Source organism: Paenibacillus sp. FSL E2-0151, assembly GCF_037993015.1.
Lineage (GTDB): Bacteria > Bacillota > Bacilli > Paenibacillales > Paenibacillaceae > Paenibacillus > Paenibacillus amylolyticus.
Map to the genome: position 1 here is coordinate 1,840,505 of NZ_CP150308.1, position 115,343 is coordinate 1,955,847.

Annotated in this window: 137 protein-coding genes and 1 pseudogene (2 of these 138 running past the window's edge); 128 read left to right on the plus strand and 10 right to left on the minus strand. The window is 42.6% G+C overall.

Annotated features, from left to right (window positions below):
- From MHI55_RS08470 to MHI55_RS08535, 14 genes are all read left to right on the plus strand, one after another.
- Positions 1-114, plus strand: partial view of an iron-siderophore ABC transporter substrate-binding protein gene (locus MHI55_RS08470; RefSeq protein WP_340389675.1) — the 3' portion only. It extends 927 nt beyond the left edge of the window; only the last 114 of its 1,041 coding nucleotides appear in the window; the start codon falls outside the window, past its left edge; the stop codon is at positions 112-114.
- Between the two features lies 1 nt (position 115).
- On the plus strand, positions 116-892 hold the full coding sequence (locus MHI55_RS08475; RefSeq protein ID WP_340389677.1) for an IucA/IucC family C-terminal-domain containing protein: 777 nt from the start codon (positions 116-118) through the stop codon (positions 890-892).
- A 45-nt stretch (positions 893-937) separates the two neighbouring features.
- Entirely contained in the window at positions 938-2,659 is a 1,722-nt protein-coding gene (locus tag MHI55_RS08480) for a helix-turn-helix domain-containing protein (protein WP_340389679.1), read from the plus strand.
- Between the two features lie 329 nt (positions 2,660-2,988).
- Positions 2,989-3,594, plus strand: coding sequence for an oxidoreductase (locus MHI55_RS08485; RefSeq protein ID WP_340389681.1), 606 nt, complete (start codon positions 2,989-2,991; stop codon positions 3,592-3,594).
- Positions 3,595-3,738: 144 nt separating this feature from the next.
- Positions 3,739-4,230, plus strand: coding sequence for a GNAT family N-acetyltransferase (locus tag MHI55_RS08490; RefSeq protein ID WP_127544059.1), 492 nt, complete (start codon positions 3,739-3,741; stop codon positions 4,228-4,230).
- 111 nt (positions 4,231-4,341) lie between these two features.
- On the plus strand, positions 4,342-4,563 hold the full coding sequence (locus MHI55_RS08495; protein WP_144029838.1) for a hypothetical protein: 222 nt from the start codon (positions 4,342-4,344) through the stop codon (positions 4,561-4,563).
- Entirely contained in the window at positions 4,547-5,026 is a 480-nt protein-coding gene (locus MHI55_RS08500) for a hypothetical protein (protein WP_340389683.1), read from the plus strand. The genes MHI55_RS08495 and MHI55_RS08500 overlap by 17 nt, the downstream gene beginning before the upstream one ends.
- Positions 5,027-5,120: 94 nt before the next feature.
- The gene (locus MHI55_RS08505; protein WP_340389685.1) at positions 5,121-5,351 is read left to right on the plus strand and encodes a hypothetical protein; all 231 of its coding nucleotides are present in this window, start codon (positions 5,121-5,123) and stop codon (positions 5,349-5,351) included.
- Positions 5,352-5,434: 83 nt separating this feature from the next.
- Positions 5,435-6,091 carry a chloramphenicol acetyltransferase gene (locus tag MHI55_RS08510; RefSeq protein WP_340389687.1) on the plus strand — a complete coding sequence of 219 codons (657 nt, stop codon included), beginning with the start codon at positions 5,435-5,437 and terminating at the stop codon, positions 6,089-6,091.
- An 81-nt stretch (positions 6,092-6,172) separates the two neighbouring features.
- Entirely contained in the window at positions 6,173-6,547 is a 375-nt protein-coding gene (locus MHI55_RS08515) for a hypothetical protein (RefSeq protein WP_340389689.1), read from the plus strand.
- A gap of 111 nt (positions 6,548-6,658) precedes the next feature.
- Complete coding sequence (locus tag MHI55_RS08520; RefSeq protein ID WP_340389691.1) at positions 6,659-8,464, plus strand: serine hydrolase domain-containing protein; 1,806 nt, start codon at positions 6,659-6,661, stop codon at positions 8,462-8,464.
- Between the two features lie 558 nt (positions 8,465-9,022).
- Positions 9,023-9,982: a hypothetical protein gene (locus MHI55_RS08525; protein ID WP_339300001.1), complete on the plus strand. Its 960-nt coding sequence runs from the start codon at positions 9,023-9,025 to the stop codon at positions 9,980-9,982.
- A 72-nt stretch (positions 9,983-10,054) separates the two neighbouring features.
- Positions 10,055-10,534: a hypothetical protein gene (locus tag MHI55_RS08530; RefSeq protein WP_340389693.1), complete on the plus strand. Its 480-nt coding sequence runs from the start codon at positions 10,055-10,057 to the stop codon at positions 10,532-10,534.
- Positions 10,535-10,921: 387 nt separating this feature from the next.
- Positions 10,922-11,362 carry a hypothetical protein gene (locus MHI55_RS08535; RefSeq protein ID WP_340389695.1) on the plus strand — a complete coding sequence of 147 codons (441 nt, stop codon included), beginning with the start codon at positions 10,922-10,924 and terminating at the stop codon, positions 11,360-11,362.
- Between the two features lie 187 nt (positions 11,363-11,549).
- Here the strand turns inward: MHI55_RS08535 and MHI55_RS08540 are convergent, their stop codons facing one another.
- Complete coding sequence (locus MHI55_RS08540; protein ID WP_340389697.1) at positions 11,550-11,930, minus strand: hypothetical protein; 381 nt, start codon at positions 11,928-11,930, stop codon at positions 11,550-11,552.
- A 741-nt stretch (positions 11,931-12,671) separates the two neighbouring features.
- Between MHI55_RS08540 and MHI55_RS08545 the strand changes: the two genes are divergently transcribed.
- The 11 genes from MHI55_RS08545 (at position 12,672) to MHI55_RS08595 (ending at position 21,559) form a co-directional block, all read left to right on the plus strand.
- Complete coding sequence (locus MHI55_RS08545; protein WP_340389699.1) at positions 12,672-13,055, plus strand: hypothetical protein; 384 nt, start codon at positions 12,672-12,674, stop codon at positions 13,053-13,055.
- A gap of 956 nt (positions 13,056-14,011) precedes the next feature.
- Positions 14,012-14,602: a hypothetical protein gene (locus MHI55_RS08550; RefSeq protein WP_340389701.1), complete on the plus strand. Its 591-nt coding sequence runs from the start codon at positions 14,012-14,014 to the stop codon at positions 14,600-14,602.
- A 186-nt stretch (positions 14,603-14,788) separates the two neighbouring features.
- The gene (locus tag MHI55_RS08555) at positions 14,789-15,055 is read left to right on the plus strand and encodes a hypothetical protein (RefSeq protein ID WP_340389703.1); all 267 of its coding nucleotides are present in this window, start codon (positions 14,789-14,791) and stop codon (positions 15,053-15,055) included.
- The gene (locus MHI55_RS08560) at positions 15,030-15,206 is read left to right on the plus strand and encodes a hypothetical protein (RefSeq protein ID WP_340389705.1); all 177 of its coding nucleotides are present in this window, start codon (positions 15,030-15,032) and stop codon (positions 15,204-15,206) included. Before MHI55_RS08555 ends, MHI55_RS08560 begins: the two co-directional genes overlap by 26 nt.
- A gap of 198 nt (positions 15,207-15,404) precedes the next feature.
- Positions 15,405-15,776 (plus strand): hypothetical protein, encoded by a 372-nt coding sequence (locus MHI55_RS08565; protein WP_340389707.1) that lies wholly within the window; start codon positions 15,405-15,407, stop codon positions 15,774-15,776.
- Between the two features lie 149 nt (positions 15,777-15,925).
- Positions 15,926-17,059 (plus strand): hypothetical protein, encoded by a 1,134-nt coding sequence (locus MHI55_RS08570; RefSeq protein ID WP_340389709.1) that lies wholly within the window; start codon positions 15,926-15,928, stop codon positions 17,057-17,059.
- A 185-nt stretch (positions 17,060-17,244) separates the two neighbouring features.
- On the plus strand, positions 17,245-17,856 hold the full coding sequence (locus MHI55_RS08575) for a hypothetical protein (RefSeq protein ID WP_340389711.1): 612 nt from the start codon (positions 17,245-17,247) through the stop codon (positions 17,854-17,856).
- Positions 17,857-18,051: 195 nt separating this feature from the next.
- Entirely contained in the window at positions 18,052-18,816 is a 765-nt protein-coding gene (locus MHI55_RS08580) for a GIY-YIG nuclease family protein (protein ID WP_340389713.1), read from the plus strand.
- A 391-nt stretch (positions 18,817-19,207) separates the two neighbouring features.
- Positions 19,208-20,011, plus strand: a complete 804-nt coding sequence (locus tag MHI55_RS08585; protein WP_340389715.1) for a hypothetical protein — start codon at positions 19,208-19,210, stop codon at positions 20,009-20,011.
- A 453-nt stretch (positions 20,012-20,464) separates the two neighbouring features.
- Positions 20,465-20,767, plus strand: coding sequence for a hypothetical protein (locus tag MHI55_RS08590; RefSeq protein ID WP_340389717.1), 303 nt, complete (start codon positions 20,465-20,467; stop codon positions 20,765-20,767).
- Between the two features lie 192 nt (positions 20,768-20,959).
- Entirely contained in the window at positions 20,960-21,559 is a 600-nt protein-coding gene (locus MHI55_RS08595; RefSeq protein ID WP_340389719.1) for a hypothetical protein, read from the plus strand.
- A 105-nt stretch (positions 21,560-21,664) separates the two neighbouring features.
- Here MHI55_RS08595 and MHI55_RS08600 read toward each other — a convergent pair whose 3' ends face one another.
- From MHI55_RS08600 to MHI55_RS08610, 3 genes are all read right to left on the minus strand, one after another.
- The gene (locus MHI55_RS08600) at positions 21,665-23,344 is read right to left on the minus strand and encodes an ABC transporter substrate-binding protein (RefSeq protein ID WP_340389721.1); all 1,680 of its coding nucleotides are present in this window, start codon (positions 23,342-23,344) and stop codon (positions 21,665-21,667) included.
- A 297-nt stretch (positions 23,345-23,641) separates the two neighbouring features.
- Positions 23,642-25,252 (minus strand): response regulator, encoded by a 1,611-nt coding sequence (locus MHI55_RS08605; protein WP_340389723.1) that lies wholly within the window; start codon positions 25,250-25,252, stop codon positions 23,642-23,644.
- Between the two features lie 422 nt (positions 25,253-25,674).
- Positions 25,675-27,486, minus strand: coding sequence for a histidine kinase (locus MHI55_RS08610; protein ID WP_340389725.1), 1,812 nt, complete (start codon positions 27,484-27,486; stop codon positions 25,675-25,677).
- Positions 27,487-27,760: 274 nt separating this feature from the next.
- Between MHI55_RS08610 and MHI55_RS08615 the strand changes: the two genes are divergently transcribed.
- The 6 genes from MHI55_RS08615 (at position 27,761) to MHI55_RS08640 (ending at position 33,541) form a co-directional block, all read left to right on the plus strand.
- Positions 27,761-28,618: an ABC transporter permease subunit gene (locus tag MHI55_RS08615; RefSeq protein ID WP_179087181.1), complete on the plus strand. Its 858-nt coding sequence runs from the start codon at positions 27,761-27,763 to the stop codon at positions 28,616-28,618.
- A 16-nt stretch (positions 28,619-28,634) separates the two neighbouring features.
- The gene (locus tag MHI55_RS08620; protein WP_017689839.1) at positions 28,635-29,507 is read left to right on the plus strand and encodes a carbohydrate ABC transporter permease; all 873 of its coding nucleotides are present in this window, start codon (positions 28,635-28,637) and stop codon (positions 29,505-29,507) included.
- Between the two features lie 193 nt (positions 29,508-29,700).
- Positions 29,701-30,357, plus strand: coding sequence for a hypothetical protein (locus MHI55_RS08625; RefSeq protein ID WP_076318199.1), 657 nt, complete (start codon positions 29,701-29,703; stop codon positions 30,355-30,357).
- Positions 30,358-30,399: 42 nt separating this feature from the next.
- On the plus strand, positions 30,400-30,867 hold the full coding sequence (locus tag MHI55_RS08630; protein ID WP_076252701.1) for a GNAT family N-acetyltransferase: 468 nt from the start codon (positions 30,400-30,402) through the stop codon (positions 30,865-30,867).
- Positions 30,868-30,987: 120 nt separating this feature from the next.
- Complete coding sequence (locus MHI55_RS08635) at positions 30,988-32,604, plus strand: FGGY-family carbohydrate kinase (protein ID WP_340390583.1); 1,617 nt, start codon at positions 30,988-30,990, stop codon at positions 32,602-32,604.
- 295 nt (positions 32,605-32,899) lie between these two features.
- Positions 32,900-33,541: a FusB/FusC family EF-G-binding protein gene (locus MHI55_RS08640; protein ID WP_340389727.1), complete on the plus strand. Its 642-nt coding sequence runs from the start codon at positions 32,900-32,902 to the stop codon at positions 33,539-33,541.
- 129 nt (positions 33,542-33,670) lie between these two features.
- Here MHI55_RS08640 and MHI55_RS08645 read toward each other — a convergent pair whose 3' ends face one another.
- A complete protein-coding gene (locus tag MHI55_RS08645) occupies positions 33,671-34,258 on the minus strand; it encodes an NAD(P)H oxidoreductase (RefSeq protein ID WP_340390584.1) in 588 nt (195 codons plus the stop codon).
- A 247-nt stretch (positions 34,259-34,505) separates the two neighbouring features.
- On the opposite strand from MHI55_RS08645, the gene MHI55_RS08650 reads away from it, so the two are divergent.
- The 15 genes from MHI55_RS08650 (at position 34,506) to MHI55_RS08720 (ending at position 47,475) form a co-directional block, all read left to right on the plus strand.
- On the plus strand, positions 34,506-34,892 hold the full coding sequence (locus MHI55_RS08650) for a helix-turn-helix domain-containing protein (RefSeq protein WP_340389729.1): 387 nt from the start codon (positions 34,506-34,508) through the stop codon (positions 34,890-34,892).
- Positions 34,893-34,910: 18 nt separating this feature from the next.
- Positions 34,911-35,405, plus strand: a complete 495-nt coding sequence (locus MHI55_RS08655; RefSeq protein WP_340389731.1) for an NUDIX domain-containing protein — start codon at positions 34,911-34,913, stop codon at positions 35,403-35,405.
- 3 nt (positions 35,406-35,408) lie between these two features.
- Positions 35,409-35,855 (plus strand): hypothetical protein, encoded by a 447-nt coding sequence (locus MHI55_RS08660; RefSeq protein WP_340389733.1) that lies wholly within the window; start codon positions 35,409-35,411, stop codon positions 35,853-35,855.
- Positions 35,856-36,000: 145 nt separating this feature from the next.
- Positions 36,001-36,489 (plus strand): hypothetical protein, encoded by a 489-nt coding sequence (locus MHI55_RS08665; RefSeq protein ID WP_256720092.1) that lies wholly within the window; start codon positions 36,001-36,003, stop codon positions 36,487-36,489.
- Positions 36,378-36,863 (plus strand): DUF4085 family protein, encoded by a 486-nt coding sequence (locus MHI55_RS08670; RefSeq protein WP_256720088.1) that lies wholly within the window; start codon positions 36,378-36,380, stop codon positions 36,861-36,863. Before MHI55_RS08665 ends, MHI55_RS08670 begins: the two co-directional genes overlap by 112 nt.
- Before the next feature lie 318 nt (positions 36,864-37,181).
- The gene (locus tag MHI55_RS08675; protein ID WP_180361891.1) at positions 37,182-37,409 is read left to right on the plus strand and encodes a hypothetical protein; all 228 of its coding nucleotides are present in this window, start codon (positions 37,182-37,184) and stop codon (positions 37,407-37,409) included.
- Between the two features lie 38 nt (positions 37,410-37,447).
- Complete coding sequence (locus tag MHI55_RS08680; protein ID WP_076252687.1) at positions 37,448-37,996, plus strand: HAD-IIIA family hydrolase; 549 nt, start codon at positions 37,448-37,450, stop codon at positions 37,994-37,996.
- 130 nt (positions 37,997-38,126) lie between these two features.
- A complete protein-coding gene (locus tag MHI55_RS08685) occupies positions 38,127-38,990 on the plus strand; it encodes a phosphotransferase (protein ID WP_076252685.1) in 864 nt (287 codons plus the stop codon).
- Between the two features lie 70 nt (positions 38,991-39,060).
- The gene (locus tag MHI55_RS08690; RefSeq protein WP_076252682.1) at positions 39,061-39,606 is read left to right on the plus strand and encodes a MepB family protein; all 546 of its coding nucleotides are present in this window, start codon (positions 39,061-39,063) and stop codon (positions 39,604-39,606) included.
- 257 nt (positions 39,607-39,863) lie between these two features.
- The gene (locus MHI55_RS08695) at positions 39,864-40,262 is read left to right on the plus strand and encodes a MerR family transcriptional regulator (RefSeq protein WP_083684648.1); all 399 of its coding nucleotides are present in this window, start codon (positions 39,864-39,866) and stop codon (positions 40,260-40,262) included.
- 40 nt (positions 40,263-40,302) lie between these two features.
- Positions 40,303-42,804, plus strand: coding sequence for a X2-like carbohydrate binding domain-containing protein (locus tag MHI55_RS08700; RefSeq protein WP_257468239.1), 2,502 nt, complete (start codon positions 40,303-40,305; stop codon positions 42,802-42,804).
- 1 nt (position 42,805) lies between these two features.
- On the plus strand, positions 42,806-45,532 hold the full coding sequence (locus tag MHI55_RS08705; RefSeq protein WP_076252677.1) for an InlB B-repeat-containing protein: 2,727 nt from the start codon (positions 42,806-42,808) through the stop codon (positions 45,530-45,532).
- 186 nt (positions 45,533-45,718) lie between these two features.
- Positions 45,719-46,759: a hypothetical protein gene (locus MHI55_RS08710; RefSeq protein ID WP_076252675.1), complete on the plus strand. Its 1,041-nt coding sequence runs from the start codon at positions 45,719-45,721 to the stop codon at positions 46,757-46,759.
- Between the two features lie 13 nt (positions 46,760-46,772).
- The gene (locus tag MHI55_RS08715; protein ID WP_340389735.1) at positions 46,773-47,024 is read left to right on the plus strand and encodes a hypothetical protein; all 252 of its coding nucleotides are present in this window, start codon (positions 46,773-46,775) and stop codon (positions 47,022-47,024) included.
- Between the two features lie 154 nt (positions 47,025-47,178).
- Positions 47,179-47,475: an SHOCT domain-containing protein gene (locus MHI55_RS08720; protein ID WP_253506703.1), complete on the plus strand. Its 297-nt coding sequence runs from the start codon at positions 47,179-47,181 to the stop codon at positions 47,473-47,475.
- Positions 47,476-47,622: 147 nt separating this feature from the next.
- Here the strand turns inward: MHI55_RS08720 and MHI55_RS08725 are convergent, their stop codons facing one another.
- Positions 47,623-48,606: a cation diffusion facilitator family transporter gene (locus MHI55_RS08725; RefSeq protein WP_076252671.1), complete on the minus strand. Its 984-nt coding sequence runs from the start codon at positions 48,604-48,606 to the stop codon at positions 47,623-47,625.
- 289 nt (positions 48,607-48,895) lie between these two features.
- Between MHI55_RS08725 and MHI55_RS08730 the strand changes: the two genes are divergently transcribed.
- The 7 genes from MHI55_RS08730 (at position 48,896) to MHI55_RS08760 (ending at position 54,732) form a co-directional block, all read left to right on the plus strand.
- Complete coding sequence (locus tag MHI55_RS08730; protein ID WP_076252748.1) at positions 48,896-49,573, plus strand: response regulator transcription factor; 678 nt, start codon at positions 48,896-48,898, stop codon at positions 49,571-49,573.
- Positions 49,570-50,946 carry a HAMP domain-containing sensor histidine kinase gene (locus MHI55_RS08735; RefSeq protein WP_340389737.1) on the plus strand — a complete coding sequence of 459 codons (1,377 nt, stop codon included), beginning with the start codon at positions 49,570-49,572 and terminating at the stop codon, positions 50,944-50,946. The genes MHI55_RS08730 and MHI55_RS08735 overlap by 4 nt, the downstream gene beginning before the upstream one ends.
- A gap of 67 nt (positions 50,947-51,013) precedes the next feature.
- Positions 51,014-52,144 (plus strand): ABC transporter permease, encoded by a 1,131-nt coding sequence (locus MHI55_RS08740; RefSeq protein WP_340389739.1) that lies wholly within the window; start codon positions 51,014-51,016, stop codon positions 52,142-52,144.
- Positions 52,141-52,818 carry an ABC transporter ATP-binding protein gene (locus MHI55_RS08745; protein ID WP_340389741.1) on the plus strand — a complete coding sequence of 226 codons (678 nt, stop codon included), beginning with the start codon at positions 52,141-52,143 and terminating at the stop codon, positions 52,816-52,818. The genes MHI55_RS08740 and MHI55_RS08745 overlap by 4 nt, the downstream gene beginning before the upstream one ends.
- A gap of 164 nt (positions 52,819-52,982) precedes the next feature.
- Entirely contained in the window at positions 52,983-53,522 is a 540-nt protein-coding gene (locus tag MHI55_RS08750) for an NUDIX domain-containing protein (RefSeq protein ID WP_340389743.1), read from the plus strand.
- 45 nt (positions 53,523-53,567) lie between these two features.
- A complete protein-coding gene (locus MHI55_RS08755) occupies positions 53,568-54,080 on the plus strand; it encodes a DUF4275 family protein (protein ID WP_340389745.1) in 513 nt (170 codons plus the stop codon).
- A gap of 58 nt (positions 54,081-54,138) precedes the next feature.
- Positions 54,139-54,732 (plus strand): DUF4304 domain-containing protein, encoded by a 594-nt coding sequence (locus MHI55_RS08760; RefSeq protein WP_076252657.1) that lies wholly within the window; start codon positions 54,139-54,141, stop codon positions 54,730-54,732.
- 136 nt (positions 54,733-54,868) lie between these two features.
- Here the strand turns inward: MHI55_RS08760 and MHI55_RS08765 are convergent, their stop codons facing one another.
- The gene (locus tag MHI55_RS08765) at positions 54,869-55,690 is read right to left on the minus strand and encodes a DUF2785 domain-containing protein (protein ID WP_076252655.1); all 822 of its coding nucleotides are present in this window, start codon (positions 55,688-55,690) and stop codon (positions 54,869-54,871) included.
- Positions 55,691-55,767: 77 nt separating this feature from the next.
- On the opposite strand from MHI55_RS08765, the gene MHI55_RS08770 reads away from it, so the two are divergent.
- The gene (locus MHI55_RS08770; RefSeq protein ID WP_036610457.1) at positions 55,768-56,061 is read left to right on the plus strand and encodes an RNA polymerase alpha subunit C-terminal domain-containing protein; all 294 of its coding nucleotides are present in this window, start codon (positions 55,768-55,770) and stop codon (positions 56,059-56,061) included.
- Positions 56,062-56,080: 19 nt separating this feature from the next.
- Here the strand turns inward: MHI55_RS08770 and MHI55_RS08775 are convergent, their stop codons facing one another.
- The gene (locus MHI55_RS08775; RefSeq protein WP_340389747.1) at positions 56,081-57,025 is read right to left on the minus strand and encodes a hypothetical protein; all 945 of its coding nucleotides are present in this window, start codon (positions 57,023-57,025) and stop codon (positions 56,081-56,083) included.
- Between the two features lie 352 nt (positions 57,026-57,377).
- Between MHI55_RS08775 and MHI55_RS08780 the strand changes: the two genes are divergently transcribed.
- The 50 genes from MHI55_RS08780 to MHI55_RS09025 all read left to right on the plus strand — a co-directional run bounded on the left by MHI55_RS08780 (position 57,378) and on the right by MHI55_RS09025 (position 92,772).
- Entirely contained in the window at positions 57,378-57,884 is a 507-nt protein-coding gene (locus MHI55_RS08780) for a DUF2569 domain-containing protein (RefSeq protein WP_047842146.1), read from the plus strand.
- A 119-nt stretch (positions 57,885-58,003) separates the two neighbouring features.
- Complete coding sequence (locus MHI55_RS08785; RefSeq protein ID WP_339188862.1) at positions 58,004-58,618, plus strand: histidine phosphatase family protein; 615 nt, start codon at positions 58,004-58,006, stop codon at positions 58,616-58,618.
- 38 nt (positions 58,619-58,656) lie between these two features.
- On the plus strand, positions 58,657-59,313 hold the full coding sequence (locus MHI55_RS08790; RefSeq protein WP_339188861.1) for a pyridoxal 5'-phosphate synthase: 657 nt from the start codon (positions 58,657-58,659) through the stop codon (positions 59,311-59,313).
- 81 nt (positions 59,314-59,394) lie between these two features.
- Positions 59,395-59,964 carry a GNAT family protein gene (locus tag MHI55_RS08795; RefSeq protein ID WP_339188860.1) on the plus strand — a complete coding sequence of 190 codons (570 nt, stop codon included), beginning with the start codon at positions 59,395-59,397 and terminating at the stop codon, positions 59,962-59,964.
- Between the two features lie 339 nt (positions 59,965-60,303).
- Complete coding sequence (locus MHI55_RS08800; protein WP_076252640.1) at positions 60,304-61,260, plus strand: radical SAM protein; 957 nt, start codon at positions 60,304-60,306, stop codon at positions 61,258-61,260.
- A gap of 294 nt (positions 61,261-61,554) precedes the next feature.
- The gene (locus MHI55_RS08805; RefSeq protein WP_340389749.1) at positions 61,555-62,568 is read left to right on the plus strand and encodes a phosphodiester glycosidase family protein; all 1,014 of its coding nucleotides are present in this window, start codon (positions 61,555-61,557) and stop codon (positions 62,566-62,568) included.
- Positions 62,565-63,578, plus strand: coding sequence for a bifunctional glycosyltransferase family 2/GtrA family protein (locus MHI55_RS08810; protein ID WP_340389751.1), 1,014 nt, complete (start codon positions 62,565-62,567; stop codon positions 63,576-63,578). The genes MHI55_RS08805 and MHI55_RS08810 overlap by 4 nt, the downstream gene beginning before the upstream one ends.
- 222 nt (positions 63,579-63,800) lie before the next feature.
- Positions 63,801-64,511, plus strand: coding sequence for an AAA family ATPase (locus MHI55_RS08815; RefSeq protein WP_340389753.1), 711 nt, complete (start codon positions 63,801-63,803; stop codon positions 64,509-64,511).
- Positions 64,512-64,577: 66 nt separating this feature from the next.
- A complete protein-coding gene (locus tag MHI55_RS08820) occupies positions 64,578-65,072 on the plus strand; it encodes an isochorismatase family cysteine hydrolase (RefSeq protein ID WP_340389755.1) in 495 nt (164 codons plus the stop codon).
- 480 nt (positions 65,073-65,552) lie between these two features.
- Entirely contained in the window at positions 65,553-66,074 is a 522-nt protein-coding gene (locus MHI55_RS08825; protein WP_340389757.1) for a GNAT family N-acetyltransferase, read from the plus strand.
- A 24-nt stretch (positions 66,075-66,098) separates the two neighbouring features.
- Entirely contained in the window at positions 66,099-66,509 is a 411-nt protein-coding gene (locus tag MHI55_RS08830) for a hypothetical protein (RefSeq protein ID WP_340389759.1), read from the plus strand.
- 305 nt (positions 66,510-66,814) lie between these two features.
- A complete protein-coding gene (locus MHI55_RS08835; RefSeq protein ID WP_340389761.1) occupies positions 66,815-69,526 on the plus strand; it encodes a YDG domain-containing protein in 2,712 nt (903 codons plus the stop codon).
- A 238-nt stretch (positions 69,527-69,764) separates the two neighbouring features.
- Positions 69,765-70,247, plus strand: a complete 483-nt coding sequence (locus MHI55_RS08840) for a hypothetical protein (protein ID WP_083684639.1) — start codon at positions 69,765-69,767, stop codon at positions 70,245-70,247.
- 69 nt (positions 70,248-70,316) lie between these two features.
- Positions 70,317-70,781, plus strand: a complete 465-nt coding sequence (locus MHI55_RS08845; RefSeq protein ID WP_076252621.1) for an NUDIX domain-containing protein — start codon at positions 70,317-70,319, stop codon at positions 70,779-70,781.
- Between the two features lie 41 nt (positions 70,782-70,822).
- Positions 70,823-71,203 carry a hypothetical protein gene (locus MHI55_RS08850; RefSeq protein ID WP_340389763.1) on the plus strand — a complete coding sequence of 127 codons (381 nt, stop codon included), beginning with the start codon at positions 70,823-70,825 and terminating at the stop codon, positions 71,201-71,203.
- A gap of 50 nt (positions 71,204-71,253) precedes the next feature.
- Positions 71,254-71,931, plus strand: coding sequence for a hypothetical protein (locus MHI55_RS08855; protein WP_076252618.1), 678 nt, complete (start codon positions 71,254-71,256; stop codon positions 71,929-71,931).
- Between the two features lie 106 nt (positions 71,932-72,037).
- Complete coding sequence (locus MHI55_RS08860) at positions 72,038-72,490, plus strand: hypothetical protein (RefSeq protein WP_076252615.1); 453 nt, start codon at positions 72,038-72,040, stop codon at positions 72,488-72,490.
- Positions 72,491-72,523: 33 nt separating this feature from the next.
- Positions 72,524-73,027 (plus strand): DUF4188 domain-containing protein, encoded by a 504-nt coding sequence (locus tag MHI55_RS08865; protein ID WP_076252614.1) that lies wholly within the window; start codon positions 72,524-72,526, stop codon positions 73,025-73,027.
- A gap of 25 nt (positions 73,028-73,052) precedes the next feature.
- Complete coding sequence (locus MHI55_RS08870; protein ID WP_076252611.1) at positions 73,053-73,553, plus strand: hypothetical protein; 501 nt, start codon at positions 73,053-73,055, stop codon at positions 73,551-73,553.
- Between the two features lie 171 nt (positions 73,554-73,724).
- Positions 73,725-74,171 (plus strand): LytTR family DNA-binding domain-containing protein, encoded by a 447-nt coding sequence (locus tag MHI55_RS08875; protein WP_047842163.1) that lies wholly within the window; start codon positions 73,725-73,727, stop codon positions 74,169-74,171.
- Positions 74,168-74,578, plus strand: a complete 411-nt coding sequence (locus tag MHI55_RS08880) for a hypothetical protein (protein ID WP_076252609.1) — start codon at positions 74,168-74,170, stop codon at positions 74,576-74,578. Before MHI55_RS08875 ends, MHI55_RS08880 begins: the two co-directional genes overlap by 4 nt.
- A gap of 163 nt (positions 74,579-74,741) precedes the next feature.
- Positions 74,742-75,134 (plus strand): hypothetical protein, encoded by a 393-nt coding sequence (locus MHI55_RS08885; RefSeq protein ID WP_076252607.1) that lies wholly within the window; start codon positions 74,742-74,744, stop codon positions 75,132-75,134.
- A gap of 5 nt (positions 75,135-75,139) precedes the next feature.
- On the plus strand, positions 75,140-75,487 hold the full coding sequence (locus MHI55_RS08890; protein WP_076252605.1) for a hypothetical protein: 348 nt from the start codon (positions 75,140-75,142) through the stop codon (positions 75,485-75,487).
- A gap of 276 nt (positions 75,488-75,763) precedes the next feature.
- Positions 75,764-76,273, plus strand: coding sequence for a hypothetical protein (locus tag MHI55_RS08895; protein ID WP_076252603.1), 510 nt, complete (start codon positions 75,764-75,766; stop codon positions 76,271-76,273).
- Positions 76,274-76,336: 63 nt separating this feature from the next.
- The gene (locus tag MHI55_RS08900) at positions 76,337-77,179 is read left to right on the plus strand and encodes a hypothetical protein (RefSeq protein WP_340389765.1); all 843 of its coding nucleotides are present in this window, start codon (positions 76,337-76,339) and stop codon (positions 77,177-77,179) included.
- A gap of 38 nt (positions 77,180-77,217) precedes the next feature.
- Positions 77,218-77,403, plus strand: coding sequence for a hypothetical protein (locus MHI55_RS08905; protein ID WP_017689777.1), 186 nt, complete (start codon positions 77,218-77,220; stop codon positions 77,401-77,403).
- Positions 77,400-77,891 carry an NUDIX hydrolase gene (locus MHI55_RS08910; protein WP_340389767.1) on the plus strand — a complete coding sequence of 164 codons (492 nt, stop codon included), beginning with the start codon at positions 77,400-77,402 and terminating at the stop codon, positions 77,889-77,891. The genes MHI55_RS08905 and MHI55_RS08910 overlap by 4 nt, the downstream gene beginning before the upstream one ends.
- 14 nt (positions 77,892-77,905) lie before the next feature.
- Complete coding sequence (locus tag MHI55_RS08915) at positions 77,906-78,268, plus strand: phosphoglycerate mutase family protein (protein ID WP_340389769.1); 363 nt, start codon at positions 77,906-77,908, stop codon at positions 78,266-78,268.
- 18 nt (positions 78,269-78,286) lie between these two features.
- Positions 78,287-78,475, plus strand: coding sequence for a hypothetical protein (locus tag MHI55_RS08920; protein WP_340389771.1), 189 nt, complete (start codon positions 78,287-78,289; stop codon positions 78,473-78,475).
- 95 nt (positions 78,476-78,570) lie between these two features.
- Positions 78,571-79,086: a nucleoside deaminase gene (locus MHI55_RS08925; RefSeq protein WP_036610381.1), complete on the plus strand. Its 516-nt coding sequence runs from the start codon at positions 78,571-78,573 to the stop codon at positions 79,084-79,086.
- 27 nt (positions 79,087-79,113) lie between these two features.
- Complete coding sequence (locus tag MHI55_RS08930; RefSeq protein WP_076252595.1) at positions 79,114-79,656, plus strand: GNAT family protein; 543 nt, start codon at positions 79,114-79,116, stop codon at positions 79,654-79,656.
- Between the two features lie 77 nt (positions 79,657-79,733).
- A complete protein-coding gene (locus MHI55_RS08935; RefSeq protein WP_076252593.1) occupies positions 79,734-80,627 on the plus strand; it encodes a PhzF family phenazine biosynthesis isomerase in 894 nt (297 codons plus the stop codon).
- Between the two features lie 40 nt (positions 80,628-80,667).
- Complete coding sequence (locus tag MHI55_RS08940; protein WP_340389773.1) at positions 80,668-81,120, plus strand: GNAT family N-acetyltransferase; 453 nt, start codon at positions 80,668-80,670, stop codon at positions 81,118-81,120.
- A 53-nt stretch (positions 81,121-81,173) separates the two neighbouring features.
- Positions 81,174-82,013, plus strand: coding sequence for a GNAT family N-acetyltransferase (locus MHI55_RS08945; RefSeq protein WP_076252591.1), 840 nt, complete (start codon positions 81,174-81,176; stop codon positions 82,011-82,013).
- Between the two features lie 23 nt (positions 82,014-82,036).
- The gene (locus MHI55_RS08950) at positions 82,037-82,627 is read left to right on the plus strand and encodes an HD domain-containing protein (protein WP_076252589.1); all 591 of its coding nucleotides are present in this window, start codon (positions 82,037-82,039) and stop codon (positions 82,625-82,627) included.
- A gap of 45 nt (positions 82,628-82,672) precedes the next feature.
- Positions 82,673-83,128: an NUDIX hydrolase gene (locus MHI55_RS08955; RefSeq protein ID WP_076252587.1), complete on the plus strand. Its 456-nt coding sequence runs from the start codon at positions 82,673-82,675 to the stop codon at positions 83,126-83,128.
- 36 nt (positions 83,129-83,164) lie between these two features.
- Complete coding sequence (locus MHI55_RS08960; protein ID WP_306068593.1) at positions 83,165-83,464, plus strand: HIT domain-containing protein; 300 nt, start codon at positions 83,165-83,167, stop codon at positions 83,462-83,464.
- Between the two features lie 176 nt (positions 83,465-83,640).
- Positions 83,641-83,799: a hypothetical protein gene (locus MHI55_RS08965; protein WP_162158967.1), complete on the plus strand. Its 159-nt coding sequence runs from the start codon at positions 83,641-83,643 to the stop codon at positions 83,797-83,799.
- A gap of 108 nt (positions 83,800-83,907) precedes the next feature.
- The gene (locus MHI55_RS08970; RefSeq protein WP_340389775.1) at positions 83,908-84,687 is read left to right on the plus strand and encodes a hypothetical protein; all 780 of its coding nucleotides are present in this window, start codon (positions 83,908-83,910) and stop codon (positions 84,685-84,687) included.
- A 136-nt stretch (positions 84,688-84,823) separates the two neighbouring features.
- Positions 84,824-85,504, plus strand: a complete 681-nt coding sequence (locus MHI55_RS08975; protein WP_340389777.1) for a zinc dependent phospholipase C family protein — start codon at positions 84,824-84,826, stop codon at positions 85,502-85,504.
- 103 nt (positions 85,505-85,607) lie between these two features.
- Positions 85,608-86,030 carry a hypothetical protein gene (locus MHI55_RS08980; RefSeq protein ID WP_076252582.1) on the plus strand — a complete coding sequence of 141 codons (423 nt, stop codon included), beginning with the start codon at positions 85,608-85,610 and terminating at the stop codon, positions 86,028-86,030.
- A gap of 27 nt (positions 86,031-86,057) precedes the next feature.
- Positions 86,058-86,636: a GNAT family N-acetyltransferase gene (locus MHI55_RS08985; protein WP_076252580.1), complete on the plus strand. Its 579-nt coding sequence runs from the start codon at positions 86,058-86,060 to the stop codon at positions 86,634-86,636.
- Between the two features lie 296 nt (positions 86,637-86,932).
- A complete protein-coding gene (locus MHI55_RS08990) occupies positions 86,933-87,430 on the plus strand; it encodes a PH domain-containing protein (protein WP_076252578.1) in 498 nt (165 codons plus the stop codon).
- Complete coding sequence (locus tag MHI55_RS08995; RefSeq protein WP_076252576.1) at positions 87,427-88,989, plus strand: PH domain-containing protein; 1,563 nt, start codon at positions 87,427-87,429, stop codon at positions 88,987-88,989. Before MHI55_RS08990 ends, MHI55_RS08995 begins: the two co-directional genes overlap by 4 nt.
- A gap of 82 nt (positions 88,990-89,071) precedes the next feature.
- Positions 89,072-89,848, plus strand: coding sequence for a Cof-type HAD-IIB family hydrolase (locus MHI55_RS09000; protein ID WP_076252574.1), 777 nt, complete (start codon positions 89,072-89,074; stop codon positions 89,846-89,848).
- 109 nt (positions 89,849-89,957) lie between these two features.
- A complete protein-coding gene (locus MHI55_RS09005; RefSeq protein WP_101314950.1) occupies positions 89,958-90,128 on the plus strand; it encodes a YHYH domain-containing protein in 171 nt (56 codons plus the stop codon).
- A 94-nt stretch (positions 90,129-90,222) separates the two neighbouring features.
- Entirely contained in the window at positions 90,223-90,684 is a 462-nt protein-coding gene (locus tag MHI55_RS09010) for a GNAT family N-acetyltransferase (protein WP_076252572.1), read from the plus strand.
- The gene (locus tag MHI55_RS09015; RefSeq protein ID WP_076252570.1) at positions 90,671-91,333 is read left to right on the plus strand and encodes an HAD family hydrolase; all 663 of its coding nucleotides are present in this window, start codon (positions 90,671-90,673) and stop codon (positions 91,331-91,333) included. The genes MHI55_RS09010 and MHI55_RS09015 overlap by 14 nt, the downstream gene beginning before the upstream one ends.
- 240 nt (positions 91,334-91,573) lie before the next feature.
- The gene (locus tag MHI55_RS09020) at positions 91,574-92,101 is read left to right on the plus strand and encodes an NUDIX domain-containing protein (protein ID WP_256720083.1); all 528 of its coding nucleotides are present in this window, start codon (positions 91,574-91,576) and stop codon (positions 92,099-92,101) included.
- 14 nt (positions 92,102-92,115) lie between these two features.
- Positions 92,116-92,772, plus strand: a complete 657-nt coding sequence (locus tag MHI55_RS09025; protein WP_179087900.1) for a DUF3298 and DUF4163 domain-containing protein — start codon at positions 92,116-92,118, stop codon at positions 92,770-92,772.
- A 300-nt stretch (positions 92,773-93,072) separates the two neighbouring features.
- Here MHI55_RS09025 and MHI55_RS09030 read toward each other — a convergent pair whose 3' ends face one another.
- Entirely contained in the window at positions 93,073-94,260 is a 1,188-nt protein-coding gene (locus tag MHI55_RS09030; RefSeq protein ID WP_340389779.1) for a glycosyltransferase family 1 protein, read from the minus strand.
- Between the two features lie 360 nt (positions 94,261-94,620).
- Here MHI55_RS09030 and MHI55_RS09035 point away from each other — a divergent pair, with 360 nt between their 5' ends.
- The 7 genes from MHI55_RS09035 (at position 94,621) to MHI55_RS09065 (ending at position 102,432) form a co-directional block, all read left to right on the plus strand.
- Positions 94,621-95,190, plus strand: a complete 570-nt coding sequence (locus tag MHI55_RS09035; RefSeq protein ID WP_101314952.1) for a DUF4375 domain-containing protein — start codon at positions 94,621-94,623, stop codon at positions 95,188-95,190.
- Positions 95,191-95,218: 28 nt separating this feature from the next.
- Positions 95,219-95,503 (plus strand): hypothetical protein, encoded by a 285-nt coding sequence (locus MHI55_RS09040; protein WP_144029841.1) that lies wholly within the window; start codon positions 95,219-95,221, stop codon positions 95,501-95,503.
- Between the two features lie 235 nt (positions 95,504-95,738).
- The gene (locus MHI55_RS09045) at positions 95,739-96,194 is read left to right on the plus strand and encodes a PTS sugar transporter subunit IIA (protein WP_101314954.1); all 456 of its coding nucleotides are present in this window, start codon (positions 95,739-95,741) and stop codon (positions 96,192-96,194) included.
- Positions 96,194-96,511, plus strand: a complete 318-nt coding sequence (locus tag MHI55_RS09050) for a fructose PTS transporter subunit IIB (protein ID WP_101314955.1) — start codon at positions 96,194-96,196, stop codon at positions 96,509-96,511. Before MHI55_RS09045 ends, MHI55_RS09050 begins: the two co-directional genes overlap by 1 nt.
- A 29-nt stretch (positions 96,512-96,540) precedes the next feature.
- Positions 96,541-97,659 (plus strand): PTS fructose transporter subunit IIC, encoded by a 1,119-nt coding sequence (locus MHI55_RS09055; protein WP_036669590.1) that lies wholly within the window; start codon positions 96,541-96,543, stop codon positions 97,657-97,659.
- A gap of 74 nt (positions 97,660-97,733) precedes the next feature.
- Positions 97,734-100,412, plus strand: a complete 2,679-nt coding sequence (gene mngB / locus MHI55_RS09060; RefSeq protein WP_340032280.1) for a mannosylglycerate hydrolase — start codon at positions 97,734-97,736, stop codon at positions 100,410-100,412.
- Between the two features lie 52 nt (positions 100,413-100,464).
- On the plus strand, positions 100,465-102,432 hold the full coding sequence (locus tag MHI55_RS09065; RefSeq protein ID WP_340389781.1) for a BglG family transcription antiterminator: 1,968 nt from the start codon (positions 100,465-100,467) through the stop codon (positions 102,430-102,432).
- A gap of 171 nt (positions 102,433-102,603) precedes the next feature.
- On the opposite strand, the gene MHI55_RS09070 is transcribed toward MHI55_RS09065, so the two are convergent.
- Entirely contained in the window at positions 102,604-103,377 is a 774-nt protein-coding gene (locus MHI55_RS09070; protein ID WP_340389783.1) for a sporulation protein, read from the minus strand.
- A 181-nt stretch (positions 103,378-103,558) separates the two neighbouring features.
- On the opposite strand from MHI55_RS09070, the gene MHI55_RS09075 reads away from it, so the two are divergent.
- The 17 genes and pseudogenes from MHI55_RS09075 to MHI55_RS09155 form a co-directional block, all read left to right on the plus strand.
- Entirely contained in the window at positions 103,559-104,236 is a 678-nt protein-coding gene (locus MHI55_RS09075) for a class I SAM-dependent methyltransferase (protein WP_340389785.1), read from the plus strand.
- A 6-nt stretch (positions 104,237-104,242) separates the two neighbouring features.
- Positions 104,243-104,683: a hypothetical protein gene (locus MHI55_RS09080; protein ID WP_340389787.1), complete on the plus strand. Its 441-nt coding sequence runs from the start codon at positions 104,243-104,245 to the stop codon at positions 104,681-104,683.
- A gap of 21 nt (positions 104,684-104,704) precedes the next feature.
- Positions 104,705-105,244 (plus strand): hypothetical protein, encoded by a 540-nt coding sequence (locus MHI55_RS09085; protein WP_076318259.1) that lies wholly within the window; start codon positions 104,705-104,707, stop codon positions 105,242-105,244.
- 8 nt (positions 105,245-105,252) lie between these two features.
- Positions 105,253-105,792 carry a GNAT family N-acetyltransferase gene (locus MHI55_RS09090; protein WP_100529661.1) on the plus strand — a complete coding sequence of 180 codons (540 nt, stop codon included), beginning with the start codon at positions 105,253-105,255 and terminating at the stop codon, positions 105,790-105,792.
- Positions 105,793-105,839: 47 nt separating this feature from the next.
- Positions 105,840-106,364 carry a YfiT family bacillithiol transferase gene (locus tag MHI55_RS09095; RefSeq protein WP_036610311.1) on the plus strand — a complete coding sequence of 175 codons (525 nt, stop codon included), beginning with the start codon at positions 105,840-105,842 and terminating at the stop codon, positions 106,362-106,364.
- A gap of 33 nt (positions 106,365-106,397) precedes the next feature.
- The gene (locus tag MHI55_RS09100; RefSeq protein ID WP_017689739.1) at positions 106,398-106,913 is read left to right on the plus strand and encodes a GNAT family N-acetyltransferase; all 516 of its coding nucleotides are present in this window, start codon (positions 106,398-106,400) and stop codon (positions 106,911-106,913) included.
- Between the two features lie 131 nt (positions 106,914-107,044).
- The gene (locus tag MHI55_RS09105; protein WP_036610305.1) at positions 107,045-107,428 is read left to right on the plus strand and encodes a VOC family protein; all 384 of its coding nucleotides are present in this window, start codon (positions 107,045-107,047) and stop codon (positions 107,426-107,428) included.
- A gap of 220 nt (positions 107,429-107,648) precedes the next feature.
- Complete coding sequence (locus MHI55_RS09110; RefSeq protein ID WP_340389789.1) at positions 107,649-108,368, plus strand: class I SAM-dependent methyltransferase; 720 nt, start codon at positions 107,649-107,651, stop codon at positions 108,366-108,368.
- Positions 108,369-108,417: 49 nt separating this feature from the next.
- Complete coding sequence (locus MHI55_RS09115) at positions 108,418-109,182, plus strand: SDR family NAD(P)-dependent oxidoreductase (protein WP_340389791.1); 765 nt, start codon at positions 108,418-108,420, stop codon at positions 109,180-109,182.
- A gap of 189 nt (positions 109,183-109,371) precedes the next feature.
- Positions 109,372-110,061 (plus strand): response regulator transcription factor, encoded by a 690-nt coding sequence (locus tag MHI55_RS09120; protein ID WP_036610298.1) that lies wholly within the window; start codon positions 109,372-109,374, stop codon positions 110,059-110,061.
- Positions 110,058-111,062 (plus strand): sensor histidine kinase, encoded by a 1,005-nt coding sequence (locus tag MHI55_RS09125; RefSeq protein WP_340019801.1) that lies wholly within the window; start codon positions 110,058-110,060, stop codon positions 111,060-111,062. The genes MHI55_RS09120 and MHI55_RS09125 overlap by 4 nt, the downstream gene beginning before the upstream one ends.
- 116 nt (positions 111,063-111,178) lie before the next feature.
- On the plus strand, positions 111,179-111,934 hold the full coding sequence (locus MHI55_RS09130) for an ABC transporter ATP-binding protein (protein WP_076327097.1): 756 nt from the start codon (positions 111,179-111,181) through the stop codon (positions 111,932-111,934).
- Positions 111,931-113,856 carry an ABC transporter permease gene (locus MHI55_RS09135; RefSeq protein ID WP_340389793.1) on the plus strand — a complete coding sequence of 642 codons (1,926 nt, stop codon included), beginning with the start codon at positions 111,931-111,933 and terminating at the stop codon, positions 113,854-113,856. Before MHI55_RS09130 ends, MHI55_RS09135 begins: the two co-directional genes overlap by 4 nt.
- 176 nt (positions 113,857-114,032) lie before the next feature.
- Positions 114,033-114,602, plus strand: coding sequence for a ClbS/DfsB family four-helix bundle protein (locus MHI55_RS09140; RefSeq protein WP_340389795.1), 570 nt, complete (start codon positions 114,033-114,035; stop codon positions 114,600-114,602).
- Positions 114,602-114,811 (plus strand): annotated as a pseudogene (locus tag MHI55_RS09145) (CDP-alcohol phosphatidyltransferase family protein); the annotation flags it as partial. The gene MHI55_RS09140 and the pseudogene MHI55_RS09145, both read left to right, overlap by 1 nt.
- Positions 114,812-114,834: 23 nt before the next feature.
- The gene (locus MHI55_RS09150; protein ID WP_340389797.1) at positions 114,835-115,260 is read left to right on the plus strand and encodes a GNAT family N-acetyltransferase; all 426 of its coding nucleotides are present in this window, start codon (positions 114,835-114,837) and stop codon (positions 115,258-115,260) included.
- 40 nt (positions 115,261-115,300) lie between these two features.
- Positions 115,301-115,343, plus strand: the 5' end (the start) of a protein-coding gene (locus MHI55_RS09155) for a GNAT family N-acetyltransferase (RefSeq protein WP_076318268.1). It continues 392 nt past the right edge of the window; only the first 43 of its 435 coding nucleotides appear in the window; the start codon lies at positions 115,301-115,303; its stop codon lies off the right edge, out of view.

Sequence of the window (115,343 nt, forward strand, 5' to 3'; positions counted from 1 at the left end):
AAAAATAACCGCACGTATGACGTAAACTCAACATTGTGGATTGCATACTACGGACCTCTTGCGATTAATCTTATTGTAGATCAGGCATCGGAAGCCCTGCTCGGATCGAATTAATATGAACCCATATCTCTCGACAGACTTATGGAAAGAGACAGTGGAGGATCATTCGATTTTGCTTGGTGAGCCGCCTGAACATAGTGTCCGTACCATTGCTCTAAGTGAGCTGCATGCCGAAGCGGCATGCCGAGAGTATATCAGTTGGTTGCAGGAGTACATCGATGCGCCTGACATGAAGGTTGCTGCTTCGATGTTAGCCAAGCGTATCGGTTATCTGTGGACGGTTCCGCTGGTGACCGCGATGACTTTTCATCATCAGCATGTTTCATTTCAGCTGGAGAACAGCTTTCTCTATCATCCGGCGCTCTCAGATCATGAGGGCGGTACACGATTTCCTTTTCTAGCGGTGAATGGGCTTCAGGCTGAAGGATTAACGGGAGACAGGGCAGTGTGGCGGGAAAAGGTAGTCGAGGAGATGTTTGCGGTACAGCTTACACCCCTGTTAAAGACGCTTGCTGCAATTGCACCACTTTCGATGAGTATTCTCTGGGAGAATATCATGGTACGTATCGGCCGACTATTCGCTCCTGATGAAGCTGAGACAGAGCAGGAAAGTAAGATCATTCGAGAGGACTTTTCATATCTAACGCAGGTGGCATCTGGGGAGGTGTTTGGTGAGCGAAAAAATCCGTTAACCCGCTTTACCGATTGTAAGGACAATGTTCATGTTGCCAAAAGCGAGCGCATCACCTGCTGTTTCTATTACCAGATGTCAGGCGAATATTGTCTCAAATGTCCGAAAATTGACAATGAGAAAGAATCTCAACTAAAATGACAACAGCAACAACTTTACCTTTGCTATTGTCAGGAGATGAGAAAAATGCCGCTGCAAGAACAGACAAGTCTATGGAGTGATACAACGATCAAGATGCTTGACGGGGATAGCGGTACTTTGCAGACAGGCAGCGTTTTACACGAAACGGATTTAACTTCAAATGTGCTGCTGCTGGCATATGGAGGGGAAGGGGAGCTTGCAATGGATGGCGAGGGTTGCCACATTGGAGCTTCTTTTGCTTGTCATGTGGTGAAGGGCTCATCCTTTACGCTGACGGCCAGATCAGAGGACATTCATTATATTGTCATTATGTACAAGGCTTCTTCCATAGAGGGTGCCTCTCTTGTTGTGCCTTCATATCGCAAGCACCCGCTGCGCAGGTCATTTGTTCAAAACTCGGCAACCCATGCGGAATGGATCGAAAACGCCGAAAAAATCGTTGCCAAATGGCGCCGCGGTGAAGGACTGGAACGCTTCTATGCCAACGCTTTGCTTCAAGGAATGATCTACGAGCTGATCATGGAGTATGAACGGGGTCAAGGGGGAGCGGAGTCCGCCATGGTGGATGTAGTCGCTTCTTATATCACATCGCACTATCGTCAAAACTTGGAGCTAAAAGAGCTGGCAGCCCTGGCGGGCTGTAGTGTAAGACAGCTGCAGCGCCGCTTCAAACAGGAGAAGCAGCTCGGACCGATGGAATACGTTATTCAGCTGCGTATGGAAAGTGCCTCACGCATGCTGCGTCATACGGATGCTTCCATCGGTGAAATTGCGGACAAAATGGGCTATCGCGATATGTATTACTTCAGCAGAGCATTTAAAAAATATAATGGCGTCCCACCGCTACATTACCGGCATGCCGCCGCTTCGAGAAGAGATGCGGACTATGCGAATGCCTTGCTGCAAAATCGTACAGCTTCTTCCTATGAATCAGCCGAAGGCCCGGTCATCTGCCATATGCGCGGGGAGTACACCGTCACCGAGATACCACAGCGTATCGCTGTCCTCGATGTGCAATATGCTGATCATTTGCTTGGACTGGGCTTGTCTCCGGTAGGAAGTGTCGGACTAGGAAGTACCGTGTTAACGTTCCCTCAATCACTCCGGGCAGGACTCCAGCCTACAGCATTACTTGGTACGTATGAATACCCCGATCTTCCGGCGGTAGAGCGACTTGCACCGGATCTGATTATCTGCACCGAGGTTCATGAGCAGTATCTTGAACGGTTAGGTAGGATCGCTCCAGTGCTGATGTTCAAGCGTAATGAAAACTGGCAGACCATCCTGAGTCTATTCGGTGAACTGACAGACAAGCGAGCCGAGGCTAAGCAGATTATCGCGGATTATCATCGCCGAACAGCTTTGCTATCCGAGGAATTGTCCTCTGTACTGGCAGGAAAAAGTGTGGCATTGATACGTCCACTGGATTCCCTCGTGCGCGTCCATTCTGCTGCTCATCGCACAGGCGCTGTGCTGTACCGTGATCTGGGTCTGCCCGTTCCGTTGTTTGTAGCAGATACCGCCGATACGGCCTATCATATCTCGGTTGAGAGATTACCGGCAGTACAAGCTAGCTACTACTTTTTGCTGAGTAATGAGTTTATGCAGGATGGGATATCTGCGACAGAGACGAGGGTTTTGGAAATGCTGGATGGGGGTGAGCAACAGTGTGTACATTCTGTTGATGCTGCAACATGGATCGGCTGTTATGGGCCAACAGGTATTAATGGGATAGTGGATCAGATTGAACAGGCTTTGTTGGCTTGATAGGTAGTTGTTGGCGCTAGCCCGCTTGCAGCGAAAGTTGGTACGCTCTACCTTTTTTAAAGTTGATATGTTCCAAATGCATCGGAAGGTCGTCGGATTCCCCATGGGATAAAGAAGGGCCTTTTTGTTTTATTACTATACGGAAGGTTCCAATGCATACTGGTATCCTGTACAACCTTCATATATTCAGTGTATTCAAAGCCCATTGGATCGATTGGATAAGGGTTTGAGAAAACTAATAAATCGCCCTTATTCGCCAATTTCCTTTCGCAATTGTAACAATATGGGTTATCATATACGTAGTTCAGGCACTAGTAGGAGGTGATTCAATGAAAAAAAATATAGCAATAATCATACTAATGGTTGGATTGGTAATCAGCATGTACTTCAACTATCAATTCAAAGCGTACAAAGACAATCAAGAAGTTGAATACACGGTTAAACTAAATCATGGAACTCAAATGGGTATAAAAGAATCAATCTTTAATTTAGATAATGTGATAAAAAGCTTAGAGGACAATTCTTCCAAGGAAACAGTCATTCACGCCTTAGGAAATGTGGCGGTATCTTTGAAAGTTGGCGAAGAATCATTCGTGTTCCTGAAATCCGACTTCAGGGAAGATCAATTATCATCAACTTATTTAATCTATAATGTGTTTAGAGATATGTATACGCATATAAGAGTAGAAATCATAGGCGAAATTTTATCGAATAAGGTATCGCTAGAAAAAGAATCGAGAAATCAACTGATTAAGGATATTGGAGTGCTTAAACAAGATTTGGAGTATATCGATAGTCAATTTAACGAGGATATTCTGAAAGAACAAAGTCCTAAGTGGATTGAAAATAGATGGAAAGAGTTAATTGGAGAGATTGTAAATCGAAATACGGATTATAAATTATATGAAAGAATGAAAACGAAATATAATCTATAATGAGTTCGTGAGAGACTATGGATATAGGCGGATAACCCCGCACCAACTAACTATGCTCATGCAGCCGCACCCTTTCGGGTGCTTTTAAGCCGGTGGTAGGTTAGCATCTACGAAACGACATCAAACCATAAGGAGGCCAATTACGTGATTAGATTGTGTAAAAGCATGGATACGGATGTAATGTATCAGATTATTAATGATGCAGCAAAGGCATACAAAGGAGTAATTCCTGACGATAGGTATCATGAGCCTTATATGACATTGGAAGAGCTAAAGTGCGAAATGAACGATGGTGTAGTATTTTGGGGGTTTGAAGAAAAAAATCTATTATTAGGAGTTATGGGAATTCAAGATAAGGGTGATGTATGTTTAATTAGACACGCATATGTCCGAACAAACCAACGGAATAGCGGAATAGGTACGAAGCTTTTATCTCATATGGTGGCTTTAACAAATAAACCGATCTTAATAGGGACATGGGACTCAGCTGAATGGGCTAAGAAATTTTACTTAAAGAATGGTTTTAAACTGGTATCACCTGATGAGAAGAAAAAGCTATTAAATACCTATTGGAATGTTCCAGAAAGACAAATTGAGACCTCTGTAGTCTTATGCGATAGCAAGAGGGCCACTTGACAAAATTACTAGAATATACAATTTTAAATTAAATTAGAAGTGGTTTCTTATAATATCATATTCCCGCGCAGGGGCTTGTGCCCCTTGATCTGCCCGTAATATTTCTGTGAAATGGATAAGCAGGTACATCCATTCCCTAAGATAAGGCTATCTAAAGGGGGGCGTCGTGATGCTGGTACATTCCAGAAATTAATAAATCAAAACGAACCTATAATTGAAAGCAAACAGCTAGACAATGTCTATTTAAAAGGACTTAGGAAATATTCACAGATTAGATTAGCGATTGCACTTGAACTTGCAAATATGGATCTGCAAGATGAAGAAAAAAATTAAAGGAGTTTCCGAATTGAAGAATCAAAAGCGTTCAATGATTTTGCTATTTCTTTTAATGATACTAGCCGTAAGTGGTTGTAGTTCAAACAGTGTGAAGACGGATAAAATTATTGAGAATGGATTGAACATAAACTCGATATCAATTGGACTGGGAGGGAGCGAAGGAGATGAAGGTATTACAGTCGTAACATATCATTTCAATCTATGGAATAGGACCAATAAATCAATAACGCTAAAAACAGTTGAACCAATTATAAGTAATGAGATTCAGGAGCGATTAATCGATAGAGACATTAGATTGGACATAAATAAGAAAGTTGATGGTAATACTTCGGAAGCACTGACAGGTACTTTTAAATTAGATACAAAAGGGCTTGATAAAGAAGGAATAATCAAGTTAAACATTAATGTTAAAGAATTTAATATAGCATTTGAACAAGTCATAGGAATAAACGAACCTTAAGGCTAATCAATATCGGATAACAAAGTGTAAATGATGTGGGAGGCTTCCGTTTTGCTGTAAATAGTGGTGTTTCCTTAAAGGAGGATTTTAAATAATGAGAAAACGACATTCTATTGATAAAGCGGAGTGGTCAGAAACAAGAGAAAACCAGTATCACAAAGACTGCAATGATATGGTATTTGCATTTGGCGATAGACTCATTGAAGTGGATGACACGGTTTATTTGAAACGAAAAGAAGTCGAGATTAAGGTAATAAAACCTCTTAAACGAAAAACATTTTGGTATGAAACATGGCTAAAGATTAAAGAAATCTACAATACATAGTCTAATATGAAATTCAACATGATCGCTTAAGAGCCAGTGAAGGTTGATTAATCATTTGGTGAGTAATATTTGGAGGTAATTGAATGACGATAATTTGTCTCGAAGGTGCCAGTTCTGTAGGTAAAAGTACCACTTGTCAGCAGTTCGCTACACAATATGATGCATTTATTGTTCCAGAAACAGGGTTCCTTTGTGAAGCTCCTCAACTTGAAGGTAAGGAACTTATGATGTGGTTGCTGGAGAGACAAATCGATAGATGGCATATAGCATATGAGAAGAATCAACAACATGAGTATGTGATTTTGGATGGCGATGTATTTAAGATTTGGTACAGCTGGATATATGGTTCTGAGCACCTATCTTTAGATGAAAAAGCGAACTTTTTTAGAGAGAAGTTATTGAAGAATGAAATATCATTACCGGATGCTTATGTACTATTCTGGGCTGAAGAAGATGAGCTGCGCAAGCGAAAGGAGATGGATCAGACAAGATCCAGAAGAAATTTTGATAAACATCTGTGCATGATTGAACCTCAAATGAGGTACTTCCATTACCTTAATGAACTGGTACCAGGATATGTAGGGATTCATAAAGCAGAGACTGTAGAAGAGAATATACATCATATTGTAAAGCATTGCGAAACATTACCGGACATAAAAAACGAGAAATCGAGATCTTTGATAGAGTCATTGATTTTTACAAGAGTACTACTCCTTAAACTCAATGTGCTTTTAATATGAGATACCAAGCTATTCTAGCTGTGTCTTAGATAACTGACCAAATACGGAGAACAAAGAAAAAAGGAATATGTGAGGTGAGTTATGGGCGTAAGAAAAAAATATAAACGTAAAATCATTCGCTCTAATCGATTATTTTATTGGTATGTTGAACCGGATATTGACGATGAAGGAATAATCAAATTACATATCGTTTCTGAGGATAAGAAGTTAATCGTCACTTATGAAGTGGGACAACACAGTATTAAGAACAAGCCCCCATTTATAGTCATCATCGGAGAAGAATTTGAAGGCTGGACAACAGAATATATAGGATACAGAAGAGTATTAACACCGCAATGGAGCGATGAGATCATCACGCCAAAATTGATAGGTGAAATGATTGATTGGTGTCTCTTGAAAGATAAAGAAATAAACATCGTTAGTTGGAAAGGTGAAATTCTTCGGCCTCTCTCCTGAATGGAGTGTAATTGAATTTGAAAATAATTTAGAGTCATGTGAACTATATTGAAAACGCATACTTGAAAACAAGAGATGCAATTAACAGTTATCATAAAAGGAGAGAAGCAAATGCAGATGAATCGTGGACATCACACGGTAAACAAAGTAATCGCTTGTGTTCTGTCATTCATATTTATCATTATGGCAATAGCGGTACCTGCCCACGCTGAAGAGAAACGGGTTGAGACTACACCATCAAGGATTCCTTTGTCCAAGTTAGAGGAAACGATTGATGCTTATGTTGCCTCGTATGAGAAGTATACCGCTGCCGTTTCGGTTGTGGCTATCAAAGACGGTGAAACCATTGTGAATAAGGCATATGGTTACGCAGATATTGAGAAGCAGCGAAAGGCGGATACCTCTACTGTTTTTGAATGGGCTTCAATCTCGAAACTGTTGGTCTATACGAGTGTGATGCAGCTTGTCGAACAAGGAAAGCTTGATTTGGATACGGATATCCAAGAATATCTGCCAGAGGGATTTTTCAAAAAGCTGAGATACAATGATCCGATTACACTAATGAACCTGATGCATCACAATGCAGGTTGGGAAGATCAAACGGCGGCCGAGGTGTTTTATTACTCCGAGAATGAAACGTTAGAATTGGGAGACAAGCTACGTAAAAATGAGCCGAAACAGATATATAAACCAAATAGCGTCGTCGGTTATTCGAACTACGGCGTTGGTCTAGCCGGTTACATCGTGGAAGAGATAAGTGGCCAACCCTTTTATGAGTATGTCAATCAACATATTTTCGAACCGCTTCATATGAACGACACTTCAATTCATCCAACGGGGCAAGATCATCCAGACCTAGCACAAAGAAGGAATGAGATTGAAGGGTATACAAAAGATTTGAAACTGATCCCTGAGAACAGAGTATACGTAACATTTTATCCTACAGGGGCAGCTATTGGGACAGCAGAAGATTTAGGCAAATTTCTTGCAGCGCTGATGCCTGTGGATGATAGCAATGTCTTATTTAAGAATAGGGATACGTTAAACGAAATGTTATCAACAAGTCTCTATTATGACGGGACCTCTACTCCGCGATTTGCGCATGGGTTCGTTGAGATGGAATACTGGGTGCCTACACTGATGCACGAGGGGAATCTGAAAGGGTTTTCCAGCAAAGTTGTCTTTGATCCCGCATCTAAATTTGGGATGGTGGTCATGACTAACCAGTCTTTTGAAGAAATTTATTATTATGGGCTTATCAAAGAAATTTTTGGTGATAACGTCAATTCTAATAGAATTACTTCGGAGGGGGGAGGATATTTTCAATCTGCACGACGGCCTGCCGCTAGATTTACCGATTTATTCAGGCAGCTTGATATAACCAAATTTTCAAAAGCTGAGTTAAGTAGTCTTTATAATGTGGTCGAGCATAATGGCGAGGTTGAGAAAATTTCCTTCACTCCTTACATGGATTACTTGCCTGTATCGAAATGGAAGGTGAACTTGATTGTAATATCTTTTATTCCTGTCATACTAGCCATCCTTTTCAGTGTGACTGCTTTGCTCGTCTATTTTATCCGGATGCTACTTTACAAACTAAATATACGAGGAAATCCTCGGATAGATTTTAATAAATATCATCTTGCAATTAACTTTGCAGGTGTGGCACTCCTTCTTAATCTTTTCATCATACAAACGAAATTGAGGTTTCCAAATTATCCTGCTTATTCTTCGTTACGGATCAATTTAATGTTTAACCTACTTTATGTGGTTCTAGCAGTGGCATATCTTGGCTTTCTTATCTACAAACTGCGGAAGAGCAGTTACGGCAAAAAGCAAAAGGTGATGTACATCATGTCTGGCATCTCGGCGCTCATCTTGGCTGCTTTTATTGTGGGATGGAATTTGTATGTTTAGAGTGTTGTAGGTACGTCTTTAAGCTCAAACCTATTTATGAGCTGGTGAGGTGCTTTGATCGTCACCGGCACTTGTTTGAGTGACTGAATGGTAGTTGTGAAATTCGATAAGAGAGAGTATTTTCATACCGATATGTATATAAATATCCATATATCTGAATCCTCATCAGTCAACTTTTCATCTATGGCCATCATCGGTCGTCCATTGTTTCAATGACTTTAATCGGTTGCTCTTTCAGTTTTCTAACATATTTTATTTTTTCAGAAGCATTTAAACAAGGATTGTAATCGTTATAGACTTTTTTGATCGCATTTTGTGGTGAAATCGATCTTACCGAAAGAGATTCCTTTTTGATTTTAGATACCATATTTCGGTAAGTAAACAGGCGTGGTATATAATGGTAGTATTCTTGAGGAAAAGGTAGTATTAATTAAGAATTTCCTGTTATTTCACTATACAAGAAAGATTTAGGCGTTTTATTAACTTTGCATACTTTTCTATATTATAATATACTTGGAAATCTCATGAAAATATTATACATCTTACGGAGGTTATTCCATGAAAAAAAAATTAAGTAAATTGTTGGCACTATCTTTAAGTAGCTTATTACTATTTTCTGCTAGCGGTGTTGTTTCAGCGTCAGACATTAATGCTTCAGTTGATGTTGGTAATTCTGTTCTTCTTCAATCTGGGTGGACACAAAGCGAAATTGATGACCTGTTAACGCCAGAAGAAGTAGCAAAATATGCAAATGGTACTTTAGTTGATACTACAACTCATTATGTGAAGCAAATTGTATCAAGTAATACTGAAAATAATTACTCAATGTCGATTACAGACTCTACAAATCTGCCTACTCTAATTGCAGAAACTGGAGAACTTGTCTCTATGAGCAAAGAGGATTTTTACAGAGAGATTGCAGAATCCAATGAGGCTGAAGAAGATTCAGAAAATTCAGTTACACCACAAGCAACCTCTAAAAACCAATCCTATACTACAAGTGATGGATACATGAAATATACTATGGAGACTTATAAAGTAGGTACAAATAAATATCAGTTAAATTTAAGATTTGAATGGGTAAAAAATCCTTCACAAAGAGGTATTGATATCATGGCACTTGCTCATGGTCCACAACTAGTTCAGTCTGGGACGCAGAGTAATGTTACTTTCACTGCAAAGCATGATGCAATAATAAACGGAAAATCATACCCTGAAGTCCCAATTGCTAGAGACTCAATAGTTGTAGATTCGGGTGGGACAGCAGTTACATTTAAACTCCCAACTACATCTCTTAATTACTTAGTAAATAATATTAGAGGCTACATGAGTTATGGAGCACAAAAAGGGAACACCAATGATATAGCAGTTGGGATTCATGGATATTATAAGCATAAAGTCAGTTCACTTAATGTAGCTCCTTCAATAACAATTCCTGGTGGTCCTTCTTTAAGGATATCTTCTGAAAGTACTTATGAAACAGAAAAACCAACACCGTATTTCTCATTCGATCTTTAATATGTTATTATGAGGCCATAAATTATTTTATGGTCTCATCTTTAATTATATAAGATGTAAGGAGTAAGAATTGTGAATAAAAAAGAAAAGAAGTATGTTATTGCTATTATTATACTTGTTGCAGTTGTATTGGGTGCTATTTGGTATTTTAAAGTGGGTTATTTATTGAAAAAACCAGAGATTCCCGAAGCCAATATTGAAATTCAAACAAAAATGGTTGATGGGGGTACGATTAATTTACGAAACGCTGAGTACACCGAAGGACAAATAAAGGTCGGATATGAAGTGAGAGGATTCAGTTTAGAAGAGTATAATATTTCTTGTAAGCTTTATAATGACGGAAATTTAATTACAACTTCTGGCCCAACAGGTGGAGGTTTGATAGAATTAGATGAGAAACATTATTACTTAATTGCGAGTGAGAATATAAATCAGATTAATCTACCTGAATCTATAAATCTAACTGTGGAGATTGCAGTTATACCAAATGATTATAGACAAAAACCTATAACAGCATCATTTAATGTGAGCCTTGATAAACAAGTGCAATAGATTGGTAAGAGGAGATGAGACGTTGAGTTTTATCAATCGTTGAGTAGTACGCTCGTTTCGCCAATTGAATCAGCAATGACCTTCAAGGGGACTGTTGTTCGTACTGCTCCATCTCCATTATTTCCATAAATATTCCTGAATATCATCATTCTTGAGTAAATCATTTTTAGAAATGAAGTGATACTCATCTTCTCCTTTTATATCAAATTTCCTCAGCTAGTAGAACTATTGGGCTACGTTCTGCGGCTCGTTTCAATTAGCGCCTAAAGATCAGAATACCTGCAACGATCCTGCTTATTTCTTACCATACACACATACACAAAAAATGAGTTAAATAGTTTTTATAATGTTGCCGAGAAAATTTCTGTTACCACTTATATTGATTTCTTGCCTGTATTAAATTTAAAAGTGAATTTAATTAAGATTTCTGTTATTCCTGTTGTGCTAGCTATCGTTTTCAGTTTATGTGCTTTGATCGGCTGCTTAATTCAGATGCTCCTGTACAAATTACGTTACCGTGATAATCCTCCAACCAATTTTTATAAATATCATCTTGCAGTTCATTTTGCAGGTGCAGTACTCCTTCTTAATCTTTTCATCATGAAGTTGAGGTTTCAAAATTATCCAGCTTATTCTTCGCTACGGATCAATTTAATGTTTAACTCTTTATGTGGTTCTAGCAGTGGCGTATCTTGGCTTGCTTATTTACAAACTGCGGAAGAACACTTACAGCAAAAAGCAAAAGGTGATGTACATTATGTCTGGCATCTCGGCTTTCATCTTGGCTGCTTTTGTTGTGGGATGGAATTTGTATGTTTAGAAGACTAAACGCTGAATATAGATATTCAAAGCATTGCAATGGCTCGCGGATAACTTCTATACATCATTGATATTATAAGTGGGGAAAATTATAAAGAGTAAAGGCAGCAGTTCCTTATGTGGGACGGCTGCCTTTGTGTTAGTATGCCCTTTGGCAACGTGTGCCTCGGCATATTGAAGGGGGATCAAGATCATCCTATTTTTTGTCTCTCAAAATAAATAATTTAATAGAACTGTAAATGACCACTAGAATATTCAATAATAATAGACCTATATATCCATCCGTTAACTTTGTTCGTTCAATCCACTTATTCACTAACTCTCCAGAGAGAGCTTGTTTTCCTAAATATTTATCTATATCATTTTGATTTATTTCATCCCTATATATAAGTGGAAACTCCATGCTGTTGGATGAAGCAGCTAGCGGCGGATAGAAATCTACCCATTTCTGACCTGCCCATCGATCATACTTATAATGAAAGTCTGCGCTGGACTCAAGATTGTCCCACCTGAGAAAACCCAATAATATTAGAATACAAAGTGTGACAACGCTAATTATTAGCTTCTTGTTAATCAAATAATCCCCATCCTTATGTTGTACTAATAACAGTACCGTTGCATTAAAGCAACTTCATTACCCGTTTTATTCTAACAGTATTTTCCGTTATTTGTAAGTGGAATGTTTCATTCGGAATGAAATGCTAATAAGTAAACAACAACTCATGGAGCAAAGAAGCATTGCAGAAGACGCTAAAGTTACGAAGATATAGCCGCAAAACGTTTAAAGCGTATTGTAATCAGGCCGAACGTTTTCTGAGTAGCGTTCCACTTCAAAATATGGATTTTACTACGTCCAATGTTCAGACGTAACCAACCCTTAATCATAAGGCCATATTGTCTCTGACCTATTCTTCCGGGCTTTCGTGCAGAAAGTTTTTGAAAAAGCAATGAGACGTGCAGGAATTGTGAAAAAGGTAAGTATCCATGACCTTCGACACTCCTTTGCTAGAAAACGGTAAAGATCAACGATACATGCAGGAATTACTTGGTCATACGAGTGGACGAACAACTCAGCGATCTAAGCATGTTAGTACGAAAAATATTCGGCGTATTCAAAGCCCAGTGGATCGTACGGACATAGGAGATTGAGTATACCAATAATTCTTCCTTTTTCGCTAAATTTTTCTTCGCAAATATCACCGCATAGGTTATCATATACATAGTTCAGATATCAGGCAGGATGTGTGATATTTACGAAGTACATAGATTAGATGTTATCTGCAATTCGTAACAATCAAATTTAACAAAAGGAGAAAACATGAAGCCAGAAATTTTAATAAGTATTATAAGCCTTGGTATAGCCTTAGTTACAGTAGTATCAAATAGTGTGATTTCAATTATTTCTAAAAGGTATGACTACAAGTCATCTATACTTCAAATTACGCTTGACTCTGCTTATAAAGAATATGAGTTTAGAGCAAATAGTGAGTTACAAAAAGCTAAAGAAGAAAATAGAGAACCTCATGTGCTATCCTCTACAGAATATTTGATTTTTTATTCAAACATCGCAAAATTATTAAGTAAAAAGAAAATCACTGAAACAGATATCATAGAAACTTTAAAAACCAATAAAGAAACAATTGACGCTTATTATAAGAATAAAGATAGTTTTAGACCGGAATATCATAAAAAAGAATCATAATAGACTAAACCATGAGGCGATAAAGCACGAACAACAGATAACAATATATTCACGCTGTGAACATTCGTCCTTGGTCCGGCATTCGCCGGACACCCAGCATGCGCTGGGTCGTGAATACAGGAACGTTATCGGAAATTTCATTCTAAAGGGGGAATATAAAATGATAACAATTGGTTTTTTCGGAAAATCAGATTCAAATCCTTTTTGATTTTAATATTGATTTGTATTTAAAGAATTATAACTTGGATATATCCAGAGAAAGTCACACAGGTAGAGGCTATGTTGACTTCAAAATCAGCTGTGGAAAAAGATACAGAGCTCTTATTGAGTTTAAAGTAGATTCTCATAGCAGTCTAAAAAAGGTTTAGAATATCAACTTCCACTTTACCAACACGTAACCGGAATTGATTACGGCATATTTTCAATCATTTATTACGATGAAAAGTCTTACGAGAATAAAGAGACATTTGAAAAAGAAGCAACTAAAATTTCAAAGGATTATGAGATTACTATAGATTTCTTTCCGATTGATGCCTGGCATAATAAAAAGTCAGCTTCAACCGTGAAAAATAAAGCAGATATGCTTATCGAGGAAGACGAATGAAACATCCGATAACAATATATTCACGCTGCGGTCATTCGTCCTTGGCCCTGCATTCGCCGGACACAATCGACATGCGTCGGGTCGTGAATACAGAAACGTTAGCTGAAATATTTTAATTGATAAGGGTGATAAAAATTATCGAATTTATCAAAAGTAACATATCACATGGCTCAAAGATTTCGTAACTATTCTTTTTACGGCAACAGGTACTATTGTTGCGATACTTACTTATCGTCGGGCAAGAGCAACCGTTCTACAACCTATAAGAACTGAGGTCATTAAAAAGCAATCTGAAATTCTAGTTGAACTGCTTGGGGTTTTACCATCAGAAAGTAAATTGCTACACAAAGATTTGGACTACTCCTCAATTGCCGTCATCAATACGAATAAACATTTAATAGATTTAGGTTTTCTTCTTGCCAATCAGGATGAATTAATTAGGAAAATAGATGATCAAATTGTGGGATGGATATATGTAGGTGAGAGTAAGCAACTATTAGATGTTGAAATAATTGATGCTTTTAAAGATAAGAAGCAACTTGATGATTCAAGATATGAAACAATAGGAAGATCGAAGTATGAGAATGCTAAAAAAGGTATCATTGAGGTCGATAAAATTCATCTAACAAAAATTCATGCTGAATTTAAAAATAAGTTGGTCGACTTCTCTCATAATCCATATTTGCCTTTGAGTATTCAAGAAGTGCTAGATAAGATCATTTCAGACATTGAAATTAATATACAGGTCAATATGAAATCTGCAATAACTGAGTTCCTTAAAGAACTTTGCGATAAATACTTTACTAAAAATGAGAAACCTAACATTAATCCGATTGGAGTATACAACAACTTTAATCGTAGAAGAATTAGTCATAAGCAAGACATCAGGCGATTAAGAGAAGCAATTCGTAAGTATTTAATGATTGATCAAAAGTGGCTATGATACAAAAATCTACAATACTTCAGCTAACATAATATTTACGTTGCGGGTGTGCGCCCTTGGTCCGGTATACGCCGGGTCGTGAATAAAGGAACGTTATGCGAAACCCTTGTAAGAGGAAAACCTAATTAAATCTTAGTAATGGATGTGACGAATTGGATAGTAAATGTGTAACGTGTACACGTATAGATGTGTACGGACACGCCCTTACTAAAGGGAAAAGTTTATCAAGCGGTGGCTGAAGAAGTAGATCGATTTAGAATCATTGGAAACCATAATAAGAGAGTATGGATAGATAAACATTATTTTGTTGACGGAGAAGTGGAGATTCCTATTCTAAGTAGCTGGAAGTTTGATGATCAATTAGAAGATTTTGATTTGATTGAAGTGACGGTAACCTTTAATAACGGAACGAGGAGATGGTGTTTTAATGACAACACCAGAGAGATTGATTAAACACTTTGAAAAACCCAATTTAGATCCCCCAGGAATTAATATTCAGCATTTAATCATTGTAAGAACCATGAATGATGAGGATATTGAACAAACTTTAAAATACTTAGATGAACAAGGCGAGGTCGAGAAAGCAACCCTATTATTAAAGTAGATTCGAAGAAGACAAGGGCATCGCTTAACATAATATTCACGCTGCGGCTCCGGTGGAGCCTTGGTCTGCGGGAGGAATTTCGAGGAGCATTTCAGCAGACAGCCGCTGTGGGGTTCATTAATACAGAAACGGTATCTGAAATATCGGAAAATCATTTTATAATATATACATCAAATTCAATTGAATTGAGGAAAGTAATTGAACTGGTTATTTAATAATAAAGAGTGGTTATTCAGTGGAGTCGGGATAGTAGTTTTAAGTGCAGTATCTAAGGTAGCCTACTCAAAGATTAAAAAAGAAAAAAAAAATAAAAGTGAAAATATAGATAAATTATTCAATTTTGAAGATCAGGTATATTGGAAGAAAAGCGATTTGAAGAAAGAAAATCCATATTGCCCTCGTTGTATTGATGTAGAAAATAAAGAAGTGCATTTATCGAGGGTATCACCAAAATATAAAAACTATCAATGTCCAAATTGTAAAACCTATATTAGGAACGAATTAATGACACCAATTAAGCCGGTTGCGATTAAGACGAATACAAAACAATTTAAAAGAAAAGATTTTTGAATACAAATCAAAGATACCGATCCATCAGATAACATAATATTCGCGCTGCGGACATTCGTCCTGGGTCCGGCATACGCCGGACACCCGACATGCGTCGGGTCGTGAATACAGGAAAGTTAACTGAAATTGCTGCAGTTTGGAGGTGAGTCATGAAGATTTTTAAGTTCAATAGAATAAAAGCACTATCAATCATATTATTTATTGAAACCATTCTGTTATTCTTGGTTTTAACAATCTGTTATAATTTATACTTTCATTATACCAATACAAAAAAAATGATCAATAAAACAATTGACTTTTGTCAATACTTTTACAACGGTCTTATCGATCTTATGAAAATAGTATTTGTTAATGTTCAAAGTGGAATTATTGAGATAACAGAAATTTTTAATAATAGAGAGTTAGCATTAGGATTTTGGATTATAGCCATTATTATTTGTGCATTCTCTGTTAAGGGCGTAAGAAAGACAATACCGGGATTACTAAATAGTATGTTTAACATTAAGCTGATTTATTGGTATTCGAGTATGATTATTTATTTCATATGTATGTTACTCATATTAAAATATATTGGTTTTTGGGAGTTAAGACAATTAAAAGATTCTATATTATGGTTTCTTATTGTAGGAATCATTTCGTCTGTTAGAGCTATAGAGAAAGGGAGAGATATTCGATATTTTATTACGTTTGTCAAAGATAACATTAAAATAATTGCTTTAATACAATTTATATCGAATATGTACAGTTTTTCATTCTTAAGTGAAGTTGTTTTAACCTTTATTGCATCATGTGTATCGATATTTGTCGTGATAATAGATCATTCCCCTGACCTTCAAAGCAAAGGTGGAAATACCATTAAGAAGTTCTTTAACTTCGTCTTGATTAGTATCGGTATACTAGTTATTTACCACTCAACAAAGTTTATAATTATAAATTTTGAATATTTGGTATTAGTGGACAAGGTAAAAGATATTGTTCTGCCTTTATTATTATCATTTATGTTTGTATTTTACATTTATTTATTTACGGTTATTTCTGCTTATGAGGTGCTTTTTATAAGATTGATTTTCATGAAAACTATTGATGAAAGTTTACGATTTAGACTTAAAATTAGGATTTTTCTATTTTGTAATCTTAGTATTTCCAGAGTAAATAACTTCATACAGAGAAGTGAAATCATGCAAGTTTATATTAGGAGTACTGATGACATTAGTGATTTGTTTAGAAAATATAAATACCATAGTAATCGTAAAAATATTCAAGAAGGCAGCAACATCAGTTAACAACATGTTCCAGCATTTCGGCTGACGACGCTCAGTCTGCCTGAGGGATTCCGAGGAAGCGGAAGCAGGCAGACACATCGATTTCCCTAAGATAAGAGCTATCTAAGGGGAATCGACGTCAGGAACACAGGAACATTATGCGAAATTACTGTAAACCCAGATTATACGATTTAGGAGGAGACATTATGTGGCCATTGGGACAATATGACAGGTTAGTCCACGAAATAAAACGTCGAGAAAATATGGAGATTCCGGCTACCTTTGGTTTATTGATAGCTGACTATCGTCAACAACCATGTAAAGATTATATCTTAAATTATATTGACAGATTTGATTATAATTCAGGAAGGTTTATAAACTTTTATTTGCCTGGGTATTTGGAAGAAAATTTCAAACGAAATGATGAGAAAATAACGATAAAAGGCAAGCATTATTATTTCAATGATGAAATATATCTTGAGTTTCTGAAGAAATTAGAAGCTGATTTTGCAATTTCCTATCCCTATAATCCAGTTCTTATTTTATTGGAATATGATAGAAAGCATTTTGATAAGGCTAAACGAATAGTAATTGAATTAGATGCAAATGGTTCTGATATAAAGAAGTCAGGAGAATTGTTTGATAAGATTTTTACAATAGCAAAAGAAAATGTTGATATTAATGATTTTTCAAGAGCGTTACAAAGGAATTCATTAAAAGAAGGAATGTTAGATAAGATTATTGAAGGAGTTGATAATAGCTACCTTACAGTAATTTATAATCAAGCTAAAGATGTAATGAAGTACAATTTAAAATGAGTAAAAGGACAGCATCTAATTACAAATAAAATTATGACAGAAAAACAGCCACTCCGCATAACATTATATTCACACATCGGTACGCCCTCGGCCCGGCAGATAAGCATTTCGAGGAATTAGAAGCACCGGACACCCATCATGCGGCGGGTCGTGGATACAGGAACGTTATCGGAGATTTACTGAGAGGATGAAAATATGTTTGCTACTGCGATTCTTGATGCTTATAAAAAAGAAGAAGCTATCTACATAACTGCGGCACTTAGAGAATTATGTAGTGCAAATGACAATTATGGTTGGTCTTCTGCAGGTATTTATACATTTTGGAATTACTACACAAAGGAAGTATACTATATTGGTTTGGCGATTGATCTTGAAGAACGTTTTAAACAACATAATGGCATCATTCCGATCAATCCGAATGCATGTAAGAAAGAGAAGATCAATGAATACTTTAATACATACGATAGACTTGGGTATTCAATTTTTGTACAATCTCCTTTGTCACAACCAATTACTAGAAAGAATAAAAAACGCTGGGGTAGTATCAAAGTAGAAGATTTTCCAGTATTTGATCTAAGAAATGAAGCAGACATAGAAAATTTAAGAATAGTTGAGGGTATATTAATTGAGACCTATAAACAACGGCACGGAGATTTACCACTTTGGAATAGAGTTGGCGGCTTAGTTGATGGTCAAAGACGTGCTACATCGGGAAATTATCAAATAATAAAAAGTTTCATAGAACCATCAGTCTTAACTGCAAAATCAACATTAAGAGAAATAGCTTCTTCACCAACGATAGAAAGATACGAGAATTATTTATTTGCTGTTAGGTTCTATATGCTATATCTTGGTTATTCATACGATCAAGCATTAGATACTACAGAACGTAATGATATTTTAGGAACTTATAAAGAGATGGCGAGAAAAGGATATATAAACAAAGAACTTCAAATTTAGTGAAAATTAATACTAACTTCGAAAAGGGTTTTTCAGAAATTTTATGGAGGCAGTCCATTTGAAATTGGTTTTCTTCTTTGGGAGTTCGATAAGTGTGTATTACCTAAAACGAACCATTTTTAGTTTATAGTATTCCAGATATTGTGAGGAAGTCATATTAGAAGGCTGTTAAATGCGAAAAGTTAAAGCTACCTTTGCTACTGTTTTTATGTTAGGCAGAGCTAAGAAGCGGTTGCAAAGACTTCGTAACAGAATCAAAAATACACATTGGTTTACCGAAAATGCATGAGAAAGCAAACATCAGTAAGAAGTCGTTGACTCACTTGATTTTCTACAAGTAACTCTTGAAGTACGCAAAGGTGAAATTTGATTTTAAAAAGGAGTATAAAAAGTGGAAGAACTATTAGAAAATTTATCTAAAATTGTAGGTATACCAAGTATTGTATTTGCAATCATACTTATGATTATTAGAATAAGACCGATTACTCTGTTCACATCAAACCCAGTTGAAGTTAAAATGTTGTCAAAAGAAAAAAGATTTTCAGTTAGAATTGTTAAATACTTGTTTGAAGTTTTCATCATACTTATTATCATGTTATCAATTACTGTTAGTGTATTTAAAGAAAAGTCTATGTTTAATCCTATAATAGCAATTATATGGGGTATCTCTTTAATAGCTTTTCTTATGTTTGTTGTATCTGTATTAGAGGTAAAAAATAAAAAAATGACAGATTTAGTAAGACCTATGCCAAAAGTTTGGTCGGTTGTAGTGTTTTTAATTGTACTAATTTTTTCAGTTGGTTTTTACCTTCTTCCCTCTTACTATATTGGAGCTCAATTTTCACTTGTTCTAAATGATACAGAAAAGCTAACTATTTCAGAGATCTTCTTTATCATGAGTTTAATTTCTGCTATCTATTTAATTATTATAGTATGTTTCCTTATGCCCATTGGAAGACTATTATACCGTTTTTTTGACTTTGATAATGCACTTCCCAATTCCAATAATAAGTATGTATACTTTGAAATTGAAGAAGATGGAGAAATTGAAAGATGGTATTTAAATTATCCGATAGATAGTAAGCAGTATTACTTAACTGATTCATGTAGGTTTTCTCCTGAAACACATAGTAGATTCATAGAAATTGAAGAACTTTATAAAAAAACTTTAAAAATTCATGTTGAAACTACTTAGTATTGTGTAATATTCCACTTTCATTTGTATGCTTGTATATGTGGAGTTTTGATACTATTTTTAGCCACCGGAGATTTAAACCAATGGTAATTTTATTTAATTCGTTATCCGCATTAAAATCGTAGGATTTTCAAATACAATTGATTAAGAAAGATACAAGTGGTGTATACCATCGTGCGGCGTCTATTATTAACAAGACATGACGCAGTTTAGACCCATCTGAGAGGTGGATGTATGAGCCGGTTGCTTAACTTATTGGAAGAGGAACGGAGCAAGCTTAATCAGCTTGGAGAGCATCCTTGAAGCAAGCGATTCCGTTGTGGGAGAACCCTGAGGTTCAGGAACAGAGCCGAAGGGTGGATGAACTGGTGGTACGAGTTAGTGAGATGAAGGCAAGATATAGCCGAGTTGCACGATGATGTGAGGTACATAATGCGTAGGGGAGGAGAAGCTATGGATTTTCCACGGTGGATGCAACGAGCGATTCAAGCAAGGCTGGATGAGGTGACTGCCCGGATTGAACATGATCCTGAACTGAGTCGAGTACGTGGGGGAACAGATGAAGCATTTGAAGTTTTGTTTGCAGGTAAAGATGTCGAGCAAACACCTGAATATACCGAGTGGGAGAATCGTTATATTGTCAGCAAAGGCATAGAAAATGAGCGGTTGTATATGCAGGGGCTACGAGATGGCATTGAGCTCACAGTATCCTTGCTGGGTCAGTCGATGCCAGAGGAGACCGAGACAGAGGCTTGATCCACTAAGGCGAACCCATAAGTCAGGCGAAGCTGCCTAGATCTTAACTTAAAAACCGGAGCCGAAGCGTGAATCTATCGCTTCGGCTCCGGTTTTAATGCTCTACTTTCCCAAATTCTAAATTAAGGAAAGGAGGGCTTTGAGTATGTGTTAAGCTTAAAGAAACAAGGGTAGAAGCGAGGTATGGTTATTATGAAAAAAAGATCTAAATACTTAATCTTGCTTTTTATGTTTATTTCGATTGTGTTTATTCTGTTTTTTTTGAATTTCAACAAAAAGGAAGCCAATGAGCCAGTTGTTAATGGCAATATTATTCAAGTTAAGAACTTTGATCTGGATGCTAAATCAACGAATTTAAAGACTATGACAGAAGGGTCGATATTCGTTGAGGGTGAGAAGGAGCATATTGATCATATCAAGATAGTAGCACATTTAGAGATTGACCCCACTGACTGGGGTGGTGTTGCATTTTATATCCCTGATCAATGGAGTGTCTCCAGCATCAACAGCAGTTATCCTGAACATCAATCGAACTTAAAGCCTGCTGAGTATGTATCCACTTGGATGAATTCTTCTGATGACTCTTCATGGTGCACAATGATTGAAGTTGGGAGAGAACGAAATTACATAGCAAATGGCGGAGGTACTGGAACGATTGTGATCGAATTAAGTCCCGATAAAAAGGGGATGTCCACCTCTGAGTCATTGAAAATTGGTATTGAGGTTGGATCAGAAGAGAAAGATGGAAAGAGAGTTATGGGCACAGATTCTGTTGAAGTTCCTGTATTTTAAAGTGCTAGGTTACCTAGATATAGAAAAACAAGCCGAAGCGATGGCAATGCACGCTTCGGCTTGTTTTTTATACTTTTATTTTGACCCGTGTTACTTTTTCAATCCTTACTTCGCACTTACCGATTTAAACCATTCATTCACTTCTTGCGTGATCTGATCTCCGCCATTGGATTTCCAGTTGGCGACGAATTGGTCAAAGGCATCAACTGGCAGTTTGCCGTAGATGATTTTGTTGAAGGTTTCCATCTCGGACTGGCGGAGCAGGTTCCATTTGGATACCATGGTTGGTGTTGCAGCGCCAGTAAAGTAGTTTTGCTTACGGATGTCGATTTGCGACATGACCACTTTACCTGCATACCAGTTTTCCGGTTTGCGGAACTCGGCCATTTGTTTCTCGTAAGGTGTTTCGGGCTTCTCGCCGTCAGCCAGCTTCACGAGGGTTTTCATGAACAGATCCGGGATACGGGCTGGCCCTGTCAGGAACGGGAACTCGTTGGAGAAGTCTTTGATCTTCTCTTTGTCACTGGTTGGTTTGCCGTCTACAATATCCCAGTCGTAACCTTTGGCAAAGCCATATTCATACTCACTGCCCGCAGCCGGATTAGCCAGGTTATCGAGCAAGTAGTTGTAGTACAAGAAGATTGCTTCTGGATGCTTGGCATCTTTGTTGATCATGATGCTGGCGTTGACGCCAGAGTTCTGCCACTTCGTACCGATCTTGCCGTCTGGGCCAGCTGGAACAGGGTAAGCTTTATACTTTGAGCCAGGTACGTTCTTGAGCAGGTCAGGTGCAGGCCAGTCTGGAACCCAGTTTGCGCCAGGCAGAATGCCCGCTTTGCCAGCCGTCCAACTTTCAGCTGATTTACCTTCATCCCACAGGGCGGAGTCGGTATGGATATATCCTTTTTCCATCCATTCAGCCAGCTTGGCAAGGGCTTGTTTCGCACCCGGGTTAACGGAGCCGTACTCCAGATTGCCGTTTGCGTCTTTGTTCCATTGCTCCTCGATTGTGCCATATGCACCGAACAACCAGTCGAGTTGGCCCATCCAGGTGTTGGTGTTATTTTTCAGCGAGATCGCCAGTGGGAATACTTTGTCTGGAGACAGACCGTCCGGGTTCTCGTTTTTGAATTTGTCCATGATGTTCTCAAGGTCTGCGATGGTTTTTGGAGCTTCCAGGTTCAGCTTCTCCATCCAGTCCTCGCGGAGCCAGAGCAGTGTATCGTCGTTATCGGTGTACTCCATGATCGGCATGTTGTACTTCTTGCCGTCCTTCGTGAACGGATACCACAGTTCAGGATGTGCTGTTGCATGATCTTTCAGGGTCTGACTCGCGTACTTGTCGAACAACTCATCAATGGCGATGAATTGACCGGAGTCAATCAGCTGATTGGTCAGTACCGCATTGGTAGGTACTGTCACGAAATCAGGCAGCGTCTCGCCAGAGGCGATAGCCAGTTGCAGCTTTTGTCTGTATTGATCGTCGTTGGCCGGATACCAGGTATCTTTATGCTTCATACCCAGCGTTTCGAGCATCCAGCGATCGTGCACGTTATTTTCTTTGGTATCTCCTTGCACGTATTTCTTCGGCATCAATACCGAACTGAACTCGATGGGTGGGTCATATTTTCCTTTAGCAAAAGCAGCTTCTGCTTCAGCTGAGCCGACAGTTCCCGGCGTATTATTACCATTGTCACTGCTTGTCTCGCCACTGCCGCACGCAGTGATCGTGATGAGCGCGATAACCATGAGCAGTGACCACCATGTTTTTTTGAATTTGATCATTGTTCAATCCCCCTACGGTGTATGATCTTTACAGTGTAACTGTACCAATTTGTGCGGGAGTGCATCTATATGAGTTTGTTAGTTTCGATAGGACTCTATTAGTGAATGTTCAAATGAAGTTCAAAAAATTCGGTTTTCAGTACCGAGAAGATGGGATAAAGCTAGAAATGGAGTAGCGGAGCGTAGGCAAACTACGTGAGCAACGGACATTTCGGCTGAATTCCATATTCGATGCTGATGATGCCGTGAGGCATCCTTCGTAATCAAAAGCGGATTTTTTGAACAACCTCTAAGATGTTATTTGTGCTGGTCTCGGTACTCTTGCGGTGTAACGCCAAACTGGCGTTTGAACACTTTGATAAAATAAGCTGGGTCCATATAGCCAATCTCCATGCTGATTTCGTACACTTTTTTGGTGGTCGTGACCAGCTTGTGACAGGCCCGATCCATGCGCAGGCGTGAGATATAATCACTGATGCCTTCGCCCGTTTCGATCTTATAGATTTTGGATAAATGGGTCGGGTGCAGATTGACATGGTCAGCGAGCACACGCAAAGACACATCCAGATGCAGGTTCTTATCTGTAAAATCCTGAATCTTCTTCACATACTCGGAACGAATGTCCTTGATCTCGTTGGACGTGCCTTCCTTGAGTTTGCCCAGTACACTGAGCGACCATTTCCGCAATTTGCTGATGGTAGCGAAAACTTCCCCACTTTGCAAATCCTCGACATCATTTCCCATTAAAGTGGTCAGAGTCAACTTGTTCCGATGGGCAATATTGGTGAATGAAGCCGTAATAAGAAAACCTGCCTCCATACAGTGCTCCCATGATTCCGACCATTTCTCATCCAACTCGGCGCAGACCGCGCGTATTTTCTCCTCCGCTGCATCCCATTGTCCGCTCTCTAGCAAACTAATAAAGGTGGGCGGGGTGTACAGAACATCCAAGGGACCTTGTGCCGCAGGTGTCTCGACATCGCTGACACGCATGACAAATTCGCGTTCGTCTCCAACGATCTGCCGGAAATAAGCGGAAGCCTGACGGAAACGATCGTAGAGCTGATCCGGAAAGGTGAACCACTCGGTGATAACGATGGAGAGGGAGCCTTTCAGAAACTGTTTTACTTTGGATTGGAGCTGAATCGATAGCTTCTCCAGAATGGTTTCTTTCCCAATATCGCCTTTCCGATCTTTAAACTGAAGTAAAAACACGAGATATCCGTGCTCCTCCTTGACGCCCCAAACTTCCATAAACTCACCCATAATCTCTTCCGCCATATTGATGATCGCATATTCGATCAGGGTCTGATCATTGCTGTCATAGTGTCCGAATTCTTCTTCCAAACGAACCAACATTAATGCGGCATCGCCGGTATGGAAAGGGAGAGCGTAATTAGCGAGCTTCCGATCCCATTCCGCAGCGGCGATTCGTTGTCCTTGCAAAGCGCCTAGGAGCAGTCGTCCCCGCAAATGGGGGAGATTCTCTCGCAACGTAAACTGCGTTCGTGTCAGTGAACTGACCATTTCCCATTCGTTGTTCAATTGATCGATGGCCTTCTGGACAGCGCCCATTAATTCCTCGTCTGTCGGTGGCTTCAGCAGATAGTCCACGGCTTCGAACTGGATGGCTTTTTTGGCGTAATCAAATTCGGAATATCCGGATAACAGGATACATTTTATTTTTTTGTCCCGGATGCGGATACGTTCGATCAGTTCAATGCCCGTCATTTCAGGCATCTGGATGTCCGAGATCACGATATCGATGGGGTGGGTGTCAATCATTTGTAGTGCTTCGTGTGCCGAGTATGCTTTATGCACATGTTCGATCCCCAGTGTGTGCCATGGCTTGGTCATGGACAGGTTATCGACCCAGTGTGCTTCATCGTCTACGATCATCATTTGCATGGTGTAGTGTCTCCTTGGTGGTATATAAGTCTTAAGAGTTAAAATCAATGGATGCTTCTTGTGAACGAGGTCGCTACGGATTTGAAGGGTTCTTTCGATCGCTGTTCAAGCCCCATTTTCTGAATTTGAAGATTGGATGGTTAAAATGGTGCTTGAAAGGCGAACGCTGCGCTTCTCCAGAATCCCTTCAATCCTTCGCTTTGGTTCACGTAAAGTATAACCCTTTATTTTAAAACAAGCCCTATATAAAGGTTGAATTTGTAATAAAAGCGAAGCGTATGCTCCGATGAGGCATTCTTTCCAGAATGGTTTTCATGAGAACACTTCCGAACACTTCGTTTCTTCAGGTTTTTCTGTCCTCTGCGTTATCGTGTACATGATCTTGTTCAAAATTAAATCGTCAATTTATTGTTTGTATCGTATCAATTCGTATCGGTATTATCTTTATCGGAATTTGTGTCCTCATTTGGTATCTCCCAGATGATTTCGGTTCGGAATCCGCCAAGTGGGGATGGGCCGAATAGGAGGTAGGAATGACTGCCGAACAGGTGCGTGATTCGTTGGTGCGTATTCCAAAGGCCGCAGCCCATTTCTTCTTGTAGTGGTTCCTGCATCTTCAAGTTCAGCGCTTCGTACTGTTCCGGGCTTAAGCCAGGACCATCGTCGTCGATGTATATTCTGCCAAAACCGTTCAAGCGCTCCCCGGTAATTCGGATTTCCCCGGATGAATAGGACTTCGCCACGCCGTGAATGACGGAATTCTCAACCATCGGTTGAAGCATTAATCGTGGCACCGACTGGGCAAGCATATCCTCAGGGATATCGATGTGATACTCAATACGACCATTGCGCAGCTTCTGGATATCCAGATAGTTGATGAGCAGTTTGATCTCTTCTTGTAGTGACGACGTCTCCCGTTCCATACGGGTGGTGTAGCGATAATACGCACTTAGGTTATGCGCCATGGACACCACGGCTTGTTCGTCTTTCATCTGGGCCATGTTAATGATATAACCAAGACAATTATATAGGAAATGCGGATTGATCTGCGCTTGTAATTGCTTCAGCGTAGCTTCCCTGGCTCTAATTTTCTCATGGAACACATTCTCGATCAGATCCTGAATCTGATGGGACATATCGTTGAATCGGCGGAACAGGAATGAGAACTCATTCTGGTTTTTGCTATGCAGTCGCACAGAATAATCCCCTTGCTCGACGCGGCGTAAGCCTTTGATCAGCTTTTTGATCGGATATTGAACATTTCGGTACAGCAGGATTGACGCAGAGATACCCACCACCAGCAGCAAAATCATACAGGTGTAGAACAGATTCTGACTCAGCGAGATAGGTTTCAAAATCTGATACAGTGGAATCACGTCCACCAGATGCCAATCCAGATAAGTGGACTTCACGGAACTAACCAGATAGTTCTTACCGTTCAGCTCTACGACATCCTGTGTAGTATCTTCCGGAGAATGCGTGTCCAGATACTGAATGAGTTCTGCGGACAACTGCTTGTCCGCGCTGCGATTCAGAATGGGTGAATTTCCTTTGTGATACAAGAAAGGATCGCCTTGTCCGCCCGCTTTATACGTATCCAGCATATTTTGAATGTTCTCGTAGCTGAAGCTGGCTTCAATCACCAGATTACTTCCCGTGAGCATCCCCGGCTGTGCCAAGGAATCCGTATAGAACCAATAGAAGGAATTTAGTTCATCCTCTGATACGGCTCCTTGATCCCCATAGGTCCATCGTCCGCTCATATTTTTTTTCAGATACTCTTCATCATATCCTGTGGTTCGATTGTAGTTGGCGATGACATCCTCATTCTGCTGTGAATGCACCGCATATCGGGTGGGCCATATATCCGTAACGCCGGTTTGCAGCGTCATCTTCTCTTGTATCACATAACGGGTCTGCATCCGGTCATACCGATCATCCCACATGTTAAGGCCGTTGAATGCTCTGACATTGGGGTCTCGGGAGAGAATCAGGCTGAAATCCATCATCTGATTGATACGGGAGTCGATCTGACTGGACAGAAACGTGAGCTGTTTGGTGTTGGAGATCTGCAGTTCTTTGCTGACGACATCATAGGTGACGTTATTCGAGTAGGTGTACATGATTAGAATGGGGATGAACAAGACCACAATTAACAAGTTTATTTTGGCAAAAAGACTGAATGGGGATCTGGTTTTACCTTGAAAAGGCATTAAGCGCTTCCATATATACATGAAAAGTCTCCTTCTAATTCGTGTGTAAACTACCTCTTCTGATGATACCCTAACAAAACACTATCAAGCCTAACAATGTTATATAGCAGACCTCAGAATGGCTTGATACTATTTATATCAGAGAACCCGATCACACACAAAAACTTTTTTTGGGAACAGGAGAAGCGCTATGGAGGCTAAATTGGAGGGTAAGCGGATCCCGCAGGCAAACGTTGGGAACAAGCTGGATAAAAAGAGAAAAAAACGCTACAAACAGCCATGGATTCTGCACTTCATGGTGTTGCCGGCGGCCATTATGGTCTTTATATTTTCATACATTCCGATGTCCGGGATTTTGATGGCATTTCAAGATTATAAACCTGCACTGGGATTTTTCAATTCCGAATGGGTAGGACTGAAACACTTCAGGTACATGTGGGAAAATGATTATTTCCTGCAAATTACGTGGAACACGTTGTTCTTTGCCTGTTCCAAGATTGTCATGAACCTGATTATTCCGTTTGTATTCGCCTTATTACTTAATGAGGTACGGAAGATGGCGCTGAAAAGAACGATTCAAACGCTCGTGTATCTTCCTCACTTTCTGTCCTGGGTTACACTATCAGGCATTCTGATCGACATACTGGCCCAGACGGGTATTGTCAATCAGTTCCTGGTTTCGGTATTTGGCATCAAACCGATCTTCTTCCTGGGGGATGGCAGCTGGTTCCGCTTCACGATTATTGCGAGTGATGTCTGGAAAGAGTTTGGATTCAACACAATCATCTTCCTCGCGGCACTGTCTGGCATTAACCCTGCACTTTATGAAGCAGCTGAAGTAGATGGGGCAGGACGCTGGAAACAAACGATGTATATTACCATCCCAGCACTGATTCCCATTGGGATCGTAATCGCAACCTTGGCACTGGGTAATGTGCTTAACGCGAACTTTGACCAGATCTTTAACTTATATAGTCCGTTGATTTATCAACAAGGAGATATTATCGATACGTTTGTGTACAGAGAAGGTCTGCTTAGTGGGCAGTTCAGTTTCGCTACCGCTGTGAATCTGTTCAAATCGGTCATCAGCCTGATCCTGATTGTGATCTCGTACCGACTGGCTTACCGATTCGCCGGATATCGAATTTTCTAGAAAGGATGACAAACGAATGTACCATAAAACGATGCCTTACCGCATATTCAGCATATTCAACAATGTGTTACTGACCATCCTTTCACTGCTCTGCTTGCTGCCTTTGTATCACTTGCTCATGGTATCACTTAGCGCATCTGCACCTGCAAATGCTGGTCTCGTAACGTTCTGGCCGATTGGGTTTACACTGGAGGCGTATGCCAAGACATTTGCCAATACCAACTTCCTCTCCTCCTTATGGGTATCTGTGGAGCGGACGGTACTTGGTACTGGACTTGCGTTAATCGTCAACACGATTGCAGCCTATGCGCTTTCCAAAGAGACGCGGGTGTTCCGCGCACGTAACATCTATCTGTGGTATTTTGTCATCACGATGTTGTTCAGCGGTGGCCTCATTCCAGGGTACATCCTGATTCTGAAGCTGGGACTGATGAACACATTGCTGGCCTTGATCCTGCCAGGATTGGTTGCGGTGTTTAACATTATCTTGCTGCTGAATTTCTTCCGTACCGTTCCGAAGGATCTGGAAGAAGCGGCATTTATCGATGGCGCAGGGCACTTTAAGACGTTTATCAAAATCTATCTGCCTGTCTCCGTACCTGTTATTGCAACGGTTTCGCTCTTCATGATGGTTGGGCATTGGAACGCATACTTTGACGGGATTATCTACATCCGTGATGCGGAGAAGCTGCCACTCGCGACATTCATGCAGACGATCATCGTGCAGGCCGATATGTCGAAGCTTGATCCAGAAGCGGTGAAGAACCTGTCGCAACGGACCATTCGGGCTTCGCAGATCTTTATCAGCGCGCTGCCGATCCTGCTTGTGTATCCGTTCCTGCAACGTTATTTTGTAACGGGGATTGTGGTTGGAGCTGTTAAGGAGTAGTTGAATGTAGGGAATGAATAGGATTGTAAAATGGAGTCACTGAACTGGGGAAGGCCAGGGAGGTGGCTTCTTTTTGGTGTATGGATAAAGAACGTTGCACATATGTAGTGTATTACCTTTATTTGAATAAAATGGTACGAGGATAGCTGATTGAAAGTTATTTTTATTATTCATATAAGAGGGTGTGTACGAAGTGAAAAAAATGATAATCGTTACTCTTGCTTTGTCGTTAGTAAGCGCTTCTCTTGCTTTTGCAGCGACAAGCGCACCACAGAAGATAAGTATATTTTTGAATGGAAAAGAACTAAAGACCAGGGCAGGGACAGAAGTCAAAATAATTGACAATCATGCTTATATCCCGGCCAGTGTTCTTCGTGATGCAAGATTTGCGGTAGAGTATAAGAATTCCAAGCTTAATCTAGTGAATAGTTATTCTCATTACACTAAAAATTTAATAGAGATGCATCTTTCCAATCATGAATTTACAAGCAAATTCAACAAGATCGAGCAAGAAGTGGTTGATGTTCTTAGTAAAGTGATATTAGAAGAGCAAGTTGACATCTCCAGATTACAACAGTTAATAAAGGAAGCCGAATTTAAGGGCTGGATCCGTCCAGAGGTGTTTACTCCAGTACAAGACTATAATTCCTTTGATTTTTCTGATGCGGGTTATAGTGTGGAATCATATAAAAAAGCGAGTACTGAGTTAATAGCCTATGTTAATACCGGGGACAAGGAAAGATTAAAGTCTTTCCACGAAGAGAGAAAAAAGGCGCTTGAGTATTACGATTCTTACACATATATGTATGATCGTATTTTTAAATTGAGCTATATTAGTGCAACAAAATAGGAAGAAAATAGTAATGATGATAAGTGCGGGAGGGAATTCAAAATGGAATTTAGAAGAATAACTTGGGATAATTTTATCGAATGTATTGAACTTAAAGTCACTCCAGACCAACAAAGATTCATATCCTCGAACCAACATGCACTTGCTGAAGCGTACGTTGCCTCAGATGAGGGGCAGATTATTATTACTTTTGCAGTCTATAAGGAAGACAATATGGTAGGTTTTATTTCGATGTACTATGATGACGGGGATGGCAATTTTGATTATAGCAGTTATGGCATCTTCAAGATGATGATTGACCAGCGATACCAAGGTAAGGGATATGGTAAAGAAATGGTAGTAAAAGCAATCGAGTATGCGAGAACTTTCCCACGTGGAAAAGCCAAAGTTGTAGAACTCACCTACAAACCTGAAAATGTCGTTGCGAAGAAGATCTATGACTCTCTTGGTTTTATTCAAACTGGTGAAATATTGGCATGTGGCGAAGTACAGGCGGTATTAACTTTGTAATTGTCCGTTACAGCTCCAATCCTGCTCTTTCTTCATGAAATTTACACCTTGATTTGGGCTATTCAAATCACCTATTTCCGAATCGGGCGAAGTCCAAATTGAGAGAGGATGAATACGATGATGGATCAAAACTTGAAACAAGCAACAGTCAGGGGAGAAACTTCGCTAGGTATTGAATTTGGATCCACACGAATCAAAGCTGTACTCATGGATCACCATTTTAATACCATCTGTTCAAGCAGTTATGAGTGGGAAAATCAATTGATTGGCGGTTACTGGACTTACCATATGGATGAAATGATTCATGGGTTGCAACAAACTTATCATCAATTAAAGCAAGAGATTGAAAAAAATTATGGTGTAACGATACAAAAAATTGGCTCAATCGGATGTTCTGCTATGATGCAGGGTTATATTGCACTTGATCAAAATGGGGAGTTATTGGTTCCGTTTCGTACATGGCGTAATGCCACAACGGGGAAGGCTGCATCAGAGCTAACCGAGAAATTCCAGTTTAAAATTCCAGAGCGATGGAGCATCGCACATTTGTATCAAGCGATTTTGAACGGAGAAGAGCATGTTACGAACATCAATTATATTACGACGTTATCGGGTTACATACATCGGCTGTTAACTGGCAGTAAAGCTATTGGTATAGGGGATGCCTCAGGTATGTTCCCAATTGATGAATCCACACTGGGATATCATGAAGATATGTTGAAGAAGTTTGACGATATAATTGCCGACAAAGGCTACCCGTGGAATCTTAAAGATATTTTACCTAAAGTGTACACTGCCGGTGAACATGCCGGATATCTTAGTGAAGCTGGTGCACGATTGTTAGATCCATCAGGTAACTTGGAATCCAATATTCCACTGTGCCCTCCGGAAGGCGATGCTGGAACAGGCATGGTCGCTACGAATAGTGTCCAAAAACGTACGGGTAACATTTCCGTAGGTACATCGATTTTTGCCATGATTGTATTAGATAAAAACCTATCTACGGTATACCCTGAGATCGACATCGTGACTACACCTGATGGCAATCCTGTGGCTATGGTTCTTGCGAATAACTGCTCCAGCGATATTAATGCCTGGGTCGACTTGTTCCGTGAGTTTTATGAGGCGATGGGACAGAAGCCCGATATGAACCAGTTATTCAGTGTGTTGTTCAATGAAGCGCTGAAAGCTGACGCTGATGGCGGTGGCTTACTGAGCTATGGCTACTATTCAGGCGAGAACATTACAGGAATTGCAAAAGGTCGTCCGTTGTTCGTACGTTCTCCAGAGAGCCGCTTCAATCTGGCAAACTTTATGAGAGTCCATCTATTTGCTGCGTTTGCTGCACTAAGACTCGGGCTGGATATTCTCACACAGAAGGAGCACGTAACGATTGAGCACATTTGGGCGCATGGCGGATTGTTCAAAACCCCACGAGTCGCTCAAAAAATGTGCGCATCCGCACTGAATATTCCCGTTTCGGTCATGTCTACCGCTGGTGAAGGTGGCGCATGGGGAATGGCTATTTTGGCTTCCTACATGGTTAATAAGCAGCAGAACGAGGGTTTGGCGGAGTACCTTACTACCAAGGTGTTTATTGATGCAGAAGGACAAGAGGTTTCACCGAATAGCGCGGATGTGAATGGATTTGCCTTGTTCATAGAGCGTTACACGGAAGGACTGGCCATTGAGCAGTCAGCAGTAGATCATTTCGTGGAAAATGGGAAGAAAGCCTGAGATGTAATCATATTTCTTGAACAGAGGAAATTGGAATGAAGCCCGTTGCCTACACTATGATGCCCTGTTATAATTTCGATATATCTATCGTATTGGGGGTTATGACGTGGCAATATGGATAATGCCGGATTGCTCGTTCGCTAGAAAGCCTTACGCAAAGCCTGAATAGGGGCGGACTTTGTGTAGGGCGCGACAAAATGAGATTGTTGCCCTGAAATCAATATCAACATAATGTTACATCCCGCAGGCTTTGCACCTTATTTGTTCTTCCAATAAAAATAAGGGGCTGAACGCCATGCAAACACCATTTATTCAGAATCATCAATTTAATTATATTCAAAAACAAGCTGATTTCCTGCTCAAAACGCTACGCTCGGTTGTGGATCGAAAAGTATTGGAAACCGTCCGTTATACGGCCGGCACCAATGCGGTGAGCATCTTCGATGAACTCACTTTGGAGCAGAAGCAACTGCTGGAGCAGTTATCCACGTATGAGACGACACATGAATTACAGACGTATCTGAATCAGCTTGAATCATATCTGATTCCATATCCGCAAGTATCGGCAAAGCAGATCCAAAAGCTGTTTCCAAAGGCCAAAAAGCTCAAAGTGCCGGATCTGGAGTTAGTCGATTACGCACGTACTACCTATCTGAGATGGACTGACATTGCGACGAGCCGTTTGTTCATCGTGTACCCGTACGAAGGCAGATTCCTCGGTATTGAGGGACGGATTACACCCACGAACAAAAAAGGGTACTGCATGTTCTGTCATCGTCATCAGGAGCTTGGATTCTTCAACGTGAAGACCAAGGCTCATTCGCCAGATAACTTTTCTTCCATTGCCCAGTACGTATGCATGGATAACACAGCTTGCAACCATAGCATTACCGATATCACTATGCTGGAGAAGTTTCTTCTCTCGACAGTAAAATAATGCAAGACACACAGGCAGGGTCGCTCTTCGGAGCGACCTTTTTGCCGTGTTCAAGCGTAGTGATTCGCCATTGAACGTACCACTAAACTTCAGAATTCATATTCGGGTCATACCTTTTTTCTCATACGATCATGGAGTCGGAGTATCGTTGGCATAGTTCAGTCCCAAGTGATGTGCATGATTCAGCAGTGCCTCATAATGCTCAGGCTTGGATTCCAACGTTTCATATAAAAACTCAACCCTCGAGTGGGACACGCCGCAATAATCGGCAATCCCCACATTGAGCAGGTTGGCGATCGATTGACCATAGTTGCGCTTCTGCATCTGTTCTTCCGTCACACCCGAAAGAGAGATCCACAATATCTGCTGATGAGGGAGCTTGTTCGCGCCGTAGGCAAATCCGTTGTTCATGACACGATCCACATAACCTTTCAACATGGCTGGCAGATGCCACCACCAGAGAGGAAACACAAAAGCCACAGCATCGTGTTTCTTCAACCGCTCCATCTCCGTCTCAACCTCAGGCGAGAATACCTGATTTTCTTGGGTATAGTCTGGTTCATCCATCTCTCGGAGAATTGGGTCGAAGCCAATCCCATGCAAATCCAATATCTCATAACCGTGACCAGCATCGGTAAGACCCTGTGCAAAACGTTGAGCTACCTGAAAGGTCAAGGAGTCTTTTCTTGGGTGGGATACTACAACGAGTACGTTCATCTTATCTTTCACTACCTTTCTGGATTGCAGTCTTGTAGCCATAAATCAGTGGCTGATGCTATTATAAACAGGTATGAAAACATCTGGAAGTACGCACTTTGATGTTCTATAGGAAGAATGAAGTGCCATAGGAACATTAAAGTACTCTAAATGGATGGCTCGAAATGGGCTTGAATAATAGAAAGAAGAGTAGCAAAGAGTTTATATTTTCACTTGGGATACAGCCTATTTATGGAGGGGTTCAAAAATGACAGAACATGGAGAAATGAGTGCTCCAAAAAAATATAAAGTAGGCGTGGAAGCGGCCTTGGAAGTAATGGGTGGGAAGTGGAAGCCTTTGATTATTTATCATTTGATGACAGGACGGAAACGCACGTCGGAGCTTCGGCGGTTAATACCGGACATTACGCAAAAGATGCTGACAACACAGCTCAGAGGACTTGAAAAGGATGAGATCATACAGCGCAAGGTATATTCAGAGGTACCTCCCAAAGTGGAATATGAGTTAACGGACTACGGATGGGGACTCAAGCCCGCGCTGGACCATTTATGTTATTGGGGAGAAGAGCATCTGGACAAAATCCACGGGGATAAGTTTAAAGTATTGGAGGATTTCGATTCTCAGGAAAGTTGAAGAGAGGGGCACGAGAAGGTGGATGGTGCAGAGCATGTGAAACAGGTAGTTCCCATTCGTTGTGAAGGCATTGCTGTAGTTCTATTGAAGAAAAGCCTCGATCAATACCGTGTACTGATGCTAAAGCGGGCTGGTCGTATGTTGCATAACGAGTGGTGTTATGTTGGCGGCGGGATAGAAAAGAGCGAGAAGGCATGGGAAGCTGCACTCAGAGAAGTTCATGAGGAAACAGGTATTACGGAAGTCCGGTTGTATTCTGCCAATCAATTCGAACAATATTATTCACCCATGGGGGAGTATATCTATACCGCTCCCGTATTCGTAGGATATGTGGATGAAGGCCAGGTTGTCCGGTTAAATCATGAACATATCGAGTACCAATGGATGACGTTTGACGAAGCTAAAGAAAATGCGGCATTGCCCGGAATTGATGATATTTTGGATTTTGTTGAAAAGCATTTTGCCAGAAAAGCCCCTTCCGAGTGGCTTCGGATTAATGAAGAGAATAATTAGGAGGTGGAACTCATCACATACAAGACGATTTATCCAAGAGCATGGTTGAGCCTATTATGTATGTTAGTTATTGAAGCTATGTTTTTCAGAAATATTATTTATGATGAAAATGGTATTATGAAGTACTTCCTGATCGTTATATTGACCTTTATTCTCGGTTATATCGTTTTTCTGCTCTGGCGTTTGTTTTTCACTAAACCCAGTATTACGCTGGAAAGCGATCATGTGATTTCTATGAGAAATCAGAGATATGATGCATCTCAGATTGAGTGTATTTATATGAATTACAGACGGATTGGCATCAAACTCTATGGTAAACGGTTAGTGCCGATGGATCTATGTTTTTATTTTCAACGAGGTCAGGAGTCCGCAGGAGTAGAATCAGTGTATGAATGGGCGGCGCGAAATGACAAAGAGATTAAACATAAATTTTTTCAAACCGTGGGGTAGAACAGTTCGTTTGTTGAGTATAAGGAATCGTTAGGGCTGAAGATTTTGGAGGAGTAGCGATGCAAACAATAGAGCAGTTTCTAACGAGATCAGGTCTATGCTTCAATAGCAAAGTAGATTCTATAAATCAGCAGGAGAGATGCATATGAAATATTTAACAAAAGAATGGTATGAGCTTTGTCAGCAGACACATCTTCATTTTGGTTTAAGAGTACATAACGGAGCTTACGAGTCAGATGAGGATCTATTTTTAAGGCTGTATAAAAGAAAGGAAAAAGCACATGTGAAGCAGGAGCGAGAGCAATATAACTTGGACCCACGTTTCATGCTGGAGCATGATGGTCAAGTACTTACTCGCGTAGACAAAGCTTTCGGTGAGGAAGAAGTGACTGAAGAGGATCAGATCGTATTTCACATGCCTCCGGAAGAACGAGCGCATATAGAGAAACTCATTGCAGAATATGATGTACGTCCTCCGTTTGATGAGAAGAAATGTAAGGAAGAGTACAAAGAATCGATGGAGTGGAATTTTCAATACAAGGCGGAGAATTACCACAGGAAATCGTTGAACAAATTGCGGATATCCGTGTATTTACGTTGGGTTATTGCACGAGAGAAGTTATGCTCCAGCTGAATAAACAGAGTGTAGAGAATAGAAGAGAAATGGAACGCATATCGAAAGAATTTAGAGAAGTGATGATGGCACAGGATATTACAGATGAAATACATGGGCGGATTCAATACCATGATTGTACAGTGACAGAACTGCTGACGGGTGGTGAGGTGGTCATTCGTTTTGACACCCGTGGGGGCTTCACCAATATAAATAAACTTACGCTGGTTGCGTCCGAAATCATCAAGCAAGACGGTGGGATTGTAGGCAGTTACTGGCTATATCAAGAGCTGTATCGGATGGATAACGGATATGAGCTTCATGTTTTATTTGATGGTGCGAATATGCCTGAATTGATTGTTCGCTGTGCTGACATTCTCGTAGAGGTAGAATGAGAGAGGCCAAGAGGATGAATATGGAGGGAATAGAGATGGAATGGACCACCAGTACCTTTGGTTATTTATCTACTCCCGTATTTGTCGTGGGCATTGCATGTTACTTCTTTCCTGATTTTCTATACAAAATATTTGTCCTGATAAGATATCGAGAAATAAAACCGAATTACGAGTTTGAAGATAACCCTCCTAACAGTGATATCCCTAAACATATCGAAATAATATTAAAAGTACTAGGCACCATAATGGTTATACTAGGGACCATATGGTTTTGGTTTTCGAAAGAGTTTTATAACTTATTATTTTGACAGCAAGGAGTTGGACACCATTTTTGAATTTATCTGGACTGTAGTGATCTCAATTATAAGTTTAATTGTCGTTCTTATCTTTGCTGCAATTGTACGTTATGCGATAGATTCATCCAAAACATCGAAAAAGCTGGATGTATTGATCAAAGAAGTACACTATCTGAAAACTGAAATTAAAAAAATGCAACACCATAAGCAGCAAGATGGTAGCAAGCATATTATTGACGAAAAAGTATAGATGAACGACTTGAAATTTTTCTAAGAAGGGAACGGACCATGATGAAACCACAGGGAAACGTACAAGCTGTTTTTATAGACAGAGATGGAACAATTGGTGGTACAGGTCATTTTATTCATCCGAGAGATTTCAGATTATACCCCAATGCTCAAGAAGCAATTATGCATTTAAAGCGAGAAGGAATTATGGTACTGGCTTTTACAAATCAATATCGAATCTCACGTGGAGAAGCAAGTGTTGAGGATTTTGAAGAGCAATTTCGTGAGTATGGATTTGATCACTCCTATATATGTCCGCATGAGCAAGAATGCAGTTGCAGAAAGCCCAAACCCGGAATGTTATTACGGGCATCAGAGGAATACGGTCTGGATCTATCCAAATGCATCGTTATTGGAGATGTAGGAGATACAGATATGCTTGCTGCCCATGCCGTAGGAGCGATCAAGATCATGGTGAGAACAGGCTGGGGAGAATCTTCATTAACGAAATTCAGAGACAAATGGACGGAGACCGAGCCTGATTATATCGCAGAAGATATTTGGGATGCAGTACAATGGGTCATTCATGGAAGTGAATTCAGAAAATAATTTTTAGCGCCAACCAAGAAGAACGAGCCCATTTTGAAAGATAAGCCACTGTGCGATTGAAATCTAAACTCACCTTATGTTTACCATTTACCAAATGAATTCAGATCCTAGTTATTATGAGGAGAACCATATGTTAATTAATCCAACGATTAATGAGATCAATGACTTATTCAAGATGCATTCTATCAACGAAGAAATATCTGAAATTCAAAGTTTGTCAGGTACCACAGCTGGACGTATTTATCGGTTGAGTACGGGTCTGAACAGGCACTATATTCTGAAATCAGATGAACCCGAACAGATTCACATCGCCCAGCAGTTTTTGGATACGTATAAGAATTCTTCGTTATTGCCTGAAGTTTTGTACACTGACCCGGCTAACACTTATTTTATCTATACGTATATGGAAGGTACGACCCATTTCAACCGGGGCCTGAAGAGAGAATGGTTAACTCGTCTGGTGAAAGAGTTATTCAATACATATGTGCTTTCTACAGATACGAAATCATGGGGCAGAATAGAGCTCCCGCAGAGGACATGGAAAGAATTCAATCAGATTAGTATTCATGAAGCAAAGATGAATATCGGAAGTGTTTTAACGACAGATGATTATAATCTGGTTCAATCCAAAGTGGATCGTCTTTTTCATGAGGAAGAAGAAAAATTTCTTTTACATGGCGATACGGGGGTTCATAATTTTGTATATGATCAAAATGAACTCATCGGCGTTATTGACCCATCTCCAATGGTTGGACCTATCCTCTATGATTTCTTGTATGCTTTTAGCTCTTCGCCGGATGATATCAACACCGAAACATTATTTGCTACGTTCGAACTTTTAGAGCAAGTAGATATGGATAAATCCAGATTGATAGAGGAAGCTCTGGTCCATCTATATTGCCGAATTGGGCTGAGTAACAAGCATCATCCTGATGATCTGCCTGAGTATTTGAAGGCTTGGCATGAATGGAAACGACTATGTCATGAATTTTGAACTAGCAAAGCTTTAAAGCTATTGCAAATGCCGTAGTTCAGACTATACAAGACAGGAGAGATATCACAAGTTGGATAACAAAAATAGTTTGCATAGTCCGAATGGATGGACCTCCGATATGCTTCATGGCGACTTACTTGCCAGTAAAGAACTTATCTATGACAAGTGTGGCTTTATCTGCTCACAACCATATGAAGAAGCACAAAATGCTGAATATGGTGCATATGTGTTCACCATTCGATTTCGCGTCGCAAAAACCACCCCAACCAAGATTGGACAATTTGTTACCCTGTGGCAGCGGAGTGAGGATGGATCGACACAGCCAAATGATGGATCAGATTCAGCAGATGTGTATGTCATTAGTACGCGCATAGGTAGCCACTTTGGTCAATTTGTATTTCCGAAGCATGTATTGTTACAGCGAGATATCCTATCGGATCAAGGCAAAGGTGGCAAGCGCGCAATACGTGTATATCCGCCTTGGGACAAACCAACAAGTAAACAGGCTCTAAAAACGCAGCAATGGCAGCTGGAATACTTCTTGGAAGTACCTTTTACCGAACCATTGAACTGTGATCAAGCCCGGGTACTTTATGGCACCAAACGATTGAAGTAAGTGATAAAGTAGCCCAGCATCTCCAAACTCTTCTCCTCTGAATATCAGCTTGTCACCGATCTTTTCGTCATATCTCCTCTAATCGTTATTTCCCAGTACTGAAGCATGTGTTATGTCCTCCATTTGTTAGAATAGTGAACGTCAGTTCAGTTGATTTTTTTGAAATTTGTGCTTGCCTTAATGTGAACATTAAGCCTTAGGATGTAAAAAAACCGGCCAAATGCATCCAAAATGAATATAAAGGTGGAGTCAGCAGTATGGCTTTCTCGATAAAAGAAGCTTCGGAGCAGCTGGGTTGTCCTGCACATAAAATTCGTTACTACGAGAAGGAGGGAATGCTCCCTTACATTCAACGGGATCAACATAGAAATCGGATGTTCGAGGAAGAACATCTGGATTGGATGAGACTGATGTCCTGTTTCAGGGCAACGGGTATGAAAGTATCTACACTGAAACAGATGGTTAGTCTGGCACTGGACGGGGATTCAACGATTCCACAACGGAAAGCGATCCTTCACGAATATAAGCGCCATAATTATGAATTGTATGGCGTTTTTTGGCATTTTCGGCTGGGAAAACAAAAAACGCATGTTCAGAATCGGTTCAGAATCGTTTGTTATAATTCACGTGAAGTTTCAAATTTTAAATGTAAATGAGGAGGAACATGATTTGAAGGGGAGCATAGGGGGCAAAAAGATGGCATCTTTCAAACGAGGGCTAGTGATTATGCTGGCATTTTTGATAATGGTGGCATTCATGACACAAAATTCTGCGCAAGCTGTTTCTGGCGAATGGGAACAGGTGAGTCCATTCCCTACGGCTAATTCGATTAGTGCTGTAGCCTATGGCAACAATAAATTTGTCGCTGTGGGACGAAATCAAGTAATTATCACTTCCACTGATAGTAAGAATTGGATAGTCTCGGACCATCCACAAGCAGTGAATTCCAATCTAGCAAGTATCATCTACGGTAATGGCAGATTTGTCGCAGTTGGATCAAGTGGTTTGATAGTAACCCTAGTAGACGGTGAAACTCAATGGAAAATTCAGAGACAGAATATCACCTCTTACGCTATAACTAGCGTTGTATTTGCCAACGGGAAGTTCGTAGCAGTAGGGGCCAATGGAATTGTTATGACATCCACAGACGGGATAACTTGGACGGGGCAGCCAGTAACCAGTACATATCATATGGGTGTTACTTACGGCAAGAATAAGTTTGTTGGTGTCGGGCAAAGAGGATCTGTGATCCAATCTGCCGATGGAACTACTTGGAGCACAGCAACAGTCAACAATACCTATATGTTTAATGGAGTAACTTATGGCAATAACAAATTTGTAGCTGTTGGTCAAGGTGGTTTGATTGCCACATCCAGTGATGGTAACAGTTGGACAACCGCAATCAGCAATTCCACGGTCACGTTTAACACAGTGACTTATGACAACCTTAATAACTTATATGTAGCAGTCGGTGGAGGAGGCACCATTGTGACCTCAGCTAACGGAACGAACTGGACAGTTCAAACCACAGGTACTATAAAGGATCTTAATGGTGTTTTTGCTAGGGATGGTCTCATTTTTGCTGTTGGTTACAGTGGTGTGATCTTAACCTCTAATAATGGAATGACTTGGACAGATCAGTTGAGGGGAACAGCTGCAGGTCTTGAAAGCCTGACTTATGGCAATGGCATATTTGTTGCAGCTGGTTATGAAATGATAGGATCGACGAGTCTGATAGGTGCAATTTACACATCTGAAGATGGACAAAATTGGGTAAACCGAAAAAAGGCAGTTTTTCCGTATAAACGAGATTATATCAGTAGTGTTAGCTATGGTAACGGCAAATTCATAGCCGTAGGGTATAAAGAACTTTCCGGACTCTCCAATACTGGGCTTATTATGACCTCATCTAACGGAGTATCTTGGACAGAGCAATTATTAGATGAAGGGACACTCTTGGATAGCGTATATGGTGATCATCAATATGTGACTGTAGGGGCTTTTGGCAAAATAATGACTTCACCGGATGGTGAAACTTGGACGAGCCGAACAAGTGGAGTGTCAGTTCCGCTTACTGACATTAGTTATGGAAATGGTTTATATGTTGCCGTAGGCGGGAGTACAGTTGTGACATCGCCTGATGGGGTTACATGGAAGGAACAACCGAGTGACTCTTCAAGGTATATATATGATATCGCATACGGTAACGGTTTGTTTATTGCCGTTGGACCAAGTGGAAAAATCATCACTTCTTCCAACGGGGAAAACTGGAGTACTGTAACGAGTACGGTAAATAATGTGCTTCAAGGTATACATTATGACATGAATGGATTTAAGGCTACTGGTAACTCTGGAGTCCTGCTTACTTCACCGGATGGTATCACTTGGACCAAGCAAATAAGCGGGACAAAGGTTGATCTGCGCGGCAGCATCTCAAGCGGAAGCGAGGATGTAGTGATAGGTTTGGATGGACTTATTTTGCGGAAATCGGTTATGAACAGCACGATCGATCCTACAACCGCTTCTTTTGACAAAAACAGTTCATCTGCAGATTACAAGGATATTGAAACAGAAGTCGTCTTAAATGGGAATGAATTCACTGGAATTGAAAATGGAGCCGAGAAGCTCGTATTGGACAGCGATTACAAGATGGTTGCGGGTACTGTGACGATCCGTAAGGAGTATTTGGTCAAACAAGCAGAAGGAACAATAGACCTGAACTTTACCTTTAGTACAGGGGCTACACAGAAGCTGGTAGTTACAATTAATAACACTACACCAAAGGTCGTGACGGTTAGCTACTTACAAGGAGAGCATGGGACAATCGACGGCACGAGCGAGCAGGTAGAGATTGGCGGACATCCAGTAAACGTGCCTACAGTCACGCCTGCTAAGGGGTACCATTTTGCAGGATGGAGCAGCGATGGTGGCATCACTAAGCTTAGTAGTCATGAAGTAGGTACATCCACAGTAACAGCTAATGTAACGTATACTGCACAATACACGGTGTTTGTCATGGGAGATGCAGATGGCGACGGTAAAGTGACTGCTGCTGATGCACTTTTGTTAACCAAATACATGAAAGGCAAGATTACACTTACGCCGGAGCAATTGCACGCGCTTGATATGAATGGTGATGGGAAATGGGACGATGAGGATGTCAAAGCGATTCTTGCCATCGCCATAGGAAAGGGTTGATATGATGGCTTGGAAAAAATGGATTTCAATAATGATGGCGGTCGTTGTATTTTTAACTTTTGGAACAATGGGTTATGCCGAATCTAGTTCAGATGTAGCTTCAAACTCGATTAAGGTAAGCAGCGAACAAGGATATCCTGGAGATTTCGTTGACATTTCGGTACATTTGACACCGGAGGATCTGATCAATCACTATGACATTTCGATTGGATTTGATGAATCTACGTTGGCGTTGGTACCTGGAAATGAAGTGACAGATGAGTTGGGGGTCATTTCTGATGAAGGGGGTTTTGAATCGGATTTTTCTAGTAATGGGACGATCAATATCAAGGCTAATCCAGTATTCATTACAGAAGCAGATACAAAGGCATTCACTCTTCATTTCAAAATCACGGACTCTGCAGAGCCTGGAGACTGGGATTTTAATGTGATAAAACATGACCTCTACGAGGGTGATGAACTCGCTTCCACCTCAGTTGAGTCTGGGAAGGTAACGGTAAAGACAAAAAGTACGATTAAGCATACTGTGACATTCGACTCACAGGGAGGCAGTGTTGTAGAGAGTGTGACCAACGTGGACAGCGGCAAGACGATCAGTGCTCCTCCAGCGCCGACGAAGGCGGGCTACTCGTTTGCAGGCTGGTACAAGGATGCGTCCGTTGCGGATGCATGGAACTTTGAAGAAGACGCGGTAACGTCTGATATGATGTTGTATGCGAAATGGACGCGGCACGCGGTGCAGATTCAGGTTGGCTCGGTGAGCGGAATGCCTGGCTCCACGGTGGACGTACCAGTCACAGTGACCGACTTAACTTATGGAATAGCAGCCTATAGCGTACAGCTTGATTTTGACACAGAAGATTTGGAAGTAACGGGAGTTACGGGAAACGTTGGAGATTACTTCGACTCCAATTACGATAACGATGCAGGCTGGCTCAAAACAGTATGGGTAGATAATGATGGGGGAGATACACCGATCCTTGCCGGAGAGAGAATGTTTACTGTTAGCTTCAAAGTGAAGAGCGAGGCAGTGTTAGGCGAGAAGGCGCTGACAGTGCAGACAGAAGATTCCGCTCTATTCTCCATCATGGATGAATCAGGGATAGAGATGAACAAAACGCTTACCCCTGGCAAGGTAACCGTAATCGAGGGACCAGTGCAACATATGGTTACATTTAACTCGCAGGGAGGTAGCGAGGTTTCCAGTATCTCCAATGTGAATAGTGGCACGACAATCAGTGCTCCGACAGCACCGACGAGAGCCGGTTACACATTTGCAGGTTGGTACCAAGAAGCAGCGGGTACAAATGCTTGGAACTATGCAACGGATATAGTCACCTCGGATATGACATTGTATGCGAAGTGGACAAGCAATGGTTCGAACAATTCGAACAACTCAAATAACTCAAATAACTCAAATAACTCTGGCATGCCATCCGTTCCAAGTACGTCGTCCGACGATAAACCAGTCGGTTTTCAAGTCATTGTTGACGGTATTGTGAAAGACCAAATTGCTACAGGATCGACGGCTATAGAGAACGGAAAATCGGTGCTGAAGGCTACAATTGATTCATTCAAACTAGCTGATCAACTTAAGAAGGCTGCTGACAAATCCACCGTGGTCATTCCTGTGACCGCCAAAACAGACAAAGTATTAGTGGTTTTGACCGGTGAAGCAGTGAAAAGTATGGAAATTAAACAATCGATCTTGGAGGTACAAACGACAAACGGTACCTATAAGCTGCCTGCTGGGCAAATTAACATCGATGATATTTCCTCTAAACTGGGCGAACAAGTTAAACTTTCTGACATTGTCGTTCAGGTGGAGATTGCTAAGAGCGATGAGGATACAGCTGTTCTCGCCAAGACTGCTTCTGCGCAAGGAGGCTTTGAGGTTGCAGCCCCGCCGGTCACTTTTAATGTAACAGCTTCTTACAATGGTAAAATAGTAGCTGTTGAGCAGTTTAGCAGCTACGTGGAACGTGAAATTCCGCTTCCCGCTGGTATCGATGTGAGCAAGGTGACGACGGCAGCCGTGCTGAATTCAGATGGCCGTGTACGCCACGTACCAACCTATCTCACGACTCGTGAAGGGAAGAATTATGCGACCGTGAACAGTCTCACCAACAGCGATTACTTCCTGATCTGGAATCCAAAGACCTTTGCGGATGTGGAAAGTCACTGGTCAAAGCAGGCCGTTAATGATATGGCTTCCCGATTGATTATCAAAGGTAAAGATGAGAATCATTATGAACCGAATGCTGTCATCACTAGAGCAGAACTTACAGCCATTATGGTTCGTGCGTTGGGCTTGTCTGACACTGGCACCGAGAGTGCATTCAATGATGTCTTGTCCAGTGATTGGTACGCAGGCTCTATCGCTAAGGCTGTGGAGTATGGCTTGATTGAAGGCTATGAGAACCGGACCTTTGCTCCTAACCAAGCTATTACTCGGCAGGAAGCATTGGTGATCATAAACCGGGCGATGAGACTGGCGGGTATAGCAGCTGACGGAGCCTCTCCAGACTCTCTGCTGTCTCCATTCGCAGACCAAACAATGGTTGCATTATGGGCAAAGCAGGCCATGGCTGCAGCTGTGAAGAACAGACTTGTAGAAGGATCGAATGAAGGCTTGATGCCTACAAAGAACCTTACCCGAGGTGAAACTGCAGCAATAGTGCAAAGGTTTTTGATAGAGACCAATCTAATTGATAACCCGAATGACTGATGGGATAATTTACTGATGTACAAAACTAGGCTCTATGTTTTTAATAGAGCCTGGTTTTTTTGTTGTTAATTGATGATGAGCAGGGAACATACATGCTAGGGCTCTTTAAAATATCGGTATTGTTATATATACTAATGATAGTTTAACCCTACATAGAGAAGATCACGGAGAGGAGCGGTTTTTATTATGCCGACCTACTACTACCTTGCAGCAGTTTTATTAGTTGTAACAGCCTATTTGGTTCGACGTAAGCTCAAGATTTTCCGTCCAGCAGCAGGAAGACGCAGAAAACAGATGAAAGTTACGTACAGACGAAAAAAAGCACCATTGAATCTTGGACTTCGAGAAGAAGTCTCCTATCAGCAAACCATTCTTCAATTGGAGAAGAGTTACAATAAGCATTTTGCCAACAAACTCAAGATCCGAATTCAACAGGAATATCCTCACATGAAAACGCTGGAGTATCGGTGGAAATTGATAGAGCTTAAGCGATATTTCATTATGGCTTCATTACTTAAGCAGGTGCCCATGTTCAGTGATGAAGTTGATGATTTGTGGCATGAGATGCTGATGTTCACGAAATCTTACGCTGATTTTTGTGCAGAATTCATGGGTTCCACGGTGCACCATGAGCCGGCAATCACCCGCCGCGAAACGCCAGGAGCACGTGCATGGTTTGACTGGGTGTACTGTCAATTATTCGAGTTCACCCCCTACAGTGCTGCAATCTGGGGTGATTTTTTCACTTACCCATTGTCCAGTGATGTACAGAAGCTGATCGCACAGGGAGATCAATCCGAACTGGTGAATGAACTGTTTCATGCCAGACGCATGCAGGAGGATCCTGAAGCTGCTCAGGTGATTGCCTACTTGATTGATCAACTACGTAGATGCGCAACTCTAAGTAAAGACGAGCTATCTCCAGCGTCTTCCGGAAGTAGCGATGTAGCTCTCGTCATGGCTAGCGCCATGGTGTATTACTCCATGCATAACGTGGCGACATATGGGCTACACATGGGCCGGCTGGAGCAGGAAATTCTTCCACAGGAAAAGGCAGCCTATGGTTCCTCGTCAAGCAGTGGCTGCACGAGCAGTTCCAGCTGTTATGCGGATCAATGTACCGACAGCAGTAGTTCCTCGGGAGGATCTGGATCATCCTCGGGATCATCTTCCGATTCTTCTTGCAGCTCATCCAGCTGTTCATCTTGTGGTGGTGGCGGAGATTAATGAGATTGAGTATTTGGGCTACAGTGAATTTGCAATCTTGAATGAAACAGTCACTAGACAAATGGAGATTGCCGGAAGGGAAGAGCACATGCGAAGCAACAAATTCACACCGTATTTAAGTTTTATAGGTTTTGGTTTAGTCGTTTTGACCTTAAGCGTGAATGTAAGCTTTAAGCTAGGAATTGAGAAAGGCTTGGATGAAGTCCAAGCTGGAACGCGGAAAAATGAACAAAGAAGACTACTTGGATCAGATCAAGAAAGTTAAGACCAGTTTGGGAATCAACATCAGTTATGTTGTCATCCTGTTGTTTCAGCTTGGATACGTCATTATAAACTGGGACGAGGTTAATGTTTAGTCTTCTGACCGATCTTTCCTGAAGTTTGAATAGAACATACATAACATTTAGGAGGAATATTCATTGAAAGCATTATCAATCGTTAGCCTTATTGGGTTCTTACTCAATTTTTTATTAATCGTAGTTTTTATAGATGGTTCGCAAGAAAGTGCGGAGGTAGCGGCAGGTTTGGGGATTTTGGGTGTCCTGTATGGTCTGCTTTTCTCAATTCTAGCCTTGATCATATCAAGCAAGAGAAAAAAGACCCCTGTGAATGTTCATGAACAACTGTTACAGTTGGGGGAATTAAAAGAGAAAAATATCATTTCAGAATATGAATTCGATCAAAAAAAAGAGAAGTTACTCTCCAGATATAAGTAGTCCAGAGCCCGCTGCGGTTAGGTAAAGGCTATTCTATTTTCTACTCATACCAAAAAGCTGAACTTAGGAAAATAAAAACAGGGCGTTCCTTTCATCGGGGAATCTGCCCTGTTTTCATTTAGAAGCAACTAATATTTGTTACCCATCTCAATGGTGATGATGCGCATGGGCATCTGGTGCGTCGCCTTTGACGGTACATAATACCGAGGTGTCATGCAGATGTTTTTCGGACTCTACTTGGAGCGTCACATGTTTGATTTCTTTATGTTCCAGCATGTGTTCGATCTTCTGAACCAGGATCTCGGATGCATAGACATCCATCGTTCCATCCACCACGATATGTGCGGTCAGCGCATTCAGGTTACTGGTAATGGACCAGACATGCACATCATGAACACCTTTGACGCCATCGACTTGTTTGATGGTCTGCACCAGTTCATTCACATCCACATTGGCTGGAGTGCCTTCCATCAAGATATGCAGGGATGATTTGGTGACATAGAACCCACTACGCAATACCAACGCCGCGACAATTACACTCGCCAGTGGATCGGCCCAACCCCAGCCAAAGAACATCATGAGCAGGGCTGCCGCAATGGCCCCAACCGATCCCAACATGTCGCTGATGACATGGAGATAAGCCCCGCGCATATTCAGGTTATTCTCCGTATCGCTACCACGCATCATGATCCAGGCCACCAGAATATTGATGAGCAATCCAATGACGCTGATGATTAACATGCCTACGGTTGCGACTTCTGGCGGGTTGATAAAACGCCCAATCGCTTCGTAGAAAATGTAGAGTGCAATGGCGATTAACGTAATTCCGTTTAACGTAGCGGCCAAAATTTCAAATCTTCTGTAGCCGTAGGTTTTGCCGGTATTTACTGCTTTTTCACCAAAGGTGAACGCCAGCAAAGCGATCCCGAGCGCAATGGAATCGGACAACATATGACCTGCATCCGAGATAAGCGCGAGACTGTTAGTGATGAATCCACCAATGGCTTCAACGATCATATAGATGGTAATAATAATGAAGGAAAACAACAGGACTTTCTTGTTATTGGTGGTGTGAGCGTGATTGTGTCCATGATCGTGCCCATGGTTCTGATCGTGATGATGTCCGGACATATAAATCCTCTCCTTTGGAGCCTTGCTCCGTTATGTAATATGGTTTCTAGTGGAATATAGATGATTCTTGGCAATGTGTGATCATCTACAAATGAATATATGAGCGTTCGTTCATATGTTATGGATTTATTATAGTTCTGCCTCTTAGTAGTGTCAACCAGATTTAAGAAAATATAAACATGTCCAAGGTGTCTCCATGCATGTGCTGGCGAATAAGATTGCTTTTATGCTACCATCTGTGCAGGATCAAAGTGAGATGTACTCGTTACATAGAAGGGCGGACAACGATATGAAACATCTGCTGCTGGCAGACGATGATGCCAATATTCGAGCACTCCTGCGGCATGTCATGACCAAGGAAGGGTATCGGGTACATGAAGCGCAGGACGGACTGGAAGCGGTCAAACTGATGCAAGAAACACCGATCGATCTGGCGATCTTAGATGTGATGATGCCAGGCATGGATGGACTGGAGTTATGTGATTACATTCGACAGCATTACGACATTCCAATTATGTTGCTGACAGCACGAGATCAGCTATCCGATAAGAGAGACGGTTATTTGAAAGGAACAGATGAATATGTGACCAAGCCATTTGAACCGGAAGAACTGGTCTATCGGGTAAAGGCGTTGTTTCGTCGGTACCATCGCACATCCAGCGATATCATCCGTATGAACCGGATTGTCATTGACCGTAACAATGTGGAGGTTACCGACGGGCAATCCATTCTTTTTTTGCCGATGAAAGAATTTGAATTACTCTCACAGCTGGCCCAGTTTCCGGGCCGTTTGTTCTCGCGGGATGAGCTCATTCGGCTCGTATGGGGAGCAGACTACGAAGGAGATGACCGTACCGTTGATGTACATATCAAGCGATTGCGTGATCGTTTTGCCGATTATACGGACGATTTCATCATCCAGACTGTGCGGGGTATTGGTTACAAGATGGAGGTGAAAGCACCTTGAGGACCTTGTACGTCCGGGTATTCCTCATTACAATTGCGGTGATTATGGTCAGCGGCATGCTCGGTTTTCTTTTGTCCAACATCTACTATCATACAAAGCTCAAGGATTTTAATGATGAGAAGCTGGTGGGCATCGCGTCGCATATGAAGCAATTTGTGGAGCAGCAACCCGGCACGATGGAGCAGTATTTGAACAATGCCGCCGCACTTGGGTACGAAATCTATGTGACGGATGGAAAAGGCAACGACCAATTCTACGGCCGCGAATTTCGAGAGAAAGATTTGGACAAGCAAGCTGTAGAACTGGTGTTGAATGGTGAGGTATACCATGGCGTCGCCCAGTTTCCAAGCAAACCGTTCATTACCGGATTCTTCGATAATCAATTAAGCAATACCGTGGGTGTTCATCTACAGCTGGACAATGCAAATTACGCACTCTTTATGCGTCCGGATGTAATTCTGCAATTCGGTGAGCTGCGGATCTTTTTTGCGCTGATTGGAGCATTGACGATAGGTATTAGTATCCTGATCTTTCTGATCAGTACCCGCTATCTGGTCAATCCGATTGAACGTCTGTCCGAGGCGACCAAGCGCATTGCACAAGGAAAATATAATCTAATACTACCTACTGCACGGCGTGACGAGATTGGACAATTGGCCCAGCATTTCATGACCATGAGTCGTGAATTGGAGAGGGTAGATCAGGCGCGGCAGCAGTTTGTATCGAATGTATCGCATGAGATTCAATCACCACTGACCTCGATTCAGGGTTTTGCCCAATTGGTGGCGGATCGGGATCTGCCTGAACAGGAAAGAGAGCACTATGCATCAATCATTGAGGAGGAGAGCCGTCATCTCTCTTTGCTCAGCAAACAACTGCTTCTCCTGTCCTCCCTAGAACAAGGCAACGAAGATCTGAGCAAAGCAAAGTTCTCTCTGCGAGATCAATTCCGTCAAGCCGTTCAGGTGCTGCAATGGCAATTGGAAGAAAAAGAACTGTTGCTTCGGATTTCGGTACCCGAATCCATCCAGCTAGTCGGTAATGAAGTGCTGCTCATGCAAGTTTGGATGAATCTACTGGGCAATGCGGTGAACCATCTACCACAGGGAAGAAGCATTGAGATTCATGCCGAGCAGACAGATAACCAGTGTGTGATTCAGATTCGGGATACAGGAGACGGAATTGCTGCGGAGCATCTGCCTTTCCTGTTCGATCGATTCTATCGGGTGGATCGTGCGCGGGAACGTTCTTCTGGACGAACCGGGCTTGGACTTGCCATTGTGCAGAAAATTATCCGAATTCATGACGGTACAATCGAGGTTTCCAGTTCGCCTGAGGGTACGGTCTTTATCGTGACACTTCCGCAGATGTAATCTGTTATTCATTTGCCGTTCATTTTCGCCTCCTATACTTGGATTATCAAGAGGGAGGTCACAGAACATGTACTTGGCTATTCGGGAAATGAGGTATGCCAAAGGGCGCTATGCCTTAATTGCTACAATCATGGTACTGGTTTCATTTCTGGTACTGTTTGTTACAGGTCTTGCACAGGGGCTGGCGTATGATAACGCAGCTTCGGTCAAAAATATGGCAGCAACCCACTTTGTGCTGGAGCAGGATTCGAATCATCGATTTACCCGGTCACAAGTGGATCAGGATCAACTTAATCAAGCTCGCTCCGCAGTGGGGCAAGAGAACGCTGAGCCACTCGGTGTGAAAATGACAACCGTCAGTCCAACCGGCGACACAAAAAAGATCGATGTCACGCTGTTCATGGTTAATCCGGAGGGCTGGCTTGCTCCAACGGTGACTGAAGGGTCTCCGATTACAGATCAGACGAACGGGCAAGTTGTGGTGGACCATAAGTTGTCTGAATCTGGTGTCACAATTGGCACCGTCTTGGTCGATCAAGCTTCGGGAACGGAGTGGACCGTTGGTGGATTTGTACAAAATGAGTCTTTCAGTCACTCCCCAGTAGTGTTCTTGAATGCACAGGAATGGCTCGCACTTCAGGGAAGTTCACGAACTTCGCAAGGTTCAGCAGACACCAATGCTCATGCTCCGGTGTACAATGCCATTGCGATTAAGGGTGGGGGCGAGCAGGTAGACCGCCTGAGTGCTGTAATGCCTAATACGGAAGTCATCACAAAGTCGGATGCCGTATCGGCCATTCCTGGTTATAAGGAAGAGCAGGGATCGTTGCTCATGATGATCGCTTTTCTATATGTCATCTCGGCGTTTGTGCTTGCGGTATTCTTCTATGTCATCACAATTCAGAAAACGAGTCAGTTCGGGATATTAAAAGCCATAGGAACGCGGAATGCTTATCTGGCGGGTAGTGTTTCGTTACAAGTCTTGGTTCTGTCGGTTGGCAGTTTGGTCATTAGCGTACTATTGGTTCGACTGTTCGAGTCCATTCTTCCTGCATCGATGCCGTTTCAATTAGGCTTGTCCACCCTTGCTCTGACCTGTGTGTTATTCATACTCATGTCTGTGGCGGGTTCGTTATTCTCGGTGTGGAAGGTTACCAAAATTGATGCACTTGATGCGATTGGGAGGACTGCAGCATGAGAAACCGATTGGTATTGCAGGGAATTACACAGACCTTTGAAGATGGTGGCAGTAAACGGACGATTCTGGACAAGTTGGACCTTGAGGTTGCTGAAGGGGAACTTGTGGCTGTGATGGGGCCTTCCGGCTCGGGCAAAAGTACATTCTTGTCCATTGCAGGCGCACTTCTCGAACCGACGGAAGGACAGGTTCTGCTGGACGGGTCTTCTATTATGGGCAAAAGCAAACAGGATATATCCGATATGCGGCTGCAGCAGCTTGGTTTTATATTTCAAAGTGCCAACCTCATTCCTTATCTGAAAGTAGAAGAACAGCTCATGGTCGTTGCAAAGCTCGCCGGAACGGATAAAAACAAGGCGGAGAAACGAGTGGATGAGCTGTTGGATACGGTAGGGTTGACCCATCGGCGGAAAGCGTATGCGGAGAAGCTGTCTGGCGGAGAACGTCAGCGGGTCGCCATTGCACGGGCCTTGATGAACGATCCGGCTGTCCTGCTCGCGGATGAACCAACAGCGAGCCTGGATGCGGAACGTGGGCTGGATATTGTCGGCATGATTGCACGGCTCGTGAAAGAGCAGGGCAAGAGTGCAGTGATGGTTACGCATGATGAGCGAGTTTTGCCGCTCTGTAGCCGGGTTCTTTTTTTGGAAAAGGGAAAGTTGGTACAGCATTAGAAGGAGCATGGTCTGAAAGTCTGGGGACATTACTGATCCAAGGCTTAAGGGCAGAGAGCGTAAGAAGAGGGTCACGTATTCCCCGGTGGGAAGGTGGCCTTCTTTCTGTGTTTTCGACTATAATTGGAAGAATAGTGGAATTAGATAGAGAGGATCGGGTGCGGATGAGTAGCTTGAGTGCGGAACTATTTCCGGCGCTGAGTACGTCAATTCATTGGGGAATTATTGAGGCGGAGTTCAGATTGAACGACATCGTGGATGAAAAGCTGGTGAGTAATATTAGCATCATTCCATTTGTCGGGGATCAATGTGTTGTCTTCCAACTGGATAATGGAGACTGGGAGCTGCCAGGAGGGACGCTTGAAGCAGGTGAGCAGTATATGGATGGATTAAAACGCGAACTGATGGAGGAGCTTGGGGCAGAAATGCGGTCCTATCAGATTTTCGGTCAATTCCACTGTACATCCAGTGCGTTGGAGCCATATCGACCGCATATCCCGCATCCCAATTTCGTACGAATCATCGGATATGGAGATGTTGAACTTGTCGGTGATCCGCTGAATCCGGAGGATGGCGAGCAGGTGGTTGCAGTGGAAGTGGTAGAGATTGATGAAGCGATCCGAAGATTCCAGGAACAGAACAGATATGACATTGCGGAGATGTACAAACTGGCTTATGTACTGCGAGATGAAGCGAAACAGTGAGAGGCAATGGTTAGGTATTCTAATTCCAGATAACTTACGGAGGTAATGATGGTTCGAGATAAAATTAATGAGCTGCTGGATACTTTACCCGATATGGAACTGAACCGAGCATATTGGGGGATTGAGCGTATCCATCAGGAATATATGTTCAAAAAGAACTTGCAGGATAAGGGAGTTATTGTGTCCGAACTGTACGACGAATCCGAAGAGATTGTACAGAAATGGGACAGCGTATTTTCCAATAATATCGATGATGTTCTCAAAGAGTCTATCCATTACAGCCAGTACAAGTGGCATATGTTCAGTTATGAACAACAGAAATGTCTGACACATGATGAAGCGCGAGATGCTTTCAATGCCGAGCCGAAAGATGAAGTATATGTGATATATGAAAGTGGTGGTTGGGTGCTTTTATACGAAAACGCGAATCGGATTATTGCAGCGGATTTTGATTCGGAGCAGGATATCTATATCTTCGACCGAGCGTTTACATGGACGTACGTGTATACGCACGAATCCATGTGTGGCCCTTATTTTTATAAAATAGAACAAGCATGATTCTGAACAAAAAAGGGTAACAACGAATTAAATAAACTTTGCCTTGGGAGTGATATCAATGCAGGAACTTTTTAAGAAGATCATCAAAACAGACGTCAAACCCGTATTTGCCAAACACGGCTATTCGAAGAAAAATCTGAATTTCTACAAAGCGGATGGAAACCTCGCATATAAGTTCAACATTCAAAGAGCAAAGTATAACACCAGTAGACAAGTCCAGTTTTATGTTAATTGTGGTGTTCATTCCACCGAACTTGCGGAGTTGCATTCCGTTGGATTGAATGGAGACATATTGGAGTTCACATCTCATTTTACCTGCCGAATCAGAGAAATAGCCCCTTCCGCTCCGGCCCACTATACCTTAACGCCTGATATCGATCCAGACGCTTTATCGAAAGAACTGGTGTCACATTTGGAAGAGGGTATGTCATTCTTACACTCGCTAACAGGGGCCAAAGATATAGTCCATTATTATATGGACAAGACAGCGCTATATTTAAGCGAAGTAACCTTCCGCTTCCTGCTAAAAGCCGGCAATACGGAAGAAGCCAAGCATTATTTACAGCAACTGCACGCCAAATACGGAGCCGAAAAGCGCTGGACGATATTAGAAAAGAAATATGCAGCCGTTTTTGCCGAGTACGGATTATAAGTTATATGGTAAGAAAACAAGCCGAATTCATAACCTAATTTCAATTTGTTTGGAGCTGAATTTAACAATAATTAAAATTGCGATTCCTTCCAATAATATGTCTGAGATAAGGGTGTTAATTTGGAAGGACTGATAATCATGAGTAATATACGGGTTCTACTTTATATAACGTGTGCTCAATAGTTGGACCGAGATCAGCATCCAATTGGTGAAATTTAATCCTGAAGTATAGACTCTTTAGAAAGTTTTTTATGTTATTCTTTTGCCTAAACGCGGGAAGAAATTCTGCATCTTTCTCTACATCACCAAAACGTTGAATCCATTGCTTTATGTAAGTCTCACTAAGTATCTTTCTATTTAAGACACTAATGATGGATTTCACCATTCTTTCATCTTCCCCATCGGAGTACACGCGATCTGTGACGGTTATCTTTTGATAAACTAGGTCGAGGATAGTTAAGAGATCGGTCTCATCTAGTTCGCTACATTGAGCTAAATCATCCAAAACATCTGCTGCGTGTGCTATGGCATGAGCCCAGCCTTTTACTTCGTCATGTCCACGGTAATCACGCTCTTTTTGTACATTGTAGAATACGTTCCCTTTTATCTGATGAATGTGTTCTTTTGAGAGAAATGGTGATTCTCTATGCCTGGATAAAAAGAGCGATATAACCAACATAGAGAAAGATCGAGTGAATACAGCGTCTGAATTTGTTTCTCCAAGTCTAAAATGCAAATGGTTTTCATCCAAGACTACGGGTAAGATTTGCTCTAGTTCGTACACAGTCAGAGCATGACCAGGAATCCAATTCGATAAGGTTGTGTAAATTAATTCATCACGTAGCTGGGCATCCAAAGAACCGATGTTATGTATCATTTCTTGTACTAATGGAAATATATCTGAAGGTGCTTGGTAGTCATTCTCTTTTATTAATAACAACTTGTCTTTTAATTCCATTCTACACACTCCTATGAGTAAACTATCATTCAGGTTGCCTTGGTTATATTATACAATTTATAAGGAGTGATGCCCACATGGCAAACGATAAAGGAACACTCAGAACATGCGAACAAGGACATTTGTATTATAAAAAAAGTGATTGCCCAACCTGTCCGACGTGCGAAGCTGAACGTAAACCGACAGAGGGATTTCTAGCCTTATTGTCAGCTCCCGCCAGACGGGCCTTGGAGAATGAAGGCATCACAACACTACTGCAACTTGCGGAGTACACGGAGAAAGAGATCCTGAAACTTCACGGAATCGGGCCATCTGCCATGCCCAAACTGCGAAGCGCTTTGGAAGAAGAGGGATTGTCTTTTAAGAAATAACCCTCTTCACGCTGTTCCACTAATCCAAACCAGAAGCGGAAGTAATCTCCTCCATCGTTACCCGATACAAGAAGTTACCTTCACTGAGTAGCAGACGATGTTGGCGAAAATCCTGTCGTGCCTGCTTGAAGGGGTGATCATCTTCATTTAGCAAATCAATCTTCTGCCCCTTGCTCATTCTTCCGGGCTTCTCCATTTTCTTAAGGACAAACGTACCTTGTTTACCGTACCCGGCATCGAACAAGAAATGATAACCATCCGTACTGAGGCCAGAGGAACCGGAGATGTTTGGATTCATAAATGTTACGTTAGGTTCACTGGTTCCCCCTGAGATACAACCGAGTTCAAAATCGGTATAGAAGTAGAACCAGATCTGCTTCTCATTCACCACATTGAGTGCGTAACAATCTGCAATGTCAGCTGCGCTGTTTTCGTACACTTTATTACCGTGCTCATCCCAGGCCAACAGACCGTTTGATCCAATTGGATCGGCCCATCCGTAGTTACCAAATACCCCTTCATCAAAGTAACTGGTCCAGATTGTTCCCTGCTCTGTGACCTGTACACTTTGGATACCGTCTCCCAACAGAAACTCGCGAATTGTATTTCCGTCTAAATCACACACTTTGGCGTTCAAATCAAATTGTTCATTTCCGTAATTCGCACACCGTGCTCCGACGAGCAGCAGATGATCATGTAATGGTTGTACGTAATGATAATTGAACGTCTGCCCCCAGATGACAACTTCCTCGATAGTTTGATCTGTCACAATGAGCACTTTGTACGTATAGCTTTGATTCAATTTACTTTGAACGAACATACCTCGTTCTCTTTCGGGGATCTGATTCATCAAAAGCACATAAACAAGGCCATCCCCGCCCCACTGGGTGGAAACGATATCGAAGCCCTCGACATAGTTTGAAATGTCGGCAAAAGGCAAAAGTTTTACTTTGGGATTGGTCATATCCATATCCTCCTTTGTAGTCAAATGCAGAGTCACCATCTGCATCTGTATAAGAGGATTATGACGTACGTGTACTTTACTGAACATGGCGGAAGTATAGCGAAGGTCTTTCTTTGGCTTTTACAGTGGATGAGTATGATGTTTGGTAACCTGTGCCTTGACACTCGTAGTACAATAAGGAAGTTGTGTAAAATTCTATATAATAGGAGGGCGGAGAGATTGCTATAAGGAGAGTGTGAAAATACATACAACGCACGTGAATGAAGGGGTAAGAATCACCCGTAGATTCAATTTACAATTACGAGGAAGACTCATCTCAGAAAAACAAAACTAGTTAAGGAAGTGTTAAGAGGTGGAACCACATATTCAAGAGCAAAAGACAGACTACCGTCCACTAGGCGTATCGGGCTTAGGTGGTTGGCTGATTCTCGTCCAGATTGGATTATTTCTTACGTTGATTTTCCTGGCGCTCCAATTGGTTATGTATTGTTTGCCCATGCTTACAACAGAGACTTGGGAGTTGCTAACTTCGAAGCAATCTGAATATTATCACCCGCTATGGGGACCGGTCGTTATTTTTGAAACGGTATATAACGCACTTTTTTTAGTGTTTAGCATATATACTATCATTGCTTTGTATAGTAGAAAATCGATCTTTCCTCGTCTTATGATCATATTTTATAGTGTCAGTCTAGCCGTTAGTATCATTGATTATCTATTGTTGCTTCAGATTCCGATGGCGAGAGAACTTGAGGATGGAAACTCGTTAAGAGATATTGGCAAGTCGGTACTTACTTGTGCCATCTGGATTCCTTACTTTATCAAATCCGAGCGAGTTCATAACACATTTGTAAGATAAATGGTAAGCAGGAAATACCCGATCTTGGATAGAAGCTATCTGAGGTCGGGTTTATTTGATACAAGCGAAACCAGTTACATATATAGTTAACCAGTTCAATGTGAAAAGGAGGAGAGATCTTGAAAATTTACCTGGTAAGGCATGGGATGGATGAGGAAGGGTATCGAGGCGGATGGAGTGATCGTGGACTTACGGAACAGGGAATCAATCAATCCAGGAAACTGGGAGAGCATTTGCATCATCATGCTGAGGAGTACAACATACATACGATTATTAGCAGTGATCTTCCTCGTGCAGTGCAGACTACACGGGAAATTGAGAAGAAATTAAACATGCAGGCTAGCTTAATGAAAGATTGGCGTGAGATGAATAACGGAGATTTGGCAGGCATGCTCCATAAGGATGCTGAAGAACATTACCCAGGAGTTTATTACAACACCCTTGAAATGGATTCACCTTTTCCGAGAGGAGAAAGTCCAAGGGATTTTTATAACCGGATAAGCATATCTTTCGAGAATCTTCTTAGAGATATAGAGGAACAAACAGTCAAGTCCAATGTTCTGTTAATTACTCACGGCGGAGTGATTAACATCCTGTATTATCTGCTTGAGAAGAAGGAATGGAGCAATAAATCCAGCTTTTATCCCATGGACAACACCAGTGTACATACCGTTGAAAAGGGAAGGCATGGTTGGAAACTTAGCAGCGTAAATGTGTTAAGTCATCTAGATTAGTTGTTTTTCCATGTTAAATAGAAGACGGAGGCGATGACATGAGCGATAAACCAATTGAACTGTTGCAACGTTTAAAATCTTTATCCGGCCCATTTCCAACGTGGGATATGGGGCAGTTACCGGATCGGCCGGGGAAGTTATTTTTGGATTGGTTGAGATTGGCGGTTGAGAACGAAGTGAAGGAACCTCATGCTATGACGATCTCGACCGTGGATCAAGATGGTTATCCTGATGCGCGGGTGTTGATTTTGAAAAATGTAATTGACGAAACGTTTTATTTTGCCTCCAGTTCGGAGAGCCGAAAAGGGCAGCAGTTGAAGGAGAATCCTCATGTCGCTCTGACATTCTACTGGCCTTCCCTTGGAAGACAGATTCGGATAAGGGGAATTGCCGAGGATCGGGGAGATGAAGCGGGTGCTGATGATTTCCGCAAACGTTCAGCTGGAGCGCGAGCAGTTGCCATGACAGGGCATCAGAGTGAGGTTTTGGATAGCGAGGAAGTGCTGGATAGTTCCATTGAAGCTCAGAAGGAAAAAATAAGACGTGACCCCAGTGTTGTTACACCTCATTGGCGTCTATATGCCGTGAATGCACAAGAGGTGGAGTTTTGGCAGGGAGATTCGGAGCGCAAGCATGTACGAGTCCAATATGTGATGCAAGATGGGCAGTGGAAGTCACTCAGATTGTGGCCTTGATTTTAGAACAGATGAGTCAGGCAATATGAAGCGAGCTGCTGTGTGTTTCTTTTTCCTAACAATCTGAGGGAGGATAAATCTATGAAAACGATTGAAAGTTTCTTCGAACCATTTCCCATGTTGGAAACCGAACGGACGTTACTCCGACCTCTTACCTATGATGATCTGGAGGATATGTATAGTTATTGCGTTGTACCTGCTGTATCGGAGTTCACCACCTGGGACGCGCATCAGAGCAAAGAAGACACCAAAGCTTTTTTAGATTTTGTCATGAGTCGCTATGAGACGGATCTAATTGGCCCATGGGGGATTGAAGATAAACACACCAAGAGGCTGATTGGTAGTTGTAACTATCTAGGGTGTGACAGCGATAACAGGAGAGTTGAACTGGGATATGTGTTATCTGATCAATTTTGGAATCAGGGCTACATGACCGAGGTAGTGAAACGAATCATCCAATTTGGATTTGATGAAGTGGGGCTCGAGCGAATCCAGGCCAGATGTTTAGTGGAAAACACAGGTTCTGCCAAGGTCATGGAGAAGGCAGGCATGCAATTCGAAGGTGTGCTGAGGAAATACATGAAGGTAAAAAATGAGCTTCAAGATCTGAAGATGTATGCTATCGTAAAAGAAGACTTCTACTCGTGTTAAATAAAGAACGTGTTATTGAAAAGTCGTGTGTCATTTATCATGCTGGCGAGCCATAGATTTTCCTATAATCCTAAATTTATCAGTGATACACAATAAAAGCAGAAGTAAGAAATAGCTTGAATTGCTACATCAAAAGGTCAAGGTATCGTATTTTATATTGTCTAATTCAATAATTATATGCCTAGCTTTGGCCCATTCCTGATCGTTGAGGATATGGGTTTTATTTTTGTTTTCAGCAAGCAACGTACATAATGTCATATCTTGAACCTGATGCTTTCCGCTATAATCTTCAAGTTATTAAAACATGGATTGAATGAAGGAACCAGGAGGTACAACGAATTGACGACCAAAAACAAATATAAATCACTCGAATTGGAAACCCCCGGCGTATATGAGCTAGAAGGGCTTGAAGTGGGAGTGACATCGAACTGCAATTATAAATGTGACTACTGCTGCGCCTACAATCGGGATGATGGAGCGTGCATCAATAGTCAGGAAGTCATCCGTATTATTAGTGAGCTTCCTCGTCTCAAGCGAGTGCGATTGTCAGGGGGAGAAGTTACTCTGAAATATCAGGATTGCCTGGAGATTGTGACGTACTGTGCGGCACATGGCATCGATACACAATTGAACAGTAATGCCAGTCTGCTGACTGAAGAACGAATCATGGCGTTGCGTGATGCAGGCTTGTCCAACATTCATATCTCGTTCAATTATACGGATGCGGAGTCGTATGCTACGTACTACCACGTGCATCCTCGCATGTATGAGAGACTGGAGCAGAATATCCATATGTGTACGGAAGCTGGTCTGGAGACGGTGCTGGAAACGTTACTGTTTGAGGGTAACCAAGCGAACATGCAGGCCATTAGCGATAAGGTGTATGATCTGGGTGTGCGCATCCATGAGATCCAGAACAGTATTAAGATGCCGCATACCGACTGGACCCAGATTGTATCCAAAGAGTCCCTTGTTCGATCTGTTACGGAATTAATTAAACATAAAAAGCCAGATACAACGCTCTATTTCACCTGTATGGATCGGTTCGCTGAACAGTTGAATTTGCGCGAACAACCTGGTGTGTATTTCTCTAATTGTGTGGATGGCACGAAACAGCTGCATCTGCACGGCAACGGGGATATTCTCATCTGTGAATTATGCCATCCTGTTGTGATTGGCAACATCTATACTGGAACGTCGTTGAAGGATATTTACGCTCAGCAGCCCCCGGCGTTAACGGAATTCCTGGAGAAGCGGCCTTGTCCCGCGTACGATGCTCTTTTTGCAGATGCATAACAGGAAGACCTGTTGAAGATATGTGATATGAATGTTGAACGAATATGTACACGATATTAGTGGCCTTAGGGTTATATAGATTGAAAATCAAGGTGATCTGATTTCCTCAATGGGAAAACGGATGGCCTTTTTTGATTGAACTATTCATTTACACAATAACAGCGATTGGAAGGTTGTTCTATCATCGTAGTGTCTGTGTGAATATTCTTTAGTTCAATTGATATGGTTTCAGATTCATTTAAGCTACCCAGCCTAATATGGCCTTAAGAACTTAGATGAAGAGGTGAGCTTCACATGATAAAGATTGATGAGAAACCAACCCGGAAAGAACCACATAAACGACCGATCTCTCCAAGAAAGCACAGATGGCTCATCATCACACTTGTCATCGTGCTTGCAGTAGGTGGAATCCTGTACAGCCTGGCTGACCGTTACCTGATCCGGCATGTGCAGGTGGTTGTGGCGGATGAGAACACGGCAACGGTAGCAACGGGCAACGCCAATGATTCCAGCAGTACTACGACCACTACGACTGAAGTGAATGCAACGTCAGATGATTGGAATTATTCGAGTGATGATATGAAAGTCAGTATTGAAAAGGTACAGACAGGATCAGGCTCGGATCAGATTGCGTATTATGTCGCCGATGTTCAGCTAACGGATGCAAGCAGCCTGCGAACTGCGCTAGCGGACAACAGTTTTGGAACGAACATCACCGAGAATACGTCAGAGATTGCTGCTGCCAATAATGCGATCTTGGCCATTAATGGTGACTACTACGGATTCCGTGATGATGGTGTCATTATCCGAAATGGAACACTGTACCGAGACAGCCCCACGCGGGATGCACTTGCCCTGTTCAACGACGGTACGATGCAAACATATAACGAGAACGAGATTTCTTCCTCGGAACTGCTGGCCGAAGGTGCAACCGATACACTATCTTTTGGGCCCATTCTGATTCAAAATGGCGAGATCGTCAGTGATTTTAGCAGTGTGAAAATCGATAACAACTTCGGTAATCGTTCCATTCAAGACGCAAATCCAAGAACAGCGATCGGCATGATTGCTCCGAATCATTACGTCTTTGTGGTGGTGGACGGACGGCAGGACAACAGCCGAGGCATGACCTTGGCAGAACTGGCTGATGTCATGAAAGGTCTGGGAGCAACCGAAGCCTACAATCTAGACGGCGGCGGTTCATCCACGATGTATTTTATGGGCAGAGTTGTCAATAACCCGCTGGGGCGTAACCAGGAACGTGGCGTAAGTGACATTTTATATCTGACGGAGGGACAAGGATCATGACGATATTAATTCCATCATATGAACCCGATGTGCGTTTACTGAATCTCGTTTTGCAACTGCAAACCTTTAAACTTGGACCCATTGTGATTGTGGATGATGGCAGTGGCCCCGGTTACCGTGGAATTTTTGAAACGGCAGAAGCGTATGGCTGTACGGTCCTGACACATCCCGTCAATCTGGGTAAGGGCAGGGCCTTGAAGACTGGCTTTCAGTATATTAAGGAGTATGGACCTCAGGGCGGTATAGTGTGCGCAGATAGTGACGGACAGCATCTGCCACATGATATTAAGCGTATCTTCGAAGTGCTACTCGCACAGACGACACCAGGAATTGTACTCGGCAGCCGTCGCTTCAGTGGTAAAATTCCAGCACGTAGCCGGTTTGGCAATATAGTCACAAGGGCGGTCTTTTCCCTCACAACAGGTACCCAGGTATATGATACACAGACGGGTCTACGTGGTTTTCCTTACTCCATGCTGGATTGGCTGAACCAGATTCCTGGGGATCGGTTTGAATATGAGATGAACATGTTATTAACGGCACACAAGGAAGGGTATGAGATTACGGAGGAGTTTATTGATACGGTGTATCTGGATCACAATGAGTCCTCTCATTTCCGCCCGCTGGTGGATTCATTCCGGATCTATATGCCAATCCTGATGTTCAGCACATCTTCGGTGCTGTCCGCTCTGATTGATTTTGGATTACTGTTCGTCATCCAGTATTTTACGCATAATCTGTTTTTGTCGGTTGTCGCAGCAAGACTATGCAGTTCCATCTTCAACTATACGATTAATCGGAAGTACGTATTCTCCACAGGACGAACCTCGAAGGTTCGGCAGTCTTTGCCCAAATACTTCTCACTTGTCCTACTGGTGCTGCTATTAAACTATGGTTTACTGTATTTTTATAATGAAAAACTGATTATTCCGCTGCTCGCAGCCAAGCTGCTGACCGAGGTATCCATCTTCCTGTTCAGCTATTGGGCACAGCGCAGATTTGTCTATTAACTCTGAGGAGAGAGTAAGCCACTGGCTTGCTCTTTTTTGGTTGAAACGGTTTCATATCTACCCCGAAATAGGTTACGATGGAGAACATAACCCGCAAGGACATCATTCGTCCGTGGCTGGATCAATCAGAGTAAACTGAATGTTAATTTGAAGATAGCTGCGAGGTTCGATTGTAAATATGCTTTAGTTGAACTTATATAAAATAAATATGGGAGGATGATTATGTATCTTCGAAGTGTGGAACTCCTGTCGGCCAAGATCGAGAATCGGAACCAATATCCTTTTGACATCCCTGCGATCCGGTCCTTGGAACGGTTGGAACTCACGAATAACGTTACTTTTTTTGTAGGTGAAAATGGTTCAGGGAAATCTACGCTGCTCGAAGGCATCGCTCATCAATGTGGATTCAATACCGCAGGGGGCGGCAGGAATAATACCTATGAGACACATGCTTCGGAATCCTCGCTCGGGAATTATCTCAGGCTGGCATGGTTACCCAAAATAACGAATGGTTTCTTCATGCGCTCTGAATCGTTCTATCAATTCGCATCACATGTTGATCAGATGCCGGCATCGCTTCAATATTATGGCGGGCGTTCATTACATGAACAATCACATGGGGAGTCTTTTCTCAGTCTGTTCGTCAATCGCTTCAGTTCCAAAGGCATCTATCTGCTCGACGAGCCCGAAGCCGCTTTATCTCCAGCTAGGCAGCTCTCCTTATTGCGTATCCTTCATGATCTGTCAGGCACTTCACAATTCATTATTGCGACGCATTCACCCATTTTGCTGGGATTTCCGGGGGCAGAGATTTTAAGTTTTGACGATGGCCATATTCAAGAGATAGCCTATGAGGAGACCGATCACTATCAGATTACTCGCAGCTTTCTGGAGAATCGCGACCGGATGCTGAATGAATTATTTAAAGATTAAGTTCTCAGTTTAACAAGGGAAGTTACTCAACCATGGGCGTGAAATTTATTTATGAGGAGAGATTGGATGAAAGTAGGTTTGCTGATTGTTGATATGCAGGAGAGTATTGTGCGGAAAAAGATGGACCAGACTTCGATAGACCATGCCTGTGAGTACATTAACCATGTGGCTAATGTGCTGCGCTCGAATGATCATACGGTCGTTCACGTGCAGGATGTGGAGGGCATGGAGGAGGCAGCGTCAGATGAGTATCGCATCATTCCCGAGGTGGATGTGAATGAGAAGGATCTCACCGTTACCAAGGAAGCCTCCAATGCCTTCTGGCAAACTGACTTGGAGCAGGTGTTGAAGAGTCATGGAATTGAATTGGTGATAATCTCTGGTTTTGCCGCAGAGGAATGTGTTCTATTCACCTACAACGGAGCGATGGAGCGAGGTTTCCGGCCGGTGATGTTGCAAAATGGAATTCTTAGCACACATCCCGAAGCAGTGACTTCAACGTACAGAAATCGAAATGTAATCTCATATCCTGTGGTTGATTATCTATATAAGTTCAACTAAAGAGGTTTACACTGAGCACTCCAATGACAGAACAACCTTCCGATCGCTGTTATCCCCAGATTTTTTTGATTCCCTTTTTAAAGGGGAAATCCGGTGATAGCGTATGCTTCCGATGCAGCTTTCTTTCAGAAAGCTTTCAGGCGAACGCTCCGCTTCTTCAGGTTATTTCTGTCCTCTCCGTTTTTGTGTAAAAAGTTTAGTTGAACCTATATAATTCGATAATTATTAGCTAAGTGCTAATGGATATTTGGTGAAAAATAAAGACAAGACCAATAATCGGACTCTTTAGGGAGTCTTTTTTTGTCCAAATGTTCATGTCCACTGTGAAAGTAAGGTTACTCCATGGTTTAAACCAAACTTTGCCTATATCTGCTGTGGTTGAAAGAATATATTGAGAACAGGGCACAGCAAACTCGTTGTGGACATCGGTAATGTCATGTATGGACCACTAGCCAACTCATTAACTGAGGGAGATGTGCAATGAAGATGAATGTACAAATTACGAGTATTTTGGCAGAACAAAAGGAATTGTTCCTCAACCTGTACAACTTGTACTTATATGATCTGTCCGAATTTTCTGGCGAGGATCTACTTGAAGAGGGGAAATATGATCCAACGAACACCTATCTATATCTGGAACGCGATGAATTACATCCGTTTTTGATTCAGTATGAAGGGAAGGTTATTGGATTCGTACTGGTGTGCTCACTTCCATATGTGCCGGAAGGTGTGGATTATACCGTGCAGGAGCTGTTCCTGGTCAAAAAATATCGCGGACAGGGGCTGGCGGCACAAGCGATTGACTTGGTTTTTGCTCAATTTGAGGGTACATTCAAAGTGGAACAGCTTGCTAATAATGCAGCAGCAGTTTCGTTCTGGAAAAAATATTATGAGCAACATCAGATTGAATACACTGAGTCTGAATATAACATTGAGATTGACAACATCGCTGGTAGCCACCGGATTTTGTCCCAGACTTTTGTGCGTGAAAGAGAGAAATAATATTTAAATTAGAAGGTGATTAGTTTGTTCATTATCGTAGCAACCAAAGGGAGTTCGAAGTGGGTCTCAGGTGTATTCCAGGCAGAAGAGGTAGCTAGGCAGTACATGGATCTCATACCTGATGAGCTTAAGGTGTACCATGAATTCATTCAGATAGAGAACATTACATATCCATTTTATATTATAGAGCTTCAGGATTCTTCATTTAGGTTTCTTGGTAAAGATGAAGTGATTTCACTTTTTGATAAAACAGATGTGTCAGAGGATGAAGATGAGGTGCACTTCAATATCTACACGATTGATTCAGATTATAGATCGAACAAACCTGGAACAGATTATATGGGAGCACTGAGGCATGATCATGTGACCAATGAATCTATAGAGATGTACCGAGAAGAAGGAACAGCGTTTCTGAGTAGACGAAGGATTTTATGAATGTGAGCATTGAGGAAACTAGCGATTCAGCACTTTAGTTTACGACCTAATTTAATAAACGAGGATACCTATGGATACGACAACGAGGTGTCCTTTTTTTTGTTATATTTCAGTTCTGATGTGATAGGGAGGAGTAGAAAAAATGTATACTGTATGCACCGAAAGTTGGGCTCTAAACTCTTTAACAGACTGGGTTTTGTAGCCATATTTCATGGTCAGTATTTTATGTATACTATTGCTGATCTTTGTGATAAGTTGAGCGAGTAAGATCCAGTAATCATACTATGAGTGAGAGGACTAATATCATGAATTGTGCTAAAAAGCTTGTGACCACTCTATTGATTACAGTTATGTTGTTTTCATCGTTTAATGTAGTATTGGGTGCCGCCGAATCTTCGGCATCAGACATCGAGGGAAACTGGGCAGAAAGCCAAATTACGAAATGGATCGACAAAGGTTTTATTCATGGTTATGAAGATGGCAGCTTTAAACCGAACAATACCATAACAAGAGCAGAGTTTTTCTCATTGGTTAATCGTTCATATGGATTTACTGAAACAGCATCTGTATCCTTCAAGGATGTTACTTCATCTAACTGGGCATATGCTGAGGTTTCCAAAGCTGTAAAAGCTGGATACATAAAGGGTTATAGGGACGGTACAATCGGTGCCAATAAACCCATTACTAGACAAGAAGTTGCAGTTATTATCAATGATCTTCTGGATCTATCGAATGAAGCTAGTACTGGAAATCACTTTACGGATTCCAATATGATAGCCTTATGGGCTAAAAATTCGGTAGATGCTATAGTGGCTAAAGGGATTTTACAGGGCTACGATAATAACTTCAATCCGAATAAACCGATCACTCGTGCTGAAGCAGTCGTTGCGCTGGATCGTTCAGTGAATGCAAGAGCAACGGATTACAGCTTAGCTGGAACATATGGCCCTGAGGCGGGGACGCAGACCATTGATGGGGATGTGCTCATTAGCACGGCTGGGGTTACATTGAAGAATATGATCATCAAAGGAAACCTATTATTTAGTGAAGGTATCCAAGAAGGAGATGTACACCTTACGAATGTTACGATTAAAGGTGTGACACGGGTAGAGGGTGGGGGCGTTAGTACCATCTATTTAAAAAATACCGTAACATCTACCCTTATTGTTGATAAGAAAAAAGGAGCCGTTCTCATTATTGTAGAAGGTTCAACGACAGTTGGAGAAGTAACCATTCACTCCCCTGCTACGCTACAAGAAACGGATATTACGGGGAATGGCTTCGGCAAGATTACATTATCCGAGCGGTTACCTGCGGGTTCAAAAGTAGGTTTGAAAGGAACATTTGATTCCTTAATCATTAAAGGCAGTGGGGTTCAGGTGGATATTCCTGAAGGCCGTATTAAGGACGTTATCGTAGCAGTTACAGCAACGGGGACGACTCTTAACTTAGGCACGGATGCAACGATTGTAAACCTTTTCTTAGATGCAGTCGCTAAAATTCTAGGCACGGGTACTATTGAAAAGGTGACGCTGAGTTCCGTTGCTAAAGGTGGTACGACTTTTGAAACTACAATTCGACTGTTGGATAAAGTCATAAATACAGTGACTCCAGCTACTCCAACTGCTCCTGTGACTTCACCTTCCACTGGAGGAACGGATACAATCGCTCCTACTCTGTCCAATGTAACGAGTGGTCATATTGCAGGTGGAGATCCTGTGGTGGGTAGAAGCAATGAAAATGGGTATCTGTATTTGGTTCCTTCCGCAACACCAAAAACAATCACAAGTTTAAATCAATCTGTTGCAGGATTGTTAGGCAAGAAGCAGTCTGTGATAGCAAACTTAGATGCCACAATTAATACAGTGGGATTAGCTTCAGGTACGTATGTCGTATATGCCGTTGATCTCGCGAACAATATATCGATGGCTTCGGCAGAGATCGTGATTGGTACAAATCAGTTAACCGTTTCGACTCCAGTACTCTCAACCGAGAAAATGTACGATGGAACGTCTTCGGCTACAGTAATAGCAGATTCACTAACCGGAGTTGCTGCTGGAGACCATGTAACCGTGAGTGCAGCAGCCACCTACAATGATGCAATAATAGGCACAGGTAAAACAATAACTGTAGTTTATACGTTGGGCGGAGCGGATGCGGCCAAGTATATTGCGCCTGCAAACTATATAATCCAGACAGGGGCCATTACAGCCGCACAGTTGACGATCGGGGAGCCGATGTTGACTGTTATTGAGAAGACAGATGGAGATTCATCGGTAGTCGTATCTTCCGGTTCCTTAGTTGGGGTTGTTCCAGGTGAGGATGTGACGGTGAGTGCAGAGGCGGTATATGATACAACTTCCCCGCCTAATTCGGCACTTGTAACTGTGGTTTACACAATAGCTGGTACGGATAGTGGCAAATATATTGCTCCAGCTAATAATACGAACTACACTGTTTATGTACAATACACCGGACATACTGGGATTATCCTAGACCTGATAACAACTTCCAAAGAGTATGACGGAACTTTAGCATCAAATGTAGCAGCGGGTTCTAGAGAAGGGGCTTGTCCAGGTAGTGGAATTTGTCCAGGGGAAGACGTAACGGTAGGTGCTTCAGGAGCTTATGATGATACACATGTAGGAACAAATATGAAGATAACCGTATCGTACACTCTATCGGGTAATGGTGCAGGAAATTATTTACCGCCAACCAGTATCGAAGTGAATACAGGTGTGATCACTGCAAAGCAATTGATGATCACGGATCCGACATTAATACTCTCCAAAGTATATGACGGAACTCTTGCAGCAAATGTAACACCAGGAGTATTAACTAACGTGATCTATGGGGATGACGTACAAGTAAATGCTGTAGCGACATACAATAATGCAGCTGTTGGTACCAGTAAAGTAATAACAATTAAGTATACTCTTACAGGGCTTGATGCAGGAAATTATATTGCCCCAGCAACTCAGACGGTTGGTACGGGGGAGATTACTGCTACACCCTGATATTTATGTATGAAGACCATTTTCATTAGTGACTTTTCTGATGAAGGTATAGATGCTAATAGAGTCTCCACTGTCGAATAAGACTGTGGAGGCTTTTTTGATTTTCTGAAAAGAGTAGAATATAAATGGTAGAGTTCAATGCTCAAAATGATTTCGCATTTACCAATACATGGGTTATGATGAATTAAGAGGATTGAACAGATATTGAAGCATGGGGAACTGTAACGGAGGTGCGGGTATGTCGAAGCATCATTTTGTTATTGAAAACAAATCGCAAGTAAACGAAGATATCTATACTTTCTATTCTTGGGACTCTAACGGCGTGATACATGGAAATGGATTAACCACAGAGAATCATGCGACCTTGGAAGACGAATTCATTGCGTACATCTATGATTCCCTTTGCTGGTTGGATACATGGAATCCATCTACCTGTATGAGATGTAGTGGACTGAACAACTATGGATTAACCGTTATTGAAGAGCAGGATGTTTTGTTGAAGTTTCATCAACTGATTCGGGCTTGGATGGATCTATTCAGCCATGCGACGGATCCGATTGTTCTAACAGGGAGTTACTGTGTTGATGGGAAAGAACAGAAGGGCAGTTACGAGAAACTCGTGTACAACAAAGTTGAATTAATCAACGAATTAAACAAGCTTGCGAACATGGCAAAGTACGCTGAGATAAATGGGAAATGTATTGTACATTTTGGAATATGAATCAATAGAAAAGGTTCCTGATTAAAATCGTAAGCTGTTGAAGTAATCCAACAGAGAGGAGCAAGAATAATGACTAGTCGTATTGTAGTTACGGGTGGAGCTATTATTCGAGATCATATGGGGAGGGTTCTGCTGCAAAAGAGATCAGATTATGGAGATTGGGGATTACCCGGTGGTGGTATGGAACCAGGTGAACGAATCGAAGAAACCATGATTAGAGAAGTGAAAGAGGAAACAGGGCTTGAGGTGAATTCTTATGAATTGGCCTCCATCTATACGGGCGAGAGGATGCACTATACGTATCCGGATGGAAATGAAGTAGTATTTGTAATGTTTTTATTTGACGTTATTGCGGAGTTGGAAGGAAAACTCTGTGATGATCAATTAACTCTTTTATTTGAAGATGAACAGAAGGAGTCATTACAGCTTGTTTTTAAAAGCCTGGATGAGATTGATATTTCCACAATTAACAATGTGCAGAAGCCTATATTTGTAGATTTGAAGCAAGGAGAGTCTAAATTGCTACGCCAGTAATTGCGTAAATATAATAGCCCAAAATGAATAGAGGTTAGATTATGGTGAAAAACATGGCAATAATTCAACCTTTTATCCCAGCATTTTCTGTTCAAAATTTGGAGTGGGTTGCTGGGTTGAATCTGTATATAAAACAAGACAAATATTATGAAAATATTTCGATAGCAGATATTACATTTTTAATAAAATTATTAAATGTTACATATGAATTACTTCTTAGATTCACTAATATTGAAAGTTTTCATTATAAGCCTCATGGTGTTCTAGTTCAGATAAGTGGGTTTAATATTAAAGATCTGAAAGACCACGGATATCATCCGATGAAATATTACGTTGAAGACTATGAGGACGGAATATTAGGATTTTATTGTGAGGATATTGAATTGATACATGTGCAAGAGAGTGAGCACTTAGCTTTGTAAGTCATAGAACATCATAGTTGAGCCTTTTAATAAAGAAAGGAGTTTTTACATTGCCTTGGCCGATGGTACATTTTGCAATTGCATCCGAGTTGATATCCGAGCCATCCCCTGAATTGTTATTGGGGAGCCTTGCTCCTGATTCGATCCATGTAAGAACTAATCTTCGTACAGAAAAGGCAAAAACCCACCTCATGCCGGAGGCAGGAAGATTTGCAACAGACGAAGAACTTAAAGACTTTTTTGAAACCCAAAAGAAGTTAGCTTATAGTGATCCCAAATTCCTGCAATATCTGTGCGGTTACATCGCCCATATCTATACGGATCGCGTGTGGACATTCGATATGTATCCTGCATATGAAGTCCACCCCAATGGAAGAAGCGTGTATACACAGGATGTCACAAAGTTAGAGTTTATGATTCTACAGAATTGGAAAGGGGCCCATGAATGGTTAAATGAGCTGAACGTGGGAAAAGCATTTGATTTAGGTGGATTGCTGGAATCCGAAGTGTATCAGTATAGGGAAGAAAAACTGGAGTTTTTAGTTAACCCTGACAACGAACCTTTGGGTGATTTAAATATGTTATCCATGGAAGCTATGGAAGAGTTCATACATAAAACGGCGTTAGCGCTAAAAGAATTGTATACAAAATGGAATGTGTATGAAGATTTACGCAGCAATGAAGGCACTGCACAAATTCGTTCGCATGCTGCATTCGAAGATCAATGAGATTATTTTAGCTGTAAATGCAGGAAATATTGCGGCACAGCGGTTATATCTGAAAGTAGGTTTCCAGTTAATCTTGCATCATAGAATCACATAAAGGAGGAAGGACATGGACATCGTTATGACGCTTGAACCGCACGGATGGCTGGATATCCTGGTTCAACCTGATCAGGGAGAACAGATTGAGATTCCGGTTTCTTTTTTGTCGGATGCGGTGGATGAGATAGCACGTCAATTCGTTGCATTGCACAAAGGAGCCACGGAGGTAACCATGACTATGCAGACCGAACCTGGAGAATATCGCTTCTGGATCAAGAAACGTTCGCAGGTAATCGTTCAATTCATGGTGTATGAGATGAGTGATAACTTTAGCACGGAAGCCGTTACAGAGGGGCGATTGCTTATGTCTGAGGAGTTATCCTTGGTCAAGTTGACTAAGCTATTTTACAGAGAACTAAGCAGAATGAAGGAAATGGGACCGGAGGAATATCACAAACGGTGGAGTTTTGAATTTCCCCTGAATGCCTATGAGCGGATAGGCAGGGTCGTCCAGATCCGATGAAATCGAATGTGTTTGACGAGAAGGAGGGGTGACATGGTGAACATACATAAGGGAAGATACTCCGCTCAGATTGAGGGAGAATTTGTTGTTTTTATCATCGGAATGAGGATCAATCGTCTGTGGGCTATACACAAATGGTTGCCTGTCTTTAAGTCCATGGGACCGATGATTAAAGAACTGTATATGAATCCGGAGACTGGATTTCTGAGTACAGAGTATTTTATAAGTTGGCGTGGGGTGACGCTACTACAATACTGGCGCTCTTACGATGAATTGGAGAAATACGCACGAGGCGGATTACACTTGGAAGCTTGGAAAAAATTCAACCGATCCATTGGTACTGACGGAACAGTAGGGATATATCATGAAACATACAAGGCTCAGTCGGGTTCCTTCGAGACCATATACGCCAACATGCCCAAATTCGGATTAGCTAAAGCTTCTGACCATGTGCCTTCGACAGGGAAAATGGAGACATCCAGACGCAGAATGGGCGGAGAGAATGACCCGGCCGTGGAAGTACCAGAGAATCCTTAAATAGGTAAAAAGAAAGGGGCATGTTATGAAGGCTAAACTTCGACCAGAAGATATATATTCAAAGCAACTTAGCTGGCTGTGTATTGAACCAATGCTTGTTTCGGTACGGGGCAGAGATATGGCAGCCAAAACAGAGATATACCGAATGTTACACGAAGGGCAACAAGCTTTATTTCTGTTCTATTCCTATCACAATCACACGAAAAGTCTGGCAGAATTTTATTGGTTTTCGGCATATAACATCATTGAGATCAAAAGCTGGAATGGAATAAAAAATGGGATGCACTTTTTTCATTTAGATGAGATGGTTAATGTACTTGAACAGATTGAAAGTCTCATTACGGACAAAAATAAAGTGGGTGAAGAGTGGCTTGAGGTGCTGGCAACAGATCTGGATAAGGACCCAATCTTGCTTCAGAGAACAGAGGTGTTATATGACACCTATCAGACCGTGGCGCAAGCAGCTATTACACATATGAATGAGATGATCCTGCAAAATCGGGATATGTATCTGGAGATTGAGTAAGGTTAACGTAGCACCTCCTTATATTAAAAGAACTGCTCCCATGGAGTGGTTCTTTTTAGTATTTATGCAGTACCGATGCAACAAACTTGCAAAATCATGCAACAAAACGCAATACAGTGGGATTGCCGTAACTATGCTTGTAATATGAGTTGTGAGAGGAGGGGCAAACACATGAAAGTCATTTTTGAAGAGGACACGACAGTTGAAAAAAGGTTAGCCAAGGTCATAACCCATCCTGCGGAGAAGTCGAAGTGGGACCGTATTCAGAAGGCAATCTGTGAATCGGAAACTCAATTAACGGTCATCCATGCCAAGAATAATCGCAATATACAGATCCAGTTGAGCTCAGTGGTTGCCTTTGAATCAGAGGATCGGATGTGCTGTGTCCGGGTGATCTCAGGTGAGAGGTACTTGCTTCATAAACGTCTGAAATTTGTAGAAGAGGATCTGGATGACCTTCATTTTGTAAAAATAAATAATCAAACGATCATCAATACGCGGTACATCACCGCATTCTCTGCAACAGACCAAGCTCGAATTAAGGTAGACCTGAGCGATAGCTCCAGTTACTTCGTCAGCCGATTTTATATTAAAAACTTTAGGGGGAAATTATCATGATTACTCAACTTAGAAATTCTTTTTTTCAAGTATTCACTATAATGACGCTATGGATCACGTTCTTGGCTACAATATTCTTTGGTGATCTGCCCATTCAGATGTCCTATTTATGGAACATAGCGGGTATTGCTTTTATTGCAGCTTTGTTGTTTGGAATGATGTATAACATACTGTGGAACTATTTTACGTTAAAACCGGTATGGAATATCGTCATTTCTTCCACATTCAATATTGCAGGAGGTATGGCGATGGTATGGTTATTCTCGGTAGACATGTTCCAATTCATCGCTCCCTGGTTCCCCGGCATGTGGTTATTATCTATCGTGCTACACGTCATCGCTTTTTATTTTTATGCTAGAATGGATAGCAGGAAAAAAGCGGAAGAGTTAAACAACATTCTCAAGTAGGTAAGGGGAACAAATATGAACGAGGAAGAACTGTTGCAGCTGTACGGATTGGAGCCTAGAACCGTATGATTTTGTTAATTTCTCCAACGCGGAATGGGTCTCACACTATAAATAATATTATGGTGTTTGATTCGGATTTATAAGGTATGGAAGGAGGGGGACTATGCCAAGTTTGCATGACAACATCATATTAAGTTACGAAGTTGATTTAGAGAACAAAAGAATCAGGATGCGTACTCGTTCAAGTCATGATGTGTCGAAAAATATGGATGTTTTATTCTCTGGTGTAATGGCCCATGCGTTTGATACACCGCTGCATGGCAGCATTATTTTGGATCTGGATGAGTGGGAAATAGAGCATTTTATCCCTTATAATCGAGAGTTGTTAGAATCGGGGATGGGTCAGGGGTGGCCTGCCAGTTATGATTCCTATGACGAATTGCAAACTCGGCTGATAGAAGAGAATTACAAGTACATGGTGATCTCATCCTCGTATGGATTGAGTGGTTGGGTTTTGGCAAAGAACGTAGAGATTTCTGTTCAAGAAACGGGGTGAGCGGGATGGAGCGTGAGAACACGCAGCATGGTAGCAAGAGGGGCGGAGGACTAAGAACGGGCATTGTTGTGCTTGTTGTTCTGTTCGTTATTCTAGTCATGACCAATCCAAACGAAGAAGATTTTGTCGCATGGCTTGCAACTGAACATAACATCCATTCTTCGTATGATGTGAATGAAGGCAGGACGTTTACGCAGACGATCGACGGTGAAGAAAAGACGCTTCATTATAAAGGTGGACATATACTGCATATGGGAATATTTTCAACATATAGTTACCTTTTCTCGGATAATGAAGAAAAAGAGATCCAGATTGAAGCGGTCGGCATAATAAATATGTTATTTGATAGATAGGTAGATTGATTGTGGACAGTTACAAAAGTTGAGTGAAAGTTCTGCTGTTAACCACGCGCTTTGCATGATGTAACTCGTGCAGAGAAGCGTGGTTTTTTGCGCGAAATGCGATAGAAACAGAGATGGTTTACTTCGTTTATTCGCAAATTCCACATTATGGGTTATGATGTACCTTGAGAGAAAATTTTACATACATAGGAAGTCTCTATTTTAAATAAAAGTCATTTAAGGTCTTTACCAGGGGAGTGTTATCCATGACTAAATGGAGGGCTGATTATGAAAAAGTTAACCGTAGTTTCAGTATTATTTCTACTTCTGGTGGCCTGTCAGAACCAGGAAAACACTGAAGATGCACAACAATCAATAGATTCCTTGGCTCAAAGTGTCACAGCAAAAGAGACACAACAGGATGAAGAAATATCGACATCCCATGAGAAGGAAGACATCCCACCAGAGTATCTCGATGAAACAAACTATACCGGTGACAAATTGGAAATCGTCAAACTTATGAATGCCCGTATACGTTATTTATACGAAAAGGATGAAATAGCATATATGAGTTTGATTGATCCTGAATCTCCTATATCAGGTATGGGAAGATACAAAGTTCTCAAGGTTACTTCCATGAGCGATATCACTATACAGGAGCAAAGGAAACTCTATCAGGCAGTGGTGATAGTTAATGAGATAAATGAGAACGACGAAGAGTATAGCAATACGATGGTGTTTTGGAAAAAGAAAGAAGATGGCGATAACGCGCAATGGATTTTTGCAGACATTGATTAAGCACAGTAGAACACTGTCTTGATCATGGAGCTGAAAATTTTATACAACCTAAAGGATGATGTAATGATGGATAGGCGATTAATACTCATTGAAGGGTTACCGGGTTCAGGCAAATCAACGGTTGCCAAAATGGTATCCGAAATTTTGATAGGACAAGGCAAAGAGGTACAACTATTTCAAGAAGGGAACCTGGATCACCCTGCTGATTACGAGGGCGTATCTTTTTATTATGCAGGAGACTTCGAGGCTTTATTGGGCACGCATGAAGATTACAGAGAGGTTCTGGAAAGCAATGCGATTGCCTATGATCAAGGCTTCCTGATTCCATACCGTAAGATGAAAGAGCAATGGGGAATAGAGCTTCCCGATCACATTGTACAGGATATTTTCAGACGAGATATTTACGAAATTCCTTTTGAGCAAAATGTTAAGCTGATCACCAGGAAGTGGCAAGATTTCTCCCAAAACGTGTTAAGAACGAATGATGACTGCATCACGATATTTGAATGTTGTTTTATCCAGAATCCACTAACCATGGGTCTTGTAAAATGCAATCAATCCAAAGAGCAAAACGTGCAGTATGTATTGGAACTTGGGTGTATCATTCATGCTCTGAACCCGCTTCTCATCTATATCGACCAGAAAGATATATCCTATACATTTGATAAGGCGGTTAGTGAAAGACCAAAAGAATGGTCAGAGGGATTCATTAATTACTATACGAACCAGGGTTTGGGGCAGGCACAGGGTTATCAGGGTGTTGAGGGTACGGTACAGGTTTTGCAGGAAAGAAAGAAGCTGGAGTCCGAAATCTATGGGTTACTTCAGATGGATAAGGTATGGCTGGATAATTCGGATTATGACCGCGAGGCTTGTAGGCACAAGCTAGAAAAGATTCTGCAGTAACCTTAATGAAATACGAATACATACCGGAGGTCAGTTTTATGACATTTTATGGAGTAGCCTTAATTGCAATAACCGCAATCTTAATTATTATCGGTGTTCGAAGCAAACGGAAAGTAATTCTTAGATGGGGCATAGCCAGTTTAATTTTATTGCTCGTACTCATCATTCCCTCATTCATCATGGGATTCATGGACGGATTTGCTGATGGATGGTCAGCGAGATGACCACTGCAGATAACAATAATGTATCGTATGAACAAAATAACAACAAATTCAACTTCCGTGTGGCAGGTATTGTGATGGATGCGGGAAGAGTTCTTTTGCATACGACTGAACAGGATGATTTCTGGAATCTGCCCGGAGGTCGGGTGAAATTAAACGAGACAACAGAAGCGGCTATTGTACGAGAAATGATGGAGGAACTGGGTGTTCATGTAGAAGTGGAAAGGCTCGCATATGTTAGTGAAGATTTCTTTGAATATGATGGCCTGAAGTATCATGAAGTTGGCTTTTATTATCTCATCACATTGCCGGAAGCCCATAAACTATATAGTGAAACTGAATTCAAAGGTCTAGAGGATAACGGTAAGTTAATCTTCCGATGGTTTTCCTTGGACGAACTGGAGCGGATGGAAGTATATCCTGTGTTTTTGAAAAAGGAACTGACTAACCTTCTTGATGCAAAAGGCATCAAACACTTCATTCAGAAATAGAGGAATAGGTGCCTATGGACATTACATTTATTCGTCATGGTCATGGCGAACACTTGATGGATTACCCAAATCAATTAAATTGTCAGCATCCGGGCCTCACTGAATTGGGAAAAAGTCAGGTTATAGCGTTGCGTAAACAAGTGGTTTTTGCGCCTGAAGACGTCATTTTGGTTAGTCCAACGAAACGTACTATTGAAACAGCACAACTCCTAACCCCTAACAAAAATCTTGTGTTCTTCAGCCCGCTGGTTGGCCCAAGAATGTTTCTTCAGAATCCAGAGTTTGTACCTTTCGTCTGTGATCAGATCTATTCCAAGGAAGAGTTCAGCCATCAGTATACTGACATAAGAATGCTTAATTTGGGGTTGGATTGTTAGGAAGAAAGTATTAATCAGATGGATGCAGATCGGTTCCAGATATTAGCTGAAAAGCTTCTTGAATGGTGCAGGCAACAGAGCGGCAATACGTTTATCATTTCACATGACGGTACGATATCGAACTACAGGATGTTACTCGGAGAAAAAGAGTTAACCAAAAGTGATTTTCTGGGTGAAGCCGGGCAGTACACAATCCGAAACGTTTAACGATTAAAGGTGATTCCGTCAATCTCTTCTATTACACATTGCACAAGGAGTCTGTTTTGTAGGTGGTCTATAACTGTACTTAGGGGGACTTTCAAATGAAGTTATCGGATTATGAATATTTAACTTTGGCTCTGGAAGAAGCAGAACAATCACTTATTGAAGGAACGTATCCGATTGGTGCGATAATCGTGGATGTGGATGGGATTGTCGTGAGTAAAGGCAGGAACCGAGTTTTCTCGGATTGCGACCCCACCGCACATGCTGAGGTGGATGCCATTCGTCGGGCAGGAAAACATTTGCTGGATGTAGAGAAGAAGAAATTCTCGAAGAAGAAAGACTTGACGCTTTATACTACCTGTGAACCTTGTCCTATGTGCTCTTGTACCATATTAATGTCGGGTATTAAAAAGATTGTATGGGCAGCGGATGATGAAGAATATGGCGGACTTCGACGTTTCAAGGAAGGGCCTCATTTTATCCATATGTTTGACACGTTATCCTGTGTTGCAGCACCCTATCTTGATCTGGAAAACAGACAGAGAGCTTTGCTCGCCAAATGGAATATTGGTAGAGGTGTGCTTAATACAGAGTGGGAGATTCCGAAGCAATGATCTTTTTTATAAAGGGGATGAATACACATGGAATTCGTGGGAGAGAAGGTAAGAATAACAACAGTCACAGAGCAGGACCTCGACTTCATATGTCAACTTGAATGTGACACAAATATATGGAGCTTTGAGGAAACTGTTGAAACGGATGAGGAAAAGGTCCGTGAGAAATATGGCAGCCATTTTGCTGTCGCAGATGAGAAACCGTATGCCTATGATTTTGTTATACGCCGCTTGAATGATCCGGAAGATACACCCATTGGTATTGTTCAGATGTGGAGTTATGTGGATTACCGAAAAAGCTGGGAACTTGGATACGGTGTGCTTTCGGAATACGCAGGCAACGGGTATGGGAGCGAGGCTACACATCTTTTGTTACAATTTGCGTTTCAAGAGTTACAAGCTCATAAGGTCGTCGGTATGTGCAATTCACAAAACGTTCGCTCAGCAGCACTGATGAAGCATGTGGGTATGACACGGGAGGCCGTCTACCAGGAAGAACTATGGTGGAACAATCAGTGGACAGACCAGTACTTTTTCTCGATTTTGGATAGAGAATTTAAGTCAGTCTAATAGGTACGGGAGGAAATAAGATGACTACGTTGGTTCTGTTGTGTTTCTCGTAAATTAGGGCAAAGGTGGTTATAACCATGGGGAGAATTACGGTTTATCATTATGATGCTTTCTCTACCGTTCCGGGTCAAGGTAACCCGGCAGGAGTGGTTTTTGATGCGGATCATTTCAGTGAGACGGAGATGCAGCAGATCGCTTATAAGGTTGGTTTTAATGAGACAGTATTTGTGTTGAACTCTGAAATAGCTGACGTCAGATTACGTTATTTTACACCGGGACATGAGATTAATCTGTGTGGTCATGCCACAATGGCATCACTGTATGGTTTGAAGACGCGTGGGATGTTAAGTGACAGCGAGTTAATCACAATTGAAACCAATGTAGGTACATTACCCATACGATTTGAGCGCAATGCCGACACCATTTACATGGAAATGAAACAGGATCAGCCGCAGTTTATACCATTCCAGGGGGATATCGAGAAGCTGGTAAGCGCCATCAATCTCACTCTGGATGATGTTGACCTTTCAACTCCAATCGTTTATGGAAGTACGGGAACCTGGACGGTATTAATCCCGATTCGTGATTTGAACTCTTTTATTAAAATGAAACCGGATTCTTCCCTGTTCCCTGAAATTTTAATTGAGAATCCCAAAGCTTCCCTACACCCCTTTTGTTTCAAAACCCGTGATTCCGATGCGATGATGCATGCCAGACATTTCTCTTCACCTTACTCTGGTACGACGGAAGATCCAGTGACTGGAACAGCCTCCGGGGTGATGGGTGCTTATTATTTAACCTATGTGAAACCAGAGATTGATGAGGTACAGTTTGTGATAGAGCAAGGGCATGAGATTGGAAGAGATGGAAAGGTTCAAGTGAGTGTGATTCGGGATGGTGAGGATATGGATGTCAGAATGAAGGGGACAGCTGTATTTGTGCGTGAACTAAACGTTGAATTGGACATTTGATCATATACGAAAGCAAAAAGCGCGAAGGGAGATTAACATTTTGCAAATTATTGATATTCGGCAGAAGCCGGACGTGATGCAAGAAGCAGTACAGTATTTCTGGAAACAATGGGGCTCGGAATCAAGCTTCCATTTCTATCGGGATTGTATAGAGCGTTCTGTGGATACAGAGAGTGATGTGCCAAGATTTTATGTGATGTTGGACGGAGACCGAATTGTCGGTGGGTACGCTTTGTTGCGAAGTGATCTGAATAGCAGGCAGGATCTCTTTCCCTGGTTTGCATGTCTTCATGTTGATCCAGAATATCGGGGCCGAAATCTGGGTGGACAACTTCAGACCCATGCATTAAATGAGGTGAAAGCAAAAGGGTATGACAAGCTGTATTTATGTACTGATCTGACTGATTATTATGAAAAAAATAACTGGGCCTATATCGGCAAAGGATATCTGCTCGATGATGAAGAGACGAGAATCTATGAATATACGATTTGATAGAGGTTACACACGCTTTATGGCTTTGTCTTGAATTCGGGAGGAATGAACCTATGATTACCGAGATTAATAAACATGATTTCCACAAAGTAAAACATCTCACGGACTCGTGTCAGAATATTGAAGTCAAGGCGGTGGCGTCTGGCTTGAACCCGGGACGGATATATGTAGATGATGCAGAGAATATCACAGCAGCTCTAATTTGGGTACATGGACAATCTGGTTTTCAGTTGATCGGAGATTCTCGAAGTGAACCCTTTTTGAATGAATTGAAAGAGTACATGCGGGAACGTATTGAACCTGAGTTATTGGACTTACATATGCATGCTGTTGAAATTGGTGTGGTGGACGAAGCCTGGGAAGATTTTCTTCGGCACATCTCCGGGAAAAGAGATATCTCCAGTGATATTCAGCATGTATTCAAGTTGAATCCAAATTCGATAAGTCAGCAAGCACCTCTCGACATATGTGCTTCACAGGACGAGAAAGTCAGAATTCTCAGGATAGATGAAGTACTATTAGGAGAGAAAAGATATAACAATTCTCCATTCCTGAAAGATAAAATATCTCACTTTTGGAAGACAATAGATGATTTTTTACAACATGGCTTTGGCTATATTGCAGTGCATAACGATGATATCGCGAGTGTTTGCTTTTCGGCATTTATCGCAGATCAGACACATGCGGTTGATATTGAAACGGTTGAAGTCTACAGAAGAAGGAATTATGGTGCGATGGTGGCAAAAGCTTTTGTGGAAGAATGCAGTCGTGTAGGTATACATCCGTATTGGGATTGTTCACCGGACAATACAGGCTCAATTCGTCTGGCAAAAGGTGTGGGGATGTCACTCGATTTTAACTATAGAGTTTACTGGTATGATCTATCCACATAGATGGGTATGAAGGAGGATGTGCTGTGAGCGAATCATTACAGGATCAGATTCACTTTCTCATTGAGATTGATAAACTCAAAACGATTGAACGAAAGACGAGAATTATGCACGGTGAGAGACTTGAAAATGATGCGGAGCATTCCTGGCATCTGGCGATGATGGCCTTGGTTTTGCAGAGTCATGCCAACAAGGATGTGGATATCCTCAAAGTCATTAAGATGCTTCTCGTTCATGATCTGGTCGAGATTGATGCCGGAGATACGTTCGCTTATGATACGGTGGGACACACGGATAAATATGATCGTGAACTCAAAGCAGCTCATCGGCTGTTTGGTATGTTGCCTAAGGAACAGGCTGAAGAACTACTCCAATTATGGTTAGAGTTTGAAGCAAAGCAGACGCCTGAAGCACAATTTGCCTCATCTCTGGATCGGTTGCAGCCTCTGATACATAATCATCAGAATGAGGGAGATACGTGGCAGAAATATAACATTACAAGTGATCAGGTATTAAACAGAAACCGTGAGATTGCGAACGGTTCCGAAACATTGTGGGAGTATGCGCAGCAGCTTATTCAGAAATCCGTAGATCAGGGAATCTTGACCAAATCATAAGGGTAGGTTTCACGTATGCACTTTGAAGATGGGGGAGAAGCATGGATGGGATATATCATGGAGCTAAGAAAACTGGTGGGCCCGCGTCCTCTAATTATGGCGGGCTCATGTGTACTCGTGTTCAACGAGGAAGGTCACCTGTTGCTACAAAAACGTACAGATAGCTTGGATTGGGGGACACTTGGGGGATCCATGGAACCCGGGGAGTCTTTGGAGGAAACAGCTGCGCGGGAATTGTATGAAGAGGCCGGACTGAGAGCGGAATCATTCAAACTCATTAGCATTTTTTCAGGTGAGGACATGTACTATCAGTATCCACATGGTGATGAAGTTTACAACGTCATGGCTGTTTATGAAGCTTCAGGTATCAAGGGCAGCCCAACCATTTTGGATGATGAAGGGCTGGAACTCCGATATTTTGATCTGAATCAGCCGATCCCTGAGATCAATCCGTTTACGGAATATGTGTTGAAGAAGGCAGGATATATTAGAACTCACTAGTAAGAGGAGGGTATGTTATGACGCAGGACTTCTATTGTGAGTGGTAAAATTCAAGTCAAAGTTGTCATGGAAACAAATAACGTTATGGCTTATCACCATACCCGACCATACTACGAACACCATATCGTGGTGATTCCCAAGATTCATATTCAGTCCTTCATTTCAGAAGAGGAAGAGAATAATGATGAACTACTCTTAGAAATGATGCGTGTCATTAAAAAGATTGCTGCTGACTTGTTAGCTCAGACAGGCTCGTCGAAGATTATAACTAACTTGGGCAGTTATCAAGACTCGAAGCATCAGCATTGGCATATAGTCAGTGGTGAGCGAACTTAGGAAACTGTATACCAGATTAAAAAACTTCCACCGTTCACATACGGATGTGGAAGTTTTTTTGTTTTGAAACAATAAGCATACCTAACAACTCTCACATCTACCAAAAAAGTTAACTAAGGAAAAATATGCTAGAATAGGGAGTGATGATTTAAAAGGGTAAAATAGGAGGAATTATAATGATGGTTGGTTCTATAGTTACGATATTTGCAATGTTGATTAATGTGTTGTTATATGGACTGGGCGTGTATGCGCTGATCTTGTTTATTAAGCTGGCCCGGCGTGGGATTCAGGCACTGGATATCTACCTGTATGAGAAACGGGGAGAGCGTTTTTAACGTTCACCATCTCACACTCGAACAGAATTATCATTTTTCTCTCAGTGTTTTATCTTTCCTGATCTAGTATGATTAACGCATCAATCCAGTAAAGAGAGGGTTAATGACATGGATGCTTTTTTAGAGCAAATTAACAAGTTAAACGAGCTTCAGAAAGACTTGGTTAGCATACATCCTTTGTTTGCAGAACATTATCCAGTGGTTGTAGCCTATGAAGCTTTATTATATATCTATGATTATTCGTCCAAAACGCAACAATATGAGTGGGTGAAGACGGTACCGGACGATTTATATATTCCAGATGAATGCCTTGCTGCGATGCCGGTGCATCATATGAACGGACGAATGTGTGCGATTGTAACGGATACAGCGTTCAAAGATCTGGAGCAGAAAGTTTATCTGTTCCACGAATATGTTCATTGTTATATATATGAGAAATATGATGAGCGGATCGTCAACCGTCTTCAAATTAAGCATAAAATGGACGAGCTGAAGCGCGTAACATGGGAACTGGATTATGAATTTCCGTACGAAGATGAAATCGTTGTGGAGCGGATAAACTCATTGTTGTCAGCTTTGAAGAGTAAAGACCTGACGCAAGTACACACAGCTAGAAAGGCACTGTTCCGTTCATTAAATGAAGAACAAGCCGAGTACTGGAGCTGGTTGGAGTGGAACGAGGGTTACGCGCGTTATATTGAGAATCTGATTCGGGTAAAATTTGGGCAGGAAAGCAACCATTTTGGAGATACTGCTCCGTATAATCGTCTAGTATTCTATGAATGTGGATCTGAATACATTAGTCTACTTGTGAAGGAGCACCCGGAGTACCATACGGATCTGGAGCAGCTGTTTGACCGCATGCAAGTGGAGAGAATTCAGGGATAATCACGCATCTACGGTGAGAAAAAGGTGGAACATCGAAGTCTCACTATTCCAGTGATCTGTACGTTGCACCAGTAGGTTATATCGTTTCTTTTTCTAAGTATAGTAGAATACTTCCCGATAAAAGGAGATCAGCTCTATGCCGTTACCTATGGTTCATCTCAATATTGCTAATCTGATTGCAGACTCGCTGCAAATGCAGGCTGATCTAGGTTCATTCTATCTGGGGAATATCGCCCCGGATTCCATACATATGCGTGAAGGAACAACCAGAGATGATAAGGAATACACCCATTTCAACCCGAAAGATCATGGAGATTACGTTGGTGAACTGAAGGATCTCTACTCATTCTATATGCAACAACTTACCGATGAAGGATGGAAGTGGTTTGTGCGAGGATACTTTATGCATGTGCTAACAGATTATTACTGGTTCCGTAGTGTGCATCCCGAATTCGTCGAACGGGTCAACAAGGTAGATCAACATACAGGCAGTAGCAGATCGAAGGATGAACTAGCGCGTTTATATTACCAGGAGACGGACCAGATCGATTTCAATCTCTATCAAGGTTCGAGTTGGAGCGAAGAGGTATGGCAGGTGCTCAACAGTTCACCAGGTTATGACATGACGGGTCGTTTAACTGCTGATGAGATTGTGCGCTGGCGGGACCACACGTTTTCTTTTCTTAATGGGGAAGAACCGGGAATTACTCCTGAGTTCATCACGGGTGAGAGAGTTCAGGTATTTGTGGAAGAGACCGTAGAGCGACTGATAGCTATGTTGTCTTCATGGGACCCGGAGTTACGTAACTTGATATGAATATAGATAGTTAGTGCAGTTGAGTCATTTCATTATATACTGTATTTATTACTTCTCTACTCATTACTAGTTTATTTAATACTAAGTCAGGGAGGCACGCAGTATGGTGAAATATGTAGGAGTGTTGCTCGTATTTGTCATTGCCACGTTCATTGCAGGGTGCAGTAAACCGAATGAATCGAACGCGGAAGAGGGGCTTCCTCTGTTGATCACCTTAACGTGTAATCCAGACCTCACCTTGGAACCATGTCAAGATGTTGAGTTTGATCGATCTGATGAGATACGGATCGTGATGGAGGCAATACATAAGGCAGAGCGTATGCCGGGTATTCTCAATTATAGTGCACAGTACGACATGAGCATAACAAATGCGGACAGCTCGATAACACGGTATGATTTTTCATTAGGAATGGATCCCAAGATGCAAGGCCTGTTAGTAAACCTTGAAGACACGAACACTGGATATAGCATTCCTCTTGAGGATTCGAATCAACTAAGAAGGCTGATTCAGCGACGTACAGATTAAGAAGGTATATGGGACGGAGAAGAACCTGTGGATGACAAAATTACCATTGAACCTTTGACGCGATCGGATGCAGATGGAGTGTATCAGGTGTTCGAGACAACCATCCCCGCAGCATTTGATCAGGAGGGAATAGGCTCGCTTCTGGATGATATTCAGGGTGAAATAACACACAAAAAAGTGATGATTCGCAAGGCACTGCAAGCAAAGGACAACATCGAAGCAAGTGTATTTTTCCTCGTCGCCAAAATGGGAGATGTTATTGTAGGCACAATCTCGTATGGACCGTGTGGTAAGGAGATTCGAGAATGTACAGAGGGCCGGCTGAACGATACCGGAGAACTGGGTAGCCTGTATGTGTTGCCCGAGGTTCAAGGACAGGGGGTTGGTTCGGCGCTCATTCTTGCACTGGTTAGTGAACTGCAACGGCTGGGAATTCAGCAATTTTGCCTGGATAGCGGTTACCAGATCGCACAGAAGAAGTGGCAACGCAAATTCGGTGAACCCTATGTGGTGGCGAACAACTATTGGGGCGAAGGAACAGATCATATGGTATGGCTGTGTGAAGTACAGGATTTTATAGAGGTTGTTCAAAAAGCCCGCTTTTGATTACGAAGGATGCCTAGTGGCATCATCAGCATCGAATATGGAATTCAGCCGAAATGTCCGTTGCTCACGTAGTTTTCCCTACGCTCCGCTACTCCATTTCTAGCTTCATCCCATCTTCTCGGTACTGAAAACCAGTCTTTTTGAACATGCACTAAAGTAAAATGAAATGAACAAAAGAGATGACGACCTGTATTGTATAGGGGTCATCTCTTTATCTTTTTGCATCGATCGTGGACGATTGTTCGTACATTGTATCATGTGGTTTTTATGTACCCGAGGAAAAAAGGAGTGAACATATGTCAATTCAGTGGAATACACCCGAGCAACGGTTATCTCCTCATGCAGTAAACCTGTGGAGAATTAGCGCCATCATATGGAATGCAATAGGTTTCCTGATCCTTGCCGTACTGTTAATACTCGACTCCATCTATGGATGGAAGACGTGGATTGGGTGGTTGTTGTGGGGCGTTACGGCCATATCTGTGCTCTATGCGGTGTGGGATATTTTCATCCAGCCTTCATGGTTATACAAGCATTGGTACTATGATGTGAATGAGGAGTTCCTGCAACTGAAGCGTGGGGCGCTAACCAAGGTACATCAGATCATCCCCATGGCGAAAGTGCAATCGGTTACAACAAATCAGGGACCTTTAATGCGAAAATATGGACTCTATTCCGTATCGGTTGGCACGATGGGTTCATCGCATGAAATCCCGGCATTGCCAGAGGAAGTCGCACTTGCACTCCGTCATCAGATTGCGTCCTATGCGCGGATTAATGAGGTGGATGAATGATCGATATGAAGCGACATCATCCATTAACCATGCTGTGGAGCTTGTGGAAACGGGTAAAGAATTGGTTCGCTATCGTCCTTTTTTTGTTTGTTTTCCGTCAGGGCTCGGAGTCCCAATGGATATTCTATGGAAGAATCGCTTTTTATGTAGGTGTCTCCATTAGCATCCTGTCCATGATCCTGAAGTGGTTCACCTCGCGTTATGTAGCAGACGATACAGCCTTTCATATCTATAGTGGTGTGTTTAACCGTACCCGAAGAACGATACCTTATACGAAGGTCCAGAATGTGAATCGTCATACAACGTTGTTTCATCGGTTATTCAGGGTGACGTCGATTCGATTCGAGACCGGAATTAAGGGAGAAGATGCTACCTTTCAGTTACACGTTGTTTCACTTTCCGAAGCGGAACAGCTGGAGAAGATTGTAGCAGGTCATATGGCTGAAGAAGCAAAAACAGTAGGAGCAACAGAGGAACATGATAGGTTGGATGCAGTTCAGGTTATGGAAGAGGGAGAGGCGCAATCCGAACCTTTTATAACTGATGAAGTCATGTCTCTGCCTGCAAAAGAAAAACAGGAACGGGTTGTTCATTATCATTCCACCCGCAAGGACATATTCAAAGCATCCTTTACCTCGCTCAGCTTTCTCGTACTGATTCCGGTCCTGGCTACGCTCTATTCCTGGGTGAAGGACTTCTTCCCTGATGAAGAAGTAACGGAAAGTTTGTTATTAACCTGGCTTGATTCCTGGTGGATTGCCGGTTTGATGATTTTAGTTTTATTGATTATATCTATTGCTCTGGGCATAGTCAGAACCTTCGTAAAGTATGGTAATTTCCAGATCACCTCGGATGCCAAACGGATCTATATCTCGAAGGGCATGATGGAGCAAACGTCATTTTCAATCCTGAAAGAGCGAGTCCAGGCCGTGAAAATTACACAGTCACCGATGAAAAGGCTGCTTGGATTAGCGGAAGTAGAACTGACCACTGCAGGTAGTCTGGGGGAATCCGAGCAGGAGGTGAACTCGCTCTATCCTTTCTTGCCTGTGAAGCAAGCCTATACCCTGATTGAGGAGATCCTGCCATCCTATCGGGTTACGCAGGAGATGGAAAAACTTCCACGAATATCACTATGGCTGCGCCTGCTCAAACCAAGCTGGGGGTGGATCATAATTACGGGTTTATTGTGGTATTTCAAACCATTGGTGTTTGGGCAGAAACATGCCTGGTGGGTGATTTCCGCGATTCTGCTCGTGTGGATTGCAACATGCAGAGTGATGGACTTTTTCCATACCCGATACATTCTGCATCAGAATTTCATTCAACTTCGAACCGGTGCGCTCACTTCAACCCTCTTCATCTCCAAACGTGAGAAAGTCATCGAAGTGCAGATCACCCGTAATGTGTTACAGCGTTGGTTCGGTGTGGCTTCCATTCATACGGTAAACCGCGCCAAGCCAGTACTGCATCATCGGGCACATGACATTTCCCTGGATACGGCCAAATCATTTCAATCATGGTACATGGGTCGTACCCAAGATGTTCAGACCCGTTAATTGCAAGAGCAAGTGCAGGAAGACCACACAAGGTTATTCTGTGCTTGCTCTTTTTAATTGAAGACAGAGGAGGAAGTAAATTTTGATTAGAGCTGTATTCTTTGATGTGGACGGTACGTTGCTGAGCGAAATAGATCGGAGTTTATCACCGCGTACAGCTGAGTCGATCCGGGAATTGATTCGTAAAGGCGTTCAAGTTGTACTCGTCACAGGCAGGCCCTATAATTTATGCGAAGAATTCAGAAATCTCGGAATCGATACAATCATTTCGGCTAATGGGGCATTGATCAAAGCAGGTGATGAAGTGATACATAAGTCTGTACTTTCAGCACAGATGGTTAGAGCATTCAGTGAGTTTGCCGAGTTGCAGGGGCACAGTATTTCATATTTTACAGAGTCATTTGAGACGAACGGGTTGTGTACAACAGATGGTCGTGTTACTGACGCTTTAAGAGATACGCTTGGACTTATGGATTCCCCACAGAAAATCAGCATGTTGGAACAGGACGTATATTGCATTTGTTTATATGCGGATGAAGCGGAGACGGAGAAATTCCAATCCAGATTTCCTTCCTTACGATTCGTGAGATTCCATCCGTATGTAGTGAATGTGCTGGAAGCGAGCGAAGTCAGCAAATCTATAGCCGCAGAGAAAGTTCTCGACTACCTGAAGATATCCAGAGAGGATACAATGGCCTTTGGCGATGGGGAGAATGACGTGGATCTGCTAGTGTATGCGGGAATCGGAATTGCGATGGGAAATGGCGGAGAACGAATTAAACAAAGCGCCGATTATGTCACCCTGCGGGCAAGTGAAGATGGAGTCACCCATGCATTGAAGCAATTTAAGATTTTATGAGAATGGATCGGCTAAAAAGATGAAGGATATCCAAATTGTGGATTTTATTGTAGAATGATATAGCACGTATTAAGCCCTAAAGCATAGGGTGTTGATCGAAGGGTGACTTATGAAAAAGGTTGTTATCGTAATCCTGTCTCTTGTCGTACTTGTTGGTGTATCCTCTTCCGCTTATGCTCATCCAGGCAGACTGGATAAGAACGGTGGACATAACTGTTCAGCCAAATCCAAACAAAAGGGTCTGTGCACGGGTTATCACTTTCACAAAAAGAAAAAATGAGAATGAGCTGTACAAGATAAACCCGGCCATCGTTCAATGTATGGTTGGGTTTGCATGTGTACCATTGATTTAAAATGATGGAGGCGGTTACACCATGCAAATACAGGAGATATCGGTGTGGAATCATGACGATTTAGTGGCGATGCTGGTCGAAAGCTCCAGTGAGGGGTTCAGACATATCGAGCGATTAATCCATGAATATGAGACAGGAATCAATACATTCGAGCAAGAAGATGAAGCGCTTTTTGAATGCAGAGTGCACGATAAGGTGGTTGGGATCTGCGGTCTGAACAGAGATCCTTATTCTGAAGTGACTGATACCGGAAGAATTCGCAGGCTTTATGTGATGAGAGAATTTCGAAGACATGGGGTTGGGCGCAGGCTGATGGATGCGGTTATTCATAAAGCGGAAAAACATTACGCTCGACTGGTTCTGTACACGGATCAACCGGTTGCCGGCTCTTTTTATCGCGACTTGGGATTTAGAGAAGTGACGAGTATGGAGAAGATAACGCATGTACTAGAATTGGGGGAGAAGAAAGATGGATCATATTAAAGCCGTTATTTTTGATTTGGACAATACAATTCTGAACAGAACAATGACCTTTGACGGCTTCACGCAGAGTTTGATTAAAACCTATTTTGGTCACCTTGAGTCAACCGAAGATATAAGCAAACGAATTATTGAACTCGACCAGGATGGTTATAAGGACAAACCCCTTCTGTTCAACGAGTTGTTGAATGAACTGCCTTGGGCAGAGTATCCGCCACATGCAGAACTGATGGAGTTCTATGGCAGAGAGTATGTGCGAAGTTCAGTTCTGATGGAACAGGCGCGAGAAGTCGTTCAGCATCTTCGGGGGAAATATCAAACCGGGTTAATTACCAATGGGCAGACCGATATTCAGTATGGGAAGATCGATCAACTCGGTATCCGGGATGATTACGACCATATTATTGTTTCAGAAGAGGCTGGAGTCAAAAAGCCCGATCCACGCATATTTCAGCTTGCGCTAGATCATTTCGGTCTAAGCCCAGAGCAATGCATCTACATTGGCGATCATCCGGTGAACGATATTGAAGGAGCAGCAAGCGTAGGCATGAGCACCATCTGGATGAAGGTCAACCAGCCGTGGCAGGACAGGATTAAAACTAGTCCTTTACATACGATTGAGCATCTAAGTGAGCTAAAGGAATTGCTGTAGAAGGCGGTTATATAAATTGAATATAACATTTACACAAAACGTAGAGGACAGAAATAACCTGAAGAAGCGGAGCGGTCGCCTTTATCCCCGGATTTACCCTTTAGGAAAGGAATCAAAAAATCTGGGGATAACAGCGATCGGAAGGTTGTTCTGTCATCGGAGTGGCTAGTGTAAATATTCTTTAGTTCAGTTTAAATAGATAAAGACTCCTATAATCCCAGTTTGGAAAGCGAGGAACATATGGAAATTAGACAGATGGCTACAGCGTTTTTGAGCAATGGCTCAGACATGCTGATGATGAAGAAGGCGGGTAGCAGATTGTTTGATTTTGAATTCTGGGGTGGCATTGGCGGACATCTGGAACAAGGGGAACTGAACACACCCATGACCGCCAACTATCGGGAGATTGAAGAAGAGACCGGGTTCACGCAAGAGGATGTCGAACACTTTCGGCTTCGATATATTCTGTTGGAAGTTAACGGTGGTGAGATTTGGCAACAGTTTGTATATTTCGGAGAGACGACGCATCGACATTTTGTGCCCTCGGATGAAGGCGAGTTATTCTGGATACCACTGGATGAGGTGTTGGACTTAAATTCGTCTATTCTGATCAAAGCAACGCTTAGGCACTATTTACAACACCCAGGAGCAGAGGACATCTGGATTGGCAACGTTCAGAGCGGAACAGACCTAAAGAACACTCCACAGGTAATATGGAACAGAATGCAGGAAACGTTATCATTTGAGCCAAAGGGGGTTAATCGATAATGTTGAAATATAGAATGGAAAGAAAAAAATTGAGATGGATAAATTACCTGTTGATCACTGTACTGATTGCTATCATTCTTCCGAGTAGTCATGTGGAGGCAGGCAGCACGATTACAGTGAAAACGAAGGTCCAATATTACAAAGGACAGCCATACATACATCTAACAGGTGGTAATAAATCTGTGACGGATAAACTGAACAAGACATTTAAACTCCACGCAGTGAAAGCAGCTCGCCTGGACAAAGAAGAAAAGAAATCAAACAAAAAATATTTCTACATCACCATGGCCAGTGTAAAATACAATGCAAAAGAAAAGTTATCTGTGGTATATGAAGATCATGTGTACACTGGCGGAGCACATGGAATGGATGCGACAAAATCATATAACTATGATTTAAGAACTGGGAAAGAACTGAAGCTAAGCAAGTATGTTAAAGACGATACTCAAATGGAGAAAGTAGAGAAATCAATCTCCAACAGTCTATTAGCCATGTATAATGCAGGAGTTTCTATTTTTGAAGAAAATATTTATGATTTTCAGCTTGATCAAACATCTGAATTCTTTTTATATGACAAAGGTATCGTCATCCGATTCCACCCTTATGAGGTTGCACCCTACGCTAAAGGGTTTGTAGATATCAAAGTCCCGTTCAGTAAATTCAACCAATAGATTGTTTGTAATAAAAGGCATGATCCAGTTCAATGAGGTCATGTCTTTTTCTATTTATACAATCATTCAAAATACTCTAAATAATTTCAATAACTTCGGCTTCTATGTTTCTACATACGGAATAAATAGCTTAACCCATTCCAAGAAGGAGGTTTTGTTATGAAACGTATTGGAAACATGTTTCAGGCTGACCGTAGCAGAGTGTAAATGCTATGGCAGCCTGAACGAGCGAACCGGTTTAATTTAGCATAGGGCAGAGGCGGTGGTTATGGGTTGTTGGAAGAAGATGATTTCATAAAACTACGCTGTAATAATTCGATCTTTCGTTCGTCTATTCCGATGTTCTATAGCCTCCTCATAATCCCCGATCAGTGTATCAAAAATATGCTCCCACGACCGCTGCTCAGCCAGCTTTCTGCCTTCCAGTCCCATCATCCTCAATTGGTTCACGTGATTTCCCCAGAGACATATCTCCCGAATCAGTGCATCAGCCTGACCTGGCTCGAATAATACACCATTGCGGTGGTGGGATATCAGATCCTTTACACCTCCGGCATTGGCCGCCACTACAGGGAGTCCTGAAGCCATCGCTTCCAGTACCACATTGCCAAATGTCTCCGTAGAGGAAGGAAACACAAACAGATCTGCCGAAGCATACATAACAGCAAGTTCTTCGCCATGCATATAACCTGTAAAGGTGACATTGGGTGGGGATTGCAGACGCATTTTCGGGAGAGATGGGCCGTCGCCAACGATGATCCAGTGTACACGGGACTGCATTTCCTGGGGCAACTGCTGCATGGTAGTCGTGAGTGTAGCGATATCTTTTTCCGGGGCAATGCGTCCAACGTAGAGTAGAATAAGGGGAGCGGTGATGTGGTATCGTTCACGGATATCCGAGCTGCGTTTATCAGGGGAGTACAGGTTGCAATCAATCCCGCGAGACCAAAGTTTCAGACGCTGAATGCCTTGGGTTTGCAGGGTGTTTAACGTTTCCTGCGATGGAGTTAGGGTTGCATCACAGGCACGGTGGAACCACTGGATATACTTCCAGTAGAGAGGAATCATACTTTTCAACCGGTAGTATTCGAGATAACGATCGAAGTGGGTATGGTAGGAGACAACATGGGGAAGATGGTGTTTGAGGGCATACCTCAGACCAAGCAACCCCATATTAAAAGGTGTGGCGATATGCAGCAGATCGGGTTGAAAGGTTTGTAGCTGCTTGTGCGTGTCTGCTCTGTTGGGTAGAGCAATGCGGCATTCGGGATACAGAAAAAAAGGGATGTTGGCAACCGATCGGACTTGAGTCTCATGGCTTCCTTCAATGACGGAGTTCGGAGTAAACAGCAGATGTTCAATTCTTCTGCGGTTCAGATGGTTACTCAAGCGGTGGAGCGTGCCAGCAACACCATTGGTTTCCGGAAGATAGGTGTCTGTGAACAAGGCCAGGCGCATCATTACCCCTCCCAAGACTCGTGATGTCAAGATCATAACAGCGGAACATTTTCCAGAGGTCAAGTGCACGTTAACTTGACGATATTCCCTGTAAATTGTTAAAGGATATACTATACCAACTTCCATAAGTTCAACTTATATAGCGTATTCTGATATGATGTAATAACGTGTCGGCGTAGTTGAACTTGAAATTTACACGATAACGGAGAGGGCAGAAAAAAACTGAAGAAGCGGAGCGTTCGCCTTTATCACCGGATTTTACCCTTTAATAAAGGGATTGAAAAAATCTGGGGATAACAGCGATCGGAAGTTTATTCTGACTGCGTAGTGGTCCAGTGTAAAAAACACGTTCAAACTATTTAGACAGAGAGATACAGGAGGCAGAGAAAGATGAACAAGTTACAAGAAGAATTGCAGGAGTTGTTACCACTTGATCAGCTTGAAGAGATCTCAGGTGAAGAAGTGGTGGGGAGTATTGCCATGGACCTTTATCGGGCTGAATTTGCGACGATTCGAGAAAGTGGGCCGGAACTTCCGCAAGTATTTAGAGATATCATTCTAATCATTGATCTGGATACCGAGCTGTCCATGAACGGGATGACCGGTTTCCTTGAGAATTCCAGCGGACAGTATCTGGGTGAGACGATAACAGCTATGGAGCGGATCGGCAATGATGCAGATGCCGTGATCCTGAAGAAGATAGAACAGTTATTGTCCAAAAGCGGCGTAACGCACGGGCAATTACGAGATAATGTGAATGGCCTGTCCGAAGATGACATCACGACAAGCCTGCAAACACACGGGGAACAGATTCATGAGGTATTACAGCAGATTGAACTGGAAGCCGCGAATTTGAGCATGCAATCGGATAACGAAGAAAGCTTTGACCTGCTGTATCAATATGTGGACGAAAATAAAGAACGTTTGAAACAGGAGATGCAGCACATCTTGTCTAATTGAGTTGGAAAGAGGAGGCAAAATGACAAGCATGAACAAACGATTAGCGATGGAATCCTTTTTGGTTACCTTGTTATTCATCATCGGTTTTGTAGCTTGGAATGTCGTTCAAGGCATGATCATGACCATGAATTATGTACCTGATCTTACGAACACCGCTTCTTCTGTTACCCCATTGCAATCCAAGATTGCTTTTGGAAGCCGTGTTCAATGGGATACAACATCTATGATTATGGCTGTTGCCGGATTTATTTTGCTAGCTGCAGCATATTACGGTCTTCGATCAGGAATGCAGCGTTGGACACAGCGTTCCTGATGTTTTATCCGCTTAGAGTCCAGGTTCTGTACTTACTTAAGCTGCCTTTGCAGCGCACCATTGAAACTCATTTACAACTGCCCTGAGTCTATTCGACTCAGGGTTTTTTACTATGGCTAATGTTTTTCCGCTTCGAAGGGGAAATTTTCTAGATCCAAGGTCAAGGAAGAATCCGTTACAATGATCTTGTAAGCGCTTATCGTTTTGGATAGAGAGAGGAGGAGAGACAGAGATCATGATTACAACCAATCAGATTTATCTCGATCAGACATTGCATAGTAAAGAGGACGTATTTGATTTTATATCTGCGGAGGCAGAGCGTTACAGCATCACTACAAACCGTGCACAACTTGCGGCTGATCTGTGGGAACGCGAACGTGTCTACTCCACGGGACTTCAGGATCACTTTGCGATTCCCCATACCCAGAGTGAAGTTGTAACACGTCCGGCAGTGATGGTCATTCGATTGCGGGAGCCCATTGATTGGGAATCTCATGACGGCAAGCCGGTAAAATTTATTTTTGCCATCCTTGTGCCTAAAGGTCATGTAGACGTATCCCATCTGCAAATCATCTCTTCACTTGCCACCTTACTGCTGGAAGATTCATTCAAAGAGGCCATCGTAGAAGCGGTGCAGCCGGAAGATGTATATACGTTGCTTCATCAATATACGGAAGGACTGGTGTCATAATGAAAATTGTAGGTGTAACGTCATGTATCGCAGGTCTCGCCCATACCCCGATGGCCGCCAAAGCATTGGAGAAAGCAGCTCAACAACTGGGATATGAGATCAAAGTGGAACAGCAGGGAGCCATGGGGCAAGTCAATAAGCTGACGGAAGAAGATATTGCAGCAGCGAATTTTGTTCTGATTGCAGCCGATCAAACGGTGAAGGACATGGATCGGTTTGGCGATAAAAAAGTCGTGCGTGTCAAAATTGGTCATGCCGTAAGTCAGGCAGAAGCGGTATTAACCAAAGCTGTCGAGGCAGTGAACGGACAAGCTTAACCCCACCTTCCACATGAGGAGAGAGTACGATGAGAAAATGGTTTGGTGAAGCAAAAACACATCTAATGACAGGTATCTCCTATCTGCTGCCGGTCATTATCGCGGGTTCCCTGGTCGTTGCCATCTGCAAAATTATCGCACTATCAATGGGCATTACTGATCTTGATCCGTACAAAGATGGAAGCGGATTCTTGCATATTTTATATCTCGTGCAAAATGTAGGATGGAGCGGTATTGGACTATTGACGATTGTCCTGTCCGGTTACATTGCCTACTCCATTGCCGACAAACCTGCGCTGGCCGCAGGTCTGATCGGCGGGGTGCTGGCACAGCAGACCAACGCCGGTTTCTTGGGCGCATTAATCTCAGGCTTCTTTGCCGGATACATCACCTTGTGGGTCAAAAACAAAGTCAAGATTACAGGTCCAGCCGCTGGCTCGGTACCGTTAATCATTTTACCGCTGATTACCGTCGGTTTAACCGGATTTCTGATGGCAGTCATTCTGGGTGGCCCGCTGGGCGCGCTGAATGAGTATCTCATTGCTTGGGTTCAAAACATGAGCCAGAGCGGAACGAATACCGTTCTACTTGCGATTATTCTGGGAGCGATGATCGGGTTCGATCTCGGTGGACCTGTAAACAAAGCGGCATGGATGGCAGGCAATGCCCTGTTCCTGTCCGGTGTGTATCTGCCGAATGTATTTATCAACATTGCGATCTGCATCCCACCGCTCGGTTATGGTTTGGCGACATTACTGATGAAGAAACGTTTTTCCAAAACCTATCAGGAAGCGGGAAAAGGTGCAGTGATTATGGGTGTGATCGGCATCACGGAGGGTGCAATTCCGTTCACACTGCGTAACCCTGCCAAAATGATTCTGGTCAACATGTTTGCCTGTGCAACGGGCGCTGCCTTGACTGCACTGCTGGGAGCACATATCATCATGCCACCAATTGGCGGCTTATATGGAGCCGTATCGGTAGGTACCCCAATCGCGTACCTTGCCGGAGGCATTGTCGGCGCACTGATCGTGGCGGGAGGCACCATGTTGGTGAACTTCCGCGATGAAGAAGAGAAACAACCTGCCAAGACTCAGGAAGCTTCAGTGAAGAAAAACGGGGAAGAAATCGAACTCGTTTTTGACTAAAAGTACATGTTCAAAAAGATCGGTTTTCAGTATCTTGAACAACCTTTAAAAAGCACCTGGAGGGATATAGAGATATGAGTGAGAGAAATCGTACCAAAGTACATGTGATTCCACATACACACTGGGACCGGGAATGGTATTTTACGACCTCCCGTTCCAAAGTGTATCTTGTCAAACACGTCAAGGAAGTATTGAATGCACTGGAGAATATCGATGGATTTCATTATTACCTGCTGGATGCACAGGGCTCGCTGCTGGATGATTACATCCGCTGGTGTCCCGAAGATGAGGAACGGATCCGCCAACTGGTTTCAGCCAAACGACTGATGACGGGACCCTGGTATACACAGACGGATCAATTGGTGATTTCCAGTGAATCCATGGTCCGAAACCTGTATTATGGTATGAAAACAGCACAAAAGTACGGACATGCGATGAAGGTTGGTTATGTCCCGGATGCATTTGGACAATCGGCACAGATGCCGCAGATCTATCGGGAGTTTGGCATTGAACGTTTCCTGTTCTGGCGTGGTGTCTCGGATAATACGAATCCACATACCGAGTTTACGTGGGAAGGGTCGGATGGCAGTCGTGTATTTGCTGTACAGATGCCATTCGGGTATTACTACGGTGGTAACATTCCGGAAAATGAAGAAGATCTGATCCCTTATTTGGAGAAACAGATTGGTGCGCTGGAACGCAAAGCCTCCACCAAACATATCTATTTCCCTAATGGGTTTGATCAGGCGCCTGTGCGATTGAATCTGCCGGAGTTGATTAAACGGTTCAATGCACTGGATACAGAACGCGAATATGTGATGAATGAACCGGAACGTTTTCTGGCGGAGATCGAAGCGGATAGTCAGGATCTGCCTGTACTTCGGGGTGAATTAATGGAAGCCAAGCACATGCGGATTCACAAGTCCATTTTTTCCACCCGTGCGGATCTCAAGCAACAGAATAACCGAATTGAGAATCTGATTGCTAACACGCTCGAACCTGTACTTGCCATTAGCCATTCTCTCGGGCATGATTACCCGCATCGCATTGTGGAGGACATCTGGAAGCTGTTGTTTGAGAATGCGGCACATGACAGCATCGGTGGCTGTAACAGCGATACAACGAATCAGGACGTTGCGTTCCGTTACAAACAGGCCTATGATATCGCACTGAATTTGCTTGACCTGCATATGCGGATGATTGCTTCAACGATACAGCAGGAGGAGACATTTGCGTTCACCCTGTTCAACACGCTACCGTATGTGCGAGGCGGGGTTACTGAGATTGAAGCTTATATTCCGGAAGAATCCTTTGTGATTCGGGATACGAAGGGGCGCGAGCTGGCCTACACCATTGTGGAAAAAGTAGACCAGACCGATTATGTGCTTGGACAGCACATCGATCTCAATCCAAGCCGCAAAGTGCATCTGCCGGAACGGGTATATCGCGCCAAATTGCTGGTGGAACTGCAAGAGGTCCCGGCGATGGGTTACACCCAGATTGTTTTTGATTTCAGTCAGGGCGCTGCACCTGTCATTGAACGACGTAACGAGGACAAGATTGAAAATGAACATTTCACTATTGCGCTGCAAGCAAACGGCACCTTGCAAATTACAGATAAGCGATCTGGCCAAGTGTATGCGGATCAAATGGTCTTTGAAGATAACGGGGATGACGGAGATTCCTACAATTATTCTCCTCCCGAGCGGGATCTGATTGTTTCTTCGGCAGGTAGCCAGATGAGTGCGACGACCACCCAAACGTCTGTATCTCAGACACTATCCCTGCGTTTCACGTTGGATGTTCCCTACGATCTGGAAGAGCGCGCCGCAGGTATCACGTCGGGAGCATTGCCAATGCAAGTGGAGATATCTCTTCGCAAAGGAGAGAATCTGATCCGTTTCCAGGTTCAGGTGCAGAATGAGGTGTTCAGCCACCGTCTGCGTGTCCTTTTTGATACAGGAATTGCTTCCGCCCTATCCATTGCAGACCAGCCTTTCGGTGTGATTGCTCGTCCAACCTCATTGCCAGAAGTGGAAGTATGGGAGCGCGAACAATGGCAGGAGAAACCGATCACTATTGAAGCGATGCAGAGTTATGCGGGGTTGAACAACGGTACGCGTGGTATGGCTGTGATGACGGGGGGTGTACGTGAGTATGAGATTGTTGGCGAGCAAATGGATACCATTGCCCTGACCTTGTTCCGTACTTTTGGTTTCATGGGTAAGGAAAACCTGTTGTATCGTCCTGGCCGGGCCTCCGGTGAGAAAATTGTGGCTACACCTGATGCGCAATTACTTGGCGAGCTCTCCTTTACCTTTGGCCTGCATATCCAGACTTCCGGGTTCGACGAAGCGAATGTGGCCCGTGCTGCGCGTGAATATTTGACACCGATCAGCAGTTATCAGCTATGCGACTTTTTGAACGGACGACTGATCTTTGCTTTCCGCGATGAGGCACTTGTTCTTGATACAGACTATAGCCTGATGTCGTTCAGCAACGATTCCAACGTGGTGTTAAGCAGTTTCAAGAAAGCAGAGCAGAGTGACGGATACATTGTACGTGTCTTCAATCCGTATTTGTCACAGTCTGCTAACGTGAACATGCACTTTAATCAACCTGTACATGCAGAGCGTGTATCTCTTGGTGAACAACCACTGGAGCCTCAGCAGAGGTTAACCGATGGAGAAGAGGTCGTTCGTTTGCCGGAACTCGCACATTGTAAATTGATGACGGTACTTGTATCGATATAAGGTGGGCTTTAGTTTGACACAATCCTGATCAGAAGGGAGGTCGGATATCGGTATGATTTTTCCAACTAAACGGTTGAAAAAGCTGTTCCACCTCATTCATGGTGAAGGACAGGAACAGGCTTGGACGAGCCAAGCACTTGCAGACAGGCTGGAAGTTACTGTACGTACTATTCGGGATGATCTGAAAAAGCTGGATCATATCCTTGCTGGGCATGGTGGGAGCCTGGAATCCAAGCGTGGGCGGGGTTATTCCATTCGTGTGCATGATGCGAAGCGGTATAATGAGCTGTTGGAGGAACGGAAGGATGATCGGCAAAAAGGTGCGCCAGTACCTGGATCGCCTGATGAGCGTATCCGGTATGAATTGTTCAAGCTGCTTGGTGAACCGGGTCATATCAAGATGGAAGACCTCGCTGATCAGCTGTTTATAAGCCGTGCAACAATGAACAATGATCTGAAAATCATTCGTCAGATTTTGGAGAACTACCAGCTTCAGCTTCAGATCAAGCCAGGACATGGTGTGAAGGTCGTCGGAGACGAGCAAAGGTTTCGCTATTGCCTTGCCGAGTACGCCGATGCGCGAGATGAAGAACTGGGCCCCGAAGGAATGACCGTTGCACAGGAACGTTTGTTGTATCCAATCGAACCCGCACACATCCGCGAGATCGTCATTCGCCATGTAGGCAAACAGAATGTTCGTATTGCAGATGTGGCACTGAAAGATCTGATTACGCATCTGGCTGTTATGGTATTACGTATTAAGCAGGGGCATGAACTAGAGCGATTCGAGAAAGTGGAGGCGAATGTTCAGGATCAGCAACTTGCACAGCAGATTATTCAGGATCTGGAGTTGTTATATTCCATTCACTGTCCAGTTGGAGAGCGAGATTATCTGCTGCTGCACATTGTTAGCAAAAAAATGACCGCTACCGATTGGAATGGACTTCGAAGTGACCCGTTATATCTTGCTGTACAGCAAATGTTGGGTCATATCTATGATCGGTACACCTATGATCTGCGTGATGATGAACGATTGCCGAATGATCTGTATGCCCATCTGAAGCCCATGATTACTCGCCTGGAACATGGCATGAATATGCGGAATCCACTGCTGGGACATATACGTAAATATTATCCACTGGCCTATGAGATTACGATCAGTGCAGTGAAACAGCTACAGACATACGTACCTCATGAAATCAATGACAGCGAGATTGGTTACTTGGCTCTCCACATTGGTGCAGCTTTGGAACGTAAATACCAGATTCCTCATCGCAAACGGAAATCCGTATTGCTGGTCTGTGGGTCAGGATACGGCACAGCCCGTATTCTTGAATCCAGATTGCGTTCTTTATTTGCAGAGCTGGAGGTCTCACGTGTAGTTTCGCTACGGGAGTACGAGGAGATGGGGAGTGTGCCCGAAGATTTGGTCATTTCTACGATCCGGTTACGGGAGTCCAAAGGCAAACCGTCGGCTGTCATTGCTGCGATTCCATCGGAACGAGACATGGCAACGATCACTCATCTGGTGCGAACCAGTGATGAGCAGGAGGAAATGACATTGCTGCGTTACTTTGATCCAGAGTTGTTTATGTTTCGGTCGGATCAGCCTGACAAAATGACACTTATGGCTGAGATGAGCGGAGCACTGTTGGAGAAGGGAATTGTAACGGAGCAATTCTGGCCAGCTGTGCAGGAGCGGGAAAAGATGGCTTCAACCGCGCTTGGAAGAGGTATGGCGATTCCGCATCCCATGGAGCTGAGTTCAACCCGTACGACCGTATCGGTATGCCTGCTTGAGAAGCCGATTCCGTGGGATGAGGAGAATGAAGTACATGCTGTATTTATGTTATCTATCTGCAAAGAGGATTACGAACAGGCGATGGGGATCTATGATCTGTTTGTAGAGTTAATCCGGCAGGAGGAGAAGTTGGAAAGCCTGCGATCCTGTGGCAGCTTCGATGCCTTTGCCCAACTTGTATGTGAAACGTTGAGTCTGAAAAGTACCGAAGTGTATTAATATATATATGTTCGCTAATGGATAATTACACGGACACTCCGAGTACAGAACAACCTTACGATCGCTGTTATCCTCCAACTTTTTTTAATTCCCTTTTTGAAAGGGAAAAACCGTCCTTCATCAGATTTGTCTGATAGAGGACGGTTTTTATTCGTTAACACAAACTATAGATTAGATATGTTTGGAAATGATTTCTTCTAGTCCTTGAGCGACAGAATGCGCCCCTCGCGCCAGATGTCTTTCATATAGATGCAGGCGGACAAAGCTCTCATCCGTACCCATTGCTTCGGAGAATATTCCACTGAGCCCACGAGTGCGGCGATCGATCTGTAATAGCAGCTCCAGCGAATCGCCCATGGGATAGAACAGCACTTCCAACTCATCCAGATGCCCACGGAATTTGTTTGTTGGTACAAATTCGAATTCCTGCACAAATGGCAGATTACCGCCCAGCTTCGGCGCATAGTCATTGGTTACTTCACGGAGCTTGAAACCAAGGATATCAATTGCATCGAGCACGGTGTTCATGTCTTTGCTAGGAACAACATGGAGTCTGTCCCGGTCTGAGGGGTCTACAGCACTTGAAATATCGAGGCCCGTCTCCACCCATACCTCTGCACGATGCAGTGTAATTGGCAGATTTTCTGGGAGGTCAAATGAAAAGTCTTTCTCCAATTTGGCTCCAGGCTGTAAGGTGAAACCTTCGGTGAGCAGATATTTGGCTATAACGGCTGTTTCTTTTACTTTACGATCATCGTGCTCTCGTATGTAATGGGTTTTGATTGAAAGATAGATTCGATCTACGTTCTGTTCCACATCTCCACCTTCAATGTACACAACCCCCGAGATGATTCCTCCAGGTGTGACCTCTGGTGTATGCAATTCCGTATTTACTTTGGCTGCTCCAACACCTACACTGGCTAACATTCTCTTAAAAAATGACATGCGCTCAACCTCCAGATCAGATGGTTTATTATATGGGATACATACGGCTTCGACCTTAATACGGAAGCTGGAAGAGAAGCGTTTCATATTTTAGCAAAGATATATCGTATATCCAAACAGGAGAATCGACGTACCCATGTCGAATGTTTAAATAAAGGGAATTTTTGTCAGGAGGAACTCTATGAGCATGGAATGGTACGATATGATTGCACAACGTAATGGGGGATACAAGGGTAGAGCTTTGTATACGCTGGAAGGTAACTCTGCTGAAGATATTTTTGAAAAGCGGTTGATTAAGCTTCTGCCTCAGTATACATCCGTGCTCGATGCAGGCTGTGGACATGGGGAGTTTACGTTGAAAATGTCGGAATATACCGATCACATTATGGGGTTTGATAATTCGGAAGAGATGATAAAGATAGCCCAGAACAGTCTTCATTCAAGCACGATAACAAATGTGGAATTTGTCTGTGTCAGCACAAAAGAAAAGATGCCATTTGAAGATAAGCAATTTGGTCTGATCTATGATCGCAGAGGTCCAACTTCCATTATTGAGCATGGGAGATTGCTGCAAAAGGGTGGAGTTATGATTGGTATTCATACGGATATAACAAAGGTACGTGAGCGTTTGGAAAGAAATGCTTTTAAGGAGATCAAGATTGAGGAATATAACGAGGCACTTATGATTTTCTCAGATGAAAAAGAGTTTGCCATCTTTCTCTCCGATATCCCCGGAAACCCGGATTATACACAGCCTGAGTACCGGGAACAGCTGGAAGTTAAGCTGAAGGAGAACCAGGTTGATGGTAGAATTGCTGTAAGAGAATGCAAGTATATTTGGCAGGCCATAAGGAGTTGAAGCCGATTGAACACAGAATTTTCAGAACAGAAATATGGTGAAACAGGTGTCAAAACCAGCTTCGAGCAGATGGCAAACGGGGAACAAAAATATAAAATGATAACAGAAGATGGCAGTTATTATTGCAGAACCGTTGCCTCTTCCCACGGAGCATGGCAAAACAGTCATGTACATATCAACCTAACGGAGTTTTATGTGGTGCAAACCGGATGGATAGCGTATGCCAGTTATGGAGACGATCAGATGTTTTCGATTCGAGTGGTGCGTGCAGGAGAGCACATCATTGTCCAACCTGGAATCCACCATAATATATACATGTCTGCACATAGCGCGATACATACCATGAAGCATGGATTGAATACATCCAGTGATTGGACGGCATCACCTGAGTTGGATAGGTTAACTCAATCTTTAACAGAGAAGGAGCTACTCCAGAAGTATGATTAATTAGATGGGAGGATCAGACAGATGCGTAAAAGTACAATATTTTGGATTACGGGAGTAACGATAATTCTCTTGGTGACTCTGCTCATATACAGCTATGTTATTCCAAGTGTGAGTGCCCAGGATGTTGTGATGGCAGGCACAATCAGGCAGATTGATACGGATGTAGTTGAGGTAGAGTTAGAGATAACGCGAAAAAGAGAAGACAAGGACCAGCATATGGTGTATCCCGTTGTCCCTGGATGGGAAGGGGTCACATTCACTGAAGAACAAGATGATGCGTGGTACATGCCTCCGTCTGTTGGCAGCTCCTATCTTGATCAAGTCATTCTGGAAAAGTATCTGAAGGCGCAGGGGAAAACCATGAAATCAGCTGATAATCTGATAGGATTTGCGATACCTGATGAGATAGGGAGCTACAAGTTGCGGTTAACGCTCAGATCTTTGGATGGAACGACTCAGCCGCTTGAGAATCCCGTGGTGTATTATGTTCACAACGAGCATTTGTTAGGGAAGGATCTGAGTTGGGTTACGAGTGAGAATCTGGAGATCAATAAGGAGTAATCAGAATGATGAATGTATATGAATCGAATGAAATCACTGTACGTTTCTTGGACACAGAAGATGAACAACATCTGGTGAAGTGGCTGTCAGACCCGGAAGTTCTTCAATACTATGAAGGGCGTGATCGGCCGCATGATCTGGAACAGGTGAGAGAGCATTTTTACAATCAGAAAGATGGTGCTACTCGTTGTATCGTTGAGTATGGAGGACATCCGATTGGATACATTCAGTTCTATGAGCTTGAGGAAGAAGAGCGAACGGAGTATGGTTATGGAGACACGGATGAGATCATCTATGGAACGGATCAGTTTATTGGTGAGGTAGAATACTGGAATAAAGGCATTGGTACACAGTTGATGCAATCCATGCTGGCTTATCTGATTAATGAAAAACAAGCCCGTAAAGTGGTTATGGACCCTCAATCCTGGAACTTAAGAGCGATATCCTGTTACGAGAAATGTGATTTCCAAAAGATTAAGCTGTTGGAGAAACATGAGCAGCACGAAGGACAGATGCGAGACTGTTGGCTTATGGAATATGCCCTGTAGATCCTGCTTAAAGTTATTTGAATCATGTAAACAAGGAGGAATAATGGATGGATGAAAGATTTCCGATAGGACCATTTGTACACACGGGTGAAGTTACTTTGGCACAACGGGAGAAGTGGATTCAGGACATTGCTGAGTTGCCTGAACGCGCACGAGAAGCGGTAAAGGGATTGAGTGAAGAGCAATTAAGTCTACCGTATCGAGAAGGTGGATGGATGCTCAAACAGGTTATTCACCACATGGCAGACAGCCATATGAACAGTATGATTCGTTTCAAGTTGGCGCTGACAGAGGATACACCAACGATTCGGCCTTATTATGAAGAGCGCTGGGCTGAACTGAGTGATTCAAGAGACCTGGATGTCGAATTCTCGCTTCAGATTCTGGATGCCCTCCATCGTCGTTGGGTGTTTCTGTTAAACGCGCTGACAGATGCAGATTATGCCAAACAATTTTATCATCCCTCATCGGAAGAAACGACAAGACTGGATTACAATCTGGGCATGTATGCTTGGCACGGCAAACACCATGTTGCTCACATCACATCGCTTCGGGATAGATTGGGAATATAGCTATTAGAAATATCTTTTAAGGAGGATTCATCAATGAGTGTACATATCAGACTATTAAATGAGAACGATCCTGTAATCATATCAAAGGCGTTTCAGGAGCAGGGTTGGGGGAGATCCCCTGAGCAGTATCTTCATTACTTGGCTGAACAACAGAATGGGGAACGCGTAACTTTGGTAGCCGAGTTGAATGGAGAATTTGCCGGATACGTGAATGTATTGTGGAATTCCAGCTACCCGTCTTTCAGGGAACAAGGCATTCCTGAAATTAACGATTTTAATGTACTAATGAAGTTCCAGCGCCAAGGTATTGGTTCACGGTTGATGGACCGAGCAGAGGAAGTTATTCTGGAACGAACGGATGTAGCAGGCATTGGTGTAGGTGTGTTTTCCGATTATGGCAAAGCGCAAGTTCTATATGCCCATCGCGGGTACATACCAGACGGTCACGGTGTACACAAACATGATCATTACATTCAGCCGGGTGAAGAAACGATTATGGACGACGATGTTGTACTTTATCTTACGAAGAAGTTAAAAGCCACGCAATAAGTCTAATGTGTAGTTAGTATTTGCAAAGAAAGAATGATAAAAAAGCTGTCTTGCATGTTATACTCTATTGGAATTTGAGGAATGATAAGCAGGATGTTGAGAGATTAGATGATCAGAGGAGTGATTGATCCATGTTTAGCAAAGTCGGCCAGATTATGTTGTATGTCAACAATCAGGATGAATCACTGGCATTTTGGACGGAAGTTGCGGGGTTCCACATTGTGGATGAAGTAAACCTTGACGAGGGTATGAGATGGATTGAGATTGCGCCTACCCCAAATTCGCAGACGAGCATTATTCTTCATGACAAGGAGTTTGTGGAGCGGATGTCAGCAGGTGTAAATTTGGGCACACCTTCATTAATGTTCTTCACCGAAAATCTGGATCAGTTATATGCCGACTTGGCTGGTAAACATGTAACGGTTGGAGAGATTGTCGAGATGCCAACGGGGCGTGTCTTCAACTTTGCTGATAACGAAGGAAATTACTTTGCAGTCTTGGAACGGGCGAAGTAAATTACAACTTAAAACCGCTAAGATTGTAAGCGATCGACATCCATGTCGGTCGTTTTTTTGTTGGGAAAAAGCTTATGTTTTGGAGTAGAAAAGCACAAGAAAAATAGAGAACTACTGGGTAAAAATGTTATAATAGAGTGTGGCTGATTTATTGAAAATGATGAGGAATGAATAGTCGAAAATGAAGGTTTGAATGGAGTAGTTAAGGAGGAATGTGGTTGTGGAAAAGACGATTAAAAGTGTACAGGATCTATATGATATGCTCGATGCGGATTTCAGATCTGCCAAGCAGTTTTGGGAACCTTTCTATGAGGATCGGAACAGACCAATCCCCTTTTTCCCAAACAAACCGGATGAGAATCTGGTAGCGCATGTGAACGAAGGTGTGCTGAGCGGCGGTAAGGCACTGGAACCGGGGTGTGGCCCGGGCAGAAATGCGTTGTATTTAACCCGCCAAGGATATCAGGTAGATGCTTATGATCTTTCGGAGACAGCTATTGCTTGGGCTAAAGAGAGGGCGGCAGAGGAGCAACTGGACGTGCATTTTGAATGTCGATCTGTGTTCGAATTGTCCCCAGAGCAAGAATATGATCTTGTCTACGACTCGGGTTGTCTGCACCATCTGTTGCCACATCAGCGTATTCCCTACATAGAGATGATCCACAATGCACTCCGGCCTGGAGGATACTTTGGAATGACTTGTTTTGCTCCTGGTTTTGGCGATAATGGTGGGCCTGAGATCGTTATGAATGATTGGCAGGTGTATCAAGAGAAGTCGATGCGCGGTGGTCTTGCGTTCACGGAGGAGAAGCTTCGCTACATGCTGGAAGATGGCTTTGAATGTGTGGAGTTCCGTGCAATGAAGTCGCTGGAGCAACATGAACCGTATTTTGGTGTACCTTTTCTCTGGGCCACGTTGTGGAGAAAGAAAAACTCGTAAGAATAGTGAAATAAACATGCATTGAAAATAGAGGAGGAGTGGTATCGGAATGGGAACAGAAACAGGAAAAAGACACTTTATCATTACAGGCACATCCAAAGGGATCGGTTTACAACTTGCAGAGTTATTATTGGCTAAGGGGGATTACGTTTACGGTATTTCACGCGGGGGTTCGGATCTGTTGGAATCAAGCGAGGAATGGAGCGGGCGTTACCGCCATGTTCAGTATGATCTTGCCGACCTGAATGGGATCGATGATTTGATTACACGCATATTGGACCAAATACCTTCTCAGGAAGCTGAATTCATTGGACTCATTAATAATGCAGCGATGCTGGAGCCTCTAAAACCTATCGATCAGTGCAGTGCGGCAGAGATAAGTCAAAGTCTCAACATCAGTCTCGCAGCCCCAATGATATTAAGTTCCTCTTTTATTCAACAAACAAAACACCTGTCCGCCAGACGTGAAATTGTCAATCTCTCATCGGGTTCGGGAAGTTATCCCGCGCCTTCAATGGCAGTGTACTGTACATCCAAGGCAGGCATGAACATGTTCACCCAATGCGTATCTTTGGAACAAACGGGTCAACAGAACCCTGTTGAGATTATTGCTTTTGATCCGGGGATGGTCGATACGGAATTGCAGGCTGTTGCACGAGGCAAAAGTGCAGAGGAGTTCGCTCTTGCAGGTATGTTCAATCAAGTATATGAAGCAGGACAATTAAGATCGCCACGAGACGTAGCGATGCAGTTGATCGAGCGGATGGACGAAAACAGTGATGCAAGCCATGGTATACACACTGTTGAGAGCTAATATGATATACGATACTTCTTTCAGCTCGTTTTCTTACGAAGTATGGATACCTTTTGATATAAGCCCAACTTCCCTGTACACTGGAATCAGCGATCGGAAGAACGATTCGTAACGGTAAAGGTGATCCTGCAACAACGGAGTCTAATTACCTTATTCAACCTTAGAAGATCAGAAACGTGGTGAAGTCTCTTGTTTAAAATTATGCTCATTGAAGACGACGAGTCGTTATTCAGTGAAATCAAGGAACGTTTGTCCCAATGGTCGTATGACGTGTATGGTGTGCAGGATTTTGGAAAGGTATTGCAGGAGTACAGCGTAATTCAGCCGCAACTGGTCATTATAGATATTCAGTTACCCCAATATGACGGGTTCCATTGGTGCCGGATCATTCGTTCGCACTCCAATGTGCCGATTATCTTTTTGTCCTCACGGGATCATCCTGCGGATATGGTTATGTCCATGCATTTGGGGGCAGACGATTTTATCCAGAAGCCTTTTCATTTCGATGTATTGATTGCCAAGATCCAAGCGACTTTGCGGAGGGTGTATAACTATAATACAGAGCATATTGAACTTCGGACCTGGCGTGGTGCCACTATTGAATATGTGAAAAATACGTTGACCTGCGGGGATGAATCTGTCCTGTTGACCAAAAATGAGATGTTCATTCTTAAAGTGCTGGTCGAGCATAAAAATCAGATTGTTACCCGTGAGGATCTCATCCGGAGCTTGTGGGATCATGAGCATTTCGTGAGTGACAATACGCTAACAGTTAACGTTAATCGGTTACGGAAGAAGCTTGAACCCATCGGCTTGGAGCGGTACATTGAAACCAAAGTAGGTCAGGGGTACATGGCAACGGAAGAGGCAGAAGCATGATCGGAAAGTACATACGAGAAAGGGCTAGTTGGTTATGGCTACTGGTAAGCATGCAACTTATTATTTTATTGGTGGCCTACCTGGACTCGTCCATTCCATTCCAATCTGTGGTGTATATCGTAGGACTGAATGTAGTGGTATGCCTTGTTTTTATCTGGGCGAGATACCTGAAAGAGACCCGTTTCTATAAAAAGTTGAGCATCTGGGATCATACCTATGATCTGGGAGAACTTGATATCGCCGAAAGTCCATATGAGCAGATTGTACATGAGGCCGTCAGTTCCCAGACACAGCGGTATCGTAAGGAGTCGTCACATCATTTTATCGCTCTGGAACAGGAGAAGGACGAGATGTTGTCCTGGATTCATGAGGTAAAGACCCCACTGACAGCGTTGCAACTGATGATCGAGCGCTTACCAGATGACAAGTTACAGAGCCAAATGACATATGAATGGTTACGAATTCATCAGTTGCTGGATCAGCAGCTTCACCAGAAGCGTATTCCGTTTATGCATAATGATCTGTTCATCGAAGAGACGGAACTTGAACCGGTATTGAATAGCGAGATACGAGCACTGAAATCGTGGTGCATTTCCAAAGGCATTGGCTTTGATGTGTCTTTAATGGTATCGCGCGTGCTCACAGACAGCAAATGGTTAGGCTTCATCCTCCGGCAGTTGTTGAGCAATGCGGTGAAATATAGCGATTCATCGGACATCCTCATTGAAAGTTGGGAACAGGATGGACACATCATACTCATGATTCAGGATCACGGGCGAGGGATTGAGACTCAAGATCTGCCGCGTATATTTGATAAAGGATTTACGTCCACCCGAGGCAGAATGGATGGGGCGGCTACCGGGATGGGGCTGTACCTGGTTCGTCAGGTGGTCCAGACGCTTCATGTTAACATTCATGTAGAATCTTCTCTTGGCGAGGGCACAACCGTCACACTTACTTTTCCGCGAAAAAACGACATGGTGCATCTTGCAGGCGTGTGACAACAATGTCACATGCTTTTTGGTTTTGTTTGGTGAATCACACGATAACACTGCACATTCCGCCTATGATATAGACATGAGCATTTTGCAGAAGATCTAAGAGGAGTGAGTGGGATATGTGGATACTGGAAGCCAAAAAAATTCATAAAGTCTATGGTAATAAACTGAATAAACAGGAAGTGCTGAAGGGAATAGATCTTGGGGTAAGCAAGGGAGAGTTTGTTGGTATTATGGGGCCTTCGGGTTCGGGTAAAACAACGCTGCTTAATGTACTTTCCTCCATTGATCGGGTGAGCCAGGGCACGATTGATATTGAGGGCAAGGAATTCACCGGAATGAAGGAGAAACAGCTGGCTGAGTTCCGCAAACATCATCTGGGCTTTATTTTTCAGGAATACAATCTTCTGGATACCCTTACGGTGAAGGAAAATGTATTATTACCGCTCTCGATTACGAGCATTCCAAAACAGGAGGCACACCACAAGTTTGAACAGATCGCACGTGAACTGGGAATCTACGAGTTGAAAGACAAGTATCCATCTGAGATTTCAGGGGGTCAGAAGCAGCGGACTTCGGCAGCACGAGCATTTGTCCACGAGCCGAGTATCATTTTTGCGGATGAGCCGACAGGAGCGCTGGATTCCAAGTCCGCTTCGGATCTGCTCGGCAAGTTAAGTGATATGAACAGCGCACGAAAAGCGACTATTATTATGGTTACCCATGATCCGGTTGCCGCAAGTTATTGCAGCAGAGTGATCTTTATTCGAGATGGTCAGATCTACACCCAGTTGAATAAAGGAGACGAGTCACGGCAATCGTTCTTCAACGATATTATCAAAACCCAGGGCGTATTGGGTGGTGTGCAGCAATGAGCTTGAATTATATTATCTTCCGCAATCTCAGAAAAAATCTGAAGAATTATTATCTCTATGTATTTGCGCTTGTGTTCAGTGTGGCATTGTATTTTTCCTTTGTGACGTTACAGTATGATCCTTCCATGGATGAGGTAGCTGCTTCAACAAAAGGTGCGGCGGCTATAGGCGCATCTTCGGTACTGTTAATCGTCATTGTTGGTATCTTTTTGCTCTATGCCAATACGATCTTTATCAAGCAGCGTAGCAAAGAGATTGGATTATTTCAATTGATCGGACTGACAAAAGGCAGAATTTTTGGTATTTTGAGTGCGGAGAATAGTATTCTTTATTTTGGCTCCATGGCTATCGGTGTGTTAATTGGGTTTCTTGCGTCCAAGCTGGTATTGATGATATTGTTCAAAATTCTCGGTGTGGATGCGATTACGAAACTGTACTTCTCTCCGATGGCACTGATGCAAACGGTGATTGTCTTTACGATAATGTATCTGCTCATCATGCTGATGAACTACACTTTTATCAAGAGACAGAGTATTCTCTCACTCTTTCGGGTGTCTGCCACTTCGGAGCAGCAGGTGCAGAAGATGTCTGTCGGACAGATGATTGTTGGCGTCTTGGGCATTGCTCTGATTGTGTATGGATACTTCATGTCTGCACGGCTGTTCAGCGGTGAGGCAATGGATATGCAGCAGTTGATGTATACGATGATCCTGATTCTCTTCTCGGTCATACTGGGGACATACCTGTTCTATAAGGGTTCGGTAAGTTTTATCTTTAATCTGATTCGCAAAAGCAAAAACGGCTACCTATCCATTCATGAGGTGTTGTCTTTATCTTCAATCATGTTCCGCATGAAATCTAATGCATTGTTACTCACGATTATTACAACCGTATCTGCACTTGCTATTGGCATGCTGTCACTCAGTTACATTTCGTATTATTCGGCAGAGGCTCAGGCGAAGGAAAGCTTGCCGGAGGATTTTTCATTTGCTCAGGTTGAGGTGAAAAATCGCTTTGTAACCGAGTTGGAACATAAACAGATTCCATATGAGGAGAATCATAGACAGCCTATTTATATTGAAATTGATGCTCATGAAGTGATGGACGAGTCCATGACGGAAAAGTACCTGTTCAGTAGTGTGTTGAGTGACAACATGGTAGATAACATAGATCTGCAACCAGGTGAAGTGATCTTCATGGGATACGGAAATGCCATTCAGCAGTTGATTTCCATTGAGGAGAAAGGTCCGATCGTCTTGCATGGATTGAAGCATACACTGGACCACCAGCTGATCGGAACCACCCAAAAGGGGGTTCTTCCTGGATACTATTCTGGGGGCACGCCTGTAGCGGTAGTAGATGAAACGGTATACCAGCAGTTGCGGCAGGATCTCGATCCCGAGCTGCAAAAATCCGAGTGGGCGGATTACTATGGTGTACGTATTCTGAATGAGGGGCAGGCTGAAGAGGCATATGCCGTATATAAGGAGCTACAGTTGGAAGCACCGAGCTTCTCCCAGATTGAGTTCAGAAATAACCAACGTAACAATATGGGACTGATTATGTTCATTGTTGGTTTCCTTGGTTTGACGTTCTTGATTACATCGGGATGTATCCTGTACTTTAAACAAATGAATGAGAGTGAAGAGGAAAAGGGCAATTATACCATTCTTCGTAAACTTGGATTTACACAGAGCAATCTGTTGAGGGGAATTCAGATCAAGCAGTTGTTTAACTTTGGTATTCCGCTTGTGGTGGGGTTGAGTCATAGTTACTTTGCCGTGAAATCAGGTTGGTTTTTCTTTGGTACGGAGCTGGCGACACCTACGGTCATTGTCATGATAGTCTATACATTGTTATATTCGATCTTTGGTCTGTTGTCTGTGTGGTACTATAAACGGGTGATTAAGGAAGCTTTGTAGAATTGGGATCACGAGTATGCTGATATAGCAAAATAGGTTGAGTAAAGGGCGGCTGTATTGTTTACAGACTGCCCTTTTTTCTTGCAGAAATAAATATAGCTTTATGAAAAAAAAGGATGATTATGGAATTGAGTCGAAATGATGATAGAGTCCATGCTTCTGATTCATGTATAACGGTGAAACGAGAGGAGTGGAGTAGCGTGCCTGGAGTTCTATATGCCTCGAAGAAAGAGTTAAGTGAGACGATTCGACGCACCTATGAATTGTTTGAGGGTGAGTTCAATGACATCCATAACAGCGACAAAGATAAGTGGGTTGAAGGTGTGGACAAGACGCCTGCCCAGATGATCGCCTACCAGTTAGGATGGATGAACCTGGTGATGGATTGGGAGCGAAATGAACAGTTGGGAAATGAATTCCATATGCCGGCACCAGGATATAAATGGAACCAACTAGGGTCATTAAATGAATCATTTTACGAAAAGTATTCAGGTTGTACGCTGGAGGAGTTACGCTCATTGTTTCGGGAGACAGAACAACAATGGCAGAACTGGATTGACTCCCTTAGTGAAGAGGACTTATTTGTACAAGGGATGAGACAGTGGACGGGAACAAAGCCCAGGTGGGCTATGGTGAAGTGGATCCAGATTAATTCGGTAGCTCCTTTTAAATCCTTTCGGACCCGATTATGTAAATGGAAAAAAGGTCACTTAGCCAACATGGATGAGGGGAGAATAGATGTCTAATGAATCTGGCAAATAAAATCACGTTGTCTAGAATCGCGTTGATTCCATTGTTTATGATCTGTTTTCTCAATCAGCAAAGCGTGATGATTGCACTAATTATATTTGCAGTAGCAGCTGGTACGGATAAATTCGATGGATATGTGGCGAGAAAATATAATCAGATCACGAATCTGGGAAAGTTGCTTGATCCACTGGCGGATAAACTGTTGAGATAAAAGGGAGTGAATAGGAGATGTCTAAAGGAAATATAACCCCAAGTACCGAGCAAGATTCAGAGTATGTTCGCCAGCAACTTATCGCATTTAATGCTGCACATGTGAGCGAGGAATTAAGGCATCGGTACGAAGAACTGAATTTCAATATCAAAAATGAGACCGGCGAGATTGTCGCAGGTGTGCTTAGCACACTTTGCTGGAACTGGCTGGAGGTTGATATTCTTTGGGTGAATTCTGAACAACGGCATCGGGGATATGGTTCACAGTTGTTGCTTGAAGTTGAGCGAATTGCGCGAGAGAAATCTTGTGATTTTGTCATGTTGAACACCTTCTCCTATCAAGCACCGGAATTTTACAAGAAACATGGCTACCAATTGATCACAACGATCGAGAATGCACCGACTGGACACAGTCATTATTATTTTAAAAAGGACCTCATGTAAGACAAAGCGTGCGAAATAGGACAAAATCAGGAGGGTTATCATGGTTACCATTAAAGGAATCGAACTTGAAGATTTACCGGCAC

Bases quoted from the DNA above. Each gene is read 5' to 3' on its own strand.
- MHI55_RS08475 (WP_340389677.1), top strand. From the start codon at position 116: ATGAACCCATATCTCTCGACAGACTTATGGAAAGAGACAGTGGAGGAT.
- MHI55_RS08480 (WP_340389679.1), top strand. From the start codon at position 938: ATGCCGCTGCAAGAACAGACAAGTCTATGGAGTGATACAACGATCAAG.
- MHI55_RS08485 (WP_340389681.1), top strand. From the start codon at position 2,989: ATGAAAAAAAATATAGCAATAATCATACTAATGGTTGGATTGGTAATC.
- MHI55_RS08495 (WP_144029838.1), top strand. From the start codon at position 4,342: ATGGATAAGCAGGTACATCCATTCCCTAAGATAAGGCTATCTAAAGGG.
- MHI55_RS08500 (WP_340389683.1), top strand. From the start codon at position 4,547: ATGAAGAAAAAAATTAAAGGAGTTTCCGAATTGAAGAATCAAAAGCGT.
- MHI55_RS08505 (WP_340389685.1), top strand. From the start codon at position 5,121: ATGAGAAAACGACATTCTATTGATAAAGCGGAGTGGTCAGAAACAAGA.
- MHI55_RS08510 (WP_340389687.1), top strand. From the start codon at position 5,435: ATGACGATAATTTGTCTCGAAGGTGCCAGTTCTGTAGGTAAAAGTACC.
- MHI55_RS08515 (WP_340389689.1), top strand. From the start codon at position 6,173: ATGGGCGTAAGAAAAAAATATAAACGTAAAATCATTCGCTCTAATCGA.
- MHI55_RS08520 (WP_340389691.1), top strand. From the start codon at position 6,659: ATGCAGATGAATCGTGGACATCACACGGTAAACAAAGTAATCGCTTGT.
- MHI55_RS08525 (WP_339300001.1), top strand. From the start codon at position 9,023: ATGAAAAAAAAATTAAGTAAATTGTTGGCACTATCTTTAAGTAGCTTA.
- MHI55_RS08545 (WP_340389699.1), top strand. From the start codon at position 12,672: ATGAAGCCAGAAATTTTAATAAGTATTATAAGCCTTGGTATAGCCTTA.
- MHI55_RS08555 (WP_340389703.1), top strand. From the start codon at position 14,789: ATGTGTACGGACACGCCCTTACTAAAGGGAAAAGTTTATCAAGCGGTG.
- MHI55_RS08560 (WP_340389705.1), top strand. From the start codon at position 15,030: ATGACAACACCAGAGAGATTGATTAAACACTTTGAAAAACCCAATTTA.
- MHI55_RS08570 (WP_340389709.1), top strand. From the start codon at position 15,926: ATGAAGATTTTTAAGTTCAATAGAATAAAAGCACTATCAATCATATTA.
- MHI55_RS08575 (WP_340389711.1), top strand. From the start codon at position 17,245: ATGTGGCCATTGGGACAATATGACAGGTTAGTCCACGAAATAAAACGT.
- MHI55_RS08580 (WP_340389713.1), top strand. From the start codon at position 18,052: ATGTTTGCTACTGCGATTCTTGATGCTTATAAAAAAGAAGAAGCTATC.
- MHI55_RS08590 (WP_340389717.1), top strand. From the start codon at position 20,465: ATGGATTTTCCACGGTGGATGCAACGAGCGATTCAAGCAAGGCTGGAT.
- MHI55_RS08595 (WP_340389719.1), top strand. From the start codon at position 20,960: ATGAAAAAAAGATCTAAATACTTAATCTTGCTTTTTATGTTTATTTCG.
- MHI55_RS08600 (WP_340389721.1), bottom strand. From the start codon at position 23,344: ATGATCAAATTCAAAAAAACATGGTGGTCACTGCTCATGGTTATCGCG.
- MHI55_RS08605 (WP_340389723.1), bottom strand. From the start codon at position 25,252: ATGCAAATGATGATCGTAGACGATGAAGCACACTGGGTCGATAACCTG.
- MHI55_RS08610 (WP_340389725.1), bottom strand. From the start codon at position 27,486: ATGTATATATGGAAGCGCTTAATGCCTTTTCAAGGTAAAACCAGATCC.
- MHI55_RS08615 (WP_179087181.1), top strand. From the start codon at position 27,761: ATGGTGTTGCCGGCGGCCATTATGGTCTTTATATTTTCATACATTCCG.
- MHI55_RS08620 (WP_017689839.1), top strand. From the start codon at position 28,635: ATGTACCATAAAACGATGCCTTACCGCATATTCAGCATATTCAACAAT.
- MHI55_RS08630 (WP_076252701.1), top strand. From the start codon at position 30,400: ATGGAATTTAGAAGAATAACTTGGGATAATTTTATCGAATGTATTGAA.
- MHI55_RS08635 (WP_340390583.1), top strand. From the start codon at position 30,988: ATGGATCAAAACTTGAAACAAGCAACAGTCAGGGGAGAAACTTCGCTA.
- MHI55_RS08640 (WP_340389727.1), top strand. From the start codon at position 32,900: ATGCAAACACCATTTATTCAGAATCATCAATTTAATTATATTCAAAAA.
- MHI55_RS08645 (WP_340390584.1), bottom strand. From the start codon at position 34,258: ATGAACGTACTCGTTGTAGTATCCCACCCAAGAAAAGACTCCTTGACC.
- MHI55_RS08650 (WP_340389729.1), top strand. From the start codon at position 34,506: ATGACAGAACATGGAGAAATGAGTGCTCCAAAAAAATATAAAGTAGGC.
- MHI55_RS08665 (WP_256720092.1), top strand. From the start codon at position 36,001: ATGAAATATTTAACAAAAGAATGGTATGAGCTTTGTCAGCAGACACAT.
- MHI55_RS08680 (WP_076252687.1), top strand. From the start codon at position 37,448: ATGATGAAACCACAGGGAAACGTACAAGCTGTTTTTATAGACAGAGAT.
- MHI55_RS08685 (WP_076252685.1), top strand. From the start codon at position 38,127: ATGTTAATTAATCCAACGATTAATGAGATCAATGACTTATTCAAGATG.
- MHI55_RS08695 (WP_083684648.1), top strand. From the start codon at position 39,864: ATGGCTTTCTCGATAAAAGAAGCTTCGGAGCAGCTGGGTTGTCCTGCA.
- MHI55_RS08700 (WP_257468239.1), top strand. From the start codon at position 40,303: ATGGCATCTTTCAAACGAGGGCTAGTGATTATGCTGGCATTTTTGATA.
- MHI55_RS08705 (WP_076252677.1), top strand. From the start codon at position 42,806: ATGATGGCTTGGAAAAAATGGATTTCAATAATGATGGCGGTCGTTGTA.
- MHI55_RS08710 (WP_076252675.1), top strand. From the start codon at position 45,719: ATGCCGACCTACTACTACCTTGCAGCAGTTTTATTAGTTGTAACAGCC.
- MHI55_RS08725 (WP_076252671.1), bottom strand. From the start codon at position 48,606: ATGTCCGGACATCATCACGATCAGAACCATGGGCACGATCATGGACAC.
- MHI55_RS08730 (WP_076252748.1), top strand. From the start codon at position 48,896: ATGAAACATCTGCTGCTGGCAGACGATGATGCCAATATTCGAGCACTC.
- MHI55_RS08740 (WP_340389739.1), top strand. From the start codon at position 51,014: ATGTACTTGGCTATTCGGGAAATGAGGTATGCCAAAGGGCGCTATGCC.
- MHI55_RS08745 (WP_340389741.1), top strand. From the start codon at position 52,141: ATGAGAAACCGATTGGTATTGCAGGGAATTACACAGACCTTTGAAGAT.
- MHI55_RS08750 (WP_340389743.1), top strand. From the start codon at position 52,983: ATGAGTAGCTTGAGTGCGGAACTATTTCCGGCGCTGAGTACGTCAATT.
- MHI55_RS08755 (WP_340389745.1), top strand. From the start codon at position 53,568: ATGATGGTTCGAGATAAAATTAATGAGCTGCTGGATACTTTACCCGAT.
- MHI55_RS08760 (WP_076252657.1), top strand. From the start codon at position 54,139: ATGCAGGAACTTTTTAAGAAGATCATCAAAACAGACGTCAAACCCGTA.
- MHI55_RS08765 (WP_076252655.1), bottom strand. From the start codon at position 55,690: ATGGAATTAAAAGACAAGTTGTTATTAATAAAAGAGAATGACTACCAA.
- MHI55_RS08770 (WP_036610457.1), top strand. From the start codon at position 55,768: ATGGCAAACGATAAAGGAACACTCAGAACATGCGAACAAGGACATTTG.
- MHI55_RS08775 (WP_340389747.1), bottom strand. From the start codon at position 57,025: ATGACCAATCCCAAAGTAAAACTTTTGCCTTTTGCCGACATTTCAAAC.
- MHI55_RS08790 (WP_339188861.1), top strand. From the start codon at position 58,657: ATGAGCGATAAACCAATTGAACTGTTGCAACGTTTAAAATCTTTATCC.
- MHI55_RS08795 (WP_339188860.1), top strand. From the start codon at position 59,395: ATGAAAACGATTGAAAGTTTCTTCGAACCATTTCCCATGTTGGAAACC.
- MHI55_RS08805 (WP_340389749.1), top strand. From the start codon at position 61,555: ATGATAAAGATTGATGAGAAACCAACCCGGAAAGAACCACATAAACGA.
- MHI55_RS08810 (WP_340389751.1), top strand. From the start codon at position 62,565: ATGACGATATTAATTCCATCATATGAACCCGATGTGCGTTTACTGAAT.
- MHI55_RS08815 (WP_340389753.1), top strand. From the start codon at position 63,801: ATGTATCTTCGAAGTGTGGAACTCCTGTCGGCCAAGATCGAGAATCGG.
- MHI55_RS08820 (WP_340389755.1), top strand. From the start codon at position 64,578: ATGAAAGTAGGTTTGCTGATTGTTGATATGCAGGAGAGTATTGTGCGG.
- MHI55_RS08825 (WP_340389757.1), top strand. From the start codon at position 65,553: ATGAAGATGAATGTACAAATTACGAGTATTTTGGCAGAACAAAAGGAA.
- MHI55_RS08835 (WP_340389761.1), top strand. From the start codon at position 66,815: ATGAATTGTGCTAAAAAGCTTGTGACCACTCTATTGATTACAGTTATG.
- MHI55_RS08840 (WP_083684639.1), top strand. From the start codon at position 69,765: ATGTCGAAGCATCATTTTGTTATTGAAAACAAATCGCAAGTAAACGAA.
- MHI55_RS08845 (WP_076252621.1), top strand. From the start codon at position 70,317: ATGACTAGTCGTATTGTAGTTACGGGTGGAGCTATTATTCGAGATCAT.
- MHI55_RS08850 (WP_340389763.1), top strand. From the start codon at position 70,823: ATGGTGAAAAACATGGCAATAATTCAACCTTTTATCCCAGCATTTTCT.
- MHI55_RS08860 (WP_076252615.1), top strand. From the start codon at position 72,038: ATGGACATCGTTATGACGCTTGAACCGCACGGATGGCTGGATATCCTG.
- MHI55_RS08865 (WP_076252614.1), top strand. From the start codon at position 72,524: ATGGTGAACATACATAAGGGAAGATACTCCGCTCAGATTGAGGGAGAA.
- MHI55_RS08870 (WP_076252611.1), top strand. From the start codon at position 73,053: ATGAAGGCTAAACTTCGACCAGAAGATATATATTCAAAGCAACTTAGC.
- MHI55_RS08875 (WP_047842163.1), top strand. From the start codon at position 73,725: ATGAAAGTCATTTTTGAAGAGGACACGACAGTTGAAAAAAGGTTAGCC.
- MHI55_RS08880 (WP_076252609.1), top strand. From the start codon at position 74,168: ATGATTACTCAACTTAGAAATTCTTTTTTTCAAGTATTCACTATAATG.
- MHI55_RS08885 (WP_076252607.1), top strand. From the start codon at position 74,742: ATGCCAAGTTTGCATGACAACATCATATTAAGTTACGAAGTTGATTTA.
- MHI55_RS08890 (WP_076252605.1), top strand. From the start codon at position 75,140: ATGGAGCGTGAGAACACGCAGCATGGTAGCAAGAGGGGCGGAGGACTA.
- MHI55_RS08895 (WP_076252603.1), top strand. From the start codon at position 75,764: ATGAAAAAGTTAACCGTAGTTTCAGTATTATTTCTACTTCTGGTGGCC.
- MHI55_RS08900 (WP_340389765.1), top strand. From the start codon at position 76,337: ATGATGGATAGGCGATTAATACTCATTGAAGGGTTACCGGGTTCAGGC.
- MHI55_RS08905 (WP_017689777.1), top strand. From the start codon at position 77,218: ATGACATTTTATGGAGTAGCCTTAATTGCAATAACCGCAATCTTAATT.
- MHI55_RS08910 (WP_340389767.1), top strand. From the start codon at position 77,400: ATGACCACTGCAGATAACAATAATGTATCGTATGAACAAAATAACAAC.
- MHI55_RS08915 (WP_340389769.1), top strand. From the start codon at position 77,906: ATGGACATTACATTTATTCGTCATGGTCATGGCGAACACTTGATGGAT.
- MHI55_RS08920 (WP_340389771.1), top strand. From the start codon at position 78,287: ATGGATGCAGATCGGTTCCAGATATTAGCTGAAAAGCTTCTTGAATGG.
- MHI55_RS08925 (WP_036610381.1), top strand. From the start codon at position 78,571: ATGAAGTTATCGGATTATGAATATTTAACTTTGGCTCTGGAAGAAGCA.
- MHI55_RS08930 (WP_076252595.1), top strand. From the start codon at position 79,114: ATGGAATTCGTGGGAGAGAAGGTAAGAATAACAACAGTCACAGAGCAG.
- MHI55_RS08935 (WP_076252593.1), top strand. From the start codon at position 79,734: ATGGGGAGAATTACGGTTTATCATTATGATGCTTTCTCTACCGTTCCG.
- MHI55_RS08945 (WP_076252591.1), top strand. From the start codon at position 81,174: ATGATTACCGAGATTAATAAACATGATTTCCACAAAGTAAAACATCTC.
- MHI55_RS08955 (WP_076252587.1), top strand. From the start codon at position 82,673: ATGGGATATATCATGGAGCTAAGAAAACTGGTGGGCCCGCGTCCTCTA.
- MHI55_RS08965 (WP_162158967.1), top strand. From the start codon at position 83,641: ATGATGGTTGGTTCTATAGTTACGATATTTGCAATGTTGATTAATGTG.
- MHI55_RS08970 (WP_340389775.1), top strand. From the start codon at position 83,908: ATGGATGCTTTTTTAGAGCAAATTAACAAGTTAAACGAGCTTCAGAAA.
- MHI55_RS08975 (WP_340389777.1), top strand. From the start codon at position 84,824: ATGCCGTTACCTATGGTTCATCTCAATATTGCTAATCTGATTGCAGAC.
- MHI55_RS08980 (WP_076252582.1), top strand. From the start codon at position 85,608: ATGGTGAAATATGTAGGAGTGTTGCTCGTATTTGTCATTGCCACGTTC.
- MHI55_RS08990 (WP_076252578.1), top strand. From the start codon at position 86,933: ATGTCAATTCAGTGGAATACACCCGAGCAACGGTTATCTCCTCATGCA.
- MHI55_RS08995 (WP_076252576.1), top strand. From the start codon at position 87,427: ATGATCGATATGAAGCGACATCATCCATTAACCATGCTGTGGAGCTTG.
- MHI55_RS09005 (WP_101314950.1), top strand. From the start codon at position 89,958: ATGAAAAAGGTTGTTATCGTAATCCTGTCTCTTGTCGTACTTGTTGGT.
- MHI55_RS09010 (WP_076252572.1), top strand. From the start codon at position 90,223: ATGCAAATACAGGAGATATCGGTGTGGAATCATGACGATTTAGTGGCG.
- MHI55_RS09015 (WP_076252570.1), top strand. From the start codon at position 90,671: ATGGATCATATTAAAGCCGTTATTTTTGATTTGGACAATACAATTCTG.
- MHI55_RS09020 (WP_256720083.1), top strand. From the start codon at position 91,574: ATGGAAATTAGACAGATGGCTACAGCGTTTTTGAGCAATGGCTCAGAC.
- MHI55_RS09025 (WP_179087900.1), top strand. From the start codon at position 92,116: ATGGAAAGAAAAAAATTGAGATGGATAAATTACCTGTTGATCACTGTA.
- MHI55_RS09035 (WP_101314952.1), top strand. From the start codon at position 94,621: ATGAACAAGTTACAAGAAGAATTGCAGGAGTTGTTACCACTTGATCAG.
- MHI55_RS09040 (WP_144029841.1), top strand. From the start codon at position 95,219: ATGAACAAACGATTAGCGATGGAATCCTTTTTGGTTACCTTGTTATTC.
- MHI55_RS09045 (WP_101314954.1), top strand. From the start codon at position 95,739: ATGATTACAACCAATCAGATTTATCTCGATCAGACATTGCATAGTAAA.
- MHI55_RS09050 (WP_101314955.1), top strand. From the start codon at position 96,194: ATGAAAATTGTAGGTGTAACGTCATGTATCGCAGGTCTCGCCCATACC.
- MHI55_RS09055 (WP_036669590.1), top strand. From the start codon at position 96,541: ATGAGAAAATGGTTTGGTGAAGCAAAAACACATCTAATGACAGGTATC.
- mngB (WP_340032280.1), top strand. From the start codon at position 97,734: ATGAGTGAGAGAAATCGTACCAAAGTACATGTGATTCCACATACACAC.
- MHI55_RS09065 (WP_340389781.1), top strand. From the start codon at position 100,465: ATGATTTTTCCAACTAAACGGTTGAAAAAGCTGTTCCACCTCATTCAT.
- MHI55_RS09070 (WP_340389783.1), bottom strand. From the start codon at position 103,377: ATGTCATTTTTTAAGAGAATGTTAGCCAGTGTAGGTGTTGGAGCAGCC.
- MHI55_RS09075 (WP_340389785.1), top strand. From the start codon at position 103,559: ATGAGCATGGAATGGTACGATATGATTGCACAACGTAATGGGGGATAC.
- MHI55_RS09085 (WP_076318259.1), top strand. From the start codon at position 104,705: ATGCGTAAAAGTACAATATTTTGGATTACGGGAGTAACGATAATTCTC.
- MHI55_RS09090 (WP_100529661.1), top strand. From the start codon at position 105,253: ATGAATGTATATGAATCGAATGAAATCACTGTACGTTTCTTGGACACA.
- MHI55_RS09095 (WP_036610311.1), top strand. From the start codon at position 105,840: ATGGATGAAAGATTTCCGATAGGACCATTTGTACACACGGGTGAAGTT.
- MHI55_RS09100 (WP_017689739.1), top strand. From the start codon at position 106,398: ATGAGTGTACATATCAGACTATTAAATGAGAACGATCCTGTAATCATA.
- MHI55_RS09105 (WP_036610305.1), top strand. From the start codon at position 107,045: ATGTTTAGCAAAGTCGGCCAGATTATGTTGTATGTCAACAATCAGGAT.
- MHI55_RS09115 (WP_340389791.1), top strand. From the start codon at position 108,418: ATGGGAACAGAAACAGGAAAAAGACACTTTATCATTACAGGCACATCC.
- MHI55_RS09125 (WP_340019801.1), top strand. From the start codon at position 110,058: ATGATCGGAAAGTACATACGAGAAAGGGCTAGTTGGTTATGGCTACTG.
- MHI55_RS09130 (WP_076327097.1), top strand. From the start codon at position 111,179: ATGTGGATACTGGAAGCCAAAAAAATTCATAAAGTCTATGGTAATAAA.
- MHI55_RS09135 (WP_340389793.1), top strand. From the start codon at position 111,931: ATGAGCTTGAATTATATTATCTTCCGCAATCTCAGAAAAAATCTGAAG.
- MHI55_RS09150 (WP_340389797.1), top strand. From the start codon at position 114,835: ATGTCTAAAGGAAATATAACCCCAAGTACCGAGCAAGATTCAGAGTAT.